The following is a 115343-nucleotide window of genomic DNA, read 5'->3' as shown; positions in this document are numbered from 1 at the left end:
TTCGTGCAGCGCAAAGTCGTCAAAGGCATAATCGGCAACCGGAATAATATGGTCAGCGATAAATCTGGCTCCTTCGCGCGCGCCTGCTTCACCTGATTTCAGGCAACACTCCCATTCAAGCGTAGCCCATCCACCATAGTCATATTGCGCAAGTTTGCTGAAGATAGCGTTGAAATTAACCTGCCCGTCGCCTAACGAGCGAAAACGACCAGGGCGGTCTATCCACGGTTGGAAACCTGCGTACACACCACTTTTTGACGAAGGTAAATATTCGGCGTCTTTAACATGGAAGGCTTTAATGCGCTGATGGTAGTGGTCGATGAATCCGAGGTAATCCATGTGTTGCAGCAGCATATGGCTTGGATCGAAGAGAATATTGCAGCGCGGATGGTTATCGACCAGTGCCAAAAAACGCTCGAATGTGACGCCATCATGCAAATCTTCACCCGGATGTAGTTCAAAACAGACGTCCACACCCGCCTCATCAAAGCAGTCGAGGATTGGTTTCCAGCGTGTGGCGAGCTCACGAAATGCTTCATCAATCAATTGCTCATTACGCGGTGGCCACGGGTAAAAATACGGCCAGGCCAGCGCACCTGAAAACGTCGCGTGAGCGGTAAGCCCCAAATTTTGCGAAGCGCGAGCGGCTTGTTTGAGGCTATTGACCGCCCACTGTTGGCGAGCAGCAGCGTCGTGCAGCAATTCTGGCGGTGCAAATCCGGCAAATGCCACATCGTAAGCGGGATGCACGGCGACCAGTTGCCCTTGCAGGTGGGTTGAAAGTTCGCTGATTTCCAGCCCGACATTCGCCAGAATGCTACGAATGTCCGCGCAATATTCCAGGCTTTGTACCGCTTTTTCCAGGTCAAAAATATGTGGCAGATGCGTAGGAATTTGCACTGCTTTAAAACCCAGCCCCGCAGCCCAGGCGGCCAGCGTATCGAGCGAATTAAACGGCGGAATATCCGAAATAAATTGTGAGAGAAAAATGGATGGCCCCTTCAGGGTTTTCATTACAACATCTCCTTAATCAAAACCATGCGCTGTTCACGTACAGCAAGGTCTGCTGCCAGCACAACCGCAAGGCTATCGATAGCCTGCTGTTGGTGCAGTGTAAGATCGCTATCTTCCAGAATTGCGTTGGCGAAAAACTGCTGCTCTAACTGGCACAGAGCAAAATGATCCGGCTCACCCTGAGCCGTAATCCATTCATCCTGATAAACAAACTCACCTTGCGCGTTTAATTGCGAATGGTGAACGCGCAGAAATTCAGTGCGAGTGTGTGCTTCAACATTGGCAGATTGCCCTTCGCCACCCGCTTCACGAGCCACAATAGACACCGAACCTTGCGGGCCAATCACATCCTTAATAAAGAATGCGGTCTGGCTCATCATCGGCCCCCAGCCAGCTTCGTACCAACCCACAGAGCCATCGTCAAAACGCACCTGCAACTGACCATAGTTGAACTGGTCAGCGGCAATTTCTTCGCTCAAACGCACACCAATTGCACTGACTGAGCGCGGGCTGGATTGAGTCATCTGGCACATCACATCGAGATAATGCACGCCGCAATCCACTATCGGCGAAAGCGACTGCATCAGCATTTTGTGGGTATGCCAGGCACGTCCACTACTTTGCTGGTTGAGGTTCATGCGCATCACCAGAGGCTTACCAAGCTCTTGTGCAAACTGGATAAACTGCTGCCAGGCCGGGTGATGGCGCAAAATGTACCCCACCACCAATTTCTTACCCGCCAAATTAGCGGTTGCGACTACTCGCTTTGCCCCGCTCACCGTGGTGGCGAGCGGTTTTTCGAGAAAAACATGGCAGCCCGCAGCCAGTGCAATTAACGCCAGTTCTTCGTGGCTGTCCGGCCAGGTTGCAATACAAACGGCATCGGCCCGGGTCTGTTTAATGGCCTTGTGCAGGTCATCGAACAGGGGAATGTCGGCCGACAATTGTGCTTTCAGGTGCGTTTTAGACTCTCCACGGGCCACCAACCCACAGAGAGTAAAGTCGTCTAAATGCTGATACGCGAGGCTGTGGGCGGCCCCCATATTTCCGCAACCCACAACCAGCACGCGCAGCGGCTTATTTGCCATGCTGCTCACCCTCTTTGTAATTGAAGGTGAAGAAGAAGATGGCGGCAATCACGACAGCCGCAATGGCTGGCATCCACCAGAACTGTTGCCATTGCAGCAGGCCTTCTGGCCCCTGGGCTGTGACTGAGCGATTAAAGACCGCGCCGCTGATTTGCGAACCGATCAGCATTCCTAAGCCATAGGTAAACAGCACCAACAGACTTTGCGCTTGCCCCTTCACTTTGTTTCCCGCCACTTTATCGGTGTAGATAAAACCGATAACAAAGAAGAAGTCGTAACAAACTCCATGCAGAATGATCCCGATGTAGATCATCCAACGCGTTTCTTCAGTAATACCCAGCGCGAACATCGCATAGCGCAAGAACCACGCCAACATGCCAATCAGCAGCATCACTTTGATGCCCAGGCGGCGGAAGAAAAACGGGATAAGCAACATAAACAGCAGCTCAGACATCTGCCCGAACGCCATCACGCCACTGACATTTTCAAACCCTACCGCTGAAATAAACGGTGCGGCGTAAGCGTAATAAGCCGCCAGAGGAATAGAAATTAACGTGGCGCAAATGATGAACACCATAAAGTGGCGCTGTTTAAGCAAGGCGAACGCATCGGCACAAACCAAGTCACGCATTGATAGTGGCTTACCACGATCCGGCGCGGGTGTATTCGGCAGCGTAAAGCTGTAAATCCCCAACACCACAGAGGCGATGGCCGCCAGCGTGAAGATACTGGTGCTATCTGAAAGGCCGCTTGTACCGACAATCAGCCCCGCCACAATCCAGCCGATGGTGCCGAAGGCGCGCACAATCGGAAATCCTTTTTCGCTGTTTGCCAGGCTATGGAAGGCGACGTTATTACTTAATGCGATGGTTGGCATGTAGCACAACATGTAGCCGAAAATTATCCACAGTAAGCCGCTCTGCCCGCTCTCAAACATGCCAGGTAACCACCAAAGCAACGCCGCACCCACCAGATGCAACACGCCGAGTACCTTTTGAGAGGCAAAGAAACGGTCAACCAACATACCGAGCACGAACGGCGATAAAATTGAGGCAATCGGCCCGGTAGAATACGCATCACCAATTAACGCGCTTAGGCCGTATTTACCCATGACCACGCCCAGCGTGACATACCAGGCTCCCCAGACGAAAAACTCGAGAAACATCATTAAGGAAAGGCGTGGAATAACCCATTTATGGGTCACCACTTGTGTACCAACTGCCGACTGAGAAGACATAAATCCTCCACAACACAGGGTATTGATTAAGGGTAAAAGGTTATTTTTGTAATCGATTACATTAACAGATCATTAAAAATGTAATCGATTTCAGCGGGGTTTCCATCATGCTGATGAATTATTTGGTACTATCAATTCAAATCTGGAATGTGGTTCACAATTCAACCGATCGTTCAAAGGATCAACATGTCGATAGATAAAGTGGCGCGCATTGCCGGAGTTTCTACCGCGACCGTTTCCAGAGTTTTGAACGGTAACCCTGCCGTAAAACCGGATACGCGTGACAAAGTGCTGGCGGCGATTGAGGCTTGTGAATACCAACCTAACTTGCTGGCGCGCCAGTTGCGTACTTCGCGCAGCCGTATGTTGCTGGTGCTGGTATCAAATATCACCAACCCTTTCTGTGCCCGCGTGGTACGCGGCATTGAAGAGGAAGCGGAGAAAAACGGTTACCATATTTTGCTGTGTAATTCCGAATCACGTCTGACGCGGGAATCGGCCTATTTGCAGTTGTTGAGTGGCAAAGTGGTCGACGGTGTCATCACCATGGATGCGATTAGTTGTTTACCAGGACTGACCACGTTAATTGGAAATTCACCGTGGGTACAATGCGGTGAAGGCGACCCTGGGTATCGGGCTTCGTCGGTCACAATTGATAATTTTAAAGCGGCGTCCGCGGCGGTCTTTCATTTAACAACAGCAGGCTATAAACGCATCGCTCTTATCAACGGCGATTTGCGTTACCTCTATTCGCAACAACGGGAAGCCGGTTATCGCGCAGCTTGCGACAAAAATTGGCAAGCAGTGGTGTATGCAGACAGCCTGGAATACCAGGCCGGTGTGCAGGCTATGGCGGAGCTGTTTACTCTCCCCGAGCCACCCGATGCAGTATTTGCTATTTCCGATGCACTGGCCGGTGGTGCGCTGCATTACGCCCATGAGCAGGGTTTAAGAGTGCCAGAAGATGTGGCAATTATGGGTTTCGATGGCGTCCCGTTTGGCGCAGTGACCCACCCACCGCTGACCACTATCGAACAGCCCATGCACCAACTCGGCGTGCGCAGTGTGCAGTTGCTGCTCGAACGCATAGATAACCCCGAAGGCGAAACCGTGAATGAGATTCTGGATTGGAAGTTAGTGGTACGGGGGTCGGTGTAGCTATAGCAAGCAGCGGGTACGCTATAGCTACCCGCCCTGTGAACGAGAGCCTTACTTCAACGCTTCCGGCAACTTAATAACCCAAAGCTCGTTTTGTGATTCTGGTTTTTCCAGCGGTTTTAAGGCGATTTTAGTCGCGACTTCTTTGCCATCACGCAGCAAATGTCCTTTGCCATCCACTTCATAATCGTCCGCTTTTTTGGCGTCGGCGTCTGGGTTTTCCAGCACCGGTTGCAGGCCAAAATCGTTATCGTTGATGACCGCAATGGTTTGATTATCAATCAGTGTCATACCTTCAGCTTTCTCTTGCTGCCAGCCCAGTTTACGCAGATCAACCACTTCTTTTTTCTCAGCCAGTTTAATACCGCGCGCTTTCAGTTGTGCGGCGTCATCAAATTCTGGTGCTTTTTCTTTGTCGAATGCACTCAAATCACTGGCCTGGCTGAGATCAACCACATACACCAGGTTGCGCATCACTTTGTTTTTATCGCCGCCCTGTTCAATTAACAACAGGCGGTTGTTATCGAGTGCTACGATATCGCCAATTTTGGCGTCTTTGGCTTTCTTATAGACATCAACATCAATCGGATAACCGTACATTTCAGTTTTTCCGGTTTCCGGGTTGAAGCTTACCAGGCGAGTAAACTGCGCCGTGTTTTTACTTTTCCCGTCAATATCCAACGTGCTTTGTACCGCGGCAATAATGCGCCCATCCGGCATCCGCGTAATGCCTTCAAAACCACGGTTAGCCTGGCGCCATTTGATGATATTCGGCAAACCTCCCGCCACGCCCTGCTCGCCTTGTTCTGCCTGCGGGCCATATTTTTTGAGGATTTTACCGCCGCTGTCGATATTAATAATGAACGGGCCATATTCGTCACACAGCCAGTAGCCCCCTTTACCGTCCGGTGTTATCCCTTCGGTATCAAGGCCACGTTTATCGCTCGACAATTGCTGCAACGTATCGCTTAAAGCGATTTCATTGGTCGCGCCAATTAAACCGTCCGGCAGCGGTAAGCCGCTAATTGGGCCGTTCTCGTCATGCAGTGCGTGCGCTTCAGTGGCTTCGGCTTTGCCACCAGCAACGCGGATAGTCATCAACAACGGCGTGAATTTCGGGTTAGCAAAAATCTTCGAATCTTTTTTCCCTGCTTTTGGCGAGTCAGCATTAGGGCCGCGATCCGTCACTGTAGCGAACACCAGAGCGTCGCCTTCTTTGCCAACAAATTGCAGACCAGAGCCTACACCAACCGGTAATCCGTCTGGGAAGTTGCTGGCAAATGCCCCTTTATATTCGACATGATCGCCTTGTGGGAATGTGACAACGTAACGGTCTACTTGCGGTTGTGCCGCAAGGCTTGCCAGAGGAAATAAAGAGGCCAGTAACAGCGCAAAAGGTTTTAATTTCATGGTGTTTCGTGTCCTTAGGTTTGGTCACTCATTTTGGTCACCAATGTATAAAGCAGCTATGTGACACAAATATGACTATCAACACGCCCTAAACATCCCGCTCCCCTTGCCGATAACTCAACCAGCACTGGCTGAAACGAGTCAGGTCATTTTCCAAATATAAGGGTATTGCATGTCAGTCAGGCGTTTTTCGATTTTAGTTTTCAGTACGTTACTGCTTATTTTTTTAGCCAGTACCACCTCCAACATCTGGTCCTTAACCCGCAGTAACCAATCTCTGGATAACGTAAACCGAGAAATTCGTGTGGTGTTATCGGTTATCGATCCGATTAACCACAGCCGAACCATGCGTGTTCGCGCCATGGAAGCCTTAGAAGAACATGAGCAAGGTTCAGCCGAGCAAGGGCAAATGGCACTAAACAGTGCGCAGTCGGTGCTGGATAAAGCGAATGCCGCATTTCGTACCTATCTTGAAGCGCCAAAACAACCCGGTGAACAAGTGTTAACAGATGCTTATCAGAGCGCTTTTGTGAATTATCGCGAGCAAGGTTTGCAACCGCTACTGGATGCCGTCAAAGCCAATGATATTGCGCGTGCACGCGCTTTGGTAACGACCACCCTACCGCAGTTGGATAAGCAGTTTGAAGTGGCACTGGATAAGCTGCTGGCATTTCGTCAGCAGTACGCGCAGCAGCTCAATAAAGATGCGCAATCCGGTTTCAACCAAAGCCTGCTGAGCATCGCTATTTTTGCCCTGATCTTTGCCGTGATTCTGGGTACCGTATTTTGGCTACTGAAAAAACGTGTATTAACGGAGCTGGATAAAGCCAAAGAGCATTGCACTGAAATCGCCAATGGCATGCTGCATAGGCCGATTGTCGCCAAAGCTAATGATGAAATTGGAGCAATGATGCGCGAGCTGGAGCAAATGCGCGTGTCACTGGCAAACATTATTGGCCAGGTACGCGAATCGAGCCAGACTGTGGCTTATGCCTCTGAAGAAATCGCCGCAGGGAATACGGATTTGTCTGCGCGAACAGAAGAGCAAGCGTCATCGTTGGGTGAAACTGCTGCGAGCATGGAACAGCTTACCGTCACGGTGAAGCTAACGTCTGACAATTCCCATCAAGCAAATAAACTGGCCAGTGGAATGCTGGTTGCGGCAAACGACGGCAATGAGATTGTCAGTGAAGTGATTGATTCAATGCGCAATATTGAATCAAGCTCGAGCAAAATAGATAACATTATTAGCATCATCGAAGATATCGCTTTCCAGACCAATATTCTGGCGCTGAACGCCGCCGTAGAAGCCGCTCGCGCAGGCGAACAAGGCCGTGGATTTGCAGTTGTTGCCAGTGAGGTGCGCAACCTGGCACAGCGTTCATCGGTGGCCGCCAAGGAAATCAAAGAGTTGATTGAGCTTTCTGGTGAGCAGGTAAACATTGGCAGTAATCTGGTGAACCGTGCGGGTGAAAGTATGCAGCGTATTTCTAACGCCATTAAGCAGGTAACCGAGCTGATGGAAGAAATTGCGGTTTCAACCGGTGAGCAGAGCCGTGGTATCGAGCAGATTAACCAGGCCGTGGTGCAAATGGATGTGGTAACACAGCAGAATGCCGCGTTGGTTGAACAAGCTTCCGCCGCAGCGATGTCGTTGCAAGAGCAGTCGCAAGCACTCAATGAAACTGTTGCGGTGTTTAAGCTCGCTTAAATCTGGTGGATGTCGCTGGCGCTAATCCACCCTACGATTTTGTAGGTCGGGTTAGCGTAGCGACACCCGACAATAAAGGGTTACCAAACCATTTCGGCAAGTTTCGTCACCAGGCGGACTTTATCCCACTGTTGTTCCGGCGTCAGGCTGTTTCCCTCTTCAGTTGAGGCAAAACCGCACTGCGGGCTCAGGCAAATTTGGTTGATATCAACGTATTTCGCCGCTTCGTTGATTCGTTCCTGAATCAATTGCGGATTTTCCAGCTCACCATTTTTAGTGGTTATCAGGCCTAAAACCACCTGCTGATGCCCTGGACGCACAAAGCGCAGCGGTGCAAAATCACCGGAACGGTCGTTGTCGTACTCAAGGAAGAACACATCCACGTTCACTGAACCAAACAACACCTCTGCGACCGGCTCGTAACCACCTTCTGAAATCCACGTTGAGCGGAAATTACCGCGACAAACATGCAGGCCGATTATCAAATCATCTGGCTTCCCTTCCAGTGCTTTATTTAGCACCTGCGCATAAATTTGTGCCAGTTGGTCTGGATCATCGCCGCGTTCGCGGATCTCTTTGCGCTGAGCATCGGAACATAAATAAGCCCATACGGTGTCATCTAATTGCAGATAACGGCAGCCTGCTGCGTAAAACGCCTGAATCGCATCGCGCCAGGTGGTGGCGAGATCGTCAAAATACTCTTTCAAATCAGGATAAACTGCGCTGTCGATGGCATTTCGGCCACCACGGAAGTGCAACACACTCGGGCTTGGAATGGTCATTTTAGGAACCGCGTCACCGCTAACGCTTTTCAGATAGCGGAAATCTTCCAGCATCGGGTGCGTACCGAAACCAAGTTTGCCTACCACGCGCACACTGTGTGCTTTGGTTTGCACGCCGTTAAATTGTATTCCCTGCTCTGACTCGTAGCGCTCCACGCCTTGCAGACCGTCAAAAAAGTCAAAATGCCACCATGCGCGACGAAACTCCCCGTCAGTCACCACATGCAGGCCACAAGCACATTGTTGCTCAACCGAGGCACGAATGGCGTCATCTTCAACCTGGCGCAACTGGCTGGCGTCGATTTCACCCACGGCAAAGGCCAGACGCGCATTTTTGATGGTGACCGGGCGTAAGAAGCTACCGACGATGTCGGCACGGAAAGGAGCGCGATGAGGCAGTGACTGTGACATGTGATTTCTCCGCTGACCTAACTAATTTAGCAAGGTGATAATTCATTATTTGAATATTTAGCCATCTGGATGGCTATCGTGTCATGGAGAATGGCAGATGCCGAATGTGACGACAAACGAAGATCTTTCATGGCTATTGAAAATTATTCATGTTGTTAATGTCATGTGAAAACAAAGTTGATCTACATCACACTTTGCCGTTAAATATGACGTCCTGTTTTTGAGCCTCACAATTATGATTGTTCGCCCGCATCAACACTGGTTTACCCGCCTCTTTGTCTGGCACGGTTCGGTACTGCAAAAAATCTATTCTCGCCTGCTGCTGAACGTGGCGCTGTCCATCAGCGTTATTTTCTTTTTACCGTGGTATGAAACGCTCGGACTGAAACTGACTATTGCGCCATTCAGTATTCTTGGCGTGGCGATTGCAATCTTTTTGGGATTCAGAAACAGCGCCTGTTACGCCCGCTTTAACGAGGCTCGCACGTTGTGGGGGCACCTGGCGATTACCCAGCGTTCGTTTCTGCGCGAAGTAAAAAGTCTGCTCGGCGAACATGAAAGCCAGATTAAAACTTTCGCGAATTTGCAGATTGCCTTTTGCCACGCACTTAGGCTGAAATTGCGCAAACGTGCCGTAGAAGAGACATTAAAGAAATACCTGAGCGCTGAAGATTTGCAGTGGGTAATGAAAAGCCATGCGCCCTGTAATCGCATATTGCTGCTGATGGGCGATTGGTTGGCCGATAAGCGCAAACAAGGGCTGATTTCTGATGTGGTATGGAGCAGCCTGAATCATCATCTTAACGATCTTTCGACAGTTGCCGGGAGTTGTGAACGCATTGCGGGTACGCCGGTGCCGTTCGCCTACACCTTGATCTTGCATCGTACCGTCTATCTGTTTTGCATCATGTTGCCGTTTGCACTGGTGACCGACCTTCATTACATGACGCCATTCCTGTCGGTGTTTGTTTCGTATACCTTTATTTCGCTCGATACCCTGGCAGAAGAGCTGGAAGAACCTTTTGGCACCGAAGATAACGATCTGCCACTGGACGCTATCTGCAACACTATAGAGCGGGATTTACAGGATATGAATGAAGGTGAGCAATTGCCTGAGAAGCTGCGCCCGAACCGCCATTATCGACTGAGTTAACGGGCGCAATCAGTATTAGAAAATCGGGCCGACGAAGTCGCGCTTACCTAACGGCACACCCGCCTGACGCAAGATGTCGTAGGCGGTGGTGAAGTGGAAGTAAAAGTTCGGCGTAGCAAATTTGTACACGTAGCTACGAGCGGTGAAACGCAGTTCGTGATCACGAGCCATCACTACGATTGGGCGTTCGTCATCGCCATCCAGTTGCTCATCGGTAATCCCTTTCATGAACTCTACGGTGGCTTTGATACGTGCCTGAAGTTGTTCGATGGTGGTTTCGTTATCTTCCATCACCGGCGCGTCTACATCCGCCAGACGTGCAACGCCGCGTTTCGCCATATCAGTCGTGATTTGCACCTGGCGCACCAGCGGATACATATCTTCAGCAAGTGCTGCCTGTAACAGACTTTCTTCAGATTTGCCGTTCTCTTTCGCCCAGACTGCCGCTTTATCAAGAATGGCAGAAAGGTTAGTTAAACCGAGGATGAACTGTGCATTAGTTTCGCTATAAATAGACATTGTTACTTCCTTTAATCGTCACAAAAGTAAATCAAGATTACACTCAGTTAGTACCTGCAGATAGCGAATTCACCGCTCAGGCAAAGCTAAATCCTTCGTCTGCCCAACCTGTCATTCCACCAATCATAATTTTCACCGGACGCCCAAGACGCGCCAGTTTTAAAGCTGCACGGTCGGCCCCGTTGCAATGCGGGCCTGCGCAATAAACCACAAATAAAGTATCGGTTGGCCACTGTGCCATGCGTTCAACGGAAATTTCACGATGCGGCAAATGCAGCGCCCCTGAAATATGGTTGCGGGCAAAGGCATCCGGCGAACCAACGACATGCAGTAGCACAAAGTCCATGTCCTGCTCTTTCATCGCACTATGCACATCATCACAATCTGTTTCGAGGCTCAGGCGCTGGAGAAAATGAGCAGCGGCGATTTCTGGGGCAGCAGCGGGATAATCAGTAACGTAACTCATAAATACTCCTCACGATGGTGAGCTATCACTATAGAGTGCTGCGCGTAACTTGACGTGTGGCAGAAATGACAGATAACGTTAAGATCATGACAAACTAATGGACGACTCCGTTGCAAAACCCTCTTGTTGTTGCATTAGCGTATGACGGCTTGTGTACGTTTGAATTTGGTGTGGCTGTGGAAGTCTTTGGTCTTCCGCGTCCGGAAATGGGTGAGAACTGGTATCGCTTTGCGGTGGCGGGTATCGAACCAGGCGTTCTGCGTGCTACTGGTGGCATACGGTTGGCAGTAGATGGCGGGCTTGAATTACTGGCACAAGCAGGAACAATTATTGTACCCGGGTGGCGTGGTGCCGATGAACCGGTGCCGCAACAGGTGTGCGAGGCATTACAAGCGGCACATTTGCGTGGCGCGAGGGTAATGTCGATTTGCTCGGGTGTGTTTGTGCTGGCCGCTGCAGGTTTACTTAACGGTTTATCGGCCTCCACGCACTGGCGTTACACCGAAAAACTTCAGCAACGCTACCCTGAAATTCAGGTGATGCCAGATGTGCTGTATATCGATAATGGTTCAGTGCTGACTTCTGCCGGTAGTGCGGCGGGTATTGATTTGAGTTTACACCTGGTGCGCCGCGACTATGGCCAGGCTGCCGCCAACAGCGTGGCTCGCAGGTTAGTGGTACCGCCCCATCGTGTTGGCGGCCAGGCGCAGTTTATCGAACAGCCTGTTCCGGTCGCTTATGAAAGCAAGCGTCTGAGCCCACTATTTGATTACCTGCAAACTCATCTTGCTGATGAACATACCGTGGAATCACTCGCGGCTTTCACCGGCATGAGCCCACGTACTTTTTTACGCCGTTTTGCCGCAGCAGCGGGCAGTACTCCTGCCCGCTGGCTGTTGAATGTGCGCCTGACTCGCAGCCGTGATTTGCTGGAAAGCAGCACCTTATCCATTGACGAAATTGCCGAGCTTGTTGGCTTTGGTAGTGCGGCTACCCTGCGTCATCATTTCCGCGCGAAGTTATCAACCACACCGGCGGCATACCGCAAGACATTTACTTCAGGTAACGAAAAATTTATTACCTCACGCGAAACAACGTGATAGAGATAACGGCATTATTTTAAGGTTCAGCAAATGAATGTATTTGGAGTAAGTATGCGTAAATTGAATGTGCTTTTATTTTCCGCGGCCCTGATGGCGGGTTCTTTGCCAATGGCGTTTTCTGTTCAAGCTGAGGATGCACCTGCTGCACCTGCTGCAGCCCCGGCCCCTGCATCTCCAGCTTCTTCCTATGAAATTCAGGAATTCCACGCAGATTACAAACCATACAAAATTGGCGACATCGTGCCAGATTTGTACCGGACCAAACCTTATCAGATTGATGCCTGGAAAATCAGAAACCTGCCTGCACCAGAAGCCAATAGTCACTGGACGTATATGGGTGGGAACTATGTGTTGATTAGCGATGCAGAAGGGAAAGTTTTGCGCGCTATGAAAGGTGAGATTTTTTATCAGCATTAAAAATACAGGCCCTGGTTTTGCGCCAGGGCCTGCTAATTTATGCGCAACGCATCGCTTTAATTTTCGTGTAACCGTACTCAAAAATCATGTCAGTGGTACACATAAAGACAATCACATCACCCGATGCACACTCTTCCAGCGTTTCGTTTAATTCTGTATCGAAATCTTTAGATAACTGCGGCATCAGCATCTGCATATCACCAGGATAGTCTTCATCTTCGTCCGCTGGCATATCTTCAATTTTTGAACCACGCACCACATAAACCAACAGGTTTTTATCGTTGAAAGTGATCGGCGCGCGCAAGTGCTTACCAGTAGGATGCTTAGCCATGTCGTTACCCTTTTTGTTCATAGCAGGAAATTTCGCGCTATCCTCGCAAAAGATAGCGCGAAAAGACAGCCAAAGTGTGATGACAAACACCCCGTAAACACTAAGCTGGTGAGAGATCAAACCATAACTGAGGTTGATATGAACAAGAAAATGCCTGCTCAATGCCATTGTGGTGCCGTTGCGTTCACCGTCGAACTCAGCGATGGGTTAAACACCGCCCGGCGCTGTAACTGTTCATTTTGCCGAATGCGCGGTGCAATTGCCGTCTCGGCTCCATTGTCTGGAATTGAGATAACCAAAGGCAAAGATAAACTCACCGAATACCGTTTTAACACCCAGGAAGCCGTACATTTTTTCTGTTCGGTATGCGGCATTTACACCTTCCACCAGCGCCGTTCTAATCCCGAGCAATATGGCGTGAATGTCGCGTGCCTGGAAGGTGTTTCACCTTTCGATTTCTCATCTGTCGTTGTTATGCAAGGCGCTCATCACCCGAAAGATGGCGGTGGTGGTATTGCGGGATACTTGACCTTTACAGCAACGCCATAGCGAATTTTCTAGGGTGGGTAATCCACCCTACGGCCAGAGCGAAATCTAATGCCGCTCCCCAAAGCCGCCAGAACTTCTCAGCGTAGCGCCTTCACCCCTCCCCGAAAGGAGGCGAGTTACTGAATTTGTTATAAAAAATAACAATAAGCCCCTGTTTATGAGCAAAAAACACCTCAAAAATCAGGGGCAGCATCACATCATCTATATTATTTTTGGACAACCTGAATTTCAATGCGACGATTTTTTGCGCGATTATCATCAGTATCATTCGGTGCAATCGGATTTGCCGCACCAAATCCTACCGAGCTAATACGATCAGCAGCAATACCAGATGTGATTAACTCATTTTTTACTGAATCAGCACGTGTTTGCGATAGCTTCATATTGAAATCATCAGCGCCGCTGTCATCAGTAAAACCACCTAATTTAATTTTAACATTCGGATAAGCTTTGAGAATTTTGGAAATGTTGGTCAGCTGGTCACGGGAGATGTCGTCCAGCAATGCACTGTTTTTCTGAAACTGTAAGCGGTCAAAAGAAAACCAAAGACCATTATCAACAGGTTCCTTGTTTGAGATAAATGAAACCAGTTTGTTTTCCACGCCAAGGCGAGGAATGTTGATCTTAGAGCCATCTGGCAGTAATTGATCAAAAAATTCACCCAGATTTTTCCAATGGAAACTGTTTTGAGCTGTCGCACTCATCGTTTTATCAGACTGACTACAGCCGCGAAGCATCAAAAATGCCAGTGCAAGCAGCAGTAAAATAAGTGCGATAAACAACCAACGAAATTTCCTTTTCTTCGTCTTTACAGCGGGTTCTTTTACCCTCTGATGAAGACCACTGACGGCTTTGACCGGCCCAAATGCACCCGTCTCAGGTCCTAAGTCCTGTAACCACCCTTTTAGCGAATGGCTATCCTTTGATGGATTGCTGAGATATTTTCGGATGAAGGAGAACAACATTCCAGCACCGACAGAAAGCAAGGTTGATGATGACTTTTCGGAGATATGTGCAACTGAAGCTACCGTGCTGAGCAAATTATCGTCACGTTCAGGCGCTATCATAGCAAGCAGGCTCTGAAGCATCGGGTTTTCGCCAGCTGACATCAGATGTTCTGTGCTCGACCCTTCTTCAGGAAGGTCCTTTGAGGCCCGAATCATTTCAACAAAATGGTCCATGGAGTCCGATCGGCCCATAAAGTTTTTAATCCGACCAAACAACACAGGCATAATTGCTGATAACGCCAGCGAAACATTCTCTTTGTTTTCGCCCAGCGCCCATCCTAATTTGGTATATAAATTTTCACTAAACTTCCCTTCCAATAATGGAAGAATATGTTCTTGCTCGTTCATGAGCCCTCTATATTTTATAGTATTATGCACTACTACTGACATGCTTGTTCAGAGATGCATATTATTTACGGATGTAAAACATTAATATACATGGATGACAAATACCAATGAAAAACCATGCATGAATAATCCTTTTTAAAAAATAAATCAGCACCGTGATTGATGTGCCAGCCCAATATCATTTCACTCGCAGAAACCCCACCCTATATTTTTGATGAGAAAAACGCCACGACATATGAAAGACATTTTAAGCCATAGCTTATTGTCAGGTTTAGCTGAGGGGTTATAGTATTTTACTGTTCAACGATATTGGATATACATGGGTACTGCTGACCTTCAACAGCACTATTACTGAACTGATTTGACGTTGCCAATAAAAATGACGACACAGGATTATCAGGGAAAACTCCCGGGTCGCGTATTCAATATGTAGCTCAAGTCATAGCAGGTAATTTTCACGCTCATTTTATACATCCCGTCGAGCGTTTTTTAAGGTTCGCACAACGGTATTAATGCTGATATGTAACGCCCGTGCTGTATCGCGGATACCTGCGTTATTCATTGCAAGATAGACTATTTTTTCTTTCATACCGGGCTGACAGGCGTGATAAGCATAATCGAGCTGAAAGGTTCGGCAGCATGACTGACAGCGATAACGCTGATGTCCGGTAGTACCCATACCATGCTTTTTAACGGATTCGGCCTGCTCACAAAACGGGCATTTTACGCCAACTTTAACCATCAGATGCACTCTGCAAAAAAATTATTCTACCGTATGATCAACACATTGAATACTTGACCAACTCCCTATTAGCATTTCTGTATAGAAAAGAAGACGTCAGATCTCCAGCGCAAGGTTGAACACTTTGCGGGTAACTTGCTCAACCCCTTCACTTCGAAGTACCGACTGAACATCATTTCCTGCCATACGACCACCGAAAAGGCGGTGGGCGCGCTCACGTGCCGAGCCGGGTTTGACCTGGTTTTGTGTTTCAACAATTAACTGTTGAATATCCTCTTCACTACGGAATACTGAAATTTTTTCAATCGCCTGGGATTCCGCACGCGCACCATCAACAATAACAATCTCACCTGCAATATAAGGCTTAATGATATGTTCGACGACAAAGCTTTCATCCAGATTAGTTTCTGTATGGCTCAAAGATTTGTTTTTACCATCAGCTTTCATCTTAACAATAATGTGAGTGTAACTCATATCTATTTACTACCCTTAATGTATTAATCTTCATACACTATCGTTCAACTCGTTGCGAGCTCCAAGCAAAAAATGTATTTTAAAAAACAGAATAAGTGCAAATGGAGGATCGTTAACTATCAAAACACCCCAGCAGATTATCATATTGAGTTAAGAGAAAACCACCTCAAATTTAATATTCTTTTTTTAAAAAAATTAACCCCCACTCTCATTCTCTGGGCAAGATGAATTTAAAATACTGCTCATTGAGAGCTTTAAAACACATTAAAACCGCAGGTTTATTGACTTTATAAATAACGGTAATCACCCCCTGGATTTGGTGCCAGAAATGCACTTATTATTAACTGAGATAAATATGAGCATTTTACTTTGGCCCCTTTTCGGTTTTAACGCTCACCTGGGGTGAAATCGCGCATCTGTGATTGATGTCACAGGGCTAAGGTGAGTGGAAAATCAAAAGCGCGGCAAAGAGCGACGACTTATCTGGCAGTTGATGCAGAACACATGAAATCATCTTCGCTACCGGCCCCCTATCAGTCGCGCCATACTTTCGCATGCTGGTCCTTGGCTGCTTGACAAGCCTAACTTCATAGCCTTACAAATGGGGCATAGCAACCCTCAGTGGGTTTATGGGGCAGGAATGAAAGGAAACGACGAAGCGCAAATTGATATGCTCAACACAAGCTTTGTCGGCCATGCCCCATCCGTGCCCCAAAGAAAAAGCGGGCGTAATTTTAGCGCCCTTCTCCAAGCCGCCAAATCTTCTCCGCGTAGCGTCCTACCAGGGCCAGAGAGACGGCGAGTATCAGGAAGAAGACCACTTTGTTGGTGCCGTCCCAGAACAGTTCGAAGTAGCGGGTATAAAGATTGATTCCGATAAACGTGAGTCCAAATCCTCGCAGCATACCGTCGTCGGTTTTCAGGCTTATCCAGATACAAGCGAATGCCGCTAACGCAAACAGTAGTGACCAATGCAGCAGCTCAATCTGGCGCACGCTTTGCCAGATATCCAGGTCGTAATTCCCGAAGATGGACAATATCCACAAGGCAATAAACAGATACAACAACCCCATCGCTTTGCTGACGCCAAACAAGTTGCGCTGCTGCAATGGTTTTTTCAGTAAGTAGCAAGCAGCAAGCAACACGCCCCCGAATAGGACAAAACGAATTGGGTAGTTCATGTCGAGCCAATAAGCTCCCCAGCCGGAAGCGTACCCTGTTGAAGTACCAAAGTAGCTGCCTAGCGCCAAAAGGCAAAACAGCCAGATAAGCCCTGAACGCCCGAAATAACCGATCGCACCATAAATCGCACAACCAGTTAAGAACAACGGTGCAATGTTTCCGCTACCGTTATCCAGCGCCATGCCGAGCTGCCATAAAAATAATGCAGTGAACAACACGCCCAGGAATAGAATCGCTTCATTGCTGTAACGTTTGTCCGGCGCGTGTTTTTGGCGGTGAAATCCCCAGAAATAAAATGCTGTGGCGAGAATACCTAAACCAATAGCGCGTGGGACGTAGCCAAAATTGAAGAGCAACGCCATCAAATATTCATCGGCTACCAGGCTGCCAATAGCAATGATGACGCAGGCAAGCGCAACCCAGAAGGCATAGCGGCTCAGTCGCTGCCAGTCAAAAAGTTGTACCGAGAGGTTTTGTTGCAGCCGTTGTTGTTCGGTGGCATCAATAACCCCCTCCTGACACCAGCCCTCCAGCGTGCGCCGAATGATGCGTTCCTGTTTGCGTGTAACTTTCATAACGGTTTTCCTTACCTGATTTTACCCACCACGTTAGCGTAATTTGTCGTAATGTATGAGGTGACACTTTCTTAAAGTATCACCTGATTTAATGTGAGTTTAGTCTGAGGAGAAATCAATGCAGGACTGGAACCCCGCTCTTTATTTACAGTTTGAAGCAGAACGAACCCGCCCGGCAGCAGAGTTAGCCGCTCGTATTCAACATCAGCAGGTTTTACATCTTTCAGATTTGGGCTGTGGTCCTGGCAACAGTACAGCACTGCTGCATAAATCTTTCCCGCACGCGACAGTGACAGGTATCGACAATTCTCCGGCAATGCTTGAAAAAGCGCGCGCGGCACTTCCTGATTGTCAGTTTGAACAAGCCGATGTGGCGTACTGGCAACCATCGGTAAAACAAGATGTTGTCTACGCGAACGCGTCGTTGCAGTGGTTGAGTAACCATCGGAAATTGTTCCCACATCTGGTAGCGCAATTGGCCAACAACGGGGTTTTGGCCGTGCAAATGCCAGATAACTGGCAGGAACCGACACATACGCTAATGCGTCAGGTGGCTGCTGAGTTAGGAAATGTGGACGCTGGTCGGGAAGCACTGTTACCCGCACAGGAATATTACGATTTACTGGCCGATGCAGGCTGTACGGTGGATATCTGGCGTACAACTTATTTCCACGTTATGCCATCGGCACGAGCCATTATTGAATGGCTGAGTTCAACCGGTTTACGGCCCTATCTCACCGGTTTAGATAGCATTCAACAAAATGCTTTTCTCGAACGTTATCACCAGCTTTTGCAGCAAGCTTACCCGCAGCAAAAAGATGGCACTGTGCTGATGCTGTTCCCACGTTTGTTTATCGTGGCGCGAAAAACGGATGGGTAGAAAAAGAACGCACCATAGAGGTGCGTTCGGGGATTATCTTTGCGCTAAAGACTGAAAGCGACGGGCACGTAATGCGTCGTAACACCAGTTGTAGATCACGGTATACGGTAGGAAGAACAGGAAAAAACCAATCTCGACCATAAACGCTTTTAACAATGTGATGTCGAGCATCCAGGCGGCCAGCGGTAGGCCAATCAGAATAAATCCCCCTTCAAAACCGAGCGCATGGGCCACACGCAGTGGCATACGGCGTTTTTGCTCAAGCGGGAAAACTCTGTCGAATCCTGCGTTATAAATGATGTTCCACACCATTGCGACGGTCGAAAGCATGATGGCCAGCGCGCCCATCTGGAACAACGGCTTATCCATAATCCATGCCGCCAGTGGCGCACAAATCGCAATAGCGATAACTTCAAACCCCACCGCATGCAGGATGCGTTCGGCAAATGATCTTTTTTGAGACTGCATAATCTACTCCGGGTCTTCTTACAGCAATATGGCTATGCCACGCATTATCATCGTAATTACTGATAGACTAAAGTGAATAGCCATCGATAAAAGCGATAGATTATGAAATATTCCCCCGAATCTCTCGAAGCCTTTTTACAAGCAGTAGAAACCGGATCATTTTCAGCCGCGGCGCGTAAACTCAAAAAAAGCCAGTCGACGGTAAGCAGCGCAATTGCCAATCTGGAAGCGGATTTGGGTGTGACGTTATTTGATCGCCAAAGCCGCCAGCCTGCGTTAACCGCGCAAGGGCAACATGTCTTACCGTACATCCAGTCGATAATGGCGGCCAGCGAACGGCTCAATGAAGTGTCAGTACGCCTGGCAGGAAACGTGGAACCACGCCTGAGCTTTGTGCTGTCTGACGTCTGGCAAACTGCACATCACGAATCCATTCTCCAGCGTTTCTCACAACGTTTCCCGGATATCGAATTTGAATGTTTGATAGCCGAAGACGAAGACGTTATCGACCTGATTCAGATAGGTCGTGCGCATGTTGGGGTACTTCGCGTACAACCTCGCTACCCTGTTGACGTGACGGTGTCACGCTTGCAAGTGGGTGCGGAAATGGCAATTTATATTCATCGGCAGCATGAGTTAGCTCGACTGCCCGCTGTTGAGATGGACACATTGCAAACCGTTCGCCAGCTTTGTCTGAGCACCTTTATCGACCCGACGCGTAATAAAAGCGGTGGGCCGATGTGGTCTTCGCCGTCATTATTGATGCTGTTGGAAATGGCAGAACAAGGCTTTGGTTGGGGGATTTTACCGCGCTGGCTGGTAGAGCAATTTGGTCACGATATTTTGCAGGAGCTACCGATTGCCGGCTGGCCACAGCGTATTGATGTGGATGTTCTTTGGTCGAACAAGACACCACCAGGCCCTGCTGGGCGTTGGATTGTTGATCAGTTGCGTGCGCAAACTTGAGTGGATGTCGCCTTGCGCTAATCCACTCCAACAACCACTTTCTTAGGTCGGGTTAGCGTAAGCAACACCCGACACTAAACCCGTTATTTCCGCTTTGGCATCGTCTTTAACAACTCATCCGGGCTAATTGACGCGACCACATCGCTGCCAGGTAATGGCATTTTCAGGATGTGATTTTTCATTTTGCCGATGACGTGCATCTCACAGGGTTTGCAGTCAAATTTCAGCGTCAGCACTTCGTCTTGATGTACCAGTTGCATCGGAGAGGCTTTCCAGCTTTTGACGGAACCTTTCGCCTGTTTCGGGCATAAATTAAAGGCAAAACGCAGGCAATGTTTGGTGATCATCACCGGCACGTCACCCTTTTCTTCATGGGCTTCGTATGCGGCATCAATCAGTTTCACACCATAGCGCTGGTAAAATCCACGCGCTTTATGGTTGTAGACGTTTGCCAGGAAAGTGAGATGATCATCCGGATAGACTGGTGGCGGTACACTTACCGGTTTACGGGTGCCACGCTGATATTGCTGCAAACGCGCTTCGGTTAGCTCGTCGATTACATCGCGGCGCAGTTGGTTTAATAGGCTATTAGGAATGAACAACGCGGCTGGCAAATTCAAATCAATTTTGCGTGCCTGATACATTGTTTGGCCCAGTTTTGCCAGGCTATCGCGCAGATTTGAATACGCCTTCTCTGGGTTATTCGCAACTTCAAACTGCCCTTCCAGCGTTTTACTAACGCTGACGCCATCTTCACTGGTCGCGGTCAGCACCAGTTGCTCCTGCCAGCCACCTAACTCCAGGTCGACAGCAATACGGCGCTCGCTGGATGTTTTGGTTAGCGCCTGCTGCCAGTTATGGTCGAGGTTGCGGTTCAGCGGATGGTTCGGACGCAGGTTTTTCAGCGTTTCCGGCATTTCATTCGGCCAGACGCGATACTGGTTGTTACCGGTTTTTTCCACGGTATTGGCACGGAAGCCGACGATATCGCGCTTGATCAATATGTTCAGACCATCGCCATTGTTCAGCGTGTCGGTGACGCTGACATCAAGAAAATCTTTGCCGACTTTCAGTACTTCGCCCACTGGCAAACCGACATATTTTGGTGAGTCAAATGCACCAATGTCGATTTTGCGTTCGTTTACGAAGTAATCAGTGCTGCCACGGTGGAAAGTTTTATCTGGCGAAGGAATAAAGAAATGCGAAGTTACACCCGCAGAGGCGCGAACCAGGTCGGTGCGCTGCTCCATTAACTCATCCAACAACTGGCGATAATAAGCGGTAATGTTTTTCACATAGCTCATGTCTTTGTAGCGCCCTTCAATCTTGAAGGAACGAACACCCGCATCGACCAGCGCTGCCAGGTTGGCACTCTGATCGTTATCTTTCATCGACAGCAGGTGTTTTTCATAAGCCACCACGCGGCCCTGATCGTCTTTGAGCGTATACGGCAAGCGGCAAGCCTGGGAGCAATCACCACGGTTTGCGCTGCGCCCGGTCTGCGCGTGGGAAATATTACATTGCCCGGAATACGCCACGCATAATGCGCCGTGAATGAAGAACTCAATCGTGGCGTCGACGTTTTCATGGATCGAGCGGATTTGATTAAGGTTCAGCTCACGGGCCAGAACAATTTGCGAGAAACCGGCATCGGAGAGGAATTTCGCTTTTTCTGCACTGCGGATATCGCACTGAGTACTGGCGTGCAATTCAATCGGCGGCAAATCCATTTCCAGCACGCCCATGTCCTGCACAATCAGTGCATCCACGCCGACTTGATACAAGTCGTGGATCATCCTGCGTGCAGGTTCCAGCTCGTTATCATGCAAGATGGTGTTTAGCGTAACGAAAATCTTCGCCCCATAACGGTGGGCAAACGGCACCAATTCGGCAAGGTCTTGCAGACTGTTACCGGCATTATGGCGTGCGCCAAAACCAGGCCCGCCGATGTAGACCGCATCCGCACCATGCAAAATGGCTTCGCGGGCAATGGAGGTGTCACGGGCTGGGCTGAGTAATTCAAGATGATTGGCGTGCAGGCGCATAATAGGTCTGTTTTCTGTGTTATGGGCGAAAGGTGGCTATTGTAGTCAGAATAGACGCGCAAGCATAGACCGTAACGCATGGTGCTCTGTGCAAACTCTCATGACTTGAAATGCCTTAGTAATTAACGGTGTATTACGTGATTTTTTAATTTACACTTACAAGTAGAATAATTTCAAAGAGTGATCATATTAGACCTACTGAAGTGGTAGTGCGTTGAGTTACTCAGCTACGATGACTGAAAATGACAAAAAACACTGAATATTCAAATCTTTACCTATCGGAAGGCATCCGGCTTTTATACACCAATTCATTACCAGGCATTCTGATTACCTTTATTGCTGCGACCATAATGGTTTTCACTTTTATTGATAACCAGAATCTCCATGCCAAAATCACCTGGTGGCTGGCCATGACTTTGCTCCTCGGCCTGCGTGTTATAGATAGCCAAATGTGGTTGAGAGGCCAACCAGAACATAAAAAAGAGAAGATTTGGTTACTGCGCTTTTCCAGTGGTTGCTTGCTTACCGCAGTGTTGTGGAGCGTGTACGCGGTCGTTTTTTATCCCCAATTTTCTATCGAAGAATTAAGCACTACCAATGTGATACTGGCGGCGATGGCAGGCGGTGCGACAAGTATACTTTCCGGTAGTCTGCTGCTCTCCTCGCTGTACAACATTATTATTCTGATGCCGATATCATTGTTGCTCATAATGCAACCAGAGCATTACAAGCATAACCTCGGTATTCTCGGCTTCTGCTTTACTGCCATTATGATGGTCTCCTCCGTGCGTTCAGCTAAATATATAAAGGAAGGGATATTATTACGCTACCGAAACAAAACGCTGGTGGCGAATATGGAAGAAACCATCCGCATAAGAACGCAAGAAGTCTATGAAATATCTAACAAAGACTCACTAACCGGCCTGTATAACCGGAGTGCTTTTTTATCCGCAGTAGAGGCCGTTGAACAAGACTTTCGGAACCACAAGATTACCAATTTTTCCATTTTCTTTATCGATCTCGACGGTTTTAAAAATATCAATGACACGCTGGGTCATAACATTGGCGATAAAGTGTTGATGACCTTAAGTGCCAGGCTTAAACGTTGTAATGATGCCGAAGTCTTAATGTGTCGTTGGGGCGGTGATGAATTTATTCTGCTGGTTAAAGATAAAACGTACGAATCAACCAGCCTGCTTGCCGAGCAGATAACTCACTGCTTTTCTCATCCGATTAAACTCGATGAACATGCCGTTACCCTGAACGCAACTATCGGCATTTCGGTTTGCCCAGAACATGACACCTCCGTCACGCGCCTGATTCAGTTGGCTGACATCGCCATGTATTCGCAAAAGGGTAAATATCCGGAACGATTTGCCTTTTACAATCTGGATCTGGAACGTAACCTACACCGCAACATTACGCTTAATGAGGCACTCAAAGGTGCTCTTGAACGCAATGAATTCCGCCTCGTGTATCAACCGATTGTGAATGCTGCGGGTCAGGTCGTTAGTTTTGAAGCGTTGCTTCGCTGGCGTTATCAGGGCGAAGAAATATCTCCCGGTGAATTTATTCCCTTAATGGAACAAAGCGGCCGTATTGTTCAGGTAGGTAGCTGGGTGCTGGAAGAAGCCTGCAAGGTGCTTGCGAAAATACATAAACGCAATGCGGATACCTGCATGTGCGTGAATATTTCGATGATTCAGTTTTACGACAAAGGGTTTGTGAATAATGTTAATCGGGTTATCGAACACTATGCAATCCCTGGCCATTTACTGCACCTGGAAGTGACTGAATCCATCTTCCAATCGGAACAAATGATGATCAATCAGAAAGTAAGCCTGCTACAACAGCGTGGCGTGAAGTTTTCTGTGGATGATTTTGGAACGGGATATTCCAGCCTGTCCGTTATCCAAAATATGAATATTGATTACATCAAAATCGACCGTTCATTTATTCAACATATTGAACAAAAAGGTCTGTCAATTGTTCAGGCGATGATGAATATCTCAAAAAGCCTTAATTTCAAAGTGATAGCCGAGGGCGTAGAAACTGAAAAACAACGCCTGTTGCTTGCGCAGTGCAATGTTCCCTATATGCAGGGTTATTATTTCTCACGGCCACTGGAGCGTCAGAAGGCTTTGGACTATCTGAATAACGTGCAACAGGACTCAGTTGAAGAAGAATCCTGTAGCGAAACCGAATAAAGTCTTTGTGGCTCTCCCGTTTGGGTGAGCCATTTCCCTGGCCCTCTTATCCTGACGAACTTGCAGAGTTTTCAATATCATCCCGTCTGTTGTTAACGGTTTGTAATGCTATAGTTCGTCGACGCGATCAATAAGAAGGGAAAAAATGCGCACATTATCAATTCCATTGCCAACGATACTGGCAGGGTTCGTTGCGGTTTTAGTCGGTTACGCCAGTTCGGCGGCAATCATCTGGCAGGCGGCAGAAGCGGCTGGTGCTAACACACTACAAATAGCGGGCTGGTTGACAGCGCTGGGCATTGGCATGGGTGTCAGTACGCTTGCACTGACAATCTGGTATCGCACACCTATTCTTACCGCGTGGTCAACACCAGGTGCTGCGTTACTCGCAACCAGTCTTCCCGGGCATTCGCTCAATGAAGCCATCGGTGTGTTTATTTTCGCCTCATTCTTGATTTTATTATGCGGTGTAACTGGCCTGTTCGCCCGCCTGATGCGCCTTATCCCTTCCACACTTTCTGCTGCTATGCTGGCAGGTATTCTGCTGCGCTTTGGTCTGGATGCGTTTACCTCATTACAAGGTAATTTCTTGTTATGCGCGAGTATGTTGCTCGGATGGCTGCTGGCGAAAACCTGGGCGCCACGTTACGCAGTCGTAGTCGCGATGGTGGTCGGCTTGGTTATCTGCGTGATGAGCGGGAATCTGCAACAGGGTAGTGTTCCTGTCGCAATGGTAATGCCAGAATTCACAGCGCCTCATTTCACGTTATCCAGCTTGCTGGGGATTGGGATCCCCTTTTTCCTTGTCACCATGGCCTCGCAAAATGCGCCGGGTGTCGCCACTTTGAAAGCGTCCGGGTATAACATTTCTGTTTCGCCGCTGATTGTGGTCACCGCCGCCATTGCTCTGCTGCTTGCACCATTTGGTGTGTTTTCAATTTGTATTGCTGCAATCACCGCCGCAATTTGCCAGAGTTCTGAAGCCCATCCAGACCCGTCCAAACGCTGGCTGGCGGCCGCCGCGGCTGGGGTGTTTTATTTGCTGGCAGGTGTTTTTGGCGGCTCAATAACCACGTTACTTACTGCGTTACCTGTCGCCTATATTCATACTCTGGCGGGGCTTGCGTTGTTGAGTACTATTGCCGGAAGCCTATATCAGGCGCTAAATCACGAACGTGAGCGCGACGCGGCAATCGTGACCTTTTTAGTCACCGCATCTGGTGTCAGTTTACTAGGGGTTGGTTCTGCGTTTTGGGGGCTGATAGCGGGTGGTATCTGTTATGCCTTGTTCTCATTTATCCGTCGCGCGTAGTTGTGAAGGCGTCACGCCAATCGTGGCTTTAAAGCGATTGCTGAAATGGCTTGCCGAGCTAAATCCACAGGCCATCGCAATATCCGTTAGCGACAACGGACTGTTTTTCACCAGCGCTTGCGCGCGGAGCATGCGCTGCTGCATGACATACTGATGAGGTGCCAGTTGGGCTGATTGCTTGAACATGCGCGCAAAGTGAAACTCGCTCAACCCTGCTTCCAGCGCCAGTTCGGCCAGCGTTAATGGCTCACTAAGATGCTGTTCTATGTATGCCTGAATATTGCGTAACACCGTCGGAGCCAACCCACCACGCACATTGGGCAATCGCCACTGTACGTTGCTGTAGGTTTGAACCAGATGGGTCAGCAACAGCGTAGACGCGGTGCTTAACATCAAGTGATTCGCCGATTGTTTCCAGTCGCTGCTCAGCAAAAAATGACGATAAAGCTGCGTGATACGTGGATCGTCGCTAAAAATTTTCTCATCCAACGAAATCGCCGCTGGGCTGCGATCCCAGATTTGTTCAGCAATATTGCGCAGATGCTCATCCGTACAATAGAGGTGCACAAACGAAAATTGATTACGGATATCCCAGGTAGTTTCACTGTCTTCTGGCATCAGACAAAAACGGTCTGGTCCGCCGCCATTTTTCCAGCCCGATGATGTTTTCTGATAGGTTTCGTAACCCTCATTCACATACATACTTAACGTGTGGTGATTGCTGCATTGAGTGACGCGATCGAGGCTATTTGACCACGCGGAAAGTTGAATCCCGGACCCCAGTTGCACATTATCCTCCAGCACCGCATTGTGCTGGCGAAGATTGTCAAAAGCGTGATACGACTGGGTCATTGCGCACTACCTTCAAGGTTCGGGACTGACAGTGTATGTAGTGGAAGCACCTGTTACCAGCCATTAACAATCCAGCTCGCAAAAAAAAACCGCAAGAATATGCAAGCCACGCAAGCAGATGAAAGCATAGAGCCATGCATTCCTGAATAATCTGACTATCGGTTTAGGGAGATAACAAAATGAATGCATTACTTTATATTTCGGTGGTGGCGATTTGGGGTACAACCTGGCTTGCGATTTATATGCAGCAAGGCGTAGTGTCGGTACCCGTTTCAATTTTCTGGCGTTTTGCTGTAGCGGCGGTTGTCATGCTGGTTGTACTACTGGCATTGGGCCGTTTGCGCCGTATTAGTTTGCGTGACCACTTGTTCTGTATGCTGCAAGGCGGATGTGTTTTCGGCTTCAATTTTTTCTGTTTTTATCATGCCGCGGCATATATCAGTTCGGGGCTGGAATCGGTTATTTTCTCCATGGCGGTACTGTTTAACGCGGTGAATGGCATGATTTTCTTCCGCCAGCGCCCAAGCAAGAATTTGCTCCCGGCGGCAGTACTCGGAATTGCCGGTGTTATTGCCCTGTTCTGGCACGATTTAGTCACCACACAGTTGGCACCGTCATTGCTGCTGGGCATCGGTTTAAGCGCACTTGGCACGTTCGGTTTTTCGCTCGGCAACATGATAAGCACTCGCCATCAACGCCGTGGGCTTGAGACCCTTTCCACCAACACCTACGCGATGTTCTACGGCACCATTATTATGGGCGTGCTGGCACTGGTTCGTGGGGACTCATTTATGCCTGAACTGTCGCTGCGTTACCTCGGTTCACTGTTCTATCTGGCGATTTTCGGTTCGGTCATTGCTTTCGGTGCTTATTTCACCCTTGTCGGGCGCATCGGCGCAAGCCAGGCCGCTTATAGCACTCTGCTGTTCCCGCTAGTTGCGCTGAGTCTTTCAACGGTTTATGAAGGTTATGTCTGGCACAGTAATGCCATCATTGGGTTAGTAATGATTCTGCTTGGCAATCTGGTGATGTTTTCAAAACCGGGGATGTTTAGTGCACTGCCATGGCGTAAACGGGCAGCATAACGGCACAAAAAAAGGGAGCTAAGCTCCCTTTTTCATGTAATTGCAGATTACTTAACTTCAAACATTGACGCGTCTGTCGCCAGGCTATCAATAACTGATTTCAGCGAGTCGACGGTAATAGGTGCACTTTCATTGTTCACCGTTTTACCTTCGCCTTTACGCACGACTTTCATCACAACTTTATTGGTTGAAGAGTCGATAAGCTCCCCTTCAAAATAAAGGTTTGTTTCCATAGTACGGTGGCCTGTTGCAGCTTCTGTGCCCGCAACAATCATAGCGACTGGAATCACTTCATAGAACTGCAAACCTTGTTTGCTGCTGTCTACGCCCGTAATTGCACCATGGAAAATCAAAGTGCGTGGTCCTGGTTTTGTGACCAGTTGGACACGTTTCTCAGCACTCGCTTTCAGCTGCTGGTTGGCGTACGCAAGAATTTTATCCAACGTCTGAGCACCAAGCTGAGTAGTTGGTTTCGGCACTGGATAGTAAGTCAATGAGTTATAGATGAGCTTGTCATAGTTGTTACTTTTGAAGCTCGGATCAACCCAACGTAAGATGGTTTTTCCTGACGAAGATTTTGTTTCCTGAAGACCGGAATAATCCTTTAAGAAACCAGAATACTTTTCTGGATTAGTAACTGAAGAGGAACAGCCAGCCAAGGCGAGCAGGCCCGTCAAGCAGGCAGCTTTAACAAATAAAGAAGTGCGCATTTTTTATCCCTGTAAATTGCATGTAAGCCGTTCTGTTATAGCAAAAAAATAGGTCAACGGTATGACATTAAAAATGCTATTTTTAAAAAATAAGAATATACCCGCAACATTTCATTTTTTACATCGACGTTATCAGCGACGAATTACCTGAATCGACATACAGTGATAGTCTGAAAAACGACAACATAAATCTGGAGTAAACATGATTCCACATCTGCGCATTGCCCGCCCGGTTACGGATCTTGCACAAAGCAAAGAGATGTATTGTCTGGGTTTAGGTTTGCAAGAATTAGGTGAGTTTAGCGAGCACGATGGCTTTAGCGGCGTGATGCTGGGGCGTGAAGATTTAAGCTGGCACCTGGAATTCACCGTTTGCCACCGCCATCCGGTTGAACCTGCCGCCACGGTAGATGACCTGCTGGTGTTGTACTATCCTGACAATGCGTTATGGCAAAAAACCTGCCAACAGATGCTGGATGCAGGCTTTCTGACCATTAATAGTTTTAATCCGTACTGGGATGTTGCCGGGCGCACGTTTGTCGATAACGACGGTTACCGCGTGGTATTGCAAAACCGCGCCTGGCCGGCCGCTTAAATTTTGCGAGCAAGCATTGTCGCGAAACGCAATTTAATACGGTTACCTTCAGCGTCGGTTTTATGTAATTCGCCGACGTCTTCATTGTATTTAATCAACTCCCAACCCGCGTAATAGCTTCGCAGCTCACCTTCTTTAAAAGCAAATGGGAAGCCGACTGTGCATGGGAAATCTTCAGTATCCATTGCAGCAACAATCAGGTTGTATCCGCCAGATTTAGTACAGTGCTGCATATTAGCGATAAGACCTTCGATGGTATTGCGTTCTAAAAACATCATCACCACGGTTGAGAGAATAAAATCGTACTCACCGTCGAATTTTAATGTGTTGAGGTCAACCACATCAGTAGTAATGTTATTAAGCCCTTCCGCTTCAATAATCTTATTCAGGTTACTGATGCTCATTTGGTTTTTATCCCAGGCGGTGACATCAAACCCTTTTTGATTCAGATACAAGCTATTACGACCGCTACCGCAACCAAGATCCAGCGTCTTACCCGGCGGAACAATCGTTGCCGCATTCACCACATCAGAATGAGTACGCGTTAAGCCATATTTCTCGGTGTAATAATTTTCAGAATGCATATTAATTTGTCCTTTTTGCAGGCCGTTCGACACGCAGCAGCAACTTACCCTGATAAAGCAGGATAACCGTGCGCACCAGCAGCAGGCCAATAATGAAATTAGTGAAGATAAACAGCGGGACTGCAATTGCAGTGAAAAGCCCGTCATTACTGCTTTGGCTAAGATGCAGCGCAGTGGCAGCAAGAGCTGAAATACCGAACGAGAAGCTCCAGAACGAGGCATTAAATGGTTGTTTCAAATACCAGGGCATCAGGCGAAACATAAACAGTAATTGCAGCAGTCCGTAACCAAATAGCATTTTGGCGAAGAAATCTGCCTGGCCGCCATTGACGCTAAGATAAGCATTGCAAGCCACCAACGCAGGTGCGAGTTGGATACCGAGAGATGTCCGCGTGCTTTCGGGAAGCTCACCAGCACTGCGCAGACGATGCAAAATGGCCGGTTCCAGACTCAGCCAGGAAAATACACCTGCACCAAAGAATAAGATCCCCAGATCGTGATAACCCAGCGCCCCACAGGCCATCGTACTGATAAAATTATTGGCGACGGTGGGCAAATACAGCCCTGGTGTGGTGTCGGTATGCGGATGGCTACCGCGCCATAAACCCGCACTTTGCCACGCTGCATACGCCAACTGCACTATTGCCCCAAAGACAAACATTCCAACAGCTAACGGGCGAAGGTAAGGCTCGATAGCAATGGAAACCAGCATGGTGGTTGCCGGGAACAGGCTGACAAAACTGCCTTTTAACGGATGCCGCATTTCATCGAGAACCGTTTGTGGGTATTTCACCAGGCGTGCAATAAAAGCCACCGCCAGTGCCAGCCAGATAGCAATCGCCAGGCTTTCAAACGCCTCGCCAATAGCCGGTGTCATTGACCAAATCGTGGCAGCATAACGCCACGCAAAACCCATACCGATGGTCCCAAGTACCATGCCAAAATACCCGGCGGGGAGATTGAGCATGGTACGAGTCACTGATTTATTCATTTCGTTTAAATCTTAAAATGTATTTTAGATGCATTTTATGCGATTCGTTCGCATAACACCATCAACGGATTTACCTGCTACGGTTTAAACACAGTGAAGACAAGTGCTGAGATAAAACCGATGAAAAAGTATCAATTTACGGGTGATTCACGGCTGTATGATTATCTGGCCGATGGCAAAAAACAACAGGTCAAACTGTGGCAAGTCGTTGCCATGCGTGATTTCAACAATGTGAAAACCGGGCAAATCGGCGGTTGGATTGAAAACGAAGACAACCTCAGCCAGCGTGGGAACTGCTGGATTTATGGCAGTGATTGCGTAGTTTACGGCGGTTCAAGCGTAAATGATGATGCGCAAATCCATGGCAATTCTACCCTATGCCACCAGGCGCACGTCAGCGGCCAAAGTATTATTGAGCAGTCGCTTGTCAGCGGTGAATGCCGTATTTACGATGCTGCCCGCATTCTCAATGGCAGCCAGGTGATTGCGGTTCGTGGGCTGACAGCCGACAACGACACGCTGCTGCAAATTTACGGCAGCGCCACCGTGAACGCCTCACGGGTTGTTCACCAAGCGCAGATTTACGGCAAAGCGGTGGTGAACAACGCGTTTATTGAACACCGTGCTGAAATATTCGGGCAGGCGATTCTTGAAGGTAATGACGAGAATAATATTTGGGTCTGTGATTGCGCGCGTATTTTTGATAACGCACGGATTATCGCTGGACACGGCGACGACCAAATCCCAACGATTCGCTATTCCTCCCAGGTTTACGGCAATGCTCTGATTGAAGGCGATTGTGTGCTGAAACATCAGGTACATATTTTTGATGATGCCACGCTTATCGGTGGCCCGATTCAACTCGATAACCACGTACAGATTTACGGCCAGGCGCGAGTCACCGGGAATGTTCTTATCGAGAATAATGTGCAGATTTACGATAAAGCCGCGGTTGATGGCCTGGGCGGCGAGCTTATCCATATTCGCGGCATTAAAGATATTAACGGTGAACAACGTGTAACGCGGTCACCGTTTTATGGGGTGTTTTGAAACACCCTAATCCACAATCCGCCCATAAATGTTCTGATCATGAAATTCACCGTTTAGAAATTCGGCTTGTTTCAGGCAACCTTCAAGCTCGAAACCATTGCGCAGCGCCACCTGATTACTGGCCGTATTACTGACGATGCAGCGAATAACGAAACGGCGAACCAGGCCTTCGCGGGCGTATTTCATGACAATTGCCTGCAATGTCTGGGAAATAACCCCCTGCCTCTGAGCGTTTTTATCCAGCCAATAACCGATGTAAGCCGTTTTATTGGTTTGCTCAATCTGGTTAAAGGAAAACACACCGACCATTTTTTTATCACGGAATATCAAAAACATTTTCGCGTAGTTCCGATGATGCAGCAGGTAATTACCTTGTGCCATTTTGCGCGAGTCTTCAACCGACATCACATGCTGCGGCCAGTCCATTGCTTGCTGCAACCAGGGCTTATTTTTTTGTACCAACGCAAAAATCTCATCCGCATAACGCTCATTAATTGAATGGAGTGAAATGTGGTCATCAATTTGAATCACGTCATCTTTCCATTGCTCAGAACCCGGCACGCAACTCTCCTTCTGTTTGGTCTTTTGGAAAATAATGGTGCAGAAAACCCGTTTGCACCACATAAGCCCCCAGGCGACGTGCAAATACGTTTCACACGCACAATACACCGCCGCTGAACGGGTCGTCGCCCTGGTACAGATATTGCTTAACATCTTTGTAACCCAAAGGAGACTCAGATGAAAGCAATCATAATTGGCGGCGGCATAGGTGGACTTTCGGCAGCAATTGCGCTGAAAAGATGTGGCATGAGAACGGAAGTCTATGAAGCAGTCAAAGAAATCAAACCGGTCGGTGCGGCGATTTCAATCTGGCCCAATGGCGTTAAATGCCTGAACTGGCTCGGCATGAAAGAGCCGCTCCGGCAATTGGGTGGGCCGATGGAGTTTATGGCCTACAAAGAGTTTGTCCACGGCCAAACCTTGACGCGTTTTAGTCTTGATCCTTTAATCAAAAGTGTCGGTGAGCGCCCCTATCCCGTGGCTCGCGCTGAACTGCAAGATCTGTTGATTGATACCTATGGTCGCGGTGACATTCAGTTTGGTAAGCGCGTGGTGCGTGTCGAAGAATTCGATGGCGGCGTGCGAGCCTGGTTTGACGATGGGCATGTCGCCCAGGGAGATGTACTCATTGCCGCCGATGGTACGCATTCGGTGATTCGCCCCTACGTTCTTGGTCACCAGACAGAACGCCGATATGCCGGTTATGTTAACTGGAACGGTCTGGTGGAAATTGACGAATCTATCGCGCCTGCAAATCAGTGGACGACGTTCGTGGGTGAAGGGAAGCGCGTTTCATTAATGCCAGTTGCGGGCAATCGTTTTTACTTCTTTTTTGATGTTCCGCTCGAGAAAGGCCTGCCTGAAGATCGCACCACGGTGAAAGCCGATTTAACCCGTTACTTTGCCGGTTGGGCAGATCCAGTACAAAAACTTATTGCCGCAGTAAATCCTGAAACCATCAATCGCATAGAAATTCATGATATTGAACCATTTATGCAACTAGTCAGAGGGCGTATTGCATTGCTTGGCGACGCCGGTCACAGCACGACACCCGATATCGGCCAGGGGGGTTGCGCAGCAATGGAAGACGCTGTTGTGCTGGCAGTCGCGTTACAAACTAATTCGTTGGGCATCGAAGATGCGCTGCTGCGCTATCAGGAAAAACGCGCTTATCGGGTCAAAGATTTGGTGCTAAAGGCGCGTAAACGCAGTGAACTGACCCACGGAAAAGATATGAACATCACCCATAGCTGGTATGAAGAACTTAAAAGTGAAACCGGCGAACGAGTGCTTTCCGGAATGCGCGAAACGATTCTCGGCGGGCCACTGGAGTAAAAAAGCCCCGTCCATGATGTCGGATGTCGCTACGCTAATCCGACCTACAAAAACAACGATATAGGGGAGATTAGCGTAGCGACATCCACCAATTAATAAAGCCCCGCATTCTCATGCGGGGCTTTATGTTTTACTTCATCACTCGGTCATCAACGTATTTACGTTGATCCGGTGCCGGTGGGAAGTAGTGATACAGCCAGGTTTCACTGATAGCATCGCCCTGGCAGCGCAGGAACATGCGCATATCAACCGGGTCGGTGGAGTCGTTCGTTGGATACCAGTCAAACAGAATACGGTAGCCATTGAACGGCTCGACATACAGTATTTCAATCTGCCTGGCTTCGCCGTTAGACAGTGTGATAACCGGCTCGATACCTTTCGGTGCCGCCGCTTTCAAATCCCCGCCAACAAAATCAATGGCGAAACGGCGCGACCATTTCTCAGGGAAGTGCTCTCCTGGCGCCCAACCTTCCGGGAAGCTCCCCATACCGGTACGAGTGGCATACACGCGCGCCAGCGGCGACTGAATTGGCGGCAACCCACTCCAGTACAAACGGTATTTAAACTCCAGCTCATCCCCGGCTTTTACCGGTTTTTCCGGCTGCCAGAAGCAAACGATGTTATCCAGTGTTTCGCCCGTGGTTGGAATTTCCATCAGACCGATAGCCCCTTTGCCCCACTTATTGCGCGGCTCAACCCACAGGCTTGGGCGCTTGTTATACCAGCCCATGATGTCCTGATAATTGGCGAACTCATGGTCCAGTTGCAGCAAACCAAACCCTTTTGGGTTGTTGTCGGTATAAGCATTGAACTGCAATTTTTGCGGGTTATTCAACGGGCGAGTAACCCATTCACCGTTGCCACGCCACATCGCCAGACGATCAGAGTCGTGAATTTGCGGGTGAATGGTGTCGCACATACGGCGTTCATTGGTGCCGCAAGCGAACATACTGGTCATTGGTGCAATGCCCAGCTGTTTAATATCTTCACGAGCATACAGATGGTTATCGACATCCATCACCACGCGTTCGGCTTCACAACTGATGGTGAATTTGTATGCCCCGGTGACGCTTGCGCTATCAAGCAGTGCGTACACCACAAAGGTGGTGTCACCGGCTTTCGCTGTTTCAAACCAGAAAGAGGTAAAGTCCGGGAACTCTTCGAGTTGGTCGGTATAAGTGTTGACCGCAAGGCCACGCGCGGAAAGACCATATTGATAAGTGTTGTCTACTGCACGGAAATAGCTGGCACCCAGGAACGAAACCACGTCGCGACGCGCCAGTTCTGGCGCTTTAAACGCTTTAAAACCGGCAAAGCCGAGATCAATCTGGCCTTCGAGTTGTTTGGTATCGACACCGGCATCGTTGTAGTTAAACAGCTCTGGGCGGAAGTGAATTTCACGTGCCTGATGTGATGATGGATCCACAGAGAACATGCGCACACGGCGGCGGAACCCCATACCCACGTGGAAAAACTGCACGTCGAGCTGGCGGTTATTCACGTTGTTCCACAATGAGTGTTCAGCATCATATTGAATGGCGTTGTAAGCCTGTGGCGTTAAGTTCGCCAACGTGTCCGGCAGTGGGCGCGGTTTACCCACCCACGGTTTTTTCGACAAGTCATGGGCCATTGACTGGAGCACAGTGAAATCGAACGCGGTGGTGCGACCATCGGCAATTTCAGACTCTGACGCGAAGGCTGCGCGCGAAAAGAGTGTGGCAAATGAAGAAGCGCCGCTAACTGCGGCGATAGCCATTGAGGCTTTGATAAAACGTCTGCGATTCATGCCTGAAAAGTTGTCCTTCTTTGTCGATGAGTGTCGTCCCACCAGGGCAGAACTTTGCAACTAGTACGACCGCACACTCTAGACAAAATTCACAACAAATCCAATCACCGACACCGACCTTTACGCAGCGTTACGCACTTTTTTTATGTCCATGAGAATACGATGAAAAAACGGCTCACAATGTGAGCCGTTAGTCGGTCGGTTCGCTTACTTCACACTAACATCAATACCCGGGAAGTATTTCTTCGCAAGCGTAGTAATCGTGCCGTCAGAACGGACTTTTTCGATTGCCGCATCAAGCTGTTTCTTGGTTTGCTCATCGCCTTTACGCAGGCCGTAACCAATACCGCTACCCAGAATCGTGTCGTCACTTACCGGTTTACCAATAAAGCCAAAACCTTTGCCTTGTGGCTTACTCAAGAATCCAGCCTGGCCCGCTGCTGACATCACCAGAGAGGCGTCAATACGGCCATTGAGCAAATCGCCCCACGCCATATTTTGATCTTTATATGATACGACCGTTACGCCCTCTTTTTCCCAGTGTTCTTTCGCGTAGGTTTCCTGAATGGAACCTTGCAGCACACCGATGGTTTTACCTTTTAGCCCTGCGGGCGTTGCTTCCATGCCGCTACCCAACTTACCGACCAATTGGGAAGGAATACGGTAGATTGGCTGGGTAAAGTCGATGCTTTTACGGCGCTGCTCAGTGATGTTCATCGCTGAGTTAATCGCATCAAATTTCTTCGCCATGAGTCCTGGGATCAGCGAGTCAAACGAGGTTTCTACCCATGAACATTTCAGGTCAGCCGCTTTGCAAATCGCGTTACCCAAATCGATATCAAACCCTTCCAGTTCGCCCGCCGAGTTACGGCTTTCAAACGGTGGATACTCAGCTTCCACGCCGTAGCGTAATTCGCTTGCCGCAAATGTAGAGAACGAAGCACACATCCCAACCAACAAACTTAACGCATAAACTTTTTTCATTATGACCTCGTATCAGCGTGGCTTAACCTGGCAAAGTGCCTGTGCACCCGCCCGTAACGTAGCTTCATCTTTCGCAAATGACAAACGAATCAACTTGTTGTCTGTCCCGTCGGTATAAAACGCGGAGAGTGGAATGGTCGCCACGCCATATTGGGTAATTAAACGTTTTACTATCTCACTGTCAGATTCATCGCTGAAATGGTCGAATTTGGCTAACAGAAAGAAAGAGCCTGCGCTTGGCAGCAGTTCAAATGGCGACTCAACCAGCAATGACTGCATCAAATCGCGTTTGCGTTGATAAAACGCCGCCAGCGACAAATAGGTATCCGGGTTCGCCATATATTCAGCAAATGCATATTGCATTGGTGTATCGGCAGAGAACATCAAAAACTGGTGCACTTTGCAGATTTCAGTCATCAATTCCGCCGGAGCCAGGCAATAACCTACACGCCAGCCGGTAACGTGGAACGTTTTGCCAAACGACGACACGATAACGCTGCGTTCAGCCAACGCCGGATGTGTCGCCATACCGTGATGGCGCGCACCGTCAAACACGATGTGTTCGTAGACTTCATCAGAAAGAATAATGATGTTGGTATCACGGGTCAGGGCAACCAGCATCTCCAGATCATGTGCGCTAAACACCTGCCCGCTTGGGTTGTGCGGCGTGTTAATAATGATCATACGAGTGCGTGGGGTAATCGCTGCGCGCACTTCATCCCAGTTGACCGTGAAATCTGGCAGTGCCAGTTTCAATGCCACAGGCGTTGCGCCTTGCAGGCGAACAATCGGCGCATAACTATCAAAAGAAGGTTCGAAGTAAATCACTTCATCACCAGGATGCACTAACCCGCTGATGGCGGAGTAAAGCCCTTCACTGGCGCTGGCGGTAATTAAAATTTCATCATCAACGTCGTAATGCGAACCATAAAGTGTTGCGACCTTTTCGGCTATCAGGGTTTTTAATGGCCTGAAACCGGTCATCGATGCATATTGGTTATGATTATCCTGCATCGCTTTGGTGACGCCCGCGATAAGCTTCGGGTCAGGTGAAAAGTTAGGCGCGCCCTGGGAAAGGTTAATGGCGTTATGTTGCGCCGAGAGTTGGCCGATAACGGTAAAGATGGTGGTTCCAACATCCGGTAATTTTGAACGAAATTGCACCGGGGTTTGCATAGTCATGGCCGCTCCTGTGAATGCGCGATTTGCATAACTATTCAATATGTAACGGGTTGCGACCACAACCGAATTGTTGTCATAATAGCCATGCAAAAAAATCATAGCTCAGCGGAGAGCCATCAGACATGCGTCGCAATTTCCCCCTCAATACTATTGATGCTTTCCTGGTGACGGCAAAGCACCTGAATCTAACTCGCGCGGCGAAAGAACTGTGTCTGACACAAGGCGCCGTCAGCCGCAAAATCTCGACACTTGAAGAATGGCTTGGTTATGCCCTGTTTGACCGCCATGCCCGTGGGTTACATCTCACACCCCAGGGCTGCGCCCTGCTGCCGGAATTACAACAATCCTTTGAGCACCTGCTGAATGTGGCGAGCAACGCCTGCCATAAATCCAATGTAATCCGCCTCAAAGCCCCAACCTGCGCCATGCGCTGGCTGGTACCAAAACTGGTGCAACTGGAAAGCGTAGCGCCAGATATTCAGGTTGCCCTAACCACCACCGTGGAACACAGCGTGAATTTCAAAAACGAACCTTTTGATGCCGCAATCATTTTTGGCAAACCAGACAATACCGGCACGTTGCTATTTGAGGAGCGACTCACGCCTGTTTTAAGCCAGCATTTGTTGCCAGAAGAAGCGTTAACCACGGAAGACCTGAGCCGCTTCACCTTTTTGCACCCAACCCCCGACCGAACCGACTGGGCGCTGTGGCTTGCGGAAAACACTGCCATTGCGCCTGCTATGAATAAAAATCAACACTTCGACACCATGGACCTGGCAATCAGCGCGGCGATTCAGGGCTTTGGGATTGCGATTGCCGATGCCACGCTGGTGGCGGAAGATTTACGTCGCGGGCGGTTGGTTCAGCCGTTCGCAAGCCATGTAAAAACGGGTGCCAGTTACCGTCTGGCTCTGCGGCCCGGCAGTGACGAAAGCGTGGGGCTTGAGGCTTTTAAGGATAGTTTGCTGACATTGAGCGATTAAATCGCCAGCCAGCCTTCCTACCCGTTCTTTTTTGCAACCGCTGTAACATATTCCCTACATAGCCGTTGCGCAGAATAGATTCCTCCGCATGATGTCGCCAGACTCCCTCTTGCGAGCAAAATGATGATTGCCGTTGCTTTAGTTGATGACCATGTTGTAGTGCGTTCTGGTTTTGCCCAGTTACTGAGCCTTGAAAACGATATTGAGATTGTTGGCCAGTACAGTTCTGCCGCCGAGGCCTGGCCCGCATTGATAAAAAACCAACCCGATGTGGCGGTACTTGACGTCGCAATGCCTGACGAAAATGGCTTGAGTTTACTAAAACGTTTGCGCCAGCAACGTCCTGGTTTTCGCGCCATCATCCTTAGTATTTATGACACCACCGCTTTCGTGCAAAGCGCGCTGGATGCCGGTGCCAGCGGTTATCTCACCAAACGTTGTGGCCCTGAAGAATTAGTACAAGCGGTGCGTACGGTCGGCATGGGTGGGCATTATTTGTGTTCCGATGCCCTGCGTGCGCTGCGCCATGCGGGCCAGCCTGCCAAAGTTCTGGAAATCCTCACACCGCGTGAGCATGAAGTTTTCGATTTGTTGATCAAAGGCGAAAGCGTCAAGCATATTGCCGAGCAACTTAACCTCAGCCACAAGACGGTACATGTGCATCGCGCCAATATCCTTGGCAAACTGCAATGCGAAAGCACCATCGAACTGGTGCATTTTGCACTTGAACACCAACTGTTAGCCGGGCACTAAATGTCTCGTTCGTGGCGGCATCTATTATTATCGCTGTTTATCGTTTTCGCCTGGGGGCTGACCTGGCTTGCGCTGTGGACGATCAGTTTTTATCTCACTAATAACGGTCAACAAGCCACGCTACTATTGCCACAAGGCGTACATCTTGCCCTGCTGATTTTACTGCATCGCCGCTACTGGCCCGCCCTTTTCATCCCGGTTATCGGGTTGCTTTTCTGGCTTTGGCTGCAACAGTTAATGACCGAGCCGGTCATGTTGCTTTCTCCGTTCCTCAGTGCCATTCCGGCGCTTTTCGTCCAGCACTACTGGCACCGTTTTACACTTTACTGGCAGCGGTTGTCGTTGCTGATGGCCGCGATTACTAGCGATGCGCTGTTGCACACGCTGGCGCTGACGCCATTTTTGTCGAGTTCTGCCTCGCAAACATTACTGGCCGCATTTACCGGTGGAGTGGTACTCACGCCATTCGTGTATCTGATTTACGAATACTTGCGCCAGCAACACCTTGAAAGCCTGCTGGCACAGGAAACGCCGAATCCACCGCTGCGCACTTCGCTGCTTATCTGGTGCAGCCTGTTTTTCATCATTGGTGTTGGCGCGCAAATGGTGGTGTCGCCGGAAATCGAACGGCTATTGCTGATTGTGGTGTTTCTGCCAAACGTGGTGATGGCCTACAAATTTGGCTGGCAAGGTGGCGTGCTAGCCGCGCTGTTGGGCAGCATGATGATTACCATCGCCCGGCAAATTGGCAGTGGGTTTAATGGGCTGATGGAGATGGAGCTATTTCTCTCAACTCAGGCACTGTTGGGCATTGGGCTTGGGATAGCCATTAGCCGCCAGCAGCATCTGGCGAATAATCTTCACCGTTATCGTCAACGGTTGGAAGTTGAATTACAGGCTCGCCGTGAGTTGATGGAGCAATTGGTGCATACCGAAGAAGACACTCGCAAGGATCTTGCCCGTGAGTTGCATGATGAGATTGGCCAGAACATTACCGCGATTCAAATTCAGTCGATGCTGGTGAAACGCACCGCCAGCGGTGATGCGACAGTGCTCGCCGCCGAGCAAATCAACCAGCTTGCCCAACGCATCCACCACTCAACCCGCCATCTTTTGCGCCAGCTTCGCCCACCAGTGCTGGACGAAATTTCTCTCGATAAAGCATTGCATCATTTGATGCAGGAGTTCGCTTTTGCCGAGCGTGGCATTACCTGTCGTTTCCATTACGATTTGCCCGGCCAGCCTGTCAGCGATCCGGTGGTGTTTACGCTGTATCGACTGGTGCAAGAACTGCTCAACAATATCTGTAAACACGCAGATGCCCGCCAGGTTGAGATTTCTCTCACTCAGCAACCCAACGGTGTGCGTCTGGAAGTGAAAGATGATGGTATCGGATTTACTGGCTCCACCCACACCGGGCACGGATTACAGGGCATCGCTGAACGCATTCGTGCTTTAGGTGGCGATTTAGTTCTTGAAAGCCAGTCTGGCACGCGCGTAATTGTTAACCTGCCCACACTTTTTCAACAAACTCAGGGATAACCAGGAAAAATTCCTGGTTGACTAAAACCTTGTCTCATCCGCTTTGTTTCCGCGTTTTCTATAGTCATTTCAATCCGGAGGAATCCCATGATTTCCGAGCAAACTATCGGTCGTGATTATCGTTACTGGCGTCCACGTTTGCTGTTGTCGATGGTCGTTGGCTACGCCGCGTTTTATCTGACGCGCAAAAGCGTCAGTTTTGTCCTTCCGGCCATGCAGGTCGATTTGGATTTAAGCAAAAGCGATATCGGCCTGCTGGGTACGCTGTTTTATGTGTCGTACGGCCTGTCAAAATTCGCCGCAGGGCTATGGCATGACCGCCGGGGTGCACGCTGGTTTATGGGTGTTGGTCTGCTGGCAACCGGGATTTTAAATATTCTGTTCGCCTTTGGCAGTAACTTACCGATGTTGCTGGTTATCTGGACACTGAACGGTTTTTTCCAGGGCTTTGGCTGGCCACCCTGCGCACGATTGCTCACGCACTGGTATTCGCGCAACGAACGCGGTTTTTGGTGGGGATGCTGGAATACCTCAATCAACCTTGGCGGAGCAGCAGTCCCACTGATTTCTGCGCTGATGGCGCTGTGGTACGGCTGGCAGGCGTCGTTATTTGTCTCGGGTACCATCGGCATACTCATTGGTATTTGGTTATGCCGCAGTTTGACCGGCACGCCACAAGAAATGGGACTGCCTTCGGTGGGTGTCTGGCGGCATGACCCGCTGGAAATGCGCCAGGAACAGCTCAGCCCAGCGATGCCGCAGTGGCAGATGTTTCGCAGTACGGTGCTGCAAAACCCAATGATTTGGTTGCTCGGCGTGAGTTACGTGCTGGTGTACCTGATTCGCATTGCGCTCAATGACTGGGGCAATATCTGGCTTTCCGAAAGCCACGGCGTGAATTTACTCAGTGCCAACGCCACGGTGATGTTGTTCGAAATGGGTGGGTTACTGGGTGCATTGTTTGCTGGTTGGGGCTCGGATTTACTGTTTCGCGGCCAGCGTGGGCCGATGATTTTACTGTTTGCATTAGGGCTGTTTGTTTCCGTCGCGGCACTTTGGCTGTCGCCCGTTCACCATTACGCGCTATTGGCCGTCTGCTTTTTCGCCATCGGATTTTTTGTTTTTGGCCCGCAGATGCTGATTGGTCTTGCCGCCGTGGAGTGCAGTCATAAACAGGCAGCGGGCAGCGTGACCGGTTTTTTGGGTCTGTTCGCTTATTTGGGTGCGGCACTGGCGGGATGGCCGCTGTCACAAGTGATTGAGCATTACGGCTGGTCTGGGATGTTTGCGCTGTTAACCGTCGCCGCCGCGTTAATTGGATTTTTGCTGATGCCCCTCTTAATGGCGGGTATCAGCGCGCAGGACAGGAGTGTTGGTGCCATGGATCCGGCAGTCACCTTACCTCAGGACACTTAGGATAATAATATGAAACTGACCGTGCTCTCTTCTCTGGTTGCTGCTGGTGTTGCATTGGCTACCCTGTCCGGTGCCGCGCATGCACAAGGCCGTCTGGTGGTGTATTGCAGCGCTACCAACGAAATGTGTGAAACCGAAACTAAAGCATTCGGTGAAAAATACGATGTGAAAACTTCGTTTATCCGCAACGGTTCTGGCAGCACGCTGGCGAAAGTGGATGCCGAGAAGAAAAACCCGCAGGCTGATGTGTGGTACGGCGGCACGCTGGATCCGCAGTCACAGGCGGGCGAAATGGACTTATTAGCACCGTACAAATCTGCCAATCTTGAGCAAATCATGCCGAAGTTCCAGGACCCGGCAAAGCGCAAAGGTAACTACTCCTCGGCGGTGTATATCGGCATCCTCGGCTTTGGTGTGAATACCGAACGCCTGAAAGAGAAAAACCTGCCCGTACCGAAGTGTTGGAAAGACCTGACCAACCCAATTTATAAGGGTGAAATCCAGGTGGCTGACCCGCAAAGCTCTGGCACCGCCTATACCGCGCTGGCAACCTTCGCGCAGCTTTGGGGCCAAGACCAGGCGTTTGATTACTTGAAAAAACTCAATGGTAATATCTCGCAATACACCAAATCAGGTATTGCGCCTGCGCGTAATGCCGCCCGTGGCGAAACGGCCATTGGCATTGGTTTCCTGCATGACTATTCCCTCGAAAAAGAGAATGGCGCACCACTGGAGTTGATTTCCCCGTGTGAAGGCACCGGCTATGAAATTGGTGGCGTCAGCATCCTGAAAGGGGCGCGCAATATGGACAACGCCAAGCTGTTTGTTGATTGGGTGCTGTCCAAAGAAGCACAAGAGTTGTCATGGAAAAAAGGCAAGTCTTACCAGATCCTGACCAACACCACTGCCGAAAGCTCGCCGCTGTCGCTCAAGCTCGATGACCTGAAGTTAATCAACTATGACATGGATAAATACGGCGCGACCGACATGCGTAAAGCGTTGATTAACAAGTGGGTCAGCGAAGTGAAGATGGGTAACTAACCCACCAGCAGGTGACGGTGTCACGCCACCTGCTGCTCTCTTTTTCTTTTGGCCGATGAGGCAATTATGTCTGAAACTTTACTTTTGCGTACGCGGCGATTGCGGGACGCTATTATCTGGTGGGTGGCACTATGCTGGCTGGCTTTTGCCTTGCTACCAAGCTGGAGCCTGGATTACGGCCTGTTCGAATCAACGCGCGACGAACTGCTCGGAGCGTACAGCTGGTCTGGAATCAACATCAGCCTGCTGTGGTACGTTTTACCTTCGTTGTTACTGCTGCGCCCCTTCAACGAACTGGGGCCTGAAAAACGCCAACGCCACTATTTTGATGCCGGTTGGGCATTGTTTTGCATGGCCTTTATTGTTGTCAGCGCCACCGTTACCGAACGAGGCATGGGCTACGCCAGCATTGTGCTGTTTATCGCGCTCGGCATGGTTATCACCCTCGCTCTGACGCGCCTTGAATGGCTCGGTGGCGACAGTTTCGTGATTGGTTCACTGGTCGCCATTGTCGCGTTGGTTGGCGTGTTCATTGTCTGGCCGAGCATCGCGATTTTCATTCCGATGTTCACCACTGATACGGGTGAGTTTGCCCCACTGGCGTTTATGGCGGTTCTGAGCCAGGCGCATATCATCCAGGTGATTATCAACTCCATCGCATTGTCGATTGCCGTGGGCATTGGCTGCACCTTTTTCGGCCTGGTTCTGGCGATTTACACCACCCGCATTGCCAAACGCAGCGCCGTTATTGGCCGTATTTTCTCCATTTTGCCTATCGTAACGCCACCGTTTGTCGTCGGGCTGGGCGTAACGTTGATGATGGGCCGTTCAGGTTATGTCACCGAATTAATGGTGGACTGGTTTGGGTTAACCAACACCAACTGGCTGTACGGTTTTACCGGCATTTGGCTGGCGCAAGTTCTGGCCTTCACGCCAATGGCATTTATGATCCTCGATGGTGCGATTAAAACCATTCACCCTTCCCTTGAAGAAGCGTCGTATACGCTGCGCGCCACGCGCTGGAAAACCTTCAAAGGGGTATTTTTACCACTGTTAAAACCGGCGCTGGCGAACGCATTTTTGATTGTGATTGTGCAATCTCTGGCTGACTTTAGTAACCCGCTGGTGCTGGGCGGCAACTTCGACGTACTCGCCACGCAAATCTATTTCTACATCACCGGCTCGCAGTTGGATTACCAGGCCGCCAGTACGCTCGGCGCATTCTTGCTGCTGTTCTCGCTGATGGTGTTCTGCATTCAGTACATGTGGATTGGGAAACGCTCTTACGTCACAGTTTCCGGTAAATCCAACCGGGGTGATGTGCAGCCTCTGCCGGTTACGCTGGTATGGGCCGTTATCGCCCTGCTGACTATCTGGATTGCGTTTAACGCCCTGCTTTACGGCAGCATTTTCTACGGCAGTTTCACAGTGAATTGGGGCGTTGATTACACACTAACGTTCGATAACTTTATCAAGCTGTTCGGCCAGGGCATGAGCGATGGTGCATGGCCTTCTCTGCTCGACACCTTGCTGTATGCCGGTATTGCCGCGCCGATCACCGCATTCTTCGGGTTGTTAATTGCCTGGATTGTGGTTCGCCAGCAGTTCCGTGGCAAAAAGACCATCGAATTCACTACCATGTTGTGCTTTGCCGTACCAGGTACCGTGGCTGGCGTGTCATACATTCTGGCGTTTAACAGTGCGCCGGTTTACCTGACGGGCACCGCCGCGATTGTGATTATGTCAATGGTGATGCGCAACGTGCCGGTGGGTATCCGCGCCGGTATTGCCGGGCTTGGGCAAATCGACAAATCGCTGGATGAAGCGTCGCTGAGTCTGCGTGCCGGTTCGATGCGCACCATTATTAACATTCTGCTGCCGCTGCTGCGACCGGCGATTTTGTCTGCGCTGATTTACAGCTTTGTGCGAGCGATTACCACGGTCAGTGCCATTGTATTCCTGGTGACGCCGGATACTCGCGTCGCCACCGCCTACATTCTTAACCGCGTGGAAGATGGCGAATACGGCGTGGCGATTGCATACGGCTCGATTCTTATCGTCGTAATGCTAACCATTATTTTCATCTTTGACTGGCTGATTGGTGAAGCGCGAATTTCGCGTTCGAAAGCCAAAACCAACGCGTGATTACGGAGCAAAACATGACACAACCTCATTTTGTAGAACTGCGCAATGTCACGAAACGGTTTGGCAATAACACCGTCATCGAAGGCATTAATCTGGCGATTCCCAAAGGGGAAATGGTGACACTGCTTGGGCCATCGGGCTGCGGGAAAACCACCGTACTGCGTCTGGTCGCCGGGCTTGAAAAACCTTCCGACGGGCAGATTTTTATTGATGGCGAAGATGTGACGCACCGTTCCATTCAACAACGCGACATTTGCATGGTGTTCCAGTCCTACGCCCTGTTCCCGCATATGTCGCTTGGCGACAACGTGGGTTACGGTCTGAAAATGCTCGGCACTCCACGTTCGGAGATTAAAATCCGCGTCAAAGAAGCGCTGGCGATGGTGGATTTGGACGGTTTCGAAGACCGTTTTGTCGACCAAATTTCCGGTGGACAACAGCAGCGTGTGGCTCTGGCGCGTGCGCTGATTCTGAAGCCAAAAGTGCTGCTGTTTGATGAGCCGCTCAGTAACCTTGATGCCAACCTTCGCCGTAGCATGCGTGACAAAATCCGCGAACTGCAAAAGCAATTCAACATCACGTCGCTGTATGTCACTCACGACCAAAGCGAGGCATTTGCGGTATCGGACACCGTGCTGGTCATGAACAAAGGCGAAATCATGCAGATTGGCAGCCCGCAAACGCTGTATCGCCAACCAGCGTCGCGCTTTATGGCGAGTTTTATGGGGGATGCAAACGTGTTCCCGGCACGCTTTGGCAGCGATTTTGTCGAGATTCACGGCTACCGTTTACCACGTCCACCTCAGTTAACGGTGACACAAGCGGCAGGCACCGTGGGTGTACGACCGGAAGCTATTACCTTGAGCGAACACGGTGCAGAAAGCCAACGTTGCGTGGTGCGCCATGTGGCGTATATGGGGCCACAATATGAAGTGACGGTGGAATGGCATGGGCAGGCGTTGTTACTGCAGGTGAACGCCACACGATTGCAACCTGATGTGGGCGATAACTACTATCTGGAGATCCATCCTTACGGAATGTTTATTCTGGCGGATGCCGCGTAATCTTTCTGTAAAACAGAGGCCGCAGTGATGCGGCCTCTTAGTTCATAGCAATCAATCACCGCTATAACAATCCGCAGCGCCGTTTACTGCGATCGGACGCTTGCTGATATAGCTCAAATTCATCCTCCACTGGCGCGCCCAATGCCTCTTCAAATGCCGTACGGCTGGAATGCCCGTGGCTATGTTGCCCGCCTTCGCTTCCCAGATTCGACTGGAAAATCCCCGCTGCACTGACCGGTAGAAAATCTTCATAAATAATCGGCTGCGCCACCAGCCAGCCGCGCTCAATCAGCGGTTGCGGGTCATCACCAGGTTTAATTGCCTGGCGGTGCATTTCACCCACTGGCGTTAAACGGTAGCGAAAATAGGCAAGCTCCTGGCAGCGCATCAGCGTATCGCTGTCCGGCAGGCGGCTGAAAACCTCCTGCAAATGCTGCTGATGGCTGAAGTTGTCTTGCCCGTTACCCGCAAGATTCAACAACTCGTCATATAAGGCACGGCCTTTCGGCGTTAACGCCACGCCACGTTGTTCAATTTCACCAAAGCGTGCGGTGTGCGTCCCCTGATGAACGCCTGCAAAAATTATCGGTTCCTCCAGCGCTTTAAAGCTGGTCTGGCGCAATAAAATAGGGAACGTACGCCGTGGAGGGCCTTCGATAATCGCTTTTGGCACGATTCCATATTCCGGCATCAGCGCCTGAACGCGGTCGATATCCAGCGTGCGCGGCGTCAAGTGGTTAATATGGCAGCCACGGAAGCAGACCACGTCGGCAATCAACCGATGCTGCTGGTGAAACGCCTGATAAGTTTGCGCATCCACCGTGGCATGGCTGTGCCAACGGAAGGTTTCCAGCGCCTGTGCCACAAACTCATCGGCCTGTGCTTCATTAAATGCCCCCTGCGTATCGTAAATATCCAGCAACGCACGACAGCGTGGGGTGAAAATATCGCGTTCGGCCAGAATCGCCGCAGCGGTGTTGCGTAGCTCAGCGTCGTCAATCAATTCAAGTCGCAGTAACGAGGTGAAAATGCGGAACGGGTTACGCGCAAGTGCTGCATCGTCAATCGGACGAAAAGCCGTGGAATGCACCGGAACGCCCGCCTGAGAAAGATCGTAATAGCCGACTGGATACATTCCCATTATCGCAAATACGCGCCGTAACGTTGCCAGTTCTTCCGCTTTACCGACCCGAATGGCACCGTGACGTTCCACATTCAGGCGCGCCAGTTCGTCTGCGTTTTCTAAGCGCTGCTGCAGATCGGGGTTGTTTTCAAGCACCGCCAAATTCACGTCGGCGACTAACTCTAACAAGGTGCCGTACTGAGGCACCTCTTGCTGGTACATCGCCGACATAGCGTGCGAAAATTTTTCCCGAATATCATCAGCCGTGATGTTGTTCGCCATGATGTCGTACTCCTGTGAATATTGCTGAAAGAGTAGGACGTCGTGCGGAGGTTAAGGGCTAAGAATTTTCGTTTTGTGATCGACTATACAGCCATGCACCAGAAGTAATCTTATCCACCATTTTCATAGCTAAAGGTTATGATTGATGGCGCTTAAATTCACTTTAATTTAACAAGCTATTAACTGAGACTGTCAGTGGCGATATTTAAAACTAGAATGCATCGCCCCCTGTATCCCACAACTGGAGCTGGCTATGTCACAGATTTGGCAACCTCGTGAGCTTGTACATCGCGACTATGATTCCCATCCTCCGGCTTTCGCACCGGGGTATAAAACCAGCGTGTTACGCTCGCCGAAAAATGCGCTGATCTCTTTGCAGAACTCACTTTCTGAAATCACAGGCCCAATATTTGGCGCGAAAGATTTAGACCCACTCGATAACGACCTGATCATGAATTACGCCAAAGACGGTTTGCCGATTGGCGAACGTATTATTGTGCATGGTTATGTTCGCGACGGTTTTGGCCGTCCGATGAAAAACACGCTAGTGGAAGTGTGGCAGGCCAATGCTGGCGGGCGCTATCGACATAAAAAAGACAAGTACCTTGCCCCAATTGACCCTAATTTTGGTGGCTGTGGGCGTGTGTTGACCGATGAAAATGGTTATTACTTTTTCCGCACCATCAAGCCCGGTCCGTATCCGTGGCGTAACCAGGCAAGCGACTGGCGCCCTTCCCACATCCACTTTTCGCTTTCCGGTGACTCCTTCGCGCAGCGCTTAATCACGCAGATGTATTTCGAAGGCGATCCGCTTATCAAACAGTGTCCGATTGTGAAAACCATCAACAACGACGACGCCATTCGCACGCTGATTGCCGAACTGGACACTCACGCGGCAGTGCCACTCGACTGCCTGGCCTATCGCTTTGATCTGGTATTACGCGGTCAACGCGCCACGCTGTTTGAAAACCGCACTCAAGGAGCCATGTGATGATGAAAGATTATTTAGCGGAAACCGCATCGCAAACTGCTGGCCCGTATGTACACATTGGCCTGGCCCCACAAGCTGCCGGTTTTAACATTTTCGAGAAGAACTTTAGCCATGTGTTGACCCACTCTCACACCCTGGGCGAGCGAATTATCGTTGAAGGTCGCGTGTTTGACGGTTCCGGCACGCCGGTACGTGATGTGTTGCTGGAAGTCTGGCAAGCCAACGCCGCCGGGCGTTATAACCACCCTGCGGATCAGCAATCAGATAAAAAACTGGATGAGGATTTCCGTGGCTGGGGGCGCACCTGTTCGGATTTTGACACTGGCGTCTGGCGTTTTGACACCATCAAACCAGGTGCCGTCACCGGACGAGATGGACGCTTGATGGCTCCGCACCTGAACCTGTGGATTGTAGCCCGTGGGATTAATATCGGCCTGAACACGCGGATGTATTTTTCCGACGAGCAAGCAGCGAACGAAGCTGACCCGGTGTTGAATCTTATCGAGTGGGAAGTTCGGCGCAATACGTTGATGGGTAAGCGCGAAATACGTGGTGACGAGGTGGTATATACGTTTGATGTCTATCTTCAGGGCGAGAAGGAGACCGTGTTTTTTGATGTGTAGTTAAGTCACTGAAAACGGTGGATGTCGCCTACGCTAATCCACCCTACAAAACATGTATCACCAATGATGAAGTGATGAGTAGGTCGGGTTAGCGCAGCGACACCCGACATAACTGATGTAAACGGAAAAACTGACACCCTCACCATTTGTTATTAAATAAGATTAATTGTTAATGAATTTTTGCTAGCAAGTTATCAAAATCAAACAACTTATCTTGTCAGCGCTACGGGTCTGTTTTTAACATCAGGTTATGGAAAAAAACGGTTTATTCAGTCAGCGCATTCGCTTGCGCCATCTTCATACTTTCGTGGCTGTTGCTCAACAGGGAACACTGGGGCGCGCGGCTGAAACACTTAATCTTAGCCAGCCTGCACTGTCGAAAACACTTAATGAACTTGAGCAATTAACCGGTACGCGGTTGTTTGACCGTGGGCGTCTGGGTGCTCAGATGACATTGATGGGCGAGCAATTCCTGACTCACGCCGTTAAGGTGCTGGATGCGCTTAATCACGCCGGGCAATCGCTCAATCAGAAAGACGGGCAAAACACGACAGTGGTTCGTGTGGGTGCACTACCAACCGCGGCGCTAGGCATATTACCAAAAGTTATCGGCCAGTTTCATAAGCAGCAATGCGACGTCACGCTGCAAGTGGCCACCATGAATAACACGATGCTGCTGTCGGGGTTAAAATCCGGCGAGCTGGATTTGGGTATTGGCCGGATGTCCGATCCTGAGTTAATGACCGGGCTGAATTATGAGCTGCTCTTTCTCGAATCATTAAAGCTGGTCGTTCGCCCAGGGCACCCGCTTCTGCACGAAAATATCACGCTTAGCCGGGTGATGGAGTGGCCGGTTGTCGTATCCCCTAAAGGAACAATTCCACGCCAAAACGCCGAGTCACTGCTTTCCAGCCAGGGCTGTAAAATGCCGGCTAGCTGTGTTGAAACGCTTTCTGCTTCGCTATCTCGCCAACTGACCGTGGATTATAACTACGTGTGGTTTGTGCCATCTGGCGCTGTGAGGGAGGATTTACGTCAGGGAACGTTGACCTCATTGCCAGTGGCAACGCAAGGTGTGGGTGAGCCAATTGGCATTTTAACGCGGGTCGATACCCCACTGTCTGCGGCGGCACAAATTCTGTTGGCGTCTATTCGGAAGTCGATTCCCGGTTGATATATCAAGGTGGATGTCGCTGACGCTAATCCACCCTGCGATACCCATCAATCAGGCTTGTTTCTTTGTAGGTCGGATTAGCGACAGCGACATCCGACATTATTTAATTCTGCGCATCCATCTCATCAAAGACTTGTTGGGCCAGATGCATGGTGGCGTTGGCCGCGGGCAAGCCACAGTACAACGCCGAATGCATGATCAACTCTTTTAATTCATCACGCGTGACGCCGTTATTAAACGCGGCGCGCAGATGCATTTTCAGCTCGGCTTCACGGTTTAGTGCAATCAACATGGCGATGGTTATCATACTGCGGGTATGGCGTTCAAGCCCTGGTCGCGTCCAGATTTCCCCCCAGGCGTAACGTGTAATGAAGTTCTGAAACTCCTCATTGAGCGGCGTGAGTTGCGACAACGTGCGGTCAACATGGCTGTCACCCAGCACCGCACGACGCACGTCCATTCCTTGCTGATAGTGTTCTTCATCCTTCATCTCAGTCATCCCGCTGAATAAAGTTGAGCAGCGCTACGTTAAAACCGTGTGCGTCTTCAATGCTGGAAAGGTGCGAGGCCGCAAGCGTGACCAGATGCGAACCACTGACCTGCTGGTGCATAAACTCGCTGTCAGCAATGGTTGTAACCGGATCGTGCAAACCTGCGATAAACAGTACCGGCACTGAAATCGCGTCTACTTCTGCACGCAGATCGGCTGCGGCTAAAGCTTCACAACAGGATGCATAACCTTCGGCATCACTCTGACCCAGAGTCACACATAAAGCGTCTACTGGTACGTGGTGATGCTTAACAAAATCTTCCGTGAACCAACGCGAAGGTGCGCTTTTCGCAATGGCAGACATCCCTTCGTGGCGCACAGTTCGCGCCCGTTCAAGCCAGCCGGTTTGCTCACCAATTTTTGCCGCACTGTTAGCGACGGTGACCGAAAGAAAGCGTTCCGGCGCAAAACGTGCCAGCCACAGTCCGGTTAAGCCCCCCATAGAAATGCCGCAGAAATGCGCTTGCTGTACACCTGCATCGTCCATCACGCTGATAACGTCCTCCGCTAATTGTGGCAGCGTGGTTTTATCGTGCTTCGTTGTACGCCCATGACCGTGCGTGTCGTAACGCAGCACGCGAAAGTTCTCGAGCAATGCCGCCATTTGCGGTTGCCACATGTCAAACGTGGTACCCAGTGAATTGGATAACACCACCACTGGTGCGCCCACAGGCCCTTCCAGTTGATAATAAAGGCTCATTTTACCCTCCTGGTTTGTTGTGCCGCCCGCGCCAGAACCTGGTTGATAAACTCGTCGTTACTCCCAGTGGCGTGTTGCGGGTCAAGCAAATGTTCAATTTGTGTTGAAGAAAGATGCGGAGTGACTTCTGGATGCTGTGAAAGTAACAGCACAAGCGGCTGATTTTCATCCAGCGCGCGATGGCAAAGCTGTTCGACCAGATGATGCGCCGCCTGTTTACCGATAGCTTTCGCCAGCGCCAGCGTGACCGCTTCCGCCATAATCAAGCCGTGGGTGATATCCAGATTGGCGCGCATTTTTGTGGTGTTTACCTGCATTCCGGCCAGTAATTCTAGCGCGGTTTGCATCACACCACCGGCCAGAGTAACAAGCTGCGGGAGCGTTTCCCACTCTGCCTGCCAGCCGCCAAGTGCACGTTCATGCTGCTGGTTTTGGCTGGCATACATCGTTGCCATTAGCCCTGGGATCCGCGTTGTCGCAGTGAGAATCGCGGCGCAACTCACTGGATTACGTTTGTGCGGCATGGTGGATGAACCGCCACGCCCTTCAGCAACAGGCTCGCTCACCTCACTGACTTCGGTTTGCATCAGCAATGCAAAGTCATTTGCAAATTTGCCCAGAGTGCTGCTAACACCCGCAAACCAGGTGGCAACTTCCAATAATCTGTCGCGTTGGCTATGCCACGGTGTATCGGCCTGATTAAGCGCCAGCGCATTTGCCAGCGCCTGCAAGACCGGGATCCCCTGCTCTTTTAGTGAAACAAGCGTGCCCGCCGCACCACCAAATTGCAGCACCAACACACGGGGTTTTATTTCATGCAGGCGCTGCTGCCAGCGCAATAGTGCATCCAGCGTTCCGGCCAGTTTCAAGCCAAAAGTGATGGGCAACGCGTGTTGCATCCAGGTTCGCCCTGGCATCACGCTGCGTCGGTGGTGTTGAATCTGTTGAGTTAAAGCGGACACCAATTGCTCAAGGAGACTTTCGCTGGCATCTAACGCTTCACGCAGTTGCAGAACAAGACCCGTATCAATGACGTCCTGGCTGGTTGCTCCCCAATGAACGTAACGCGCAGCGTGTTCATCCTGTTGCTTCACATTGGCGGTGAGCTGTTTCACCAGCGGGATCGCCAGGTTTCCGGCCGCTGCTGCCGCTTGCGCCAATGCCTGTACATCGAGTTTGCCAGCCTGACACTGTGCGGAAATAACCTTGATAGCCGACTCAGGGATCGCGCCACATTGAGCACAAGCCCGCGCCAGTGCAGCTTCAAAATCCAGCATCCTTTGTAGCGTGTTTCCATCGCTGAAGATTTCGGTCAACGGCGAGTGACGCAACATCGGGGTAAACAGTGTCATGCCTGCTCCTTAAACACGTTCGATAATCAGTGCAATCCCCTGACCGACACCAATACACATGGTACATAGCGCGTAACGTCCACCGCTACGCTTAAGTTGATACGCAGCCGTCATCGCCAAACGGCCACCTGATGCGCCAAGCGGGTGCCCCAGCGCAATCGCGCCACCGTTAGGATTCACATGCTCTGCGTCATCCGGCAGACCCAGGTCGCGCATCACTGCCAGTGCTTGTGCGGCAAAGGCTTCATTTAATTCAATCACATCCATTTGCGCGAGCGTTAAACCAGTCTGCGCCAGCACTTTACGTACTGCGGGAGCTGGGCCAAATCCCATAATTCGTGGCGCAACGCCTGCGGTTGCCACACCAACAACACGTGCCAGCGGTTGCAAACCGTGTGTGTTGAGCGCCTGTTCGGAGGCCAGCAGCAAAGCACAAGCTCCATCATTAACACCCGATGCATTTCCAGCACTGACAGTGCCGTCCGGGCGAACCACGCCTTTTAGTTTTGCCAGCGACTCAATGGATGTGGATCGTGGATGTTCGTCGCGGGTAAACAGTAGCGCTTCGCCTTTGCGTTGGGCGATGGAAACGGGAATGAGTTCATCATCAAAAATGCCCATTTCCTGAGCACGTGCGGTGCGTAGCTGGCTGCGTAACGCAAAAGCATCCTGATCTTCACGGTTGATGTTGAAGTCCGCCGCCACGTTTTCTGCGGTTTGCGGCATCGCATCCACACCGTATTGTGCTTTCATCAGTGGGTTGATAAACCGCCAGCCAATGGTGGTATCTTCCATTTTCATGCCGCGCTCAAACGCAGTTTCGGCTTTTCCCATCACAAACGGCGCACGCGACATACTTTCCACGCCACCAGCAATCATTAACTGTGTTTCACCGCTTTTAATTGCCCGTGCGGCAACGCCTAACGCATCAAGACTTGAGCCGCATAAACGGTTGATGGTGCTGCCCGGTACTGTTTCCGGCATTCCTGCCAGTAACAATGCCATACGCGCCACGTTGCGGTTATCTTCACCTGCCTGGTTTGCACAGCCATAAATCACGTCATCCACCGCTGACCAGTCCAGATTCGGGTGGCGTGCCATGAGGGCTTTCAGCGGCAGAGCGGCTAAGTCATCGCTACGAACCGTGGAGAGTGTCCCACCAAAACGACCAAACGGAGTACGCACTCCATCACAGATAAATGCTTGATTCATCATAGTTCCTTACGCGCTTTCTGCCAGTTGTTCGAAGCTAAGTGTGACCGGAGTAATACGTTGTAATTCTTCAAATGACAGACCATTGAAGATTTCGCGCACTACGGGGCCTTTTTCAGTGATATCAATCACCGCCAGATCGGTATAGATGCGGCTGACGCAGCCAATCCCCGTTAGCGGATAGGTGCAGGCTGCCACCAGTTTGCATTCACCGTCGCGCGTTAAGTGGTCCATCATCACAAACACCTGGCGTGCGCCGATGGCTAAGTCCATCGCCCCGCCTACCGCTGGAATAGAATCCGGTGCGCCAGTGCTCCAGTTAGCGAGATCGCCCGTGGCGGAAACCTGATAGGCACCCAAAACGCAAATATCGAGATGGCCGCCGCGCATCATGGCAAAAGAGTCGCCATGGTGGAAAAAGCAGCCGCCGGTCAGCAGGGTGACAAACTCTTTCCCGGCGTTAATTAACTCTGGGTCTTCCTCACCCTCTGCTGGTTTTGGCCCCATGCCCAGCAAGCCGTTTTCGCTATGCAGGAAGATTTCTTTATCCGCCGGAAGGTAGTTGGCAATGCGCGTTGGCAAACCAATGCCGAGGTTGACGTAAGCGCCTTCGGGAATATCACGAGCGACACGTTTTGCCATTTCATCACGGGTTAATTTTTTCACTTTGGGCTCCTTATGCGCTTTGTGCCAGTGAGGATTCGACTGCGACCAGACGCTGAACGAATATGCCCGGTGTGATGACATTTTCCGGGTCAAGCTCGCCCAAATGCACCACGCGGCTGACTTCGGCGATGGTCACAGTCGCGGCAGTCGCCATGATTGGCCCAAAGTTGCGTGCAGCTTTGCGGTACACAAGGTTGCCCCAGCGATCCCCTTCCCAGGCTTTGATTAATGCGAAGTCTGCTTTTAGTGGATATTCCAGCACGTACTGACGGCCATCTATTTCGCGCGTTTCTTTGCCTTCAGCCAGTGGCGTGCCGTAACCGGTTGGTGTGAACACCGCCCCTAAACCTGAACCTGCGGCCTGTATGCGTGCTGCGAGATTGCCTTGCGGCACCAGTTCTAGCTCGACTTTGCCACGGCGATACAGGTCATCGAAAATCTGTGAATCCACCTGACGCGGAAAAGAGCAGACCATTTTGCGCACGCGTCCGGCTTTCAAAAGTGCCGCCAGTCCCACTTCGCCGTTACCCGCGTTGTTATTGATAATGGTCAGATCACGGGCTCCCTGAGCAATCAGGGAATCAATAAGGTGCGTGGGTTGTCCTGCGGTTCCGAAACCACCAATCATGATGGTGGCTCCGTCGAATATTCCGGCGACGGCTTCATCAAGCGTGGCCACACTTTTGTTGATCATCACTGAGCTCCTTGGTGTGCGTATATCGCACAAGTTTGCTTTGTTCGAACAAAATGTGACCCCGTTAACGAAGCTGGTCAAGGGCGATAATCGAAATATGGTGCGATTATCGAACATCATGTATCTTTGTTTCGCAAGTGTGATCGACGGCGAAAATTTCAGGAGAACAGAATGGAAATTCAACGTGATGAAGTAACGACGGGAGAAGTCGACCCGTTTAAAGGTGATCCGAATTTTATGGCTTCATTGGCTCGGGGGCTTGAAGTGATTCAGGCTTTTACGCCTCAACGCCGGCAACTGTCGATTTCACAAATCAGCCAGAAAACGGGTATCCCGCGTGCTGCGGTGCGCCGCTGTTTGTATACGCTGGGCAAGCTCGGTTTTGTCTATGCCGAAGACGGCAAATATTACCAACTGCGCCCGCGAATTTTGTCGCTGGGGCATGCATATCTGGCCTCAACGCCGCTGGCGAAATCTACGCAGCCGGTGCTCCGGCATTTGAGCGAAATGCTTAACGAATCCTGCTCGATTGCAACACTCGATGGTGACGATATTTTGTATATCGCCCGCGCTTCCAGCTCACGCATCATGACAATTGATTTAGATATTGGCAGCCGTCTGCCCGCGTGGTCAACGTCGATGGGCCGTGTGTTATTGAGCTATTTACCGGAAGAACAACTCAACGATTTCCTTGGGCGCATCACGATGATTCGCTATACACCACAAACGGTGGATTCGGTGAGTAAACTGCGTGAAGAGTTAAAACGTATACGCCAGCAAGGTTACGCACTTAACGATCAGGAGCTGGAAATGGGGCTGCGTTCAATTGCCGTTCCGTTGGTTAATCCCGACGGTGCGGTGGTTGCCGCGCTCAACGTTGGCGTTCACGCCGGACAAGTTTCCGCGCAAGAGTTGCTCACCCGTGTGCTACCAAAACTTCAGGAAGCGGCTGAAGAATTGTCGTTGTTACTGAAATAACGTTAGCGACTGTGTTTGGCGTGGCGTTCCCAGTTTTCGGCTTTTGCCTGGTCAGATTTTTTGAGCGCCACATAACACGCCCCGCTGCCACCGTGATGTGGCATCGCACCGCAAAACGCCTGCACTTCTTCAAATTCTGCCAGCCAACGGGCAAGATAACTGCGCACGATATTGGCATGGGATTTATCTTTGCGCCCTTTACCATGAACGATCAGCAAATTACGCAGCCCTTCTTTCTTAGCTTGCTGAATATAAGTAAATAACATCTGGCGGCATTTTTCGACGGGCTGATGAATCAAGTTAAGGCTTGCTTCCTGTTTGTATTTCCCCTGCCGAAGTTTATCAAGCACACCAATTTGCAGCCCTTCTCGCTTAAATTCCAGGGCGGTGGTGAGCGGAATAATTTCCAGAAAATCGGTGGTCAGGAAGTTATCAAGCTGCTCGGTATCGGGTTTTTGCACCACCTTATCTTTCGCCGGTTTCAGCCACTGTCTGCTATTACAGTTTTTCAGCGGTTTCACATCCTCCATGGCATCGAGAAACAGCGATTTTTCGTCAAGGTTCATGAGCAATCCTCCAGACTAATTTAAACGTCACTATAGCCACCGTATTGCCATGGCTCAATGGCTGGCGCGGGATTGGGAAAGATTCAACGCCCGACTGGCTCCGCGAATGCTGCCACTTTGCGTAACTGCCACAAACCTTTTTGGGTGTCTGGTTGCTACTACTGGTGGCGTGGTATCTTGTGGGCTTGCCTATTGGGCCGGGAGTTTACCCGCACCTCAATTAACTGGAGCGAACAATGCTGACACTGCTGGAAGACAAAATCGTTACACCGTTAGGGCCGTTATGGATAATTTGCGACGAGCAATACCATTTGCGTGCAGTGGAATGGGAAGAACATAGCGACAGAATGGTGCAATTATTGGGTCTTCATTATGGTGTCAGCGGCTATCAGCGAGTAGCTTGTGCCAATCCTGATGGGCTGAGCAATAAGCTACGCGACTATTTCGATGGCGATTTAGCCGTAATCGAAACACTCCCAACTGCCACGGCGGGAACCGCATTCCAGCGCGAAGTGTGGCAAGCACTGCGTTCAATTGCGTGTGGCCAGATAATGCATTATGGGCAACTCGCAGAACAGCTTGGCAGACCGGGTGCTGCTCGCGCAGTGGGTGCAGCAAACGGTTCAAACCCGGTAAGCGTGGTGGTTCCGTGTCATCGCGTGATTGGTCGCAATGGCACCATGACAGGTTATGCGGGTGGCGTGGGCCGGAAAGAATGGTTACTGCGCCATGAGGGATATTTGCTCTTGTAGCCGATGAGTGCAGAGTTTTGTGCTTTATTCATCCAGGAATAATGGGGTTTAGTATACAGACCCATTATTTTCAATAGGATAGGTCTATAACCCCTATTTTATTGGCTGTTATATTCTGAATGCGCTTCCATCATACTTACGTGCTCAGGAAAAAGATGTTAAAATTGACCAATATCAATAACGGCCCGAGCATATCTATGATCCCTGAAAAGCGAATTATTCGACGCATTCAGTCTGGCGGTTGTGCTATCCATTGCCAGGATTGCAGCATCAGCCAATTATGCATCCCTTTCACGCTCAATGAACATGAGCTTGATCAGCTTGATAATATTATTGAGCGTAAGAAGCCTATACAGAAAGGACAAACCCTGTTTAAGGCTGGTGATGAGCTGAAGTCGCTGTACGCAATTCGTTCAGGGACCATCAAGAGCTACACCATCACTGAACAAGGTGATGAGCAAATTACCGGTTTCCATTTGGCAGGTGATTTAGTGGGCTTTGACGCTATCGGAACGGGTATGCACCCGAGTTTCGCACAAGCGTTGGAAACCTCGATGGTCTGCGAAATCCCATTTGAAACCCTTGACGATTTGTCCGGTAAAATGCCGAATCTGCGCCAGCAGATGATGCGTTTGATGAGCGGCGAAATTAAGGGCGATCAGGATATGATTCTGCTGCTGTCCAAAAAGAATGCAGAAGAGCGTCTGGCCGCATTTATCTATAATCTTTCACGCCGCTTTGCGCAGCGCGGTTTCTCCCCTCGGGAATTCCGTCTGACCATGACTCGTGGGGATATCGGTAACTATCTGGGTTTGACGGTTGAAACTATCAGTCGTCTGCTTGGTCGTTTCCAGAAAAGTGGCATGCTGGCGGTGAAAGGGAAGTACATTACTATCGAAAATATCGATATTCTTTCCCAACTCGCGGGCCAATCGCGTAGCGTTGCCTGATTCCCCTTCCTTCTATACCCGTTAGCATTCGAGTTGCAGCCAACACCCTTGCGACTTGAAAGCTGACAGGTATAGTGCCGGACCGCTAAATTTTCCTGATTTATTGATCCGGCAAAGGCTTATCACCTGTTTCATTCAACACATATGGGTTAATCTTACTTAACAGACTGTGGTTAAGCAGTTTTAAGGAGACCTGTATGGCAAAGTATCAAAACATGCTAGTCGCAATAGATCCCAATCAGGACGATCAACCCGCCCTGCGGCGTGCTGTTTATTTGCATCAACGGATTGGTGGCAGGATCAAAGCGTTTCTGCCTATCTATGATTTTTCCTACGAAATGACCACCCTTCTGTCGCCAGACGAACGCACAGCTATGCGCAAAGGCGTGATTAGCCAACGTGCGGCCTGGATTAAAGAACAAGCCCAGAACTACATCGATTCGGGCATACCGATTGAAATTAAAGTGGTTTGGCATAATCGTCCCTTTGAGGCGATTATCCAGGAAGTTATCAGCGGTGGTCATGACCTGGTGCTCAAAATGACGCACCAGCACGATAAACTGGAAGCGGTCATTTTTACTCCAACCGACTGGCATCTTCTGCGTAAGTGTCCAAGCCCGGTGTGGATGGTCAATGAAAAACAATGGCCTGAAGGGGGCCGAGCGTTAGTGGCGGTAAACCTGGCTAGTGAAGAACAGTACCACAACGCACTAAATGAAAAACTGGTTAAAGAGACGATTCGCCTGGCTGATGATGTCAACCACACCGAAGTCCATCTCGTCGGTGCCTACCCTATTACCCCAATTAATATCGCCATCGAGCTCCCTGATTTTGACCCGAGCGTTTATAACGATGCTATTCGTGGCCAGCATTTAGTTGCGATGAAAGCATTGCGTCAGAAATTTGGTATCGATGAGAAGATGACGCATGTCGAGAAAGGGTTGCCTGAAGAAGTGATCCCCGATTTGGCCGAGCACTTGCAGGCCGGTATCGTGGTGCTAGGTACAGTAGGACGCACGGGTCTATCCGCGGCGTTCCTCGGTAATACGGCTGAACAAGTTATTGACCATTTGCGCTGTGATTTGCTGGTCATCAAACCTGATGATTACCAGACACCGGTCGAGATGGATGACGACGAAGACGATTAGCCGATAGCTGCAGTAAAGTTACATCAAAAGAAAAGCCCGTTCATGGTGTATGAACGGGCTTTTTGTTGGGCGCGCCCTTCCTTTCTTACATTATTATTGAAAGTATTCATATAGTTAAACGTATTTTTGCATTTATAGTCGTGATACTTGGGTATAAAAAAACCGCCCCGAAAGGCGGTTTTGAGAAGCATCTCTTACTCTTTAAAAATTAGAGTGCTTTAAGAATGGCTTCGACGCTGGCTTTGGCATCGCCAAACAGCATGTGTGTATTCTCTTTAAAGAACAGCGGGTTTTGCACCCCAGCATAGCCGGTATTCATAGAACGTTTGAACACGATAACGTTTTGCGCTTTCCATACTTCCAACACTGGCATACCCGCAATCGGGCTGCGCGGATCTTCTAGCGCCGCAGGGTTAACGGTATCGTTCGCGCCGATAACCAGAACGGTATCGGTGTCAGTGAAATCATCATTGATTTCATCCATTTCCAGAACCACGTCGTACGGAACGCGAGCTTCAGCCAGCAATACGTTCATGTGGCCAGGTAAACGCCCAGCAACTGGGTGAATACCAAAGCGAACTTTGATGCCACGCGCACGCAGTTTCTCAGTAATTTCAGCAACGGGATACTGCGCCTGAGCAACTGCCATGCCATACCCTGGAGTGATAATCACTGAGGTAGAGTGTTTCAGCATGTCCGCCGTATCTTCTGCCGTTATTTCACGGTGCTCGCCCACTTCTTCGTCTTCACCGGTAGAAGAACCGTCAGTACCGAAGCCGCCTGCGATAACGCTGATAAAGGAACGGTTCATCGCCTTACACATGATGTAAGACAGAATCGCACCTGAAGAACCGACCAGCGCACCGGTAACAATCAGCAGGTCGTTGCTGAGCATAAAGCCCGCAGCAGCCGCCGCCCAACCGGAGTAGGAGTTCAGCATGGACACAACAACTGGCATATCAGCACCGCCAATCGACGCAACCAAGTGCCAACCGACAACCAGCGCAATAATGGTCATCACCAGCAACGCCAGTACCTGCAAGCCAACGCTTTCAGTACGAACGAAGATGATAAGCATGGCAAATGAAACAACCAATGCGGCCAGGTTCAGCTTATGACGATTAGGGAGCATCAGCGGTTTAGAGGAAATTTTGCCGCGTAATTTGCCAAACGCCACGATAGAACCCGTGAAGGTCACCGCACCAATGAAGATACCGAGGAAAACTTCCGTTAAATGGATATTTTCCATAACCGGCTCAAGACCTGGTGCGTGGTCAAGGTAGCTATTGAAGCCAACCAGTACCGCCGCCAGACCCACGAAGCTGTGCAGAATTGCCACCAACTCCGGCATCTGGGTCATTTCAACTTTCTTCGCAAGGTGCATACCGATGGCACCACCAATAACCATAGCCACGATAATCCACACTACGTTACCGGCTTGTGGCCCGAAGATGGTCGCAACCAGCGCAATGGCCATACCTGCCATACCGAACAAGTTACCTTGCTTGGACGTTTCGTGTTTTGACAGCCCCGCCAGGCTGAAAATAAACAGAATAGCGGCAACAATGTATGCTGCTGTAACTAATCCACCAGACATGTGTTACCCCTTAGTTCTTCCGGAACATTTTCAGCATGCGCTGAGTGACGGTGAAACCACCAAAAATATTGATACTGGCAATCAGGACGGCAATAAAGCTCAGAACGCTAACCCAGCCACCATGACCAATTTGCAACAATGCGCCAACAACGATAATCCCTGAAATGGCGTTAGTCACCGACATCAATGGAGTATGCAATGCATGGGAAACGTTCCATACCACGTAGTAACCCACCACGCACGACAGTGCAAACACGGTGAAGTGGCCGAGGAACTCTGGTGGTGCAACATTAGCAAGCCAACCAAATAGAATGATTGCCAGCGCCATAAACGCATATTTGCGCCATGGTGAAACCGGTTTTTTCTCTTCGATTGGTACAGCTGCTTGTTTAGCGGCAGCTTGAGGTTGTGCTGAAACCTGAATTGGAGGTGCAGGCCAGGTAACTTCGCCATCGCGAATGACCGTAACACCACGAACTACCACATCTTCAAAATCAACCACCGTGTTGCCATCTTTCTCTTTGCAGAGCAGTTTCAACAGGTTAACCAGGTTAGTACCGTAAAGTTGAGAAGATTGTGTTGGCAGACGACTTGGAAGATCAGTGTAACCGATAACCTTCACACCGTTTGGTGTAATGGTGACCTGATCGGCGACGGTGTATTCGCAGTTCCCACCGTTTTGTGCAGCCAAATCAACAATCACACTGCCCGGTTGCATGGAGTCAACCATTTCACGTGTAATGAGTTTTGGTGCAGGTTTACCTGGAATCAGAGCCGTCGTGACAATAATGTCGACTTCTTTGGCTTGCGCGGCAAACAATTCCATTTCGGCTTTAATGAACGCTTCGGACATCACTTTGGCATAGCCATCGCCGCTGCCCGCTTCTTCTTTAAAGTCCAGTTCAAGGAACTCAGCGCCCATACTTTGCACTTGTTCTTTAACTTCAGGACGGGTGTCGAATGCACGAACAATTGCGCCAAGGCTGTTTGCCGCACCAATTGCCGCAAGCCCTGCGACCCCTGCACCGATAACCATTACTTTAGCCGGTGGCACTTTGCCCGCGGCAGTAATTTGCCCGGTAAAGAAACGGCCGAATTCATGAGCAGCTTCAACAATTGCACGATAACCCGCAATGTTTGCCATTGAACTCAGGGCATCCAGCGATTGCGCACGAGAAATACGTGGCACTGAATCCATGGCCATCACAGTGACATTTTTAGCAGCGAGTTTTTCGAGCAGCTCCGGATTCTGCGCAGGCCAGATAAAGCTCACCAGCTGAGAGCCTTCACGCATCAGCTCGATTTCGCTGTCCTGTGGTGCATTCACTTTCAGAACGATGTCAGATTGCCAGACCTCAGCAGTATCTGAAATGGTCGCGCCAGCCTGCACAAATGCCTCGTCATCAAAGCTTGCCCGTTTGCCTGCGCCACTTTCAACAGTAACGGTGAAACCCAGTTTCAGCAATTGCTCCACTGTTTTTGGCGTGGCTGCCACGCGGGATTCACCCGCCCACCGCTCTTTTGGTACCCCAATACGCATAGTATTCCCTTCCATCTGTTTTTTTGTTGATGGTTTGTCAGACATTGCCTTGGCAATCGTCAGTTCCGTCACCGGTTCAATTAAAAATACGTCTGTAACAAACTATTTATAACCTACTGAAAATAACGCCTGTGATCTAGGAAAGGATCTCAGTATTTGTATCATTATCGTAAAAACTTAGCGTTAAGCTCCTAAGACAGCTCTTTTCGACTAATTTTCACCTACGACACCTGATAATACGCTTCATCGGCGCACCAATTCACGATTCTGCGCCACTGCTAAATGCGTATTTAACATTACATTAACTAATTAAGTTGTAAGCTTTATCACTTTTACTGGTCAAAGCACTCTTTTAATAACCTATAAACTTTAGTTATGGAAAGGATCTGCAATCAGAGATTGCAGAATGAAAAATGCCGCAGACAGTAGTAGTGTTTCAATGCAATAATCTGCGGCTAACAGGTAACCCTCAGAGAATGCGGTATTTGTATTCATTTTGCGCAAGGCGAAGGATTATTTTTATGAAGCTCAAGAACACCCTTCTGGCGTCAGCACTGATTTCCCTTACTACGCTGTCCGCTCAGGCAGCAACGGAACTGACTCCAGATCAAGCTGCTGCTCTTAAACCGTTCGAACGCATTACAATCACTGGCCGTTTTAATGCGATTGGTGATGCTGTCGATGCCGTTTCACGTCGTGCGGATAAAATGGGCGCTGCCTCTTTTTACGTTTTGGATACAAACGATGCCAGCGGCAGCGGTAACTGGCGCGTAGTCGCTGATGTTTATCATGCCGATGCACCAAAAGCTGAGAAGACTTCTAATCGCGTGATCAACGGCGTAACTGAGTTACCGAAAGATCAAGCATATGCTCTTGAACCGTTCGATACCGTGACAATCCAGGGCTTTTATCGCAGTCAGCCTGAAGTTAACGATGCAATTACTCGCGCCGCTAAACAAAAAGGTGCCGATTCGTTCTTTATTGTGCGCCAGGTTGACGCAAACTCAGGTGGCAATCAGCGTATTACCGCCTTCGTCTATAAAAAGGATGCCAAGAAGCGCGTTCTGCAAAGCGCAGATGTGATTCCGGCTGACTCCGATGCAGGTAAAGCGGCTCTGGCCGCTGGTGGCGCGGCCGCAGCAGCGGTTGAAATCCCAGGCGTTGCAAGCTCCAGTGCCCCGAGTTCTGATGTGGGCCGTTTCTTTGAAACGCAAACCACTCAAGGTGGCCGTTATACCGTAACGCTTCCGGATGGCACTAAGATTCAGGAAGTGAACAAAGTCACTGCTGCACAAATGGTTCCATTTGACAGCGTGAAGTTCACCGGTCACTACAGCAGCAGCACTGAGGTGTCATACCAGGTTGCTAAACGCGCCGCTAAGAAAGGTGCGAAGTACTACCACATTACCCGTCAATGGGAAGAACGTGGTGGCAACCTGACAGTCAGCGCCGACCTGTATAAATAAGTTCTAGTCCGTCATAGCGCTTAAAAAGGGTAGCTTAGCTACCCTTTTTTTATCACTCCGAGCATTTTATGGCTCATGTCATTGCAAGCAGCTCTAACACTCCGTAAAATTCCGCGCCTTAGTGTTACCCACCATTTTTATGCAGAAAAACATGATAATTATGCTGGGCCTTAATTGAATTTTATGGGACTGCTATGGAAAAGAAGCTTGGCCTCGCCGCATTAACTGCATTGGTTTTGAGCTCTATGCTTGGTGCGGGTGTATTTAGCCTGCCGCAAAACATGGCGAGTGTGGCGAGCCCCGCAGCATTACTGATCGGTTGGGCCATTACAGGGGCGGGTATTTTATTGCTGGCTCTGGCTATGTTGGTGTTGACCCGTTTGCGTCCCGATTTAGATGGCGGAATTTTTACCTATGCACGTGAAGGTTTTGGCGAACTCATCGGCTTCTTTTCGGCCTGGGGTTACTGGCTTTGCGCGGTAATAGCTAACGTCTCGTATCTGGTTATCGTTTTCTCGGCTTTGAGTTTCTTCACCGATACACCAGAACTGCGTCTGTTTGGCGACGGTAATACGTGGCAATCAATCATCGGTGCTTCCGTGCTGCTGTGGATGGTGCACTTCCTTGTGTTACGCGGTGTGCAGACCGCAGCCAGTATCAATTTGGTTGCCACCTTAGCTAAGCTGCTACCTTTGGGTCTGTTTGTGGTGCTGGCGGCGATAGCCTTCAAACTTTCCACTTTTACTCTCGATTTCAGCGGGATTGCACTTGGTGTTCCGGTTTGGGAACAGGTAAAAAACACCATGCTGATTACCCTGTGGGTATTTATTGGTGTTGAAGGTGCGGTTGTGGTGTCTGCCCGTGCGCGCAATAAAAATGATGTCGGGCGCGCCACGCTGCTTGCCGTTATTGCAGCCCTTGGCGTTTATCTGCTGGTTACATTGCTGTCTCTTGGTGTTCTTGCTCGTCCGGAATTGGCTGAAATGCGTAACCCGTCGATGGCAGGTTTGATGGTAGAAATGATGGGGCCATGGGGTGAAGTGATTATCGCAGCCGGCCTGATTGTTTCAGTAAGTGGCGCGTATTTGAGCTGGACGATTATGGCTGCCGAAGTGCCATTCCTTGCGGCCACACATAAAGCATTTCCGAAAGTTTTTGCCCGCCAAAACAAAAATAATGCACCGTCGGCTTCGCTGTGGCTCACCAATATCAGCGTACAAATTTGCCTGGTGCTCATTTGGTTAACCGGTTCGGACTACAACACGTTGCTGACGATTGCATCAGAAATGATTCTGGTTCCCTACTTCCTCGTCGGTGCCTTTTTGCTGAAGGTCTCCACACGTCCGCTCCACAAGGCGATTGGTCTTGGCGCATGCATTTATGGCCTATGGTTGCTTTATGCGTCAGGTCCCATGCATTTACTGCTTTCAGTGGTACTGTATGCGCCGGGTTTATTAGTCTTTATGTATACACGCAGTACTCATACGCATGACATCAGCCTGAACCTTAAGGAAAAGACGGTGATTTTACTGGTGCTGGCGGCCGCATTTCCTGCAACATGGGTATTGGTGAAATAAATCACAAGGAGCCATTGATGGGGAAAGTTTCAACTTCACGTCCCATTTTGATTACCGGTGCCGGTAAACGAATTGGCCTGGCGTTAGCTCGACATTTTCTGGCTCAACAGCATCCGGTCATTATTAGTTACCGTACGCGTTATCCGGTGGTAGATGAGCTGGAGCAGGCGGGTGCCGTTTGCCTGTTAGGGGACTTTTCAACCAATCAGGGCATTGAGCAATTCGCCGATGCTGTGAAGCAGCATTGCGACGGCCTGCGCGCCATTTTGCATAATGCCAGCGCCTGGCTTGCTGAGTCCCCTCACTCGTCTCCGGCTGATATCCTGGCGGCAATGCTTCAAATTCACGTCAATACTCCTTACCTGCTCAATCATTATCTGGAGCCTCTGCTGCGTGGCCATGGACATGCCAGTGCCGATATTATTCATTTCACGGATTATGTCGTTGAGCGCGGAAGCGATAAGCATGTCGCCTATGCTGCCAGTAAAGCCGCGCTGGATAATTTGACCCGTTCGTTTGCCCGCAAACTGGCACCCGAAGTCAAAGTAAATTCTATTGCGCCGGCCATGATTATGTTCAATGAGAATGACGATGCGGAATACCGTAAGCAGGCGTTAAACAAATCTTTGATGAAAATAGTGCCAGGCGAACAAGAGATTATTGCGCTGGTCGAGTATCTGCTAAGTAGCCAATATGTCACTGGCCGAACGCATTCTGTCGATGGTGGTCGCCCGCTTCGATAGTTCTGTTTACCCGTGATTTATGGCGTAAAAACCTTTAGCAGTGTATGTTTTCTTTTTGATCCGATGTGCTGGGCTATGAATAAAATCGTATATGTAGAAGACGATCCGGAAGTAGGATCGTTGATTGCCGCTTACTTAGGCAAACATGACATTGATGTGATTGTCGAAAGTCGTGGAGATCATGCTGAAGCCACCATTGCGCAGGAGTGCCCTGACCTTGTGTTGCTGGATGTGATGCTGCCCGGTAAAGACGGTATGACGTTGTGCCGCGACCTGCGTCCGCAATGGGACGGCCCGATTGTTCTACTCACCTCCCTGGACAGCGATATGAACCATATCTTGTCGCTAGAGATGGGCGCTAACGATTATATTCTCAAAACTACCCCACCCGCCGTTCTGCTGGCCCGTTTACGTCTTCACCTGCGCCAACGGGTTTCTGCACAACATACTGTTGAAAGTAGCCCCAGCATGCTTAAACCACACAAAGCAATGCGTTTTGGCACGTTGTGCATCGATCCGGTAAACCGCCAGGTTACGCTTGGTGCTGAGAACATCACTCTTTCCACCGCTGATTTCGATTTGCTATGGGAACTGGCGACTCACGCAGGGCAAATCATGGACAGAGATGTATTGCTGAAAAACCTGCGCGGAGTGACCTACGACGGCCTGGATCGCAGCGTCGACGTTGCTATTTCGCGCCTGAGAAAAAAACTCTACGACAGTGCAACAGAGCCGTTCCGTATCAAAACAGTACGCAACAAAGGCTATCTATTCGCTCCTCACGCCTGGGAAAGTGAAGCTTAGTTACCCGGAACATAAAAAGGCTTCAATTGCAGAAGTGAACTTTTCGACCAACAACGCGTTTCTGGTGATAGAAAATATCTATCCTGGATGCGCGTTGAATGCAATTTTGAAAAATTCTTAAATCTTAGTTCGGTACACGACTACATAGAAATAAATACTTCTGATATGATAGATTTAATTCTGTATTTTAATGCCCGTAAGACAAATACATTTCCACTTCAAAATCATAATGGTTTTATTATCACGGTGTATTTATTTTGTTATCAATTATGCTTATAAATAAATAGAAGTGCGTTAATTATTTTACGCCACATTCAAATGTTGATTAAGTGTTACTTGATTTTTTTTGAAATTAGATATTTTAAAAGTTTTATTTTTGGACATTGCTAACCTGGATTATTGTAGAAAATATATAATTTAACGCCCCATTAATACCAGAACCACTGAGCTTGACGCCTCAGTCATCTGTTTAAAAGCAACCATTAACGTAAGCGTAATTGCTTCAGGTAATTTTGTGATAAAAGCATGGTTCAACAACAGTCTGTTACATCGCTTAAATAACAGCCAAATCAGATTATTAAATAATCGCTATGCTCATGCCATTATTGCCAGCACTATGGCCATTGTTCCCTTATCGATTGTTCGCGGGCTGGTTATTACCGCTTCGGTCATCTGTGAAACAGCAGGCTTCAACGATGCTGCAATTTGGTTCATGCAGTTACAGATTGGTTTCCTGGCACTCGCCCCGCTGGTCATGAACATTTATATTGCCGTTCACTGGGCTGTCAGAAACCGTCTTTCGCAAATATACTGTATCGCACTGAGCATCAGTACCCTGATGATTTTCCGCCGAATCCTTGATGATAATGCCCAGTTTTTCTTAGACATCAGTATTCCCATGGCTTTGGTATCTGGAATTATTGGCAATGTACTACAGGAGATTGTCAGTAAATATTTGCTAAAAATTCGTCTATGGAAAGATAACAATAACGTAACGATTATTTCTTTTTTCACTACACTAGGGATTATCGCCCTCTTCAGCTGTGTAATAAAACTAGGGGCTGAAGGTTATCTAAACAAACTGATGACTTTTTTCAGCAACCTGTCTATTTATTTTTATCCAGTAGATTTTTTACATGGCATTGCTTATGTATTACTGCGTAGCATGCCATGGTTCTTTGGCCTTCATGGCTACTATCTATTTATGGATATTGATGTCGCTTTTACCGCTGCAACAAAAGTAAATATCAGTGACTGGCATACAGGACATGGTGCGCTTAATATTCTCAGCCCCGTCTTCTACGATATGTGGTGCAATTCCGGTGGCACCGGGAATACGCTGAGTTTGATCATCTGTATTTTGTTGCAGAAAAAAAGCCCGCATCGGCGCTTGCTGAGTATCGCTGCACCCATGGCACTGTTTAACATAAACGAACCGCTGATTTTTGGTTTTCCGATTGTCCTGAATCCGGTCATGATAATTCCGTTTGTAGTAACGCCATTAATCTCTTACCTGGTGGCATATAGCGCAACTTATCTTGGCATTATCCCGCCAATTTCTGAAATCGTCAGTTGGTCAACACCTGGGCCGATTAAAGTGTGGCTAGCCAGCGGTCACTCAGCCGGCTCCGAAATCCTTTACTTTCTGCTTATCATCCTTGGGGTGTTTATTTATCGGCCGTTCGTCAGAAGCTCATTAAAACAGCCAATGTCCGAAAATAGCGATCTCGACTTGCTGACCGGTGAGATGAAAATCAACCAACCGACTGATTTTGAGATGGTACCTAACTATAGTCATGTTGTTGAAGAAAACAGCTATATTGAAGCCCAAAGGCAAATTGAGAAGCTGCAAACCAGAGGTCAGTTCATCCTCCATTACCAACCGCAGATTCGTTTATCTGACAATAAAATTGTCGCTCTTGAAGTGCTTATTCGCCACCAAAGCGATTGCGGGAAGATAACTCCACCGACTTTCCTGAAATACTATGAATGCACCGGCCTGATGCCAGAGATTGATTTTTGGGTACTGGAACATGCGCTGGATTACGTTCGTGAGAACATGTCTGATGCACAGAACATGACGTTGTCTGTCAATATTTCGCCTCAAACGCTAAACGATTACAGATTACTACACGTTGTTCACAAGGTGATGGCTAAACGGCTTCCTGCCGGGTGGACTCTGGAATTTGAAATCACTGAGTCACAAAAAATTCAGGAACCGGTTCGTGTCGCCGCAGTTCTGGAATATATGCACTCGCGTGGTATTAAAATTGCACTCGATGACTTTGGCTCTGGTTATTCGACTCTGCACTACTTGACCCGTTATCCCCTGGATAAGATAAAGCTCGATAGATCAATGGTGCTCGGTCTGGCAAAGCCAGATGGATTTAGCTTCCTGCAACAGGTTGTTAAATTGTGCATGGTGGTTCAATGTGAAATTCTTATCGAAGGTGTTGAAACACAAAAAGAATTAGAGCAGGTACAATTAGCTGGAATTGAATTCTGTCAGGGTTTTCTGTTCCACCGCCCGTTACCGGGAAAAGTCATCTGCCAGCTCCTCGCTGAGCAACATAAAAATGATAACCAGCAACCTCCTTTACAGCCCAATATAGAAGTACTGGTTTAACCTCTGCGTCATTAATTACACCACACTTATGTACACCAGATATTGTCAGCAGGAGCAAACCCTGCTTTCATAGCCGCTCGTTGGGGCATGAAAACTCTAAAATTCACTCATTCATGTCCCCTGGTGCTCCTGAATACCAGGATGCAGCACCCAACCAACTGATAAGCCGGTGATTTTCGTTGAAAAAGTTATTTATTCAGTTCTATCTTTTACTCTTCGTCTGCTTTCTGGTGATGACCATGTTGGTTGGCCTGGTGTATAAATTTACTGCTGAGCGTGCCGGTCGCCAGTCGCTGGACGACTTAATGAAAAGTTCTTTATATTTGATGCGCAGTGAGTTGCGGGAAATTCCCCCACGTGACTGGAACCGCACCATCAAAGATCTTGATCTTAATTTATCCTTCAAGCTGCATATTGAGCCGATAGAAAAATTCAAGCTTGATGAAATGACCATGCATCATCTACGTGCCGGGGAAATTGTCGCGCTCGACGAGGAATACACGTTTATTCAGCGCATTCCTCGCAGCCATTACGTACTGGCGGTCGGCCCGATTCCTTATCTCTTTTTCTTACACCAGATGCGTTTGCTGGATGTCATGCTTATGGCGTTTATCGCGATCTCCCTCGCCTTCCCGGTGTTTATCTGGATGCGCCCGCACTGGAAGGACATGCTCAAGCTGGAAATGGCAGCGCAAAGGTTGGGCAAAGGACATCTTGATGAACGAATCCATTTTGACAGTGCTTCAAGTTTTGAACGCTTAGGTGTCGCCTTTAACCAGATGGCCGATAGTATTAATGCACAAATTGCCAGTAAAAAGATGCTGATAGACGGCATTGCTCATGAGTTGCGAACCCCGCTCGTGCGTTTACGCTATCGCCTGGAGATGAGTGATAATCTTACTGAAGCGGAATCACTGGCGCTAAACCGCGACATTGGCCAACTGGAAGCACTAATTGAAGAACTGCTGACCTACGCACGTCTGGATCGCCCACAAACCGAGTTGCAACTGGCGAGCGTTAATGTCCCCCTCTGGCTCAATGACCATATTGCGGATGTCAGAATTATCCATCCGCATCTCGACATTCTGTTGGATACCCCACCCGCTGGGGATTTTGGCCTGATTGACCTACGCCTGATGGAACGTGTGACAGATAACCTCGTTAACAATGCACTTCGTTACAGCAAAGAGAAACTGCGCATCAGCCTGTGGCTTGATGAGCAAACCGCTATTTTACAGGTTGAAGATGACGGCCCCGGCATTCCTGCTGAGGAACGCCAACGGGTGTTTGAACCCTTTGTACGACTCGACCCAAGCCGTGATCGCGCAACGGGAGGCTGCGGACTTGGGCTGGCGATTGTTCATTCGGTTGCAACCGCAATGGAAGGTACCGTTGCAGTAGACAGCGGTGCTCTGGGTGGCGCTCGTTTCCGCTTTAGCTGGCCGATAAAAACCGAATCACCTCTGCCGTTAGCATCGATTACTCCTCGCCGCTAAAAATCGAATCTTCCCCTGCCTGACAACTGCAACGACGGTGGTCAGGCTCGTCTCTCTGTGTTATAAATTCTTTAGTATGTTGTAACTAATCGGGTGGCGAAATGGCAAAATATGATTTGATTGAGCGATTGAACAGAACTTTTCGTGAGCTCGAGCAGGCTCTCCATCAACTGCGTGAGCAGCTCGATAGTTATAGATTATTAGTGAGTCGTGTCTTCCCGTTACCTCTTGTGGATAAAGGCAAAGAGCATGATGCTGTCACTCAAATCGAGGTACAGCAGTTGGTTGGCAAAGAGGCACATCAAGCCACTCTTACCCACCTCACCCGTTTGTTTATTCAGCAACAATCAGAAAAAACCAGCAGCAAGGCCGCAGTGCGCCTACCAGGAGCCGTTTGCTATCAAGTAGATGATATGGCACGCAGCCAAACTCAAATGCTAGTTAACCGAATTAACCAGCTCAAGCATGATTTTGAAAACATTATCAGTGTGGAATCAGGTTTACCCAGTGTGCAGCGCTTTGAATGGGTTCATCGCCATATTCCCGGGCTTATCACCCTGAACGCGTACCGCACAATCACCCTGCTGGAAAACCCCACCACGCTGAACTTTGGCTGGGCCAACAAGCAAATTATCAAGAATTACACCCGTCGCGAAGTTATTGAGATACTCGAAAAGAGCTTAATGGCTAATCGCGCCGTACCGCCGTATACCCGTGAGCAATGGGCCGAACAGATTACACGCGAACTAAACGCCATCAGCAGCCTGTCAGATAATGTACGCCTGAAGATTAAACGACCGGTAAAAGTGCAGCCTGTGGCCCGCGCCTGGTATCAGGCGCGCAAAAAGCAGGTACAACACGCCTGCCCTTCACCACTTGTCGTATTGTGTAACTCTGACCGTGGCGAAATGCCACCGGATATGGGGGAGCTGCTGAATTATGACGCGGATAATATTCGCCATCGTTATAAGCCGGATGCTCAACCGCTGCGGTTGGTGATCCCACGCCTGCATCTGTATTGCGAAGAATAGATGCAGGCACGGTAAAACTTACTGTTTCATGCTGCCAACCATCTCTTCCGGGCGCACCCAGGCATCGAATTCGTCCTCAGTCAAATAACCGAGTGTTAATGCAGATGCTTTAAGAGTCAGCCCTTCTTTATGGGCTTTCTTGGCGATTTCTGCTGCTTTGTCGTAGCCAATATGAGTATTAAGTGCGGTCACCAGCATCAGCGATTCATTGAGCAATTGCGTGATTCGGTCACGATTCGGTTCGATACCCACAGCACAATGTTCGTTAAAGCTTTCCATACCATCGGCGAGTAAACGCACAGATTGCAGGAAGTTATGAATCACCATCGGGCGATAAACGTTCAGCTCAAAGTTGCCGGATGCTCCCCCCATATTCACTGCGACATCGTTACCCATCACCTGGCAGCACAGCATTGTCATTGCTTCGCATTGGGTTGGGTTGACCTTTCCTGGCATGATTGAACTACCAGGTTCGTTCTCAGGAATTGCGATTTCACCAATCCCACAACGCGGCCCAGAAGATAACCAACGTACATCGTTGGCGATTTTCATCAACGACGCCGCAAGTCCTTTTAATGCCCCATGGGCATGAACCAGCGCATCGCAGGTTGCCAGTGCTTCGAATTTATTTGGCGCGGTGACAAACGGTTGCCGGGTAATTTCCGCCAGTTCTTTAGCGACGCGCACCGCGTATTCCGGATGCGTATTCAACCCAGTTCCAACCGCAGTCCCGCCCAATGCCAGCTCTGCAACGTGCGGCAGGCTGTTCTCGACGTGTTTGAGGTTATGCTCGAGCATCGCCACCCAGCCGGAAATCTCCTGGCCTAAAGTTAGCGGTGTGGCGTCCTGCAAGTGCGTACGACCAATTTTAACAATATCGCGGAAGGCTTCAGCTTTGCCCTGCAATGTGGTTTTCAGTACGTTAAGTTGTGGGATCAGTTGCTCGCGTACCGCAATCACCGCTGCGACGTGCATCGCCGTTGGGAAAACGTCATTCGAGCTTTGGCTCTTATTCACATCGTCATTAGGATGAACTTTGCGCTCCATACCACGCACACCGCCGAGGATCTCGCTCGCCCGGTTTGCCAGCACTTCGTTCATGTTCATATTGCTCTGGGTGCCAGAACCGGTTTGCCAGATAGCCAGAGGGAACTCGTCGGGATGTTTGCCTTCCAGAACTTCATCGGCCGCTTGAATAATGGCTGTTCCGCGCTCTGTGGCCAGCAAACCCAAATCCATGTTGACCTTCGCGGCCGCTCGTTTGGTTAACGCCAACGCATGAATCAGCGCCGTGGGCATTTTTTCGGTTGAAATACGGAAATGCTCAAGTGAGCGCTGAGTTTGAGCACCCCACAGTTTATCTGCCGGAACGTCGATCGGGCCCATTGAGTCTTTTTCAAAACGTACGGATGCCATTTCATTCTCCTTTGAGCTAAAAAAACCGCCCTTATGGGCGGCTTGAGATGTTTACTTCACACATCTTGTACATTGAGAGGCATGTATTTTCTGGAAGAAATCGTTGCCCTTGTCATCAACCAGAATAAAGGCCGGGAAATCTTCAACTTCTATTTTCCAGATGGCTTCCATCCCCAACTCGGCGTATTCAACACAATCCAGACTCTTAATGCTTTGTTGCGCCAGAACCGCCGCCGGGCCGCCGATGCTGCCAAGATAGAAACCACCGTGTTTGTGGCATGCATCAGTAACTTGTTGGCTACGGTTGCCTTTTGCCAGCATCACCATGCTGCCACCGTTGGCTTGTAAGAGATCAACGTAAGAATCCATACGCCCGGCAGTGGTCGGCCCAAGCGAACCTGACGCATAACCATCTGGTGTTTTGGCAGGGCCCGCGTAATACACTGGATGGTCCTTGATGTATTGCGGCAAACCTTCTCCATTGTCGATCCGCTCTTTGAGTTTAGCGTGGGCGATGTCACGTGCCACAATAATCGTCCCGCTAAGGGAAAGACGCGTAGAAACAGGGTATTGTGATAACTGTTTAAGGATTTCGCTCATTGGACGATTGAGGTTAACTTTAATCGCCTCACCTTCACCTGCCTGACGTAATTCCTGAGGAATAAATTTTCCAGGGTTATGTTCGAGCTTTTCGATCCAAATACCATCGCGATTGATCTTCGCTTTGATGTTGCGATCGGCTGAACATGAAACACCCATGCCAATTGGGCATGATGCGCCATGACGCGGCAGACGCACTACGCGGATATCGTGCGCGAAATATTTGCCGCCAAACTGCGCGCCCAGCCCTAAATTCTGCGCTTCTTCCAACAGTTCTTCTTCGAGTTGAACGTCGCGGAATGCCTGGCCGTGTTCGTTACCCTCAGTTGGCAGCCCATCGTAGTATTTAGTTGAGGCGAGCTTCACGGTTTTAAGCGTAGCTTCTGCCGAAGTGCCACCAATGACGAATGCCACGTGATATGGCGGGCATGCTGCAGTGCCGAGGCTACGCATTTTCTCGACCAGATAATCTTTCAAGCGACCAGGACTCAGTAGCGCCTTAGTTTCCTGGTACAGATAAGTTTTATTCGCTGAACCACCACCTTTGGCGATGCAGAGGAATTTGTACTCAGCACCATCAACACTGTAGAGATCGATTTGCGCAGGCAAGTTGGTGCCGGTGTTCACTTCTTTATACATATCCAGCGCCGCGTTTTGCGAGTAGCGCAGGTTATCTTCAATAAAGGTGTTATAGACGCCGCGCGAAAGTGCCTCTTCATCCCCACCGCCGGTCCAGACACGCTGGCCTTTTTTACCCATGATAATCGCCGTGCCGGTATCCTGGCAGGTTGGCAAAATGCCTTTTGCAGCGATTTCGGAATTACGCAAGAACTGAAGGGCAACGTACTTATCGTTTTCGCTGGCTTCTGGGTCATTCAGGATATCGGCCACCTGCTGTTGATGGGCCGGGCGCAACATAAAGGAGGCATCGTGGAAGGCGTGTTGGGTGAGTAAAGTGAGGGCTTTAGGATCAACTTTGAGGACTTCCTGCCCTTCGAACTCGGATACTGAAACATAATCGCTGCTTAGCAGGTAATACTCAGTTTCATCTTTTTTTAACGGGAACGGCTCTTGATAATGAAAGGCTTTATTCGACATTGTTCTCTCACTTACGACATCAGCTACGTTAATTTTTATCTTTTAGCGCAAGACCAGGTGCTGCGTTAACAATACAAGTCACAATATGCTACACAATTTTTTAACAAAAACTGAGACTAATACGACTTTTTACTCCCCTGGTTACTTCACCTCAGATAATTGGTTTAATAGTCGGAACTTTAGCTAGACTACAACAGGGCTTGATAATGCAAAAACTCATTAACTCAGTGCAAAACTATGCATGGGGAAGTAAAACTGCGTTAACGGAACTTTATGGTGTGGAAAATCCAGAAAACCAGCCGATGGCGGAACTCTGGATGGGTGCACACCCAAAAAGCAGCTCAAAAATTCTTGATAATGGCAAGCAGCGTTCACTTCGTGACGTGATTGAGGCTAACAAACCTGCGCTTTTAGGCAAGGCCGTTGCAGAGCGTTTTGGTGAGTTACCGTTCCTCTTCAAAGTGCTGTGCGCCGATCAACCCCTTTCTATTCAGGTGCACCCTAACAAGAAAGCGTCCGAAATTGGTTTTGCCAAAGAAAATGCGGCGGGCATTCCATTAGATGCGGCCGAGCGTAACTACAAAGATCCGAACCACAAACCAGAACTGGTTTTCGCTCTGACGCCATTCCTTGCAATGAACGCTTTCCGTGAGTTTTCCGACATCGTGTCTTTGCTCCAGCCTGTTTCCGGCGCACATCCTGCCATCGCACATTTCCTGCAAGAGCCGAATGCTGAACGTTTGTCACAGCTATTTGCAAGCTTGCTGAATATGAAAGATGCAGAGAAATCCCGCGCGCTGGGTGTGTTGAAAGCCGCACTGAATAACCAACAAGGCGAACCGTGGGAAACGATTCGTGTAATTTCTGAGTTTTACCCGGACGACAGCGGCTTGTTCTCGCCGCTGCTGTTAAACGTGGTGAAATTGCAGCCGGGCGAAGCGATGTTCTTGTTCGCGGAAACACCACACGCATACCTGAAAGGTGTGGCACTAGAAGTGATGGCGAACTCAGATAACGTACTGCGCGCAGGTCTGACGCCCAAATACATCGACATTCCAGAGCTTGTGGCAAATGTTAAGTTTGTGCCAAAACCTGCCGCTGAGTTACTGACTAAACCTGAGAAACACGATAACGACCTGGATTTCCCTATTCCTGTTGATGACTTCGCGTTCTCTTTGCACGACCTCAGCACCCAACAAGTCAGCCTCGCGCAACCTAGTGCTGCCATCGTATTTTGCACCGAAGGCGAAGCTTTATTGAGCAAAGGTCAACAACAATTGGTACTCAAACCAGGTGAATCTGCCTTTATCTCTGCTGAAGAATCACCGGTTTCCATCAGTGGTGTTGGCCGAGTTGCACGCGTGTATTCTAAAATCTGATTTTGCATCAGCTACTGACCTTTTAAGACAAAGGTTGCTATGCTCAGGGCACAAATTTTATTAAATGCCTATTGGCATTTCAATCATCTGTCGGAGGACGACCGGCAGGTATTCTTAATATGGACTACAACAGAATGAAAAAATCACTGGTTGCTGTAAGTGTTATTGTGGCTCTGGGCGTGGTGTGGACAGGTGCATCCTGGTACACTGGCAAACAGCTTGAAGGCCGCATGGCGGAGATGATAAGCAACGCGAATGCCGAACTAAACAAAGCCTCGCCGGAAGCTGGCTTGACGCTAAGCTACCAGGATTATCATCGTGGCCTGTTCCACAGCTCCATGCAGTTGGTCCTCAAACCTACAGCGGGAATGACGAGTGCCCTCCTCAAGCCTGATCAAAGCATCGTGTTTAACGAAACTATCGATCACGGCCCGTTACCGTTTGCACAGCTAAAAAAATTCAATCTTCTGCCTTCTATGGCATCAGTCCACACAACGTTGGTCAACAACCCAACCACTAAGCCATTGTTTGATATTGCTAAAGGCCAGTCCTTTATTGATGCGCAAACTCGTATCGGCTACAGCGGTGATACCTCTTCCGATATCTCGTTACTGCCTCTGAACTATGAAAATGGCGAAGAGAAAGTGGCCTTTAGCGGTGGTGAGTTCAAGGCTGAAGTAGACGGCCAGGGCGATAAAATTGCTATTAGCGGTGAAGCACAAAGTGGCCTGGTTAAAACCGTTAACCAATACGGCCAGCACGTGCAGATGACCTTCAACGGCATCAAAACCGAAGGCAACAGTACGCGTAGCGAATTTATCGAACGCATTGGTAGCCAAAAAGCAACTATCGAGAAGCTTGCCGTTTCCATCGAAGGCAAAGAAATGGCAGTGTTGGAAGGGTTTAACATCGATGCCAAATCTGAAATTCAGGAAGATAAAAAGCATCTTTCCGGGCAAATCAATTACACCCTGAACTCACTGAAAGTACAGAATAAAGATATCGGTAGCGGCAAATTAACGCTCAAAATCGGTAACCTTGATGGTGCAGCAGTGCATGAATTCAGCCAGAAATATAACGCAGAGTCGCAGAAACTGTTGGCTGACCCTGCAATCGCGCAAAACCCTGAAATTTACCAGCAACAAATTGTTGAGTTGTTTGCTGCTAACCTGCCGCTGCTGTTGAAAGGTGATCCGGTGATTACCGTTGCTCCGCTGAGCTGGACAAATGCAAAAGGTGAAAGTAGTTTTAACCTTTCGTTGTTCCTAAAAGATCCCGCTCAAGCAACAGGCGAAGCAACAACTCCGGAAGAACAGCTTAATCGTGTAGTGAAATCGCTGGATAGCAAACTGGTTATCCCAGTGGACATGGCGACTGAGCTGATGACTCAAGTTGCGCAGCTTGAAGGGTATCAACCAGCCGAAGCCGCTAAACTTGCTGACCAGCAAGTCAAAGGTCTGGCCGCGATGGGGCAAATGTTCCGCGTGACTTCAATGGAAGACAACAAAGTGGTTTCCAGCCTGCAATATGCGAACGGCCAGGTCACACTGAACGGACAGAAAATGACCCTCAGCGAACTGTTTGGCATGTTTGGTATGGCAGGTACTGGCGAACCAGAAGTGGCTCCAGCACCTGAACTAGAAGCGCCGGCTGTTCCGCAGCAGTAATAGCGAGTTGTAGCTGAAACAAGCCTCCTTCGGGAGGCTTTTTATTAGAATAGCCCTCCGATATTACTTTGCACATTCCCGACCAGGCTTTCGGCCTGTTTCTGCATATCGCCAAACATGGGCGCAAGGGATAATAGTCTAGTCGATATGGTTCTCGATATTGCCGCGAATGAGACTAACTAAACATCCCCAGATAATACAGCAACCACCTGAAGCCGCTCATTTAGCGGTTTTTTTATGAGAATCGTGCAATGGGGTCTTAGGGTAAACATACTTCTTGTATGAAAATCGGGGGGTAGTGATCAACCAAAATTGATTCCCACGCTGGAGTTTTCCAGATCCGTCATAATGTCCGCTTCTGGCTGTGAGGAGCGTACTTACCGCCCTGGGGAAATGACTTCGGGCTGCAATTTGGCGGTGGCCGCACCTAAAGCAATCTTAAAAGCTTCGCGGGATTACCCGCATATATTCCTTTAAGCAGTACAGGCTTTGTGACTACGCTACCCGCACCAATAACTGCCCCATTGCAAATTTCTGCTGCCAGGATCGTTGCTCCGCTCCCTACCGTAACGGAATTGCCTAATACAATGTGAATCCAGTTTTCAGCAGATGAATCAGGACCGCCATTTTTGAAAAGATCGTTTGCAAAAGTAACGCCATGGCCAATAAAACAATCATCACCCAACGTAACGTTTCCACAGATGAACGTATGAGACTGTATTTTAGTTCTCCTGCCTATAACACATCCTTTTTGTATCTCTACAAATGGACCTATAAAAACATCATCACCCAATTTACATTCATAAATGTTTACTGGCATGACTACCCTGATATTTTCACCTTGTTCGACATCACGGATACCGCTTTCAATAATCTGCATGTTGAATGTGTCCCTACTTAAAAAATTTGGTTCAGAATAGCTCACATAAACCTGGATAGCTTTTAGCCGCAAAAATAATTGCTGGATCAAACGAATGCAAAATAATGCTTAATGCATGCACAACTAATAATCATTATCTACAGCGTGTTTCTTCGCTTTAATGGATTTTTGTTGCTTAAATAACTTTAATGTCCATGTCAAAACTCGCATAAATTGCTCACAATCTGGAGCAAAAGCTGAGGCGATTCATTTTAAAACAACTTGGCTGAGCTTTCTCCTTGCTTCCCGGTAATAACCCTCCCCGAATAAAAGCTTAGAGCTATGAGGTGTGTCGTGGTGAGACATAAATCTTACCTTGTTGCAGATAGCAAAACACCCTACTCAGTTTTCCCGATGCAGGGTGTTTTTCTGGATGTTTGGTGCTGACCGATAAACCATCAATTTTTAGCAATGAATCAGTCAACTTCAGCACTAAGATTAGATATGTAGGTTCTACAGTTGCCATCGAGTAGAAATGTGAACCGGTCACAGCTCATTCACAAGAATCATGTTTCCCGCAGGCGAATTCGCGGGAAACACATTTCCTGAAGGTACGATCAATGGATCATGTGGTTCATAAAGTTTTCACTGAGTCTTTTCGATTTTTGGTGGCTGCCAGCTGCCATCGATAATCGTTTTCTCACCCCAGTAAGCGCGAATGTAGAGCGAGAACGCCCCTTCTGGCGCAGGCAGCCAGTTATTCTGTTTATCCGCACCCGGCGAGCTGTGGCTGATAAATAATGTCAGGGAACCGTCATCATTAAACTTTAAATCTTTATTCTTGGTTCCCAGTGAATAGCGGTTAAGTTCGTTCGGACTGAACAGATGACGTTCATTATACAAAGTGAGCGACCAGAACCCTTTCACCGGCGGTAACTGGCCTTTGGCAAAGGTCACTGTGTAGCTTTGCTTGCCGTCGAGCGAGGCTGAAGCGGCATCGTTATCTGTATAGAAGTATTGTGTTTCATCCGGTTTGTTATCGAACATATTCGATTTCGACGTGCCGGTGCGGTTGTAATAATCAACGCCAAACTGCGCGTTATTTGTCGAGCGGTTCCAGCCATTTCCAGCAGGCACGCCGTTGTTTTTCCACTTGAAGAAATCGGTGATAACGGTTTTATTCGTCTCTTCAGCGGCTTCGTTCATCCACTGGCGAACCTGTGGGTCTTTCTTCCCGGCTTCCACCAGATGGCGGAATTGCGCATACAACGACTGTTCGCCCGGCAGTGCCGGAACATTGTCCAGCACGTTATTTAGTTGGTCGAAGAATTTCTCCGGAACCACCCATTTGGTTTCGCCCCCATTCGGGTCAGGTTTATCGCCTATCGACGGAAGTTTTGAGTAATCAAAGGACTTCATCTTGCCGTCAAACTGACTTAGTGGATATGACATCACCTGACTGATTACCGGCTGAATGGCGATACGATCTTCCTTCGTATCATTCATTTGAATGCGAGGTATCAAATTGGCAAGCTCAGTTGACGAGTGAATGACACCGTCAATTCCTTTAGGCGTGTTACCTTTCCAGTTTGGACCAACGAGCAAATAAAAACCGGATTTCGTCCCGTAAGGCTTACCCACGTTGCCAACCTGATCGGTGCGGGCATCATAGATTGCATAAACCCAGAAACGATCGCCAAAATCGGGTACCTGAATAACAACGGGCTCTTTATCTAAAGCATAGTATCCGAGCCCATAAGCCACGTCCTGGTTTGGACAGGTGACGAAGGTTTCCTCAGGCTTGATATAATCCGTCAGCATACTCAACTGGCCCATCGGTGCGACGGGAACCATACCGCCGTTCAGCGCAGGATAAGGAGCCTGAGTAATAGTGGCGCGACGGTTAAACTGGTTCACCATCGGATAACCCCAGATGTAAGCCTGCTGTGCGATAGCTTTAACGTACGACTCCGGCATCGTTACCCCAGCCGCGGGTTGAGTGAGCTTTTCAAACTCGGTCGCATGTGGGATGGTGAGCGGTACTGTTTGAGCCGAAGCACCGGCACTGATTGCCAGAACGGTTGCCAATGCTAGATATTTCATTTCCATTACTGTTTCCTTTGGATTCAAATCATCACCTGGCAACGACTTCAATCGCGGCCAGGTAAATGTATTTCAAGATTGTTAAGGTTTGCTAGCCTGAACAACATCATCTGGTTTCCAGGTTTGGTCGTAGAACGCATCGCCAGTGCCGTAGAGGCGAAGAGCGACCAGGAAATTGCGTCCAGAGATCGTTTTAATAAAGGCGTTATCACTCACCCCTTCCGGTTTAGACGGGCCAAACCAAATATCAATCGACCCATCCTGATTTTTCGGGATGTCGTAATATCCATTGGTGGAAGGAAGAAGCTGATCGGTTTCCGGCATAGTGCCATCGGTAATGTTATAGGCGGTGATCGCCCAGAACAGTGATGCAGGAGGATTTGGCGGTAGGTGCAATTTATAGGTATTGCCACCTTCCAGGAACTTGCCGTCTTTATCGCGAGTGGTATAGGGATATTTAGAACCCGCACCAGTGGTATGCATCACCATTGCGGCAGCGCTTGAATAGGCTATCTGGAAGAAAGCCCCGCGTTGGTTCTTATCAAGCGTGCCGTACTGCATCCATTCGGCTGTCGCACCCGCCCAGGAGTTCTCATATTGGCGATCTTTGTAATACAGTTGACGCTGGTCGTCACGGCCAAGCTGACGACGAGCCAACAGCATCTTCGGTGCCGTTTCCACAGCCTGTTTCAACAACTCTTTTTGTTTATCAGAGGGATTAAAAGGTTTGCCTTTGATAATGCCAATGCTTAATAACGCGGTGCGGGTTTCGTCAGGAATAGCGGTCAGCGGTTCGTAATCAACGAAGGTTTTCAGTTTCATCCAGAATTCGTTATCGACCGGATACATCATCGCCACTCGTTTTCCGCTGGCGTCCGGGAACTCCATCGGTTTCACGTCCTTTTCCACGTCCCATAGTGGATAAATACGGGTCGTTTCGGCATTTTTCACTGCCGGAACAGGGTCAGGTTTACCTTCACCTTTACCCATCACAGTACGGAAGAATAGGAATACGTTATAGGTCGAGGATTTAAACGCAAAGTAGCCCTGTGGAACCGGGCCTTCATAATCAGGCGGCAGTAAAAGATATAGCCCACCACGCGCTCGGTCAGGACCAATCGCACCGACGTCGGTAATGGTTTTCTGGAAGAAGTCAGTGAACATGCCGATGACGTTTGCCGGTGCTTTAATCACTAATGGACCCGTTTTTTTCAGATCCAGATAACTCATCGAATAAATGACATCACCATTAGGTGTGGGCACTACAGCGCGGCTGTCCATGCGCTCTTTCCAGATAGGTAGCACGTTATAACCGCTGCCAAATGCTGCCTCAGAACCATCACGCAGACCAATGGTATTGAGTAAAGGCAATGAGGTGATATAAGCCTGAATGGCATCCTGGTAATATAATTCGTCACTCAGCTTTTGTGCTTCATCCGCCGCAAGCCAGTTGCCATTATTTAGTTGCTTTATTAAAGGGGACTGGGGCGATTGTTGCTCTTGTGCCAATAAAGGTGCAGAGGTTAAAAGCGCGACTGATATTACTGAAACCAGTAGTTTTTTGTTCATTATACCCTCTGAAATTACGCAAAGTAGTTAACAGAAGGATAGGAGAGAATATTAATAAATTGGAATAATTGATAAGATTTTTAACTTTCATTTTACGTAGACCTCGACAGGTATTAAGCGCCGTCTGAGCACCTGTATCACTCCAGCTAACATCGCCACTTTCGAGAAGATTTAGCGCCGCTGCGCCATTGAGTTGTACGAGTGACACGGACAGCATCAGAACCGAGATGAGGTAGATAACAAACGTGATTGTACCCGCTGCGCATTTTCGATTTCGGATCTGCATATTGTCAGCTTCCGGGGAAAATTGCGTGCCACAGGGATTAAGGAGTGGAAGGACAATAAGAGCGAAGATGCATCAATTTGCTTTTTTGACTCCGACGCCCACAGATTAGAAGCTCATAGCGGTTTTCTGGTAACCAGGCTCCAATCCTGCAAAGAAAAACCATAGGATGGAAGGTTTTTTTACTGACATTAAGCCCAATAGTTTACCTCCTGTTCATTCACCCTGAACTTATTTTTGAACTTTTTATCTTTGGCTGCTGCAAATGAACACCTTCAACTACAATTCCTGTAAGTAGTTAAATCAGCTCCTGATTGCTCATTTCGAAAAGGTTCATCGATGAAAAAAGAAAAATTTTTTTTAATTAACGCATTGGCCACAGCCATTATCAGTTCACCCATGGCAGGGGCTACACCAACGCAGAGCGCTTCAACTCAAAGCAATGTTTTGCATTTGAATTCAATCCCTGCGGGAACCGTTATTACTAAAGAAGCCGCTGCGGCGATTGCTAAAGATACCTACATTTGGGGCTGGCCTATCGTCAATGCTTTTAACCGTCGCGCATCATTTGCACAAGCACCAGAACCGGGTTTGAAAGGTGGTATTTTACCTGTCGCACCTACCGGGTATGTTTCTATGCTGCATGGTTACATTTCCCCAGAGCAGCGTTGGGTTGCACACCCTAACCAAGATGTTGTGTATGGTTTTGGTTTTGGCGCGGTTGATGATGAACCCGTTGTTTTACAAGTACCTGATTTTGGCGATCGATTCTGGGTTTACGCGTTATATGATGCACGTAGCGATGAATTTTCAAAATTAGGAAAACAGTACGGCACCAAACCCGGCAACTATCTGGTAGTTGGCCCGAACTGGAAAGGTAAAGTTCCTGCCGGGATTACGAAAGTCATTCATGCACCTACCGAACTGGTCGCAATGGGCCCACGCATTTTCGTTAATGATGATAAAGCCGATCAGGATGCGCTACAGACGGTTTTGAACCAGGTAGCAATTTACCCATTAAGCAAATACGACGGCAAAAACAAAATCATTGATTGGAAAAACTCACCACACTTCCCTGCTGACAGCACGGGCTCCAGTGAAATCAGCTGGGTTGATCCAACAACGTTCTTTGATCAACTAGCGGAAGTCCTACCGAAAGTCCCGCCATTACCGGGTGAAGAAAGTCGCTATGCGATGATTAACGCTTTGCTGTCGGCGGCTAAAACCGATCCTGAAATCAAAAAAGTGATTAATTCTGCGGCGGTTGAAGCTGATAAAGAAATCGTCACCCCGATGTTTGACTTTAAAACCAATGGACAGACGTTACCAAATGGCTGGAATACGCCGTCAAATGGTGCTCGCTGGGGTTACGATTACCTAACCCGTACTGCAACTGCAAAATCCAATATGTATGTTAACCAGCCGGAAGAAACGCGTTATTTCTTTGTTGAAGTCGATAAGGATGGTCAACGTCTGAAGGGTGATAGCAACTACACCATTACGTTCCCTAAAGGTAAGACTCCTCCAGTAAATGGTTTCTGGTCATTGACGATGTACGACCCGCAGCATTTCTTTGAAAAGAATGATATTGCACGCTACTCGGTTGGGACTAAAAACCTGAAAGGGATGAAGTATAACGAGGATGGATCTTTAACTATTTACATTCAGCACAATTCGCCGGGTAAAGACAAAGAAGCAAACTGGCTTCCAGCACCTGAGAGCGAGTTCGAGATGACGATTCGTACTTACTGGCCTAAACCTGAAGTTTTGAATAAATCATGGACCCCGCCGGTAGTTGAAAAAGTGAGTAAATAGGTTTTGTTATCCTTTTACCAATAATGCTGTTGCCCGGGATTAATCACCTTCCCGGGTAAACAGTATTTCTTGTTTTCCCGGTGTGTTGATTGAGTTTGATTCCTGGCTTTGGTGTAATGAATTCTCCCTCGGCTCCTGCACTCTCAAAACCACCATGTACGCCGTCTTAACGCTAAGACCACTCCATTTAGCGCCACTATCCTAATGAGTACTTGTTAGCTCAACATTGAAATTTAACTTATTGATTGTTATAGACCTCATTTATATATCAAGGGGGCAATCTTCTTCGGAGGCTATTAGTTTTTCCGAATCACCAACCGAGCAGGCATAATCTGATTGCGGGTTTCTTCTTCCACGTTTTGCACTCTTTTAATGATTCGCTGCCCGGCGCTACGCCCAATTTCGCGGGCAGGCGTTGAAACCCAGGTTAGCGGTAAATCATCCAGTTCATCGTCCATCACTTCCGCGAATGCAGCCAACGCCACATGCCTGTCGTAATAGCTGTCGATACTTCCTTCGCCGCTTTGCCGACCTGCGCGCAGTAAACCAAACCATGCCCCCATCGCTACGGTGCTATTGTGGCAAAGCACCGCGGTAATAGTCGGGTTATGTTGCAACAAAGTGGTAATCGCATCCGCTGCCTTTTTTTGGCTCGGTTCGCATTCGATTATCCACTCACTGTGAAACGGTAAACCATATTGCAGCAACGTAGCACAATAACCACCAACACGTTCGGCGCGGGTTAATGACGCACCATCGCCACCCAACCAGGCAATACGCTGATGACCACGTTTAATCAGATGTTCAGTAACAAGCTGCGCGGCCTGCATATTATCGGGTCGGATGATATCAGCTTCATCAAGGTAACTGGCGCGTGAGGCAAAAACCAGTGGCAGTTTTTTTTGCTCAGCAACAGTGCGCATATCAGCGCCCTGACCCGCCGCACCAGCCACAATAATGCCATCTACGCCTTGCGAAACTAACATATCGAAACAGCGTTGCATGTGTTGGCCCTTCGAACCACTTTGTGTCAAAAACAGTAGATTGCCCTGCTTTTCCAGCTCGTCAGTCAGGCCTGCTGTGAGCTCGGCGTAAAACGGATTACACAAATCACGCACGATCAAACCAATCACACCGCTTTGCCCGCCCCGCAAGGATACCGCTTGCCGGTTACGCACAAATCCTAATTTTTCGATGGCTTCATTTACACGTAATCCGGTCGCTGGTGAGATGCGGCCTTTGCCACTGAGCACCAGCGAAACCGTTGTCACAGAAACCCCAGCCGCTTCAGCAACTTCGTTAATTGTTATTTTCTTTTCCTGAGTCGTCATCTGCGAGACGAATCCTCCATAAAGGAAATGTAGCGGTAAAACGTTTAATCTCAATGTGTATATTAGGCACTCTACCGAGCTTAGGATCTGTGAGCTACCGCGCAATAAAGGTTGGTAAAACGTTTTATCATCCGATTCGTTTTGTACCACTACTCACTTATCAACCAAGGTCAAGGAGTCGTTATGGCGGCTAATACACCACAAAAAATTACGCTTTGGGAGTTTTTTCAAAACCTTGGCAAAACCTTTATGTTGCCAGTGGCATTATTGTCGTTCTGCGGCATCATGCTGGGTATTGGCAGTTCGCTAAGCAGTCACGATGTGGTGACATTGCTCCCTGCATTAGGTAATCCCGTTCTACAGTTAATTTTCACCTGGATGAGCAAGGTCGGGTCGTTTGCATTTAGCTTCCTGCCAATCATGTTCTGTATCGCAATTCCACTCGGACTTGCGCGTGAAAACAAAGGTGTCGCTGCGTTTGCCGGTTTCGTCGGTTACGCGGTAATGAACCTTGCGGTGAACTTCTGGCTGACTGCGAAAGGCATTCTGCCGACTACCGACGCTGCAATTCTGAAGGCAAACAACATTCAAAGCATCCTCGGTATTCAGTCAATTGATACCGGTATTTTGGGTGCGGTGATTGTCGGGGTGATTGTCTTCCTGCTTCATGAGCGTTTCCACAATGTGCGCCTGCCAGATGCGCTGGCATTCTTTGGTGGTACTCGTTTTGTGCCAATCATTACCACGCTGGTGATGGGCATGGTTGGTCTGGTTATCCCTCTGATTTGGCCGGTGTTCGCGGCAGGGATCAACGCACTAGGTAATATGATCAACAGCGCGGGTATATTCGGGCCGATGATCTTCGGTACCGGCGAGCGACTGTTGCTACCATTCGGTTTGCACCACATCCTCGTGGCACTGATTCGCTTCACCGATGCAGGCGGCACAATGGATGTCTGCGGTCATAGCGTGAGCGGCGCGTTGACTATCTTCCAGGCACAACTTAGCTGCCCAACGGTGCACGGTTTCTCTGAAAGTGCGACTCGCTTCCTGTCGCAGGGTAAAATGCCTGCGTTCCTTGGTGGTCTGCCTGGTGCTGCGCTGGCGATGTACCACTGCGCACGCCCTGAAAATCGTCATAAAATTAAAGGCCTGCTGATTTCCGGTGTTATTGCCTGCGTTATCGGCGGTACCACCGAACCACTGGAATTCCTGTTCCTGTTCGTCGCCCCGGTTCTGTATCTCATCCATGCCCTGCTGACAGGTCTTGGCTTTACAATTATGGCGGTGCTCGGTGTCACTATCGGTAATACCGATGGCAACATTATCGACTTCGTGGTGTTCGGTATCCTGCACGGTCTGGCGACCAAATGGTATCTGGTGCCGGTGGTGGCGGCGATTTGGTTTGCTGCGTACTACGTTATCTTCCGTTTCGCGATTACTCGTTTCAATATCAAGACCCCTGGTCGCGATATCGACACAACCAGCAGCGCTGAAAAGGCAATTGCCGGCCAAGTGGGTAAATCCGGTTACAATGTTCCGGCGATGCTGGCAGCACTGGGCGGCGCAGATAATATTGTTTCGCTCGATAACTGTATTACCCGCCTGCGTATGTCAGTGAAAGATATGTCGTTGGTAGACAGTGCGGCACTGAAGAATCTACGAGCTATTGGTGTGGTGCAACTTAATCAGCACAATCTGCAAGTGGTGATTGGGCCACAGGTCCAGTCGGTGAAAGATGAAATGGCGCATCTGATGCAAACTGCTCAGGCGTAAAATACAACGGGCGCTTCGGCGCCCGCTTGTTGCGAGGTGATATGTTCGATTTCTCCACTCCTGTTGACCGTCACGGAACCTGGTGTACTCAGTGGGATTATGTCGCAGACCGTTTCGGTGCCGCCGACCTCCTACCCTTTACCATCTCAGATATGGATTTCCCCACCGCTCCGGTCATTCTCAATGCACTCCAACAACGTTTAGCTCACGGCGTGCTGGGTTATAGCCGCTGGAAAAACGACGAGTTTCTCGGTGCGATTGCACACTGGTATCAAATGCGCTTTAACAGCGTGATTGATAAAGAGACGGTGGTGTACGGTCCATCAGTTATCTATATGGTTTCACAGCTTATTCGCCAGTGGTCAGCCCCCGGCGACGCGGTGCTGGTTCATACTCCGGCGTATGACGCATTTTATAAAGCCATTGAAGGTAACAAGCGCCAGGTATATTGCTCACCATTGCACAAAACCGATGGCGGTTGGATGTGCGATATGGCGGGACTTGAAGCGCAATTGGCTAAGCCTGAATGCAAAGTCATGCTGCTGTGTAGCCCGCAAAATCCAACGGGTAAAGTCTGGACACGTAACGAGCTAGAAACCATGGCTTCGCTGTGTGAACGCCATGGAGTCAGGGTTATCAGCGATGAAATCCATATGGATATGGTGTGGGAAGGCCACCAGCATACGCCGTGGTGTGATGTGGGCAAAGGCCAGTGGGCGCTGTTTACATCCGGTTCAAAAAGCTTCAACATCCCGGCGTTAACAGGTGCTTACGGCCTAATCAACGATGCCGATGAACGTCAGCAGTATCTGAATGTGCTGAAAGGCCAGGATGGTCTTTCATCCCCCGCTATTCTCGCTGTCATCGCACATATTGCGGCTTACCAGGAAGGCGCCCCGTGGCTAGATGAATTACGTGCCTATCTGCAAAGTAATCTTCACTATGTGTCAGATGCGCTGAACAGCGAGTTTGCGCAACTGAACTGGCAGCCACCAGAGTCAACCTATCTGGCATGGATTGATTTACGTCCGCTTGGCATAGATGATAATGCGCTCCAAAAAGCTCTGATTGAGCAGCAAAAAGTCGCCATTATGCCGGGATATACTTACGGCGAAGAAGGGAAAGGCTTTGTGCGCCTGAATGCCGGTTGCCCGCGAGTTAAGATTGAAGAAGGCGTAAAACGCTTGATTGCGGCAATAAAGTCACTGCAATAAATATACGGGGAGGAAACTCCCCTTTTTATTTGCGCAACGTAGCTATTTAGGTGCGTTTGTTTTTATAATCTGGCGCACTTTAATCAATAAAAAGAGTGCAACCATGATTGATACCACCCTGCCTTTAACTGATTTGCACCGCCACCTCGATGGCAACATTCGTGCGCAAACTATCCTCGACCTCGGCCGCCAGTTTAATTTGCCGCTTCCAGCGGATTCCCTGGAAGCACTTCGCCCTCATGTACAAGTGGTAGAAACCGCGCCGGATTTGGTGAGTTTTCTGCAAAAACTGGATTGGGGCGTGAAAGTCCTGGCCGATCTCGATGCCTGTCGCCGAGTGGCGTGGGAAAATATTGAAGATGCCGCACTTAACGGCCTGCATTATGTTGAACTGCGTTTTTCCCCAGGTTACATGGCGATGAGCCACAACCTACCGGTTGCCGGTGTGGTTGAAGCGGTGATTGAGGGTGTTCGACAGGGTTGCCGTGATTTCGGCGTTGAGGCGCGTCTGATTGGCATTATGAGCCGTACATTTGGTGAAGCCGCTTGTCTGGCGGAACTGGAAGCGCTGCTGGGCCATCGCGATAGTATTACCGCGCTTGACCTTGCAGGCGATGAGCTTGGTTTCCCAGGCAGCCTGTTCTTGAACCACTTTAACCGCGCGCGTGATGCAGGCTGGCATATTACCGTTCACGCTGGTGAAGCTGCTGGTCCGGAAAGTATCTGGCAGGCGATTCGTGAACTGGGTGCCGAACGTATCGGCCACGGTGTAAAAGCTGTTGAAGATCCGGCATTAATGGATTTCCTTGCAGAGCAAGGTATCGGTATCGAATCCTGTCTGACATCCAATATTCAAACCAGCACCATTGCTGCGTTGGATAAACATCCGCTGATTACTTTCCTGAATAAAGGTGTGCTGGCGACGATTAATACCGATGATCCAGCGGTTCAAGGCATCGACATCATTCATGAATACGAGGTTGCAGCCCCGAAAGCGGGCTTGAGTGCGGCGCATATTCGCACCGCACAAGAGAATGGTTTAAAAATTGCCTTCCTGAGTGAGGCAGAAAAGCAAGCGCTGATCGCTAAAGTCCGCGCAGCTTAATCCCCGTAAAAAGCTTGGGTCAGGAGACTGATTCAAGCTCTCTTTTTTCCTTCGCCATTTTTCTCGCGTAGCGTTGCGCAAGCACAGCACAAACCATGAGTTGAACCTGATGGAAGATCATCAACGGCAATACCATCATGCCCACTGCACTTGCCGGAAACAGCACGTTCGCCATCGGTACGCCGTTTGCGAGGCTTTTCTTCGAGCCGCAGAACACAATTGTTATTTCATCTGCGGTATTAAACCCCATAAACCGCGCAACCCAAGTGTTGATAACCAGAACAATCGCCAGTAAAACAATGGAGCAGCCCAGCACGCCCAACAACGCTGTGCCATTGACCTGTTGCCAGATCCCACCTACCACCGCTTCGCTGAATGCCACGTAAACCACCAACAAAATAGAAGAACGATCGGTCAGGCTAATTAGTTTTTTATGTTTATCGACCCAGCGGCCAATCAATGGGCGTGAAAAATGCCCCACCACAAAAGGCACCATTAATTGCAACACGATTTTGCCAATTGCATGCAACGTGTCGGTGGTTCCCTCTTGTGTATTCATTAATGCGCCGACTAAAACTGGCGACAGGAAAATCCCGAGAATGCTTGATGCAGAAGCACTGCAAACTGCCGCCGCCACGTTCCCACCCGCAACTGAGGTAAAGGCGATGGCCGACTGCACGGTGGCAGGCAGCGCACAAAGATAAAGAAAACCCATATACAACGGCTGATTAAGAATCGCTGGCGAAAGAAAACCCATTGCCAACCCCAGCAATGGAAACAATGCAAAGGTGCTGAGAAACACCACAAGATGTAATTTCCAATGCCCCATCCCCGCCACAATCGCATCACGCGAGAGCTTTGCTCCGTGCATGAAAAATAACAATGCAATAGCCGCAGTAGTCAGATATTCGAACACTGTTTTTACAGCACCTTCGCAGGGAAACAGTGATGCAACGACCACAACACCAATCATAATCAGCAAGAAAGTATCAATTTTCAGACGCCGCAACCAATTCATTTGTCTTCCTTCAACATGGGGCTTTCGCCTGTGTATCAATAGTAGTGAATGCTGTTTTTGATGGTGTACTTTTCAACTTTTGGCGGTTTCACACTCTCATCGGTGATGTTCAACACACATTCCAGTGGGTTGAAATGGCCGTCGTAGTCACAGGTTTGTGTTACCAGCCCGATGGATTTGCCGTTAAGTGTACTTTCAGAGGTGTAATCGAGTTTTTTCTTTTTGTCATTGCCCGCTTTTGCGGTGATAGCGAGGGTGTCATCGTGCGCTTTAGTAATTTTACCTAACGGATATCCGTCCATGTCGTAGTGATAAACAACGGATGTCTCTTTGCCACGCGCAGATACCACAAAACCATTATCGTCAGTTTCATAAGTGACAGCAGCACCGGGTAACTCAGCCAACTGGCATTTCCCTTGAAGTTTGACTCGTTTTTCACGGCTGAGGGAGTCGATATAATAATTGGCATCAAGCACCAGTGTGGCGCCAGTGTTGTTTTCCAAATCGTGAAATTCGAGTTCGTTAAAACACCCCTCTTCGGAAACAAAACCAACAACGTGTTTAATCACCTCACCCTTTTCGTTGATCAAGGTTTGGCTGAAATCTTTGACCGGCCCACGCAGTGGATCGAAATCAAATTCATTCGAAAAACTCGCCATTTCAGGTGTGTAGGAGAGTGTATTGTTCTGATTATCACACCCAGCAACAGAGGCTGCCAGCGCACAAAGGATAATGATTTTATTCACGTAAGTCCTGTCCCCGACTTGAAATGTAACGACATGATATAAGCAAATACAACAATTTACACTAAAGGTACTATTCTTATACTGCACTCTCAATATAAGGAAGAGACCATGAAACGTTCAAGCTGGCTGGGCATATGTCTGGTTTTCTCGGCCACTTCCGCACTGGCCGCACAGACTTCATGCGACAAAGTTAAGGCAGACATCCAGCAAAAAATCATTAACAACGGTGTCCCGGAATCAGGATTTAGCTTAACGATTGTTCCTAACGATCAGGCGGATAAACCGGATGCACAAGTCGTTGGTCACTGTGCTAATGATACGCAGAAAATCCTGTATACGCGTACCAGCAGCGGAAACTATCCCGTGAGTGGCAGCAATACTCAAGATGGATCAACCGCAGAACCGCAATAGCCATTTAAACGGGGCGAAATGGCCCCGTTTTCGCTTCTCGATCATCCTCTTCAGGTTTCATTCAAAAGTCCGCGCTAACTTTGATACGCATTAAAAAACCCTACCCCAAAATGAGTAAAACTCCTTACTGCCGATAATATTCGCTTGATAAGCAATATTGCGCAGCGCCGTCATTAATACAAAAAAACAACAATGACTTCCCAACCAGAGATAACACATCATGGAGTGAGTTATGTCGAACCAATGTTGCCCTGAAGGAATTACCCGTCGAAACCTGATGAAAACCAGCGCCATTAGCGGGCTGGCTCTTGCTGTAAGTGGTGTTTCCCTGCCCTTTAGCCTGCGCGCTACAGCTGCGGCCGTGGGCGCTGGGGTAAACCCGAGCCCTGAAGATAAAGTGGTCTGGGGAGCATGTTCCGTAAACTGCGGCAGCCGCTGTGCTCTGCGTTTACACGTTAGCGATGATGAAGTGACTTGGGTGGAAACCGATAACACTGGCGACGATGTGTATGGAAACCATCAAGTCCGCGCCTGTCTACGTGGCCGTTCGATTCGCCGCCGCATCAATCATCCCGAACGTCTGAATTACCCGATGAAGCGAGTCGGCAAACGCGGTGAAGGGAAATTTGAGCGTATTTCCTGGGATGAGGCGTTGGATACCATCACCAAAAGCCTTAAAGGCACAGTTGAAAAATATGGTAACGAAGCGGTTTACATTAACTACACATCGGGGATTGTAGGCGGGAATATCACACGTTCTTCGCCTTATGCGTCGCTGGTTGCGCGCCTGATGAACAGCTACGGCGGTTTTCTAAGCCACTATGGCACTTACAGTACTGCGCAAATTGCTTGCGCAATGCCTTATACCTATGGCAGCAACGACGGGAATAGCACCTCCGATATCGAAAACAGCAAGCTGGTTGTGTTGTTTGGCAACAATCCTGCCGAAACCCGCATGAGTGGCGGTGGCATTACTTATTATCTGGAACAAGCTCGCGAGCGCTCGAATGCGCGAATGATCATTATCGACCCACGTTATACCGATACTGCTGCCGGGCGCGAAGATGAATGGCTCCCCATTCGCCCAGGAACCGATGCCGCACTGGTTGCTGGTATCGCCCACGTTTTGATTAGCGAAAACCTGGTAGATCAGCCCTTCCTCGATAAATATTGCGTCGGTTACGATGAGAAAACATTGCCGGAAGGTGCTCCCGCGAACGGCCATTACAAAGCTTATATTCAAGGTATGGGTGACGATGGTGTAGAAAAATCCCCACAGTGGGCATCAGCGATTACTGGCATTCCGGTCGATAAAATCATTAAGCTCGCCCGTGAAATCGGCAGCACTAAACCCGCCTATATCGCTCAGGGTTGGGGGCCACAGCGCCAGGCCAACGGTGAGCTAACATCACGCGCAATCGCCATGTTGCCGATTCTAACCGGAAATGTCGGGATTAACGGCGGTAACAGTGGCGCACGCGAGTCCACTTACAACATCACGATTGAACGTATGCCCGTGCTTACCAATCCGGTAAAAACGCAAATCTCCTGCTTTAGCTGGACAGACGCTATCGCTCGTGGCCCAGAAATGACTGCCAAACGTGATGGTGTACGGGGTAAAGATAAACTGGATGTGCCAATTAAGTTCATCTGGAACTACGCCGGAAATACCATTACTAACCAGCATTCAGACATCAACAAAACCCACGATATCCTGCAAGACGACAGCCAGTGCGAAATGATAGTGGTCATCGAAAACTTTATGACCTCATCGGCAAAGTACGCCGACATTCTGTTACCAGATTTAATGACCGTCGAACAAGAAGACATTATTCCCAATGATTACGCCGGGAATATGGGCTATTTGATCTTTATTCAGCCTGCGACAAAACCGAAGTTTGAACGCAAACCGATCTACTGGATAACCAGCGAAATTGCGCGTCGCCTGGGGCCGAACATCTACCAAACGTTTACCGAAGGGCGCACACAGGAAGACTGGCTAAAATATCTGTACGCGAAGATGCTGGAAAAAGACCCTGCGTTGCCATCGTATGAAGCGTTACGGGCTATGGGGATTTATAAACGCAAAGATCCCAACGGGCATTTTGTTGCCTATAAAGAGTTCCGCGCCGACCCGGATACCAACCCGCTTAAAACGCCATCTGGTAAAATCGAAATCTACTCAAGCCCGCTTGCGGAAATTGCCGCCAGTTGGGAGCTTGAAAAAGACGAGACCATTAGCCCACTCCCGGTTTATGCCTCAACCTTCGACGGCTGGGATGCACCGGAACGCACGACTTACCCATTGCAGCTTTTCGGTTTCCACTATAAAGCCCGCACCCACTCAAGCTACGGCAACATTGATGTGTTGAAAGCCGCCTGCCGTCAGGAAGTGTGGATCAACCCGATTGATGCACAAAAACGCGGGATCACTAACGGCGATATGGTGCGCGTGTTTAACGGTCGTGGTGAATTACGTATTCCGGCGAAAGTCACACCGCGCATCATGCCGGGTGTGACGGCTATGGGCCAGGGTGCCTGGCACGACGCCAATATGACAGGCGATCGCGTCGACCATGGTTCATGCATCAATACGCTTACCTCGCAGCGCCCTTCACCGCTGGCGAAAGGCAATCCACAACATACTAATCTGGTCGACATCCAAAAGGCTTAAGGAGTAGCTGATGACAACCCAATATGGATTTTACATAGACTCAAGCCGCTGCACTGGATGCAAAACTTGCGAGCTTGCCTGCAAGGATTACAAGAACTTGTCTCCGGATGTCAGCTTCCGCCGCATTTACGAGTACGCAGGTGGCGACTGGCAGGAAGACAACGGCGTATGGCAGCAAAACGTGTTTGCCTATTACTTATCCATCGCCTGCAATCACTGCGAAGATCCGGCCTGCACCAAGGTCTGCCCGAGTGGAGCAATGCATAAACGCGAAGATGGTTTTGTGGTAGTAAACGAAGACGTGTGTATCGGCTGCCGCTACTGCCACATGGCATGCCCTTATGGCGCGCCGCAATATAACGCGGAAAAAGGCCATATGACAAAATGCGATGGCTGTTATTCCCGCGTCGCCGAAGGCAAGAAACCGATTTGTGTTGAGTCTTGCCCACTGCGAGCACTGGATATGGCACCGATTGAAGAATTGCGTAACAAATATGGTACCCAAGCGGCTATTGCACCGTTGCCATCTGCGCATTTCACCAAGCCAAATATTGTAATTAAACCCAATGCCAACGGACGCCCTTGTGGGGATAAAACCGGTTTCCTGGCAAACCCACAGGAGGTGTGAGATGGGAAGCGGATGGAATGAATGGCCGTTAGTGTTGTTTACCGTTCTGGGCCAGTGCGTTGTCGGGGCGGTAATCGTGATGGGGCTGGCATGGAACTCGGCCAGTAATAACAGCGAATTACAGCAAAAAATTGTCCGTTCAATGTTCTTTATTTGGGTTCTGATGGGCATTGCTTTTCTTGCCTCGGTTATACACCTCGGCTCGCCGTTACGAGCTTTTAACTCGCTCAATCGCGTTGGGCATTCTGCGTTAAGCAATGAAATTGCCAGCGGCTCGGTGTTCTTCGCTGTAGGTGGTTTCTGGTGGTTAATTGCGGTGCTAAAGAAAATGCCTGTCGCGATGGGTAGAGTGTGGCTGGCTGCAACCATGGTACTTGGGCTGGTTTTTGTCTGGGCGATGACCCGTGTGTACCAGATTGATACTGTGCCAACCTGGCATAATGGCTATACGACACTGAGCTTCTTCATCACAGTATTGCTGGGTGGCCCACTGCTTGGAACACTGCTGTTGCGGGCTGTGGGGTATTCGTTCCACAGCACAAAACTGGCAACGTTTAGCGTATTGGCGCTGTTTGTCGCCATCGCTGTTATCGTGTTGCAGGGTAGTGAACTGGCGGCGATTCAAAGTTCTGTACAACAAGCAAGCGCGTTAGTTCCTGACTATGCCTCGCTTCAGGTATGGCGTATCGCACTGTTGGCGCTGGGTTTGGGTTGCTGGATTTGCCCAATTGTGCGGCGTACCCCGCCCAAAACTCTCGGCTTGCTGATTGGTTTTATCCTGATTGTTGCCGGTGAATGTATTGGACGTGGGATCTTTTACGGTCTGCATATGACTGTCGGCATGGCGGTAGCAGGTTAATTAGTACAAAATGCGCGGGAAAACTCGCGCATCTTCGCGCAACAAGGAAAAGAACGATGTCTGAAACTAAGCAAAGAATGGCGACTATCGCCCTGACAGGAAAAGTGCTCGGCGCACTGTTTTATCAAGAGCCCAGCAGCCGGGACGTAGCAACGTTGTACGCCAATCTTGCAGACCCTGTATGGGCCCAACAATGGCCCGTTCAGCATGAAGAACTGGCAGCTATCGCGCAACGTATGGCAGACGGATTCAACTATGAGCCAGAATCGTTGAGCGAAGCCTGGCAGCGCCTGTTTATTGGCCCCTATGCTCTCCCGGCTTCGCCGTGGGGCTCGGTCTACCTTGATAAAGAACAGGTGCTGTTTGGTGATTCAATGCTTGAGCTGCGCCGCTGGATGCGTAAGAACGATATCTCCAACGAGCAAGAGTCAAACGAACCGGATGACCACATCGGTCTGCTGCTGATGCTGGCAGCCTGGCTTGCCGAAGAAGGCTTGCATCAGAAAGTAGACGAGTTGCTCGCCTGGCATATCCTGCAGTGGAGCGGACGTTTTCTGGAGTTGTTCATCGCCAATGCCGAGCATCCGTTCTACAAGGCACTGGGTGAATTAACCCAAATTACTCTTGCTAACTGGCGTGATGGAATGCTGATTCCGGTTGCCAGCAAAGAGCTCTATTTCTAAGAATCTGAGAAGCGGTCGCTTCGATTCAAAAGTTATTGTTTGGCGGGTTCACCCGCCAATAATCTTGCATTAATCCCCCTGCTAAACACCTTAACCTCATTTCACAAAAGTTACGGTGTAACTTACGCATTATCATTTTAAGACAATTCTTTACGTAGCGCCTGCAAGCGAGGCGGTACAAGGGAAAAACATTAATCCCCCTACAAATCATTAGCCTATAAATTTTCTCATAAAGTGGAATCATTCCCGCTGCGTTGCTATAGGTCAAAACACCCTGCCGACACTAGGCATAACAACATGCGGCCCACAAGGCGGCTATAACGTGGCACCCAGGGAGACACACAGCAATGCAAAATACATCGTTAGTTAAGCGCACTTTTTTAGGCGCTCTGGCACTTATTGTGGTGCTTGGTTTACTCATCTGGGGAATTGGCCTCGAAACAATACAAGCTCGCAAAGTGGATTTACTTTATCTCGGGCAACAGCATTTGATTTTAGTGTTTAGCTCAATGGCACTGGCTCTGTTAGTGGGAGTCCCAAGCGGGATTCTGCTCAGCCGCCCTGCTGCTCGTCGCTGGGCCGAATATGTCATGCAGATATTTAATGTCGGGAACACCTTGCCACCTTTAGCAGTATTGGCGCTGGCGATGGTGTTCATAGGCATTGGCGACAAACCAGCCATTATCGCGTTGTTCCTCGCATCACTTCTACCGATTGTTCGTAATACCTATTCCGGTTTATGTGGCGTTTCCCCCTCACTGATTGAAGCCGCCAATGGGATTGGTATGACAAAATGGCAGCGCTTGCGTCAGGTAGAAATACCAAACGCATGGTCTGTCATCTTGTCGGGCATCCGTATTGCAACAGCAATTAACGTGGGTACAGCACCGTTGGCATTTTTGATTGGTGCCAGCAGCTATGGAGAACTTATTTTCCCGGGTATTTATCTCAACGACTTCCCGACGCTAATTTTAGGTGCAGCCGCCACGGCACTCTTTGCCCTTGCCCTTGATGTTGCTCTCGCCGGTTTAGGACGTGCGTTAAGCCCACACACAGCGAAATAACAACAAAAAGGAGCTATTTATGAAGCCATTTATACCGCTGTTAGCTGCACTTACCGTAACGATATTGCTCGCAGGTATAGCAAAAGCCGACCCTATCGTACTGGCGACAAAAAGCTTTACTGAGCAGCATATTTTGTCGGCGATGACCACGCAGTACCTGGGTAAAAAAGGGTTCCAGATTAAGCCCCAAACCAACATTGCCACCGTAATTTCCCGTAATGCGATGATCAACAAACAAGTGGATATGACCTGGGAATATACCGGTACCTCACTGATCATTTTTAACCACATCAATAAACGAATGACGCCACAGGAATCTTACGACACCGTTAAAAAGCTAGATGCAAAACTGGGTCTGGTTTGGCTGAAACCGGCGGATATGAATAATACCTACGCTTTCGCCATGCAGCGCAAACGCGCTGAAGAGGAGAACATCAACACCATGTCCGAACTAGTGGCCAAAATTGAACACATCCGCCAGACCGACCCGGATAACAACTGGATGCTCGGCCTGGACCTGGAGTTTGCCGGACGAAGCGATGGTATGAAGCCGTTGCAGCAAGCCTACAACATGCCACTCGACCGACCACAGATTCGCCAAATGGACCCCGGCCTTGTCTATAACGCCGTGCGTGATGGCTTTGTGGATGCCGGATTGATTTACACCACTGATGGGCGAGTAAAAGGTTTCGACCTGAAAGTCCTGCGCGATGATAAAGGCTTTTTCCCAAGTTACGCCGTCACGCCAGTGGTGCGTAAAGAGACGCTGGAAGCAAACCCAGGCCTTGAAGACGCTCTGGATACCCTCTCCAGTTTGCTTAACAACGACGTGATATCCACGCTGAATGCCAAAGTGGATATCGACCATGAAACCCCGCAGCAAGTGGCTCGTGAATTCCTGCAACAGAAAGGTTTACTCTAAGGAGGCATCATGGAAACGTTGCATTATATGATTGATAACGCAGGGTATCTCGGCAGCCTGACACTTCAACACTTGTGGTTGGTTCTGCTGGCGGTGGGTCTTGCGATAGTGATTGGTGTACCGCTGGGCATTTTAATCGTGCGCCACAAATGGCTCGCCTCCCCGGTACTCGGTATCGCCACCATCGTTTTAACAATTCCTTCTATCGCGTTGTTTGGCCTAATGATTCCGCTATTTTCGATGGTCGGGCAAGGGATTGGCGTTTTACCCGCCATTACCGCCGTATTCCTCTATTCGCTGTTGCCGATTGTACGCAACACACACACTGCGCTTGAGAGTCTGCCACCTGGCCTGCGTGAGGCAGGGCGCGGTATTGGCATGACATTTTGGCAGCGCCTGCGCTGGGTAGAAATTCCAATGGCCTTGCCGGTGATTTTTGGCGGAATTCGCACGGCGGTAGTCATGAACATTGGTGTGATGGCTATCGCCGCAGTTATCGGCGCGGGGGGATTGGGTCTGTTATTGCTTAACGGGATCGGTAGTAGCGATATTCGTATGTTGATTGCCGGTGCAGTCATGATTTGTGTATTGGCTATTGTGCTTGATTGGTTATTGCACCGCCTACAACTGGTGCTGACTCCTAAGGGGATTCGCTAATGATTAAACTGGAAAATCTCACTAAACAGTTCGTTCAGAAGAATGGCCAAACTTTTAACGCGGTTGATAATGTCAGCCTGAATGTGCCTGAAGGTGAAATGTGTGTGCTGCTCGGCCCTTCCGGCTGCGGCAAAACCACGACGCTCAAAATGATTAACCGGCTGATTGCCCCAACTGACGGCAATATTCTGATTAACGGTAAAAATACTAACGAGCTGGATACCGTGACTTTACGCCGCAATATTGGCTACGTTATCCAACAAATCGGCCTGTTCCCGAATATGACGATTGAAGAAAATATTACGGTTGTGCCGCGCATGTTGGGCTGGGATAAAGCCCGTTGTAAAGAGCGGGCCAGCGAATTGATGAGTATGGTTGCGCTCGACCCGACTAAATTTCTGAATCGTTACCCCCGCGAGATGTCGGGTGGGCAGCAACAGCGTATTGGCGTGATTCGAGCGCTGGCGGCAGATCCTCCGGTGTTGCTGATGGACGAGCCTTTTGGTGCAGTTGACCCTATCAACCGCGAAGCGATTCAGAATGAGTTCCTGGAAATGCAGCGTCAGTTGAAGAAAACCGTCATGCTGGTTAGCCATGATATTGATGAAGCGCTGAAGCTAGGTGACCGTATCGCCGTGTTCCGTCAGGGGAAAATCGTGCAGTGTGCCAGCCCTGATGAGTTGCTTGCCAAACCGGCCAATGAGTTTGTCGGCTCGTTTGTCGGCCAGGACCGCACACTGAAACGGCTGCTGCTGGTTCAGGCAGGTGATGTAACGGACCAACAACCGACTATTACCGCACGTGAGTCCACATCATTACCGGAGGCGTTTGCCACCATGGATGATAACGACATGCGTTCGATTACCGTGGTGGACGGTGAAGGTAAGCCATTAGGATTTGTGAAACGCCGGGAAGCACGTGGTGCCACAGGCTCATGCTCTGAATTGCTGCACCCTTTCCGCGTTACAGGGCGTGCAGAAGATAACTTGCGTATCGTGCTGTCGAAACTCTACGAGCATAATATGGTGTGGATGCCTATCACCGATGAAGACGGGCGCTACAGCGGCGAGATTTCGCAAGATTATATTGCCGACTACCTGAGTTCGGGTCGTACTCGTCGGGTGTTAAATATTTACCAGCCGTAAAATCTCAAGGCGGATGTCCATCATCCGCCTTCGGTTACACAACTCGTTGATGTTTCCGAGTGACGCTTCGCTTTACCCACTCTACAATAGGCTTAATGCATCGCTTACATCACTTCCCGGACATGAAAGGTATGTTGCGGCGGCTTATTTTCGCCGTCGGGATTGGTATCGCCTCCGCAATCATCGTCTGGCTGTTTCGTCAGTCGATGTACTTTCTTGAAAGCGTATTCCTGGGTGATCACAGTGGCAGTTTAGTTGCCGCCGCTGCGGCATTGCCCCCATGGCGAAGGTTACTCACTCCGGCCCTCGGCGGCTTGCTTGCCGGTGCGTTACTTTGGGGTTGGCAGCGTGCCACACGTCAGCGCCCATCAGCGCCAACCGATTATATGGAAGCCATTGAAACCGGTGATGGGCGGTTGGATGTATCCGCAAGTCTGGTCAAATCTGCCGCCTCGCTGATTGTTGTGGCAAGCGGCAGCGCAATTGGCCGTGAAGGGGCGATGGTACTGCTGGCAACCGTCTTCGCTTCAGTGTTCGCGCAACGTTTCTCGCATAAAGATGAGTGGAAATTATGGGTTGCCTGCGGTGCAGCGGCGGGGATGGCCAGTGCTTATCATGCTCCGCTTGCGGGTAGCTTGTTTATCGCCGAGATTCTCTTTGGCACACTAATGCTCGCCTCGCTCGGCCCGGTGGTCATTGCCGCCGTCAGCGCGTTGCTGATGACCCACTTGTTGAACGATGAACAAGCGCTGCTTTATACAGTCCGGGCGCTAGGCACCCCGCAACCTGTCCAATATCTGCTGATGGCATCGCTTGGCATACTCGCGGGTTTTGCCGGGCCACTGTTTCTTTGGCTAATGGCGCAAAGCAGCAAGCTGTTTCAGAGTTTGCATTTAATTCCTCCCCTACAAATTGCGTTGGGTGGCTTGCTGGTTGGGCTTTTATCGCTTATCACGCCGCTAGTCTGGGGAAATGGTTACAGTGTGGTGCAATCGTTTTTATCACAACCTCCAGCGCTGCTTTTCGTGGCCGGGGTTCTGGTCTATAAACTGGTGGCGGTGCTGGCGAGCAGCGGTTCTGGCGCACCCGGCGGCGTATTCACACCGACATTATTCGTTGGTGCAGCGCTGGGAATGCTAGTGGGTCAATGGTGTGGATTATGGGCGTGGAGCGGAGATAACGTTGCAATACTGCTGGCACTCACTGGAATGGCAACGCTTTTGGCGGCCACAACGCATGCTCCGATTATGTCCACACTGATGGTTTGTGAAATGACCGGAGAGTTTACAATACTCCCCGGTTTATTGGTGGCGTGCGTTATTGCTTCTGCACTTTCGCGCTGGTTACGCCCGCAAACGGTCTACCGTCAGAGCGCCGCGAAGTCTGGATAAATCAATGTAGTTCGTGAGATCTCTTTGTTCTGCACGCGGCAAATAAGGTAGCTCACCAACCAGTGGCGCAGGCAGCTTTTTGCTTAATACGTCGATAATTTCAGCGTAATGTGCCAGCCCTGGATTGATACGGTTCGCTACCCAGCCAATAAGAGGTAAACCGTCATTAGCAATCGCCTGAGCCGTCAGCAAGGCATGGTTGATGCACCCTTCCTGAATCCCCACTACCATCAGCACCGGTAACTGCTCCTGAACCACCCATTCAGATAACGGGCGTAAATCGTTCATCAAGCTGCGCCAACCGCCAGTACCTTCAACCACAACGTGATCAACTTGCCCGGTTAAGTGTTGTAACCCGTCAGACAGTAGCGAGTAGTTAATCGGACCGTTGTGGCTAACACTGCTTTCCTCTTCGCTCAAAGCGATAGGATTAATGGCTTCGTAAGGGAGTTCGATGCTTGAAACACTTTGCAGAACTAACGCGTCTTTGTTGCGTAAACCCTCTGGCGTTTCTTTACTGCCTTTGGCTACCGGCTTATAGCCGACGACACTTTTGCCACTGGCCGCAAGAGCCTGCAACAAGGCGCGAGAAACCACAGTCTTCCCGACCGCAGTATCGGTACCCGTTATAAAGAAACGCGTAAGCATGACTAACTCCCAAGGTAATGCTCAAAGTGATTAAAAATTGATTAATTCAGGAGTGAAAGTCTAAAAGATTAGTGATTCGACCAGATTGAGATAGCGCAATTTTTAGTGAATCAGCCAATGACATTACCCTTGCAGCAAGCGAATCAATAACGAGCCGTTATACATTGCGTCTTTCACCAGCGCAGCCCCCGCCATCGTTCCACGGTGGTTGTACTGGGTACTTTCGACAATCATATGCTCGCTATATGCCGGTAACGCCTGTTGGCGGATGCAGCTAGTTATTGCCGGATGCAGAATATCTGCGGCTCGGTTGAAAGGTGAACCAATCAGGATTTTTTGTGGATGGAACAAATTGACCATAATCGCAAGAATACGACCGACATTGGTACCGATGCCAAGAATGATATCTTTCGCCAATAGATCACCGTTCAGCGCGGCGTCGCAGAGCGATTCCACCGTCAGCGGTTGTTCGTGCAGCATCGAACCCATTGACTGGCTCATTCGCAACTGTGCCAGTTCCAGCACACTGTCGACACTGGCAATAGTTTCCAGGCAGCCATGGTTACCGCAATAACAGCGTTTACCAAAGGGATCGACTTGCGTATGGCCAATTTCGACCAGGCTGCTGCTGCCCGCATGAAGTAAGCGTCCATCAGTAATCACACCTGCACCGACGTTGTTATCTATCACAACCTGAATAACATCCCGCGCACCTTTTGAGGCACCAAAAAGCCCTTCTGCCATCGTCCAGGCGCTGATGTCATGCTGGATATACACCGGAACACCAGTATAGTTTTCCAAAATCTCGCCCAAAGGCATATCGCAGATTTCATAAAACGGCATACGGTGCACTATGCCGCGTTTAGTATCGATAATGCCCGGCATAGTGATGGCAATCGCGGTAAGTCGTTCGAGTTTCTGCTGATGACGGATAAAAAATTGGTCTATCTGCGCGATTATCCGTTCGATAAGCGGTTGCAAGTCTTCAATGACCAGCGAAACGGTATCTTCAACAATCAACTTACTGCTTAAGTCATGCAGACCCAGTGAGATTTCCCCACGACTAATACGCACGGACAAATAATGCCATGCTTCAGTTTCCAGCATCAGACCCACGGCAGGACGGCCCCGGCTACCAGGATCCTGAATTTCCGTCTCCTGAACCAGATGGGCTTCAATCATTTCACGAACAATTTTCGTGATGCTGGCAGGAGCGAGTTGTGCCAGGCGAGAAAGATCGATGCGCGATACCGGACCATGGGTATCAATCAGACGATAAACAACGCCCGCATTGGTTTGCTTTATCTGATCTATATGGCCCGGTTGGCTATCAGCAACCACTTGCGACTCCCTTTATTTTCGCGCTTCGAAATAAACTTTGGGCTATGGTGAAACACTTCAAGTGAAGGAGTCAAATATTTAGGTAGGGTTGTGATTTACCGCACATATTCTGCTCTTTTAAATGCCTTTTAAAGCCGTTATTGACTGAGTTAGCAGTCTGGAGATTCGCAGCGCTGCCGCAGAGCGTTCACGATGCTTTGGCCACACCAGCAGCATTTCCGATTGCGCTTCAGATTCTTCTAAAGGCAGCCAAACCACATCCGATATTCGAATCCGTTCGAATGAGGCAGGAAGTATCGAAACCCCGAGTCCCGCAGACACCAGGCCAATAATGGTCATCGCCTCGCCGACCTCCTGAGTAATGTAGGGCGAAATGCCGTGGCGTTTCAGTAGGTCGAGAATATCGTCATACAGACCCGTACCCACATGAGGGTCAAAAAAGACAAACGGCTCATTTGCCAACTGTTGCAGGGATATTTTCGAACGCCCAGCTAAAGGATGATCTCGATGCACCATTGCCAGCAATGGCTCTCGCAGAACCAGGCATGAGGCAAGCGTGTCCGGTAGATGTGTATTACGCATCAGTCCGAGTTCAAGCTCCCCGTCGTTTAGCGGTGCGATTTGCTCACGAGTGTTAATTTCACGCATCTGGAGGTGAACATCAGGATAGCTACGACGAAAGGTCGAAAGGCTGTCCGATACCGCTTTAATAAATGGTGCTGATGAAGTGAAACCAATGCGTAACTCCCCTGTTTCCCCCTGATGCAGTCTGGCGGCACGCCCGGCGGCTGTCTCAACCTGGCTTAAAATCTGTCGAGCATCCTGCAAGAACTGACTACCCGCCGCCGTTAAGCTCACGCTGCGGTTAGTTCGCGCCAATAAAAGCGCGCCAATTTGCTGTTCAAGGATTTGAATTTGCTGGCTAAGTGGCGGCTGAGAGATGCGCAAACGCGCCGCAGCTCGTCCAAAATGCAATTCCTCGGCAACCGCAACAAAGTAACGTAAGTGGCGCAATTCAATATTCATACTTTAAACATATCAATTGAGATTATTAATATATTAGACAGAACATTGCCGATTTTCTACTCTGAAATAAGACGCCTATTCACGAGTAAATTAAGGAACCATTTTGAGCCGTACAACCCTCGTCGACACCGCACCGGTACAGGATGTTGACGAAAGACGTTCCCCCCAGCCTGTCACTTACATCAAACGTGGTTCACCACAGTTTATGCGCGTCACATTAGCGCTGTTTTCTGCAGGACTTGCCACCTTCGCTCTGCTTTATTGCGTACAACCGATATTGCCGGTTTTGTCGCAAGAATTTAGCGTATCACCCGCCAGCAGCAGTATCTCATTATCTGTTTCTACCGCGATGCTGGCGATTGGGCTGTTATTTACCGGGCCACTTTCCGATGCGATTGGCCGTAAACCCGTGATGGTCACCGCGCTGTTGCTCGCCTCAAGCTGTACCCTGCTTTCCACCATGATGACCAGTTGGCATGGGATTTTGGTGATGCGCGCCTTGATTGGACTTTCACTGAGCGGTGTCGCTGCCGTAGGCATGACCTATCTGAGTGAAGAAATTCACCCAAGCGTGGTGGCATTTTCGATGGGGCTGTATATCAGTGGGAACTCCATTGGTGGTATGAGTGGCCGCCTGTTAAGCGGCGTGATTACTGATGTTTTTAACTGGCGCATTGCCGTTGCTGCTATCGGCTGTTTCGCTCTGGCATCGGCCTTAATGTTCTGGAAGATACTGCCTGCTTCCAAACATTTCCGCCCTTCTTCGTTGCGGCCAAAAACTTTGTTTATAAACTTTCGCCTGCACTGGCGGGACCAGGGTTTGCCGCTGTTATTTGCCCAGGGTTTTTTATTGATGGGCGCATTTGTCACGCTGTTTAATTACATCGGTTATCGTCTGATGCAAGGGCCATGGTTTTTAAGCCAGGCGGTGGTGGGTTTGTTGTCGGTGGCGTATTTAACAGGCACCTGGAGTTCACCAAAAGCGGGAGCGATGACCACCAAATTTGGGCGCGGCCCGGTGATGATGGTTTCCACCGCAGTCATGCTGCTGGGTTTAGTGCTCACCGTCTTCTCTCCACTAACGATTATCTTTGCGGGCATGTTGCTGTTTTCTGCGGGATTTTTCGCAGCCCACTCAGTTGCCAGCAGCTGGATTGGCCCGCGTGCAAAACGCGCGAAAGGGCAAGCATCTTCATTATATTTGTTTAGCTATTACCTCGGTTCAAGCATCGCCGGGACGTTAGGTGGCGTTTTCTGGCATCAGTTTGGCTGGCCTGGTGTCGCAGGTTTTATTGGCTCACTGTTGGTCATTTCATTAATAGTGGGTACGCGTTTGCATCATCGCGCACATTAACCCCGTTACAGCCTCGTTTTCGGGATGGCTTTTTGCTATTTTCGCAGCGTTTACCATCCCTTGATGAGGCTCTATGGAAAAGCAAAACTACAACCACCTCACCCGCACCTTCCAGCGTCTTTCTCGTTTTGGGCATCTCTCCGCCATCGCTGGCTGGGATATGTTCACCAATATGCCACCCAACGGTAGCACCGCACGCGGCGAAGCCCTGGCTGAGCTGAGTGTTTTGCAGCACCAAATTCTGACCGATAAAAAAATCGCGACATTGCTACAGGCCGCCGTTCAGGAAGATTTAAATGATGTTGAACGTGCCAACCTGCGCGAGATGACACGCCAATATCAGGAAGCCATTTTGCTGCCAGCCTCGCTGGTAGAAGAAAAATCTCTGGTGGGTACTCGCTGTGAACATGGCTGGCGGACACAGCGCCCTGCCAATGACTGGCAAGGTTTCGCGACCAATTTGAAAGAGGTGGTCCGCGTTACGCGTGCAGAGGCAAAGCTGCGTGCCGATGCCAAAGGGAAATCCTGCTACGACGCCCTGTTAGATATTTACGAACCTGGCATGACGAGCGCCAAACTCGATGTGCTGTTCGGTGATTTGCGTACCTGGTTGCCGGATTTGCTGCAAAAGGTTGTCGATAAACAAGCGAAAGAGTCGGTCATCACACCAGTAGGCCCGTTCGCCACACACGACCAGCGTGAATTGGGTCTGGAAACAATGAAGCTGCTGGGCTTTGATTTTAATGGCGGCAGGCTTGATGTCAGTGCGCACCCGTTCTGCGGCGGCGTACCGGAAGATGTGCGAATCACCACACGCTACGATGAATCCGACCTGGTCAGTGCACTATTTGGTGTTATTCACGAAACGGGACATGCGCGCTATGAGCAAAACCTGCCGCGTGAATGGCTTGGTCAGCCTGTTGCGCTGGCGCGCTCTACGGCGATTCATGAATCACAAAGCCTGTTCTTTGAGATGCAATTAGGGCGCAGCAAAGAGTTCCTCAAACTGCTGTTGCCAATGGTTAAGACTCGTTTCGGTGCACAACCCGCATTTGAAACAGAAAACTTTATTGCCGTTAACCAGCGTGTTGAACGTGGATTTATTCGCGTCGACGCAGATGAAGTCAGCTATCCGGCTCACGTGGTGTTACGTTACGAAATCGAACGTGCGCTGATTGATGGCGAGATAGAAGTGGAAGACATTCCTGCGCTGTGGGATGAAAAAATGCAGCACTGGCTGGGTCTTTCTACAAAAGACAACTACCGTAACGGCTGTATGCAGGATATTCACTGGACTGACGGTGCCTTCGGTTACTTCCCGTCATACACGTTAGGCGCGATGTACGCCGCTCAACTGTTCAATGCCGCTCAACTCGCATTGCCACAGCTTGAAAGCGATATTTCAGAAGGAAACTTCAATGCGCTGTTTGACTGGTTGCGTCAGAACATCTGGCAGCATGGCAGCCGATTCACAACATCCGAGCTTATCACTAACGCTACCGGTGAAGACCTTAACCCATTATATTTCCGCAAACATTTAGAAGCGCGTTACCTTTAAAACACCGAAGCCGGGGAGCCATCCCCGGCTTTGTACAAACCGTTACACGTCGATACCAATCACTCACTGAAGGCTTTGATCCACAAGCCTATAGTTCATCTCAACGGCCCCGCAGTGGGGTTCAAACATAAACAAATTCTGAGGATGTCGAGATGAATAAAGTATTAGCTCTGGTTGTTGCCGCTGCAATGGGTCTGTCTTCTGCTGCTTTCGCTGCTGAAACTACTGCGGCTCCTGCACCTGCTGCAACTTCTGCTGCTGCGAAAGCACCTGCTGCAAAAACCACTCATCACAAAAAACACAAAAAAGCCGCTACCGAGCAAAAAGCTCAGGCAGCTAAAAAACACAAAAAAGAAGTGAAGAAAACCGACGCGGCAAAACCTGCGCAGAAAGCCCAGGCTGCTAAAAAACATCACAAAAAACCTGTAGCAAAAACTGAAGCAGCAAAACCTGCAACTCAGCCAGCAGCATAAGGTTATCGGGGTTAACCCGAAAGCATTGCCACACTAAAAACACCCGGTTTACCGGGTGTTTCATTCCGGAGTCTGGATGATGTTGCGACGCTATAGTTTTGAAATCATCCTAACGCTGCTCATTCTTTGCGGCATTATTACGCTAAGCTTCTGGCTTTAATGACTTTTCACTCCCAATTTTTGTGCGACCCGTCTATAGTTAAACCGTTCAGTCGGTTTATATAACAATCAAAATTAATCGCCCCGTCAGAGAGTGATATGCGCAAAAAAGTTGTAATGCTGTTAGGAGTGCTGTGCCTTTTACCCGCTCTAACCCATGCTGATGACGAAAGTGCTGCTGACGTCAAAACGTTGTTTTTTGGCAAGGATGACCGCACAAAAGTCACCGATCCAGCGACGCCTCCATGGGATGCCATTGGCCAACTCGAAACGGCTAGCGGTAATCTGTGCACCGCAACGTTAATCTCCCCCCATCTGGCGCTGACTGCCGGACACTGCCTGCTGCAACCCCCACGTGGAACGCCCGATAAAGCTATCGCATTGCGTTTCATTTCCAATAAAGGGAAGTGGCGTTACGAAATTCATGACATTGAAGGCCGTGTTGAGTCATCTCTGGGCCATCGCCTTAAACCTGATGGCGACGGTTGGATTGTGCCAGCCGGTGCGGCACCTCATGATTTTGGTTTGATTGTGATACACAATCCGCCGTCAGGTATCACGCCGTTGCCATTGTTTGAAGGCGACCGCGATGCGTTAACCCAAGCCCTGAAAGTCCAGAACCGGAAAGTCACGCAATCGGGTTATCCCGAGGATCATCTTGACGATCTTTATACCCATAACAACTGTCTGATTACCGGCTGGGCACAAAAAACAGTGCTCTCGCATCAGTGCGATACGTTGCCTGGGGACAGTGGTTCGCCGCTGATGCTAAACACAGACAACGGCTGGCAATTGATTGGAGTGCAAAGCTCCGCTCCCGCAGCCAAAGACCGCTACCGTGCCGATAACCGTGCTATTTCTGTTACCGGTTTTCGTGACCAGCTACAAAGTTTGGCCAACCAGTAATCACACCGCCGGACATTGCTGCCCGGCGGTTTTCTTTAGGCAAGTTTGATTATCACCATTCCCGTCAGCAATAACGCGAGCCCTATCCAGCCTTTGCGATTAAGTCGCTGGCCGAATAAAATCGAGCCCGCCGCCACGGTTGCGATAATCCCAAACCCACCCCATAACGCGTAAGCCACTGACAATTCGATACCTTTTACCGCCTGTGCCAGTGCACTAAACGCCGCCAGTACCGCAAATAGCGATAACAAGCCATAGCCAAAACGGCGGAACCCATCAGAGTGTTTTAGAAAGATGTTGGCAATGATTTCCAGCACAATCGCCACTAGCAGCCACAGCGCATGAACCCATTCAAACGACTGCATGATCACACTCCTTTGTGACTTTTACCGTTCGCGTTTTCCTGGTACTGGTACCGGATTTAATCAATGCAATACCCACCACCAATGTGGTCAATCCGATTATTTTTAGTAGTGAAATTGACTCATCAAACAGAAGAACACTGAACAAGGTAATAAATAAAATGCCGATCCCTTCCCACATGGCATACGCAACGCCAAGTGCGATTTTTTTAACCGAAAATGAGAGTAAAATATAAGACAATGCAATCATGAATAACATGAAAATATAACCGAGGTTGTCATCGCTGACGCTCGACCATTTCATTGATAATGTGCCGGTGATTTCCGCAATAATAGCGAGTGCCAATAGAATCCAATAGATCATGATTTCTCTCCGATAGAGAAAATAGCCGTTCCACAGCTTGCAAATACACAAAAAATAGCAGGCAAGCCGAATAAAAAATGTTTATTTATCCCGCGGTAATTCGGGATTCAGGAAGGCAGATCTACAGCGCGTTACGCCAGTGTTGTTCGCCAGAAAGCGAAAATGCAGCGTAGAAAGACGGGGCTTGAAGGGTTACTAACGTTCTGAACAGCTTGTTCGTAAGCATAATGTCCATAATTTTCACAACGTATCCGCGTTGTTGCTTCTCATCAGTTGCGGATAGTAAATTGTCCTCGGTAGTCAAACACCCTGAATTTGTACCATATTTTAGGATTTACCCACCTCCCCTTTTCAATTCTTTACGCTCTGCTATAAGAAAATAAATGTGTATTCATCCGTTCCTCACCCGTATTATGCAAATAATTAAGGAACACATTATTTAGATGGAGACCGGCAATAATGGCAAAACCCATTATTACGTTAAGTGGATTAAAATTAGTCATTATGCTGGGAATGTTAGTCATCATTCTGGTCGGTATAAAAGTGGCTGCCGATATCATCGTGCCCTTTATTCTGGCACTGTTTATAGCCATCATCCTTAACCCGGTGATATGCCGCCTGGAGCGCATTCGTGTCCCACGCGTGCTGGCGATTACTTTTGTCATTTCGTTGATTATCTTCCTGGTCGTGCTGCTACTCGCCTATCTGGGGACGACGCTTAATGAGTTAACACGTACGTTGCCGCAATATCGCTCATATTTAATTTCACCGCTGCAAACCATGGAGCCGTGGCTGAAACGCATCGGGTTCTCCGTGTCAGTTGATGAATTGGTCAAATACATCGACCCTAATGCCGCGGTGACGCTAGTCACCAATCTTATCACTCAGCTTTCAAACGCGATGACTTCGATCTTTTTGCTGCTGCTGACAGTCGTATTTATGTTAATTGAAGTACCGCAATTACCGCTAAAACTTCAGCAACTGATGTCTCGCCCGGCAGAAGGTATGGTGGCCATTCAACGCGCGTTGGACAGTGTGAGCCGTTATCTGGTGCTGAAAACCGCCATCAGCCTGGTGACGGGCCTTGTGGTCTGGATAATGTTAGCCATGCTGGAAGTACGTTTTTCCTTTGTCTGGGCACTTTTCGCCTTCTCACTCAATTACATTCCAAATATCGGTTCTGTTTTGGCCGCTATACCTCCTGTGGCACAGGTTCTGGTGTTCAGTGGCTTGTATGACGCGCTGTTAGTCATTGCCGGTTATCTAGCCATCAACCTGGTCTTTGGCAATATCATCGAACCACGCATGATGGGACGTGGACTGGGTTTATCCACGCTGGTGGTATTCTTATCGTTGATATTCTGGGGATGGCTGCTGGGGCCGGTGGGTATGTTGCTGTCGGTCCCACTAACGATTGCTGTGAAAATTGCTCTTGAACAAAACGAGGGTGGCAAGCGTATCGCCGTATTGTTAAGCGATGTGGCACAAAGCTAATCAGGCAGAGCTGTTCACAATAGGTAAGCGGCTCTGCCATGAAATTACATGCTGTAACCCGGTTTTTTAGCTAGCGTCTCAAGAGCCGGTGCGATTTCTTTGTCGTACACATCCTCTTTCCAGCGTTCTTTCGGGATAGGCGTTAAAGCGACAGAAAGCGACTCATCTGTTGAATTGAAATGCTTCTTAAGTACGGTGCAAATATCAGCAGCCAGCGCTTCTTTCTGCTCATCAGTGAGTTCACGCGGAAAGTGTTTTACAGTGATATGAGGCACAACAGTTCTCCTTAAAAATTACGTTAACAGATATTCATTTTGGGTAGATAGCCGCAAATTCATCAAGACTTATGCCATGCTGCGCATGGTTCAGGTGCAAACCAAAGACATCTTGTAGTATCCGATATAACTCGGCTTCATCCTTTATGTCCTGGCGCTGCTGCCCGTTGTTAAACTGGCGGTTGTTCAGCGTCATCGTCGTGCCATCGATATTGTGTAAACACAGCATTAAATGATGCCGAAAATGCGATTCAGGCCAGGTTGAAACATAATGGTTAGCGACCTGAAAGTCGCTAAAATATTGCGGTTGTAAATCAAATCGATAAAGAGGAATCCATTCATCTTGCTGTTTGATACTCAACAAGTAATCACCATCCAGATGCGTTAATCGGTAGATGCCGTGAGCGGTTAGCTGTTCAACGTCCGTTTCCAGGCGCAAAGGCGAAGTCAGCGTTTTCCCACCAAATCCTACATCCGCCAGATAACGTTGCTGATTAATTGTCACTAATAATAAGCGATGGGTTCTTGGCGGCATTTCTGGTGGCTGAGCGATTAATACTCTGGCACCTAAGTCCTCAACAGCAAAACCGATGTCCTCTAATGCCGCTCGCAACAACGCATTTTGCTCGTAACAGTAGCCACCACGCCAGGCGACGACGAGTTTTTCAAATACATTGTCCAGTTCGAGTTTGATTGTTCGCCCAAGTAACACGTCTAAATTTTCAAAAGGAATGGAACAACTGTGCATCAGGTGTATACGCTGCAAAGTTTCTAATGTCGGCGTAGCCTCACCATCAAAATCAATACGCGCAAAATACGCTTGTCGGTCAAAAGTCATCGTCCCTTCCCCTTAAAATTTGATGTATTCACTATAAAGCGTTTTTTTCATAGCAAATGATCGATAATGCTCTGACCGGAATAACTACTGCGCTACAGGAAACTCGCCATGAAATCCAAGTCGATAACGCTCTACGATGTCGCGAAATATGCCAATGTTTCCTATCAAACGGTGTCGCGCGTTATCAACCAGGCGGAACATGTTTCTGACAAAACCCGGCGTAAAGTCGAAGCGGCAATGTTGGCACTAAACTACGTTCCCAATCGTGTGGCACAGCAGCTGGCGGGGAAACTGAGCCATACCATTGGGCTGGTAACCAGCAATTTATCGCTTCACGCGCCATCGCAAATCGCAGCCGCCATCAAATCACAGGCCAGCAAACTCCACTTTAATGTGGTGATGTCGATGATTGAGCAACCCGATGTCGACGCCTGTAAAAGTGCCGTGAACAGCCTGCTTTCACAACGCGTAGATGGGCTGATTGTGAATATCCCACTTGAAGATGAGCATGCACAAACCATTACCGAAATGTGTGGCAATGTTCCCGCGTTGTTCCTTGATGTTTCATCCGAACTCAGTACTCACAGTATTACGTTTGATGCCACAGCTGGAGCGAGTCTGGCGGTTGAACATCTCATCCATCAGGGCCACCAGCACATAGCCTTACTGGGTGGGCCGCAGAATTCAGTTTCCGCTCGTTTGCGCCTTGAAGGCTGGCAACAAGCGCTTGCAAAACATCAACTCAGCCCAGTGGCTCAGTTGCAGGGCGACTGGGGTTCACTCTCGGGATATCTCCAGACGCTTGCGCTGCTCAGCCTCGGGACAACATTTACTGCCCTGCTGGTAGCAAACGATCAAATGGCATTAGGTGCTTTACGTGCATTAAACGAGTCCGGTTTATCCGTTCCGGGGCAAATATCGGTCATTGGTTATGACGACACCGAAGACAGCGCGTGTTTTATCCCGCCGCTCACTACGATTAAACAAGATTTTAAAATGTTGGGTAATGCTAGCGTCGACAGGCTGCTGGCGTTGATTCACGACGCGGAACTGCCCACAAAAACAACCGTTTTGCCCGTCACACTTATTGAGCGTAAAACCACGGCGGCACCTGAGTCTTACATAACGTCGCCACAAGCTCTGGCCGACGCGCTTGCCGTACTTGCGCGTCAGGTTGCACGCCTGAAGTAATTTCTGTGAATCGTCTCACCTGAAACTGTTTTGATGCTTTACATCTGCACAGCCAAAAATCATAGTAATTTAAATTGTGAGCGCAT

The 115343-nt window shown here is 49.4% G+C and carries 103 protein-coding genes and 1 pseudogene (1 of these 104 running past the window's edge); 57 read left to right on the top strand and 47 right to left on the bottom strand.

Features of this window, described 5'->3' with window-relative positions:
* The 3 genes in view from FH968_RS14670 to FH968_RS14660 are tightly spaced (each overlapping or abutting the next) and all read right to left on the bottom strand, a layout consistent with a single transcriptional unit that may run on beyond the window.
* Window positions 1-1014: the 5' portion of a sugar phosphate isomerase/epimerase gene (locus tag FH968_RS14670; protein WP_139880682.1), read on the bottom strand. 45 nt of this gene lie to the left of the window's left edge; 1014 of the gene's 1059 nt are visible here — the first part of the coding sequence; its start codon is at window positions 1012-1014; its stop codon lies beyond the left edge, outside the window.
* Window positions 1014-2102: a Gfo/Idh/MocA family protein gene (locus tag FH968_RS14665; protein WP_139880680.1), complete on the bottom strand. Its 1089-nt coding sequence runs from the start codon at window positions 2100-2102 to the stop codon at window positions 1014-1016. The genes FH968_RS14670 and FH968_RS14665 overlap by 1 nt, the downstream gene beginning before the upstream one ends.
* Window positions 2092-3339 (bottom strand): MFS transporter, encoded by a 1248-nt coding sequence (locus tag FH968_RS14660; protein WP_139880678.1) that lies wholly within the window; start codon window positions 3337-3339, stop codon window positions 2092-2094. Before FH968_RS14660 ends, FH968_RS14665 begins: the two co-directional genes overlap by 11 nt.
* Window positions 3340-3525: 186 nt before the next feature.
* On the opposite strand from FH968_RS14660, the gene FH968_RS14655 reads away from it, so the two are divergent.
* Window positions 3526-4497, top strand: coding sequence for a LacI family DNA-binding transcriptional regulator (locus FH968_RS14655; protein ID WP_139880676.1), 972 nt, complete (start codon window positions 3526-3528; stop codon window positions 4495-4497).
* 51 nt (window positions 4498-4548) lie between these two features.
* Here FH968_RS14655 and FH968_RS14650 read toward each other — a convergent pair whose 3' ends face one another.
* Window positions 4549-5907 (bottom strand): esterase-like activity of phytase family protein, encoded by a 1359-nt coding sequence (locus FH968_RS14650; RefSeq protein WP_139880674.1) that lies wholly within the window; start codon window positions 5905-5907, stop codon window positions 4549-4551.
* Window positions 5908-6079: 172 nt separating this feature from the next.
* Between FH968_RS14650 and FH968_RS14645 the strand changes: the two genes are divergently transcribed.
* Window positions 6080-7618: a methyl-accepting chemotaxis protein gene (locus tag FH968_RS14645; RefSeq protein WP_139880672.1), complete on the top strand. Its 1539-nt coding sequence runs from the start codon at window positions 6080-6082 to the stop codon at window positions 7616-7618.
* 80 nt (window positions 7619-7698) lie between these two features.
* On the opposite strand, the gene FH968_RS14640 is transcribed toward FH968_RS14645, so the two are convergent.
* On the bottom strand, window positions 7699-8811 hold the full coding sequence (locus FH968_RS14640) for a cobalamin-independent methionine synthase II family protein (RefSeq protein ID WP_139880670.1): 1113 nt from the start codon (window positions 8809-8811) through the stop codon (window positions 7699-7701).
* 235 nt (window positions 8812-9046) lie between these two features.
* Here FH968_RS14640 and FH968_RS14635 point away from each other — a divergent pair, with 235 nt between their 5' ends.
* Complete coding sequence (locus tag FH968_RS14635) at window positions 9047-9964, top strand: bestrophin family protein (RefSeq protein ID WP_139880756.1); 918 nt, start codon at window positions 9047-9049, stop codon at window positions 9962-9964.
* Window positions 9965-9979: 15 nt separating this feature from the next.
* Here FH968_RS14635 and FH968_RS14630 read toward each other — a convergent pair whose 3' ends face one another.
* Together FH968_RS14630 and FH968_RS14625 are read right to left on the bottom strand one after the other, a co-directional pair.
* Complete coding sequence (locus FH968_RS14630) at window positions 9980-10483, bottom strand: DUF1993 family protein (RefSeq protein ID WP_139880668.1); 504 nt, start codon at window positions 10481-10483, stop codon at window positions 9980-9982.
* A 76-nt stretch (window positions 10484-10559) separates the two neighbouring features.
* Window positions 10560-10949 carry a rhodanese-like domain-containing protein gene (locus tag FH968_RS14625; RefSeq protein ID WP_139880666.1) on the bottom strand — a complete coding sequence of 130 codons (390 nt, stop codon included), beginning with the start codon at window positions 10947-10949 and terminating at the stop codon, window positions 10560-10562.
* Window positions 10950-11059: 110 nt separating this feature from the next.
* Between FH968_RS14625 and ftrA the strand changes: the two genes are divergently transcribed.
* On the top strand, window positions 11060-12049 hold the full coding sequence (ftrA, locus tag FH968_RS14620; protein ID WP_139880664.1) for a transcriptional regulator FtrA: 990 nt from the start codon (window positions 11060-11062) through the stop codon (window positions 12047-12049).
* Between the two features lie 54 nt (window positions 12050-12103).
* Complete coding sequence (locus FH968_RS14615; protein WP_139880662.1) at window positions 12104-12469, top strand: RcnB family protein; 366 nt, start codon at window positions 12104-12106, stop codon at window positions 12467-12469.
* A gap of 37 nt (window positions 12470-12506) precedes the next feature.
* Here the strand turns inward: FH968_RS14615 and FH968_RS14610 are convergent, their stop codons facing one another.
* Window positions 12507-12800: a hypothetical protein gene (locus tag FH968_RS14610; protein WP_139880660.1), complete on the bottom strand. Its 294-nt coding sequence runs from the start codon at window positions 12798-12800 to the stop codon at window positions 12507-12509.
* 138 nt (window positions 12801-12938) lie between these two features.
* On the opposite strand from FH968_RS14610, the gene FH968_RS14605 reads away from it, so the two are divergent.
* A complete protein-coding gene (locus tag FH968_RS14605; RefSeq protein WP_139880658.1) occupies window positions 12939-13349 on the top strand; it encodes a GFA family protein in 411 nt (136 codons plus the stop codon).
* Window positions 13350-13555: 206 nt separating this feature from the next.
* On the opposite strand, the gene FH968_RS14600 is transcribed toward FH968_RS14605, so the two are convergent.
* The 4 genes and pseudogenes from FH968_RS14600 to FH968_RS14585 form a co-directional block, all read right to left on the bottom strand.
* A complete protein-coding gene (locus FH968_RS14600; RefSeq protein WP_189389138.1) occupies window positions 13556-14704 on the bottom strand; it encodes an OmpA family protein in 1149 nt (382 codons plus the stop codon).
* Window positions 14705-15191: 487 nt separating this feature from the next.
* Window positions 15192-15446: pseudogene (locus FH968_RS14595) on the bottom strand (IS1-like element transposase); the annotation flags it as partial.
* A 96-nt stretch (window positions 15447-15542) separates the two neighbouring features.
* Window positions 15543-15920 (bottom strand): hypothetical protein, encoded by a 378-nt coding sequence (locus tag FH968_RS14590; protein ID WP_139880654.1) that lies wholly within the window; start codon window positions 15918-15920, stop codon window positions 15543-15545.
* A 734-nt stretch (window positions 15921-16654) separates the two neighbouring features.
* On the bottom strand, window positions 16655-17677 hold the full coding sequence (locus tag FH968_RS14585; RefSeq protein WP_139880652.1) for a DUF2157 domain-containing protein: 1023 nt from the start codon (window positions 17675-17677) through the stop codon (window positions 16655-16657).
* Between the two features lie 118 nt (window positions 17678-17795).
* Here FH968_RS14585 and tam point away from each other — a divergent pair, with 118 nt between their 5' ends.
* The gene (tam, locus tag FH968_RS14580; protein ID WP_139880650.1) at window positions 17796-18557 is read left to right on the top strand and encodes a trans-aconitate 2-methyltransferase; all 762 of its coding nucleotides are present in this window, start codon (window positions 17796-17798) and stop codon (window positions 18555-18557) included.
* Between the two features lie 33 nt (window positions 18558-18590).
* On the opposite strand, the gene FH968_RS14575 is transcribed toward tam, so the two are convergent.
* Window positions 18591-19025 carry a multidrug/biocide efflux PACE transporter gene (locus FH968_RS14575; protein WP_139880648.1) on the bottom strand — a complete coding sequence of 145 codons (435 nt, stop codon included), beginning with the start codon at window positions 19023-19025 and terminating at the stop codon, window positions 18591-18593.
* 102 nt (window positions 19026-19127) lie between these two features.
* Between FH968_RS14575 and FH968_RS14570 the strand changes: the two genes are divergently transcribed.
* Entirely contained in the window at window positions 19128-19991 is an 864-nt protein-coding gene (locus FH968_RS14570; RefSeq protein WP_139880646.1) for a LysR family transcriptional regulator, read from the top strand.
* A gap of 83 nt (window positions 19992-20074) precedes the next feature.
* On the opposite strand, the gene FH968_RS14565 is transcribed toward FH968_RS14570, so the two are convergent.
* Window positions 20075-22036, bottom strand: a complete 1962-nt coding sequence (locus tag FH968_RS14565; protein ID WP_139880644.1) for a U32 family peptidase — start codon at window positions 22034-22036, stop codon at window positions 20075-20077.
* Window positions 22037-22278: 242 nt separating this feature from the next.
* Between FH968_RS14565 and FH968_RS14560 the strand changes: the two genes are divergently transcribed.
* Both FH968_RS14560 and FH968_RS14555 read left to right on the top strand, forming a co-directional pair.
* The gene (locus FH968_RS14560; protein ID WP_139880642.1) at window positions 22279-24243 is read left to right on the top strand and encodes a bifunctional diguanylate cyclase/phosphodiesterase; all 1965 of its coding nucleotides are present in this window, start codon (window positions 22279-22281) and stop codon (window positions 24241-24243) included.
* Window positions 24244-24388: 145 nt separating this feature from the next.
* Window positions 24389-25555, top strand: a complete 1167-nt coding sequence (locus FH968_RS14555; RefSeq protein ID WP_139880640.1) for a benzoate/H(+) symporter BenE family transporter — start codon at window positions 24389-24391, stop codon at window positions 25553-25555.
* Here FH968_RS14555 and FH968_RS14550 read toward each other — a convergent pair.
* Window positions 25535-26407: an AraC family transcriptional regulator gene (locus FH968_RS14550; protein WP_139880638.1), complete on the bottom strand. Its 873-nt coding sequence runs from the start codon at window positions 26405-26407 to the stop codon at window positions 25535-25537. The two genes, FH968_RS14555 and FH968_RS14550, sit on opposite strands and share 21 nt — an antisense overlap.
* Window positions 26408-26586: 179 nt before the next feature.
* On the opposite strand from FH968_RS14550, the gene FH968_RS14545 reads away from it, so the two are divergent.
* Window positions 26587-27492, top strand: a complete 906-nt coding sequence (locus FH968_RS14545) for a DMT family transporter (RefSeq protein ID WP_139880637.1) — start codon at window positions 26587-26589, stop codon at window positions 27490-27492.
* 47 nt (window positions 27493-27539) lie between these two features.
* Here the strand turns inward: FH968_RS14545 and FH968_RS14540 are convergent, their stop codons facing one another.
* Entirely contained in the window at window positions 27540-28202 is a 663-nt protein-coding gene (locus FH968_RS14540; RefSeq protein ID WP_139880634.1) for a DUF3313 domain-containing protein, read from the bottom strand.
* Between the two features lie 202 nt (window positions 28203-28404).
* On the opposite strand from FH968_RS14540, the gene FH968_RS14535 reads away from it, so the two are divergent.
* Window positions 28405-28797, top strand: coding sequence for a VOC family protein (locus FH968_RS14535; protein WP_139880632.1), 393 nt, complete (start codon window positions 28405-28407; stop codon window positions 28795-28797).
* Here the strand turns inward: FH968_RS14535 and tehB are convergent.
* Together tehB and tehA are read right to left on the bottom strand one after the other, a co-directional pair.
* The gene (tehB, locus tag FH968_RS14530; RefSeq protein ID WP_370451508.1) at window positions 28794-29381 is read right to left on the bottom strand and encodes a tellurite resistance methyltransferase TehB; all 588 of its coding nucleotides are present in this window, start codon (window positions 29379-29381) and stop codon (window positions 28794-28796) included. The two genes, FH968_RS14535 and tehB, sit on opposite strands and share 4 nt — an antisense overlap.
* A 1-nt stretch (window position 29382) precedes the next feature.
* On the bottom strand, window positions 29383-30372 hold the full coding sequence (gene tehA / locus FH968_RS14525) for a dicarboxylate transporter/tellurite-resistance protein TehA (protein WP_139880630.1): 990 nt from the start codon (window positions 30370-30372) through the stop codon (window positions 29383-29385).
* A 120-nt stretch (window positions 30373-30492) separates the two neighbouring features.
* Here tehA and ydcK point away from each other — a divergent pair, with 120 nt between their 5' ends.
* Window positions 30493-31422 (top strand): YdcK family protein, encoded by a 930-nt coding sequence (ydcK, locus tag FH968_RS14520; RefSeq protein ID WP_139880628.1) that lies wholly within the window; start codon window positions 30493-30495, stop codon window positions 31420-31422.
* A gap of 6 nt (window positions 31423-31428) precedes the next feature.
* Here the strand turns inward: ydcK and rimL are convergent, their stop codons facing one another.
* Complete coding sequence (gene rimL, locus FH968_RS14515; protein WP_223271325.1) at window positions 31429-31983, bottom strand: 50S ribosomal protein L7/L12-serine acetyltransferase; 555 nt, start codon at window positions 31981-31983, stop codon at window positions 31429-31431.
* A 177-nt stretch (window positions 31984-32160) separates the two neighbouring features.
* Between rimL and hpxO the strand changes: the two genes are divergently transcribed.
* Window positions 32161-33318 carry an FAD-dependent urate hydroxylase HpxO gene (gene hpxO, locus FH968_RS14510; RefSeq protein ID WP_139880624.1) on the top strand — a complete coding sequence of 386 codons (1158 nt, stop codon included), beginning with the start codon at window positions 32161-32163 and terminating at the stop codon, window positions 33316-33318.
* Window positions 33319-33448: 130 nt separating this feature from the next.
* Here hpxO and FH968_RS14505 read toward each other — a convergent pair whose 3' ends face one another.
* From FH968_RS14505 to FH968_RS14495, 3 genes are all read right to left on the bottom strand, one after another.
* Window positions 33449-35104 (bottom strand): glucan biosynthesis protein D, encoded by a 1656-nt coding sequence (locus FH968_RS14505; RefSeq protein ID WP_139880622.1) that lies wholly within the window; start codon window positions 35102-35104, stop codon window positions 33449-33451.
* A gap of 207 nt (window positions 35105-35311) precedes the next feature.
* A complete protein-coding gene (locus tag FH968_RS14500) occupies window positions 35312-36088 on the bottom strand; it encodes an ABC transporter substrate-binding protein (protein ID WP_139880620.1) in 777 nt (258 codons plus the stop codon).
* A gap of 12 nt (window positions 36089-36100) precedes the next feature.
* The gene (locus FH968_RS14495) at window positions 36101-37270 is read right to left on the bottom strand and encodes a pyridoxal phosphate-dependent aminotransferase (RefSeq protein WP_139880617.1); all 1170 of its coding nucleotides are present in this window, start codon (window positions 37268-37270) and stop codon (window positions 36101-36103) included.
* A gap of 122 nt (window positions 37271-37392) precedes the next feature.
* Here FH968_RS14495 and FH968_RS14490 point away from each other — a divergent pair, with 122 nt between their 5' ends.
* The 7 genes from FH968_RS14490 to fbpC all read left to right on the top strand — a co-directional run bounded on the left by FH968_RS14490 (window position 37393) and on the right by fbpC (window position 46214).
* Window positions 37393-38253, top strand: coding sequence for a LysR substrate-binding domain-containing protein (locus FH968_RS14490; protein WP_139880615.1), 861 nt, complete (start codon window positions 37393-37395; stop codon window positions 38251-38253).
* Window positions 38254-38376: 123 nt separating this feature from the next.
* Window positions 38377-39006 (top strand): response regulator transcription factor, encoded by a 630-nt coding sequence (locus FH968_RS14485; RefSeq protein WP_139880752.1) that lies wholly within the window; start codon window positions 38377-38379, stop codon window positions 39004-39006.
* Window positions 39007-40548, top strand: a complete 1542-nt coding sequence (locus FH968_RS14480) for an MASE1 domain-containing protein (protein WP_139880613.1) — start codon at window positions 39007-39009, stop codon at window positions 40546-40548. It abuts the gene before it with no gap.
* Between the two features lie 87 nt (window positions 40549-40635).
* A complete protein-coding gene (gene uhpC, locus FH968_RS14475; RefSeq protein WP_139880611.1) occupies window positions 40636-41964 on the top strand; it encodes an MFS transporter family glucose-6-phosphate receptor UhpC in 1329 nt (442 codons plus the stop codon).
* A gap of 9 nt (window positions 41965-41973) precedes the next feature.
* Window positions 41974-43005 (top strand): ABC transporter substrate-binding protein, encoded by a 1032-nt coding sequence (locus FH968_RS14470; RefSeq protein ID WP_139880609.1) that lies wholly within the window; start codon window positions 41974-41976, stop codon window positions 43003-43005.
* 66 nt (window positions 43006-43071) lie between these two features.
* A complete protein-coding gene (locus tag FH968_RS14465; protein WP_139880607.1) occupies window positions 43072-45150 on the top strand; it encodes an iron ABC transporter permease in 2079 nt (692 codons plus the stop codon).
* A 14-nt stretch (window positions 45151-45164) separates the two neighbouring features.
* Window positions 45165-46214 (top strand): ferric ABC transporter ATP-binding protein, encoded by a 1050-nt coding sequence (gene fbpC / locus FH968_RS14460; RefSeq protein ID WP_139880605.1) that lies wholly within the window; start codon window positions 45165-45167, stop codon window positions 46212-46214.
* A 61-nt stretch (window positions 46215-46275) separates the two neighbouring features.
* Here fbpC and FH968_RS14455 read toward each other — a convergent pair whose 3' ends face one another.
* A complete protein-coding gene (locus tag FH968_RS14455) occupies window positions 46276-47619 on the bottom strand; it encodes a VOC family protein (protein ID WP_139880602.1) in 1344 nt (447 codons plus the stop codon).
* Between the two features lie 253 nt (window positions 47620-47872).
* Between FH968_RS14455 and pcaH the strand changes: the two genes are divergently transcribed.
* The 3 genes from pcaH (at window position 47873) to pcaQ (ending at window position 50407) form a co-directional block, all read left to right on the top strand.
* Window positions 47873-48610, top strand: a complete 738-nt coding sequence (gene pcaH / locus FH968_RS14450; RefSeq protein WP_139880600.1) for a protocatechuate 3,4-dioxygenase subunit beta — start codon at window positions 47873-47875, stop codon at window positions 48608-48610.
* A gap of 2 nt (window positions 48611-48612) precedes the next feature.
* Entirely contained in the window at window positions 48613-49233 is a 621-nt protein-coding gene (gene pcaG / locus FH968_RS14445) for a protocatechuate 3,4-dioxygenase subunit alpha (RefSeq protein WP_139880750.1), read from the top strand.
* Window positions 49234-49483: 250 nt separating this feature from the next.
* The gene (pcaQ, locus tag FH968_RS14440; protein WP_139880598.1) at window positions 49484-50407 is read left to right on the top strand and encodes a pca operon transcription factor PcaQ; all 924 of its coding nucleotides are present in this window, start codon (window positions 49484-49486) and stop codon (window positions 50405-50407) included.
* Between the two features lie 103 nt (window positions 50408-50510).
* On the opposite strand, the gene pcaC is transcribed toward pcaQ, so the two are convergent.
* Genes pcaC through FH968_RS14410 form a run of 6 tightly spaced genes read right to left on the bottom strand, consistent with a single transcriptional unit; the run spans window position 50511 to window position 55581 of the window.
* Entirely contained in the window at window positions 50511-50897 is a 387-nt protein-coding gene (pcaC, locus tag FH968_RS14435; protein WP_139880596.1) for a 4-carboxymuconolactone decarboxylase, read from the bottom strand.
* 1 nt (window position 50898) lies between these two features.
* On the bottom strand, window positions 50899-51657 hold the full coding sequence (gene pcaD, locus FH968_RS14430) for a 3-oxoadipate enol-lactonase (protein ID WP_139880594.1): 759 nt from the start codon (window positions 51655-51657) through the stop codon (window positions 50899-50901).
* The gene (locus FH968_RS14425; protein WP_139880591.1) at window positions 51654-53009 is read right to left on the bottom strand and encodes a 3-carboxy-cis,cis-muconate cycloisomerase; all 1356 of its coding nucleotides are present in this window, start codon (window positions 53007-53009) and stop codon (window positions 51654-51656) included. The genes pcaD and FH968_RS14425 overlap by 4 nt, the downstream gene beginning before the upstream one ends.
* A 9-nt stretch (window positions 53010-53018) precedes the next feature.
* The gene (gene pcaF, locus FH968_RS14420) at window positions 53019-54221 is read right to left on the bottom strand and encodes a 3-oxoadipyl-CoA thiolase (protein WP_139880748.1); all 1203 of its coding nucleotides are present in this window, start codon (window positions 54219-54221) and stop codon (window positions 53019-53021) included.
* A 9-nt stretch (window positions 54222-54230) separates the two neighbouring features.
* A complete protein-coding gene (locus tag FH968_RS14415; RefSeq protein ID WP_139880589.1) occupies window positions 54231-54887 on the bottom strand; it encodes a 3-oxoacid CoA-transferase subunit B in 657 nt (218 codons plus the stop codon).
* Window positions 54888-54897: 10 nt separating this feature from the next.
* Window positions 54898-55581: a 3-oxoacid CoA-transferase subunit A gene (locus FH968_RS14410; protein ID WP_139880585.1), complete on the bottom strand. Its 684-nt coding sequence runs from the start codon at window positions 55579-55581 to the stop codon at window positions 54898-54900.
* 171 nt (window positions 55582-55752) lie between these two features.
* On the opposite strand from FH968_RS14410, the gene FH968_RS14405 reads away from it, so the two are divergent.
* Window positions 55753-56559, top strand: a complete 807-nt coding sequence (locus FH968_RS14405; protein ID WP_139880582.1) for an IclR family transcriptional regulator C-terminal domain-containing protein — start codon at window positions 55753-55755, stop codon at window positions 56557-56559.
* Window positions 56560-56561: 2 nt separating this feature from the next.
* On the opposite strand, the gene smrA is transcribed toward FH968_RS14405, so the two are convergent.
* Complete coding sequence (gene smrA, locus FH968_RS14400; protein WP_139880579.1) at window positions 56562-57125, bottom strand: DNA endonuclease SmrA; 564 nt, start codon at window positions 57123-57125, stop codon at window positions 56562-56564.
* Between the two features lie 236 nt (window positions 57126-57361).
* On the opposite strand from smrA, the gene ogt reads away from it, so the two are divergent.
* From ogt to uspE, 3 genes are all read left to right on the top strand, one after another.
* On the top strand, window positions 57362-57877 hold the full coding sequence (gene ogt, locus FH968_RS14395) for a methylated-DNA--[protein]-cysteine S-methyltransferase (protein WP_139880576.1): 516 nt from the start codon (window positions 57362-57364) through the stop codon (window positions 57875-57877).
* Window positions 57878-58074: 197 nt separating this feature from the next.
* Window positions 58075-58827, top strand: coding sequence for a fumarate/nitrate reduction transcriptional regulator Fnr (gene fnr, locus FH968_RS14390; RefSeq protein WP_139880746.1), 753 nt, complete (start codon window positions 58075-58077; stop codon window positions 58825-58827).
* 197 nt (window positions 58828-59024) lie between these two features.
* Window positions 59025-59975, top strand: coding sequence for a universal stress protein UspE (gene uspE / locus FH968_RS14385; protein ID WP_139880572.1), 951 nt, complete (start codon window positions 59025-59027; stop codon window positions 59973-59975).
* A 208-nt stretch (window positions 59976-60183) separates the two neighbouring features.
* On the opposite strand, the gene pntB is transcribed toward uspE, so the two are convergent.
* The gene (gene pntB / locus FH968_RS14380; protein ID WP_139880569.1) at window positions 60184-61572 is read right to left on the bottom strand and encodes a Re/Si-specific NAD(P)(+) transhydrogenase subunit beta; all 1389 of its coding nucleotides are present in this window, start codon (window positions 61570-61572) and stop codon (window positions 60184-60186) included.
* Window positions 61573-61582: 10 nt separating this feature from the next.
* Entirely contained in the window at window positions 61583-63112 is a 1530-nt protein-coding gene (gene pntA / locus FH968_RS14375) for a Re/Si-specific NAD(P)(+) transhydrogenase subunit alpha (RefSeq protein WP_139880567.1), read from the bottom strand.
* 521 nt (window positions 63113-63633) lie between these two features.
* Between pntA and ydgH the strand changes: the two genes are divergently transcribed.
* From ydgH to tus, 7 genes are all read left to right on the top strand, one after another.
* Window positions 63634-64578: a DUF1471 family protein YdgH gene (ydgH, locus tag FH968_RS14370; RefSeq protein ID WP_139880565.1), complete on the top strand. Its 945-nt coding sequence runs from the start codon at window positions 63634-63636 to the stop codon at window positions 64576-64578.
* Window positions 64579-64772: 194 nt separating this feature from the next.
* The gene (locus FH968_RS14365; protein ID WP_139880561.1) at window positions 64773-66155 is read left to right on the top strand and encodes an amino acid permease; all 1383 of its coding nucleotides are present in this window, start codon (window positions 64773-64775) and stop codon (window positions 66153-66155) included.
* 17 nt (window positions 66156-66172) lie between these two features.
* On the top strand, window positions 66173-66898 hold the full coding sequence (folM, locus tag FH968_RS14360) for a dihydromonapterin reductase (RefSeq protein ID WP_139880558.1): 726 nt from the start codon (window positions 66173-66175) through the stop codon (window positions 66896-66898).
* A 75-nt stretch (window positions 66899-66973) separates the two neighbouring features.
* Window positions 66974-67702 carry a two-component system response regulator RstA gene (gene rstA / locus FH968_RS14355; RefSeq protein ID WP_139880556.1) on the top strand — a complete coding sequence of 243 codons (729 nt, stop codon included), beginning with the start codon at window positions 66974-66976 and terminating at the stop codon, window positions 67700-67702.
* 514 nt (window positions 67703-68216) lie between these two features.
* Window positions 68217-70328 (top strand): EAL domain-containing protein, encoded by a 2112-nt coding sequence (locus FH968_RS14350; RefSeq protein ID WP_139880554.1) that lies wholly within the window; start codon window positions 68217-68219, stop codon window positions 70326-70328.
* A gap of 179 nt (window positions 70329-70507) precedes the next feature.
* Window positions 70508-71824: a two-component system sensor histidine kinase RstB gene (rstB, locus tag FH968_RS14345; protein WP_139880552.1), complete on the top strand. Its 1317-nt coding sequence runs from the start codon at window positions 70508-70510 to the stop codon at window positions 71822-71824.
* Window positions 71825-71925: 101 nt separating this feature from the next.
* Window positions 71926-72855: a DNA replication terminus site-binding protein gene (gene tus, locus FH968_RS14340; RefSeq protein WP_139880549.1), complete on the top strand. Its 930-nt coding sequence runs from the start codon at window positions 71926-71928 to the stop codon at window positions 72853-72855.
* A gap of 18 nt (window positions 72856-72873) precedes the next feature.
* On the opposite strand, the gene fumC is transcribed toward tus, so the two are convergent.
* Both fumC and fumA read right to left on the bottom strand, forming a co-directional pair.
* Complete coding sequence (fumC, locus tag FH968_RS14335; protein WP_139880547.1) at window positions 72874-74271, bottom strand: class II fumarate hydratase; 1398 nt, start codon at window positions 74269-74271, stop codon at window positions 72874-72876.
* A 51-nt stretch (window positions 74272-74322) separates the two neighbouring features.
* Window positions 74323-75969, bottom strand: coding sequence for a class I fumarate hydratase FumA (gene fumA, locus FH968_RS14330; protein ID WP_139880545.1), 1647 nt, complete (start codon window positions 75967-75969; stop codon window positions 74323-74325).
* A 206-nt stretch (window positions 75970-76175) separates the two neighbouring features.
* Here fumA and manA point away from each other — a divergent pair, with 206 nt between their 5' ends.
* Both manA and FH968_RS14320 read left to right on the top strand, forming a co-directional pair.
* Window positions 76176-77348 carry a mannose-6-phosphate isomerase gene (gene manA, locus FH968_RS14325; protein WP_139880543.1) on the top strand — a complete coding sequence of 391 codons (1173 nt, stop codon included), beginning with the start codon at window positions 76176-76178 and terminating at the stop codon, window positions 77346-77348.
* A gap of 134 nt (window positions 77349-77482) precedes the next feature.
* On the top strand, window positions 77483-79015 hold the full coding sequence (locus FH968_RS14320; protein WP_139880541.1) for a YdgA family protein: 1533 nt from the start codon (window positions 77483-77485) through the stop codon (window positions 79013-79015).
* A 427-nt stretch (window positions 79016-79442) separates the two neighbouring features.
* Here the strand turns inward: FH968_RS14320 and FH968_RS14315 are convergent, their stop codons facing one another.
* The 3 genes from FH968_RS14315 to FH968_RS14305 form a co-directional block, all read right to left on the bottom strand.
* Window positions 79443-79895: an acyltransferase gene (locus tag FH968_RS14315; RefSeq protein WP_139880539.1), complete on the bottom strand. Its 453-nt coding sequence runs from the start codon at window positions 79893-79895 to the stop codon at window positions 79443-79445.
* A gap of 624 nt (window positions 79896-80519) precedes the next feature.
* Window positions 80520-81983 carry a DUF1254 domain-containing protein gene (locus tag FH968_RS14310; RefSeq protein WP_139880537.1) on the bottom strand — a complete coding sequence of 488 codons (1464 nt, stop codon included), beginning with the start codon at window positions 81981-81983 and terminating at the stop codon, window positions 80520-80522.
* A 75-nt stretch (window positions 81984-82058) separates the two neighbouring features.
* Window positions 82059-83546 carry a DUF1254 domain-containing protein gene (locus FH968_RS14305; protein ID WP_139880535.1) on the bottom strand — a complete coding sequence of 496 codons (1488 nt, stop codon included), beginning with the start codon at window positions 83544-83546 and terminating at the stop codon, window positions 82059-82061.
* Between the two features lie 622 nt (window positions 83547-84168).
* On the opposite strand from FH968_RS14305, the gene FH968_RS14300 reads away from it, so the two are divergent.
* Entirely contained in the window at window positions 84169-85644 is a 1476-nt protein-coding gene (locus FH968_RS14300; RefSeq protein ID WP_139880532.1) for a DUF1254 domain-containing protein, read from the top strand.
* A 296-nt stretch (window positions 85645-85940) separates the two neighbouring features.
* Here the strand turns inward: FH968_RS14300 and FH968_RS14295 are convergent, their stop codons facing one another.
* The gene (locus FH968_RS14295) at window positions 85941-86975 is read right to left on the bottom strand and encodes a Mal regulon transcriptional regulator MalI (RefSeq protein ID WP_139880530.1); all 1035 of its coding nucleotides are present in this window, start codon (window positions 86973-86975) and stop codon (window positions 85941-85943) included.
* Window positions 86976-87158: 183 nt separating this feature from the next.
* Here FH968_RS14295 and malX point away from each other — a divergent pair, with 183 nt between their 5' ends.
* The 3 genes from malX (at window position 87159) to add (ending at window position 91070) form a co-directional block, all read left to right on the top strand.
* Entirely contained in the window at window positions 87159-88751 is a 1593-nt protein-coding gene (gene malX / locus FH968_RS14290; RefSeq protein WP_139880527.1) for a maltose/glucose-specific PTS transporter subunit IIBC, read from the top strand.
* Window positions 88752-88792: 41 nt separating this feature from the next.
* Window positions 88793-89965 (top strand): MalY/PatB family protein, encoded by a 1173-nt coding sequence (locus tag FH968_RS14285; protein WP_139880525.1) that lies wholly within the window; start codon window positions 88793-88795, stop codon window positions 89963-89965.
* Window positions 89966-90068: 103 nt separating this feature from the next.
* Window positions 90069-91070, top strand: a complete 1002-nt coding sequence (gene add / locus FH968_RS14280; protein ID WP_139880523.1) for an adenosine deaminase — start codon at window positions 90069-90071, stop codon at window positions 91068-91070.
* 19 nt (window positions 91071-91089) lie between these two features.
* Here add and FH968_RS14275 read toward each other — a convergent pair whose 3' ends face one another.
* Window positions 91090-92088 carry a bile acid:sodium symporter family protein gene (locus FH968_RS14275; protein ID WP_139880521.1) on the bottom strand — a complete coding sequence of 333 codons (999 nt, stop codon included), beginning with the start codon at window positions 92086-92088 and terminating at the stop codon, window positions 91090-91092.
* Window positions 92089-92123: 35 nt separating this feature from the next.
* Window positions 92124-92834 carry a YnfC family lipoprotein gene (locus tag FH968_RS14270; RefSeq protein WP_139880519.1) on the bottom strand — a complete coding sequence of 237 codons (711 nt, stop codon included), beginning with the start codon at window positions 92832-92834 and terminating at the stop codon, window positions 92124-92126.
* Between the two features lie 108 nt (window positions 92835-92942).
* On the opposite strand from FH968_RS14270, the gene FH968_RS14265 reads away from it, so the two are divergent.
* The 10 genes from FH968_RS14265 (at window position 92943) to clcB (ending at window position 103268) form a co-directional block, all read left to right on the top strand.
* A complete protein-coding gene (locus tag FH968_RS14265; RefSeq protein ID WP_139880517.1) occupies window positions 92943-93245 on the top strand; it encodes a DUF1161 domain-containing protein in 303 nt (100 codons plus the stop codon).
* Window positions 93246-93477: 232 nt separating this feature from the next.
* Window positions 93478-95919 (top strand): selenate/tellurate reductase subunit YnfE, encoded by a 2442-nt coding sequence (gene ynfE / locus FH968_RS14260; RefSeq protein WP_139880515.1) that lies wholly within the window; start codon window positions 93478-93480, stop codon window positions 95917-95919.
* A 10-nt stretch (window positions 95920-95929) separates the two neighbouring features.
* The gene (locus FH968_RS14255) at window positions 95930-96547 is read left to right on the top strand and encodes a DMSO/selenate family reductase complex B subunit (protein WP_139880514.1); all 618 of its coding nucleotides are present in this window, start codon (window positions 95930-95932) and stop codon (window positions 96545-96547) included.
* A gap of 1 nt (window position 96548) precedes the next feature.
* Window positions 96549-97406, top strand: a complete 858-nt coding sequence (locus tag FH968_RS14250; protein ID WP_139880512.1) for a dimethyl sulfoxide reductase anchor subunit family protein — start codon at window positions 96549-96551, stop codon at window positions 97404-97406.
* Window positions 97407-97462: 56 nt separating this feature from the next.
* Window positions 97463-98089 (top strand): Tat proofreading chaperone DmsD, encoded by a 627-nt coding sequence (gene dmsD / locus FH968_RS14245; RefSeq protein ID WP_139880510.1) that lies wholly within the window; start codon window positions 97463-97465, stop codon window positions 98087-98089.
* Between the two features lie 347 nt (window positions 98090-98436).
* A complete protein-coding gene (osmY, locus tag FH968_RS14240; protein WP_139880508.1) occupies window positions 98437-99153 on the top strand; it encodes an osmoprotectant ABC transporter permease OsmY in 717 nt (238 codons plus the stop codon).
* Between the two features lie 19 nt (window positions 99154-99172).
* On the top strand, window positions 99173-100075 hold the full coding sequence (gene osmX, locus FH968_RS14235) for an osmoprotectant ABC transporter substrate-binding protein OsmX (protein ID WP_139880506.1): 903 nt from the start codon (window positions 99173-99175) through the stop codon (window positions 100073-100075).
* A 9-nt stretch (window positions 100076-100084) separates the two neighbouring features.
* Window positions 100085-100732 (top strand): osmoprotectant ABC transporter permease OsmW, encoded by a 648-nt coding sequence (gene osmW, locus FH968_RS14230; protein WP_139880504.1) that lies wholly within the window; start codon window positions 100085-100087, stop codon window positions 100730-100732.
* A complete protein-coding gene (osmV, locus tag FH968_RS14225; RefSeq protein WP_139880502.1) occupies window positions 100732-101877 on the top strand; it encodes an osmoprotectant ABC transporter ATP-binding protein OsmV in 1146 nt (381 codons plus the stop codon). The genes osmW and osmV overlap by 1 nt, the downstream gene beginning before the upstream one ends.
* 95 nt (window positions 101878-101972) lie before the next feature.
* Window positions 101973-103268 (top strand): voltage-gated ClC-type chloride channel ClcB, encoded by a 1296-nt coding sequence (clcB, locus tag FH968_RS14220; protein WP_139880499.1) that lies wholly within the window; start codon window positions 101973-101975, stop codon window positions 103266-103268.
* Here clcB and bioD read toward each other — a convergent pair.
* The 3 genes from bioD to FH968_RS14205 all read right to left on the bottom strand — a co-directional run bounded on the left by bioD (window position 103221) and on the right by FH968_RS14205 (window position 106283).
* The gene (bioD, locus tag FH968_RS14215; protein WP_139880497.1) at window positions 103221-103916 is read right to left on the bottom strand and encodes a dethiobiotin synthase; all 696 of its coding nucleotides are present in this window, start codon (window positions 103914-103916) and stop codon (window positions 103221-103223) included. The two genes, clcB and bioD, sit on opposite strands and share 48 nt — an antisense overlap.
* Window positions 103917-104039: 123 nt before the next feature.
* Window positions 104040-105257: a sugar metabolism global transcriptional regulator Mlc gene (gene mlc, locus FH968_RS14210; RefSeq protein ID WP_139880495.1), complete on the bottom strand. Its 1218-nt coding sequence runs from the start codon at window positions 105255-105257 to the stop codon at window positions 104040-104042.
* 117 nt (window positions 105258-105374) lie between these two features.
* Window positions 105375-106283, bottom strand: coding sequence for a LysR family transcriptional regulator (locus tag FH968_RS14205; protein ID WP_139880493.1), 909 nt, complete (start codon window positions 106281-106283; stop codon window positions 105375-105377).
* Window positions 106284-106386: 103 nt separating this feature from the next.
* Between FH968_RS14205 and FH968_RS14200 the strand changes: the two genes are divergently transcribed.
* The 4 genes from FH968_RS14200 (at window position 106387) to FH968_RS14185 (ending at window position 110733) form a co-directional block, all read left to right on the top strand.
* Window positions 106387-107637: an MFS transporter gene (locus FH968_RS14200; protein WP_139880491.1), complete on the top strand. Its 1251-nt coding sequence runs from the start codon at window positions 106387-106389 to the stop codon at window positions 107635-107637.
* Window positions 107638-107710: 73 nt separating this feature from the next.
* Window positions 107711-109195: a carboxypeptidase M32 gene (locus FH968_RS14195; protein WP_139880489.1), complete on the top strand. Its 1485-nt coding sequence runs from the start codon at window positions 107711-107713 to the stop codon at window positions 109193-109195.
* A 152-nt stretch (window positions 109196-109347) separates the two neighbouring features.
* Window positions 109348-109668, top strand: a complete 321-nt coding sequence (gene asr / locus FH968_RS14190) for an acid resistance repetitive basic protein Asr (protein WP_139880488.1) — start codon at window positions 109348-109350, stop codon at window positions 109666-109668.
* 258 nt (window positions 109669-109926) lie between these two features.
* On the top strand, window positions 109927-110733 hold the full coding sequence (locus FH968_RS14185; protein ID WP_139880486.1) for a serine protease: 807 nt from the start codon (window positions 109927-109929) through the stop codon (window positions 110731-110733).
* 35 nt (window positions 110734-110768) lie between these two features.
* On the opposite strand, the gene mdtI is transcribed toward FH968_RS14185, so the two are convergent.
* Window positions 110769-111098 carry a multidrug/spermidine efflux SMR transporter subunit MdtI gene (gene mdtI, locus FH968_RS14180; RefSeq protein WP_139880484.1) on the bottom strand — a complete coding sequence of 110 codons (330 nt, stop codon included), beginning with the start codon at window positions 111096-111098 and terminating at the stop codon, window positions 110769-110771.
* Window positions 111085-111462, bottom strand: coding sequence for a multidrug/spermidine efflux SMR transporter subunit MdtJ (mdtJ, locus tag FH968_RS14175; protein ID WP_139880742.1), 378 nt, complete (start codon window positions 111460-111462; stop codon window positions 111085-111087). The genes mdtI and mdtJ overlap by 14 nt, the downstream gene beginning before the upstream one ends.
* 456 nt (window positions 111463-111918) lie before the next feature.
* On the opposite strand from mdtJ, the gene FH968_RS14170 reads away from it, so the two are divergent.
* Window positions 111919-112953, top strand: coding sequence for an AI-2E family transporter (locus FH968_RS14170; protein ID WP_139880482.1), 1035 nt, complete (start codon window positions 111919-111921; stop codon window positions 112951-112953).
* Window positions 112954-112997: 44 nt separating this feature from the next.
* Here the strand turns inward: FH968_RS14170 and pptA are convergent, their stop codons facing one another.
* On the bottom strand, window positions 112998-113228 hold the full coding sequence (gene pptA, locus FH968_RS14165) for a tautomerase PptA (RefSeq protein ID WP_139880479.1): 231 nt from the start codon (window positions 113226-113228) through the stop codon (window positions 112998-113000).
* A 34-nt stretch (window positions 113229-113262) separates the two neighbouring features.
* Window positions 113263-114066: an arylamine N-acetyltransferase gene (locus FH968_RS14160; protein ID WP_139880477.1), complete on the bottom strand. Its 804-nt coding sequence runs from the start codon at window positions 114064-114066 to the stop codon at window positions 113263-113265.
* Window positions 114067-114174: 108 nt separating this feature from the next.
* On the opposite strand from FH968_RS14160, the gene FH968_RS14155 reads away from it, so the two are divergent.
* Complete coding sequence (locus tag FH968_RS14155) at window positions 114175-115257, top strand: LacI family DNA-binding transcriptional regulator (RefSeq protein WP_139880476.1); 1083 nt, start codon at window positions 114175-114177, stop codon at window positions 115255-115257.
* Window positions 115258-115343 lie beyond the last annotated feature (86 nt).

The organism is Buttiauxella sp. B2 (assembly GCF_006376615.1).
GTDB lineage: Bacteria > Pseudomonadota > Gammaproteobacteria > Enterobacterales > Enterobacteriaceae > Buttiauxella.
The sequence above is the reverse complement of the archived record's forward strand: the minus strand, read 5'-3'. Positions and strand labels throughout refer to the sequence as shown.

Coding starts and splice junctions, on each gene's coding strand:
- FH968_RS14635 (WP_139880756.1), top strand. CDS start 9,047: ATGATTGTTCGCCCGCATCAACACTGGTTTACCCGCCTCTTTGTCTGG.
- FH968_RS14265 (WP_139880517.1), top strand. CDS start 92,943: ATGAAACGTTCAAGCTGGCTGGGCATATGTCTGGTTTTCTCGGCCACT.
- FH968_RS14315 (WP_139880539.1), bottom strand. CDS start 79,895: ATGCAGATTATTGAAAGCGGTATCCGTGATGTCGAACAAGGTGAAAAT.
- FH968_RS14305 (WP_139880535.1), bottom strand. CDS start 83,546: ATGAACAAAAAACTACTGGTTTCAGTAATATCAGTCGCGCTTTTAACC.
- FH968_RS14405 (WP_139880582.1), top strand. CDS start 55,753: ATGGAAATTCAACGTGATGAAGTAACGACGGGAGAAGTCGACCCGTTT.
- FH968_RS14425 (WP_139880591.1), bottom strand. CDS start 53,009: ATGACACTGTTTACCCCGATGTTGCGTCACTCGCCGTTGACCGAAATC.
- ynfE (WP_139880515.1), top strand. CDS start 93,478: ATGTCGAACCAATGTTGCCCTGAAGGAATTACCCGTCGAAACCTGATG.
- FH968_RS14195 (WP_139880489.1), top strand. CDS start 107,711: ATGGAAAAGCAAAACTACAACCACCTCACCCGCACCTTCCAGCGTCTT.
- FH968_RS14575 (WP_139880648.1), bottom strand. CDS start 19,025: ATGCAGTCTCAAAAAAGATCATTTGCCGAACGCATCCTGCATGCGGTG.
- FH968_RS14565 (WP_139880644.1), bottom strand. CDS start 22,036: ATGCGCCTGCACGCCAATCATCTTGAATTACTCAGCCCAGCCCGTGAC.
- FH968_RS14605 (WP_139880658.1), top strand. CDS start 12,939: ATGAACAAGAAAATGCCTGCTCAATGCCATTGTGGTGCCGTTGCGTTC.
- rstA (WP_139880556.1), top strand. CDS start 66,974: ATGAATAAAATCGTATATGTAGAAGACGATCCGGAAGTAGGATCGTTG.
- FH968_RS14535 (WP_139880632.1), top strand. CDS start 28,405: ATGATTCCACATCTGCGCATTGCCCGCCCGGTTACGGATCTTGCACAA.
- FH968_RS14465 (WP_139880607.1), top strand. CDS start 43,072: ATGTCTGAAACTTTACTTTTGCGTACGCGGCGATTGCGGGACGCTATT.
- uhpC (WP_139880611.1), top strand. CDS start 40,636: ATGATTTCCGAGCAAACTATCGGTCGTGATTATCGTTACTGGCGTCCA.
- pcaG (WP_139880750.1), top strand. CDS start 48,613: ATGAAAGATTATTTAGCGGAAACCGCATCGCAAACTGCTGGCCCGTAT.
- FH968_RS14155 (WP_139880476.1), top strand. CDS start 114,175: ATGAAATCCAAGTCGATAACGCTCTACGATGTCGCGAAATATGCCAAT.
- tehA (WP_139880630.1), bottom strand. CDS start 30,372: ATGAATAAATCAGTGACTCGTACCATGCTCAATCTCCCCGCCGGGTAT.
- FH968_RS14320 (WP_139880541.1), top strand. CDS start 77,483: ATGAAAAAATCACTGGTTGCTGTAAGTGTTATTGTGGCTCTGGGCGTG.
- bioD (WP_139880497.1), bottom strand. CDS start 103,916: ATGCTTACGCGTTTCTTTATAACGGGTACCGATACTGCGGTCGGGAAG.
- fumA (WP_139880545.1), bottom strand. CDS start 75,969: ATGTCGAATAAAGCCTTTCATTATCAAGAGCCGTTCCCGTTAAAAAAA.
- FH968_RS14555 (WP_139880640.1), top strand. CDS start 24,389: ATGCGCACATTATCAATTCCATTGCCAACGATACTGGCAGGGTTCGTT.
- FH968_RS14365 (WP_139880561.1), top strand. CDS start 64,773: ATGGAAAAGAAGCTTGGCCTCGCCGCATTAACTGCATTGGTTTTGAGC.
- FH968_RS14160 (WP_139880477.1), bottom strand. CDS start 114,066: ATGACTTTTGACCGACAAGCGTATTTTGCGCGTATTGATTTTGATGGT.
- FH968_RS14495 (WP_139880617.1), bottom strand. CDS start 37,270: ATGACTATGCAAACCCCGGTGCAATTTCGTTCAAAATTACCGGATGTT.
- uspE (WP_139880572.1), top strand. CDS start 59,025: ATGGCAAAGTATCAAAACATGCTAGTCGCAATAGATCCCAATCAGGAC.
- add (WP_139880523.1), top strand. CDS start 90,069: ATGATTGATACCACCCTGCCTTTAACTGATTTGCACCGCCACCTCGAT.
- FH968_RS14640 (WP_139880670.1), bottom strand. CDS start 8,811: ATGTCACAGTCACTGCCTCATCGCGCTCCTTTCCGTGCCGACATCGTC.
- pcaC (WP_139880596.1), bottom strand. CDS start 50,897: ATGAAGGATGAAGAACACTATCAGCAAGGAATGGACGTGCGTCGTGCG.
- FH968_RS14470 (WP_139880609.1), top strand. CDS start 41,974: ATGAAACTGACCGTGCTCTCTTCTCTGGTTGCTGCTGGTGTTGCATTG.
- ydgH (WP_139880565.1), top strand. CDS start 63,634: ATGAAGCTCAAGAACACCCTTCTGGCGTCAGCACTGATTTCCCTTACT.
- FH968_RS14615 (WP_139880662.1), top strand. CDS start 12,104: ATGCGTAAATTGAATGTGCTTTTATTTTCCGCGGCCCTGATGGCGGGT.
- FH968_RS14610 (WP_139880660.1), bottom strand. CDS start 12,800: ATGGCTAAGCATCCTACTGGTAAGCACTTGCGCGCGCCGATCACTTTC.
- FH968_RS14660 (WP_139880678.1), bottom strand. CDS start 3,339: ATGTCTTCTCAGTCGGCAGTTGGTACACAAGTGGTGACCCATAAATGG.
- osmY (WP_139880508.1), top strand. CDS start 98,437: ATGCAAAATACATCGTTAGTTAAGCGCACTTTTTTAGGCGCTCTGGCA.
- malX (WP_139880527.1), top strand. CDS start 87,159: ATGGCGGCTAATACACCACAAAAAATTACGCTTTGGGAGTTTTTTCAA.
- FH968_RS14630 (WP_139880668.1), bottom strand. CDS start 10,483: ATGTCTATTTATAGCGAAACTAATGCACAGTTCATCCTCGGTTTAACT.
- FH968_RS14490 (WP_139880615.1), top strand. CDS start 37,393: ATGCGTCGCAATTTCCCCCTCAATACTATTGATGCTTTCCTGGTGACG.
- osmX (WP_139880506.1), top strand. CDS start 99,173: ATGAAGCCATTTATACCGCTGTTAGCTGCACTTACCGTAACGATATTG.
- fnr (WP_139880746.1), top strand. CDS start 58,075: ATGATCCCTGAAAAGCGAATTATTCGACGCATTCAGTCTGGCGGTTGT.
- pcaH (WP_139880600.1), top strand. CDS start 47,873: ATGTCACAGATTTGGCAACCTCGTGAGCTTGTACATCGCGACTATGAT.
- FH968_RS14275 (WP_139880521.1), bottom strand. CDS start 92,088: ATGAATTGGTTGCGGCGTCTGAAAATTGATACTTTCTTGCTGATTATG.
- FH968_RS14655 (WP_139880676.1), top strand. CDS start 3,526: ATGTCGATAGATAAAGTGGCGCGCATTGCCGGAGTTTCTACCGCGACC.
- FH968_RS14585 (WP_139880652.1), bottom strand. CDS start 17,677: ATGAAAGTTACACGCAAACAGGAACGCATCATTCGGCGCACGCTGGAG.
- tehB (WP_370451508.1), bottom strand. CDS start 29,381: ATGCATTCTGAAAATTATTACACCGAGAAATATGGCTTAACGCGTACT.
- FH968_RS14550 (WP_139880638.1), bottom strand. CDS start 26,407: ATGACCCAGTCGTATCACGCTTTTGACAATCTTCGCCAGCACAATGCG.
- FH968_RS14540 (WP_139880634.1), bottom strand. CDS start 28,202: ATGCGCACTTCTTTATTTGTTAAAGCTGCCTGCTTGACGGGCCTGCTC.
- FH968_RS14485 (WP_139880752.1), top strand. CDS start 38,377: ATGATTGCCGTTGCTTTAGTTGATGACCATGTTGTAGTGCGTTCTGGT.
- FH968_RS14295 (WP_139880530.1), bottom strand. CDS start 86,975: ATGACGACTCAGGAAAAGAAAATAACAATTAACGAAGTTGCTGAAGCG.
- FH968_RS14650 (WP_139880674.1), bottom strand. CDS start 5,907: ATGAAATTAAAACCTTTTGCGCTGTTACTGGCCTCTTTATTTCCTCTG.
- asr (WP_139880488.1), top strand. CDS start 109,348: ATGAATAAAGTATTAGCTCTGGTTGTTGCCGCTGCAATGGGTCTGTCT.
- FH968_RS14665 (WP_139880680.1), bottom strand. CDS start 2,102: ATGGCAAATAAGCCGCTGCGCGTGCTGGTTGTGGGTTGCGGAAATATG.
- clcB (WP_139880499.1), top strand. CDS start 101,973: ATGCATCGCTTACATCACTTCCCGGACATGAAAGGTATGTTGCGGCGG.
- ogt (WP_139880576.1), top strand. CDS start 57,362: ATGCTGACACTGCTGGAAGACAAAATCGTTACACCGTTAGGGCCGTTA.
- fumC (WP_139880547.1), bottom strand. CDS start 74,271: ATGGCATCCGTACGTTTTGAAAAAGACTCAATGGGCCCGATCGACGTT.
- FH968_RS14205 (WP_139880493.1), bottom strand. CDS start 106,283: ATGAATATTGAATTGCGCCACTTACGTTACTTTGTTGCGGTTGCCGAG.
- FH968_RS14250 (WP_139880512.1), top strand. CDS start 96,549: ATGGGAAGCGGATGGAATGAATGGCCGTTAGTGTTGTTTACCGTTCTG.
- osmW (WP_139880504.1), top strand. CDS start 100,085: ATGGAAACGTTGCATTATATGATTGATAACGCAGGGTATCTCGGCAGC.
- pcaD (WP_139880594.1), bottom strand. CDS start 51,657: ATGAGCCTTTATTATCAACTGGAAGGGCCTGTGGGCGCACCAGTGGTG.
- FH968_RS14170 (WP_139880482.1), top strand. CDS start 111,919: ATGGCAAAACCCATTATTACGTTAAGTGGATTAAAATTAGTCATTATG.
- pcaQ (WP_139880598.1), top strand. CDS start 49,484: ATGGAAAAAAACGGTTTATTCAGTCAGCGCATTCGCTTGCGCCATCTT.
- FH968_RS14645 (WP_139880672.1), top strand. CDS start 6,080: ATGTCAGTCAGGCGTTTTTCGATTTTAGTTTTCAGTACGTTACTGCTT.
- osmV (WP_139880502.1), top strand. CDS start 100,732: ATGATTAAACTGGAAAATCTCACTAAACAGTTCGTTCAGAAGAATGGC.
- FH968_RS14545 (WP_139880637.1), top strand. CDS start 26,587: ATGAATGCATTACTTTATATTTCGGTGGTGGCGATTTGGGGTACAACC.
- FH968_RS14625 (WP_139880666.1), bottom strand. CDS start 10,949: ATGAGTTACGTTACTGATTATCCCGCTGCTGCCCCAGAAATCGCCGCT.
- FH968_RS14410 (WP_139880585.1), bottom strand. CDS start 55,581: ATGATCAACAAAAGTGTGGCCACGCTTGATGAAGCCGTCGCCGGAATA.
- FH968_RS14310 (WP_139880537.1), bottom strand. CDS start 81,983: ATGGAAATGAAATATCTAGCATTGGCAACCGTTCTGGCAATCAGTGCC.
- FH968_RS14590 (WP_139880654.1), bottom strand. CDS start 15,920: ATGAGTTACACTCACATTATTGTTAAGATGAAAGCTGATGGTAAAAAC.
- FH968_RS14300 (WP_139880532.1), top strand. CDS start 84,169: ATGAAAAAAGAAAAATTTTTTTTAATTAACGCATTGGCCACAGCCATT.
- FH968_RS14570 (WP_139880646.1), top strand. CDS start 19,128: ATGAAATATTCCCCCGAATCTCTCGAAGCCTTTTTACAAGCAGTAGAA.
- pntA (WP_139880567.1), bottom strand. CDS start 63,112: ATGCGTATTGGGGTACCAAAAGAGCGGTGGGCGGGTGAATCCCGCGTG.
- mdtI (WP_139880484.1), bottom strand. CDS start 111,098: ATGCAGTCGTTTGAATGGGTTCATGCGCTGTGGCTGCTAGTGGCGATT.
- pntB (WP_139880569.1), bottom strand. CDS start 61,572: ATGTCTGGTGGATTAGTTACAGCAGCATACATTGTTGCCGCTATTCTG.
- FH968_RS14560 (WP_139880642.1), top strand. CDS start 22,279: ATGACAAAAAACACTGAATATTCAAATCTTTACCTATCGGAAGGCATC.
- ydcK (WP_139880628.1), top strand. CDS start 30,493: ATGAAAAAGTATCAATTTACGGGTGATTCACGGCTGTATGATTATCTG.
- manA (WP_139880543.1), top strand. CDS start 76,176: ATGCAAAAACTCATTAACTCAGTGCAAAACTATGCATGGGGAAGTAAA.
- FH968_RS14505 (WP_139880622.1), bottom strand. CDS start 35,104: ATGAATCGCAGACGTTTTATCAAAGCCTCAATGGCTATCGCCGCAGTT.
- FH968_RS14285 (WP_139880525.1), top strand. CDS start 88,793: ATGTTCGATTTCTCCACTCCTGTTGACCGTCACGGAACCTGGTGTACT.
- FH968_RS14185 (WP_139880486.1), top strand. CDS start 109,927: ATGCGCAAAAAAGTTGTAATGCTGTTAGGAGTGCTGTGCCTTTTACCC.
- FH968_RS14600 (WP_189389138.1), bottom strand. CDS start 14,704: ATGAACGAGCAAGAACATATTCTTCCATTATTGGAAGGGAAGTTTAGT.
- dmsD (WP_139880510.1), top strand. CDS start 97,463: ATGTCTGAAACTAAGCAAAGAATGGCGACTATCGCCCTGACAGGAAAA.
- pcaF (WP_139880748.1), bottom strand. CDS start 54,221: ATGAATCAAGCATTTATCTGTGATGGAGTGCGTACTCCGTTTGGTCGT.
- FH968_RS14500 (WP_139880620.1), bottom strand. CDS start 36,088: ATGAAAAAAGTTTATGCGTTAAGTTTGTTGGTTGGGATGTGTGCTTCG.
- FH968_RS14480 (WP_139880613.1), top strand. CDS start 39,007: ATGTCTCGTTCGTGGCGGCATCTATTATTATCGCTGTTTATCGTTTTC.
- hpxO (WP_139880624.1), top strand. CDS start 32,161: ATGAAAGCAATCATAATTGGCGGCGGCATAGGTGGACTTTCGGCAGCA.
- fbpC (WP_139880605.1), top strand. CDS start 45,165: ATGACACAACCTCATTTTGTAGAACTGCGCAATGTCACGAAACGGTTT.
- tus (WP_139880549.1), top strand. CDS start 71,926: ATGGCAAAATATGATTTGATTGAGCGATTGAACAGAACTTTTCGTGAG.
- smrA (WP_139880579.1), bottom strand. CDS start 57,125: ATGAACCTTGACGAAAAATCGCTGTTTCTCGATGCCATGGAGGATGTG.
- FH968_RS14455 (WP_139880602.1), bottom strand. CDS start 47,619: ATGGCGAACAACATCACGGCTGATGATATTCGGGAAAAATTTTCGCAC.
- folM (WP_139880558.1), top strand. CDS start 66,173: ATGGGGAAAGTTTCAACTTCACGTCCCATTTTGATTACCGGTGCCGGT.
- tam (WP_139880650.1), top strand. CDS start 17,796: ATGCAGGACTGGAACCCCGCTCTTTATTTACAGTTTGAAGCAGAACGA.
- FH968_RS14255 (WP_139880514.1), top strand. CDS start 95,930: ATGACAACCCAATATGGATTTTACATAGACTCAAGCCGCTGCACTGGA.